106 protein-coding genes, 2 tRNA genes and 1 riboswitch (1 of these 109 running past the window's edge) are annotated in these 110,585 nt (G+C 68.7%); of the genes, 38 read left to right on the top strand and 70 right to left on the bottom strand.

All coding sequences use genetic code 11. The features are described from left to right. Nucleotides 1-397: 397 nt before the first annotated feature. The 10 genes from DXK21_RS05290 to DXK21_RS05335 all read right to left on the bottom strand — a co-directional run bounded on the left by DXK21_RS05290 (nt 398) and on the right by DXK21_RS05335 (nt 7,855). A complete protein-coding gene (locus DXK21_RS05290) occupies nt 398-1,603 on the bottom strand; it encodes a divergent polysaccharide deacetylase family protein (RefSeq protein WP_114816737.1) in 1,206 nt (401 codons plus the stop codon). A 152-nt stretch (nt 1,604-1,755) separates the two neighbouring features. Beyond that, the gene (locus tag DXK21_RS05295) at nt 1,756-3,141 is read right to left on the bottom strand and encodes a S41 family peptidase (protein WP_114816738.1); all 1,386 of its coding nucleotides are present in this window, start codon (nt 3,139-3,141) and stop codon (nt 1,756-1,758) included. Nucleotides 3,142-3,286: 145 nt separating this feature from the next. Next, nucleotides 3,287-4,333, bottom strand: a complete 1,047-nt coding sequence (locus DXK21_RS05300) for a murein hydrolase activator EnvC family protein (protein ID WP_245945114.1) — start codon at nt 4,331-4,333, stop codon at nt 3,287-3,289. A gap of 47 nt (nt 4,334-4,380) precedes the next feature. After that, a complete protein-coding gene (rlmH, locus tag DXK21_RS05305) occupies nt 4,381-4,845 on the bottom strand; it encodes a 23S rRNA (pseudouridine(1915)-N(3))-methyltransferase RlmH (RefSeq protein WP_114816740.1) in 465 nt (154 codons plus the stop codon). Nucleotides 4,846-4,865: 20 nt separating this feature from the next. Beyond that, on the bottom strand, nt 4,866-5,297 hold the full coding sequence (gene rsfS / locus DXK21_RS05310) for a ribosome silencing factor (RefSeq protein ID WP_114816741.1): 432 nt from the start codon (nt 5,295-5,297) through the stop codon (nt 4,866-4,868). A 117-nt stretch (nt 5,298-5,414) separates the two neighbouring features. After that, on the bottom strand, nt 5,415-6,089 hold the full coding sequence (locus tag DXK21_RS05315; protein ID WP_245945115.1) for a nicotinate-nucleotide adenylyltransferase: 675 nt from the start codon (nt 6,087-6,089) through the stop codon (nt 5,415-5,417). A 102-nt stretch (nt 6,090-6,191) separates the two neighbouring features. Next, entirely contained in the window at nt 6,192-6,809 is a 618-nt protein-coding gene (locus tag DXK21_RS05320; RefSeq protein WP_114816742.1) for a DUF6655 family protein, read from the bottom strand. A gap of 1 nt (nt 6,810) precedes the next feature. Continuing rightward, complete coding sequence (locus DXK21_RS05325) at nt 6,811-7,251, bottom strand: VOC family protein (protein WP_114816743.1); 441 nt, start codon at nt 7,249-7,251, stop codon at nt 6,811-6,813. Between the two features lie 3 nt (nt 7,252-7,254). After that, nucleotides 7,255-7,491 carry a zinc-finger domain-containing protein gene (locus tag DXK21_RS05330; RefSeq protein ID WP_114816744.1) on the bottom strand — a complete coding sequence of 79 codons (237 nt, stop codon included), beginning with the start codon at nt 7,489-7,491 and terminating at the stop codon, nt 7,255-7,257. Nucleotides 7,492-7,549: 58 nt separating this feature from the next. Continuing rightward, on the bottom strand, nt 7,550-7,855 hold the full coding sequence (locus DXK21_RS05335) for a hypothetical protein (protein ID WP_114816745.1): 306 nt from the start codon (nt 7,853-7,855) through the stop codon (nt 7,550-7,552). Between the two features lie 186 nt (nt 7,856-8,041). On the opposite strand from DXK21_RS05335, the gene DXK21_RS05340 reads away from it, so the two are divergent. Then, nucleotides 8,042-9,016, top strand: a complete 975-nt coding sequence (locus DXK21_RS05340) for an ABC transporter ATP-binding protein (RefSeq protein ID WP_114816746.1) — start codon at nt 8,042-8,044, stop codon at nt 9,014-9,016. Nucleotides 9,017-9,150: 134 nt separating this feature from the next. Here DXK21_RS05340 and DXK21_RS05345 read toward each other — a convergent pair whose 3' ends face one another. After that, the gene (locus tag DXK21_RS05345) at nt 9,151-9,558 is read right to left on the bottom strand and encodes a Tat pathway signal protein (RefSeq protein WP_114816747.1); all 408 of its coding nucleotides are present in this window, start codon (nt 9,556-9,558) and stop codon (nt 9,151-9,153) included. 76 nt (nt 9,559-9,634) lie between these two features. Between DXK21_RS05345 and DXK21_RS05350 the strand changes: the two genes are divergently transcribed. Then, nucleotides 9,635-10,117: an RNA pyrophosphohydrolase gene (locus DXK21_RS05350; protein ID WP_114816748.1), complete on the top strand. Its 483-nt coding sequence runs from the start codon at nt 9,635-9,637 to the stop codon at nt 10,115-10,117. A 220-nt stretch (nt 10,118-10,337) separates the two neighbouring features. On the opposite strand, the gene DXK21_RS05355 is transcribed toward DXK21_RS05350, so the two are convergent. From DXK21_RS05355 to DXK21_RS05375, 5 genes are all read right to left on the bottom strand, one after another. Beyond that, nucleotides 10,338-10,607: an ATP synthase F1 subunit epsilon gene (locus tag DXK21_RS05355; RefSeq protein WP_114816749.1), complete on the bottom strand. Its 270-nt coding sequence runs from the start codon at nt 10,605-10,607 to the stop codon at nt 10,338-10,340. A 3-nt stretch (nt 10,608-10,610) separates the two neighbouring features. Beyond that, on the bottom strand, nt 10,611-12,149 hold the full coding sequence (gene atpD, locus DXK21_RS05360) for a F0F1 ATP synthase subunit beta (RefSeq protein WP_114816750.1): 1,539 nt from the start codon (nt 12,147-12,149) through the stop codon (nt 10,611-10,613). A 37-nt stretch (nt 12,150-12,186) separates the two neighbouring features. Further along, the gene (locus DXK21_RS05365) at nt 12,187-13,056 is read right to left on the bottom strand and encodes a F0F1 ATP synthase subunit gamma (RefSeq protein ID WP_114816751.1); all 870 of its coding nucleotides are present in this window, start codon (nt 13,054-13,056) and stop codon (nt 12,187-12,189) included. 30 nt (nt 13,057-13,086) lie between these two features. Further along, nucleotides 13,087-14,619 carry a F0F1 ATP synthase subunit alpha gene (gene atpA, locus DXK21_RS05370; RefSeq protein WP_114816752.1) on the bottom strand — a complete coding sequence of 511 codons (1,533 nt, stop codon included), beginning with the start codon at nt 14,617-14,619 and terminating at the stop codon, nt 13,087-13,089. 66 nt (nt 14,620-14,685) lie between these two features. Then, on the bottom strand, nt 14,686-15,240 hold the full coding sequence (locus DXK21_RS05375) for a F0F1 ATP synthase subunit delta (protein WP_114816753.1): 555 nt from the start codon (nt 15,238-15,240) through the stop codon (nt 14,686-14,688). Nucleotides 15,241-15,468: 228 nt separating this feature from the next. Here DXK21_RS05375 and DXK21_RS05380 point away from each other — a divergent pair, with 228 nt between their 5' ends. The 3 genes from DXK21_RS05380 to DXK21_RS05390 are packed head-to-tail and all read left to right on the top strand — an operon-like array spanning nt 15,469 to nt 18,168. After that, nucleotides 15,469-16,473 (top strand): cation diffusion facilitator family transporter, encoded by a 1,005-nt coding sequence (locus DXK21_RS05380; RefSeq protein ID WP_114816754.1) that lies wholly within the window; start codon nt 15,469-15,471, stop codon nt 16,471-16,473. A gap of 55 nt (nt 16,474-16,528) precedes the next feature. Beyond that, nucleotides 16,529-17,356: a TerC family protein gene (locus tag DXK21_RS05385; RefSeq protein ID WP_114816755.1), complete on the top strand. Its 828-nt coding sequence runs from the start codon at nt 16,529-16,531 to the stop codon at nt 17,354-17,356. A 26-nt stretch (nt 17,357-17,382) separates the two neighbouring features. Beyond that, entirely contained in the window at nt 17,383-18,168 is a 786-nt protein-coding gene (locus DXK21_RS05390; RefSeq protein WP_114816843.1) for a glutaminyl-peptide cyclotransferase, read from the top strand. Nucleotides 18,169-18,285: 117 nt separating this feature from the next. On the opposite strand, the gene DXK21_RS05395 is transcribed toward DXK21_RS05390, so the two are convergent. Then, nucleotides 18,286-20,466 (bottom strand): primosomal protein N', encoded by a 2,181-nt coding sequence (locus tag DXK21_RS05395; protein WP_211305975.1) that lies wholly within the window; start codon nt 20,464-20,466, stop codon nt 18,286-18,288. Nucleotides 20,467-20,628: 162 nt separating this feature from the next. Between DXK21_RS05395 and fsa the strand changes: the two genes are divergently transcribed. Genes fsa through DXK21_RS05410 form a run of 3 tightly spaced genes read left to right on the top strand, consistent with a single transcriptional unit; the run spans nt 20,629 to nt 22,919 of the window. Continuing rightward, nucleotides 20,629-21,282: a fructose-6-phosphate aldolase gene (gene fsa / locus DXK21_RS05400; protein WP_105563152.1), complete on the top strand. Its 654-nt coding sequence runs from the start codon at nt 20,629-20,631 to the stop codon at nt 21,280-21,282. 24 nt (nt 21,283-21,306) lie between these two features. Then, nucleotides 21,307-22,008: a DUF484 family protein gene (locus tag DXK21_RS05405; protein WP_114816757.1), complete on the top strand. Its 702-nt coding sequence runs from the start codon at nt 21,307-21,309 to the stop codon at nt 22,006-22,008. Continuing rightward, the gene (locus DXK21_RS05410) at nt 21,990-22,919 is read left to right on the top strand and encodes a tyrosine recombinase XerC (RefSeq protein WP_114816758.1); all 930 of its coding nucleotides are present in this window, start codon (nt 21,990-21,992) and stop codon (nt 22,917-22,919) included. The genes DXK21_RS05405 and DXK21_RS05410 overlap by 19 nt, the downstream gene beginning before the upstream one ends. Here DXK21_RS05410 and DXK21_RS05415 read toward each other — a convergent pair. The 6 genes from DXK21_RS05415 to DXK21_RS05440 all read right to left on the bottom strand — a co-directional run bounded on the left by DXK21_RS05415 (nt 22,916) and on the right by DXK21_RS05440 (nt 30,299). After that, complete coding sequence (locus tag DXK21_RS05415) at nt 22,916-23,707, bottom strand: SDR family oxidoreductase (protein ID WP_114816759.1); 792 nt, start codon at nt 23,705-23,707, stop codon at nt 22,916-22,918. The genes DXK21_RS05410 and DXK21_RS05415 overlap by 4 nt on opposite strands. A gap of 100 nt (nt 23,708-23,807) precedes the next feature. Continuing rightward, complete coding sequence (locus DXK21_RS05420; RefSeq protein WP_114816760.1) at nt 23,808-24,890, bottom strand: DUF5694 domain-containing protein; 1,083 nt, start codon at nt 24,888-24,890, stop codon at nt 23,808-23,810. A 149-nt stretch (nt 24,891-25,039) separates the two neighbouring features. After that, nucleotides 25,040-26,452, bottom strand: coding sequence for a dihydrolipoyl dehydrogenase (gene lpdA / locus DXK21_RS05425; RefSeq protein WP_114816761.1), 1,413 nt, complete (start codon nt 26,450-26,452; stop codon nt 25,040-25,042). Nucleotides 26,453-26,653: 201 nt separating this feature from the next. Continuing rightward, nucleotides 26,654-28,939 (bottom strand): TonB-dependent receptor plug domain-containing protein, encoded by a 2,286-nt coding sequence (locus DXK21_RS05430; RefSeq protein WP_114816762.1) that lies wholly within the window; start codon nt 28,937-28,939, stop codon nt 26,654-26,656. Nucleotides 28,940-29,165: 226 nt separating this feature from the next. Continuing rightward, nucleotides 29,166-29,240, bottom strand: a tRNA-Gly gene (locus tag DXK21_RS05435). Between the two features lie 276 nt (nt 29,241-29,516). Then, a complete protein-coding gene (locus DXK21_RS05440; RefSeq protein WP_114816763.1) occupies nt 29,517-30,299 on the bottom strand; it encodes an SDR family oxidoreductase in 783 nt (260 codons plus the stop codon). Nucleotides 30,300-30,353: 54 nt separating this feature from the next. Between DXK21_RS05440 and DXK21_RS05445 the strand changes: the two genes are divergently transcribed. Further along, nucleotides 30,354-30,767 (top strand): YkvA family protein, encoded by a 414-nt coding sequence (locus DXK21_RS05445; protein WP_114816764.1) that lies wholly within the window; start codon nt 30,354-30,356, stop codon nt 30,765-30,767. On the opposite strand, the gene DXK21_RS05450 is transcribed toward DXK21_RS05445, so the two are convergent. Both DXK21_RS05450 and DXK21_RS05455 read right to left on the bottom strand, forming a co-directional pair. Further along, entirely contained in the window at nt 30,764-31,489 is a 726-nt protein-coding gene (locus tag DXK21_RS05450) for a 2OG-Fe(II) oxygenase (protein ID WP_114816765.1), read from the bottom strand. The genes DXK21_RS05445 and DXK21_RS05450 overlap by 4 nt on opposite strands. After that, on the bottom strand, nt 31,486-32,487 hold the full coding sequence (locus DXK21_RS05455; protein WP_114816766.1) for an NADPH:quinone oxidoreductase family protein: 1,002 nt from the start codon (nt 32,485-32,487) through the stop codon (nt 31,486-31,488). The genes DXK21_RS05450 and DXK21_RS05455 overlap by 4 nt, the downstream gene beginning before the upstream one ends. A 109-nt stretch (nt 32,488-32,596) precedes the next feature. Between DXK21_RS05455 and DXK21_RS05460 the strand changes: the two genes are divergently transcribed. Then, complete coding sequence (locus DXK21_RS05460; protein ID WP_114816767.1) at nt 32,597-33,472, top strand: isoaspartyl peptidase/L-asparaginase family protein; 876 nt, start codon at nt 32,597-32,599, stop codon at nt 33,470-33,472. 255 nt (nt 33,473-33,727) lie between these two features. Next, nucleotides 33,728-36,583 carry a M16 family metallopeptidase gene (locus tag DXK21_RS05465; protein WP_114816844.1) on the top strand — a complete coding sequence of 952 codons (2,856 nt, stop codon included), beginning with the start codon at nt 33,728-33,730 and terminating at the stop codon, nt 36,581-36,583. 120 nt (nt 36,584-36,703) lie between these two features. On the opposite strand, the gene DXK21_RS05470 is transcribed toward DXK21_RS05465, so the two are convergent. The 3 genes from DXK21_RS05470 to rlmN all read right to left on the bottom strand — a co-directional run bounded on the left by DXK21_RS05470 (nt 36,704) and on the right by rlmN (nt 39,295). Further along, nucleotides 36,704-37,531, bottom strand: a complete 828-nt coding sequence (locus DXK21_RS05470; RefSeq protein ID WP_114816768.1) for a S1 family peptidase — start codon at nt 37,529-37,531, stop codon at nt 36,704-36,706. Between the two features lie 10 nt (nt 37,532-37,541). Then, complete coding sequence (locus DXK21_RS05475; RefSeq protein WP_114816845.1) at nt 37,542-37,985, bottom strand: DUF350 domain-containing protein; 444 nt, start codon at nt 37,983-37,985, stop codon at nt 37,542-37,544. Between the two features lie 131 nt (nt 37,986-38,116). Next, nucleotides 38,117-39,295: a dual-specificity RNA methyltransferase RlmN gene (gene rlmN / locus DXK21_RS05480; RefSeq protein WP_114816769.1), complete on the bottom strand. Its 1,179-nt coding sequence runs from the start codon at nt 39,293-39,295 to the stop codon at nt 38,117-38,119. A gap of 177 nt (nt 39,296-39,472) precedes the next feature. Continuing rightward, a riboswitch (yybP-ykoY riboswitch) is annotated at nt 39,473-39,572 on the top strand. 79 nt (nt 39,573-39,651) lie between these two features. Here rlmN and DXK21_RS05485 point away from each other — a divergent pair. Both DXK21_RS05485 and DXK21_RS05490 read left to right on the top strand, forming a co-directional pair. Continuing rightward, complete coding sequence (locus DXK21_RS05485; protein WP_114816770.1) at nt 39,652-40,236, top strand: manganese efflux pump MntP; 585 nt, start codon at nt 39,652-39,654, stop codon at nt 40,234-40,236. Nucleotides 40,237-40,319: 83 nt separating this feature from the next. After that, nucleotides 40,320-40,538: a hypothetical protein gene (locus DXK21_RS05490; RefSeq protein ID WP_114816771.1), complete on the top strand. Its 219-nt coding sequence runs from the start codon at nt 40,320-40,322 to the stop codon at nt 40,536-40,538. Between the two features lie 29 nt (nt 40,539-40,567). Here DXK21_RS05490 and DXK21_RS05495 read toward each other — a convergent pair. Beyond that, nucleotides 40,568-40,644, bottom strand: a tRNA-Met gene (locus tag DXK21_RS05495). A 195-nt stretch (nt 40,645-40,839) separates the two neighbouring features. Between DXK21_RS05495 and DXK21_RS05500 the strand changes: the two genes are divergently transcribed. Continuing rightward, the gene (locus tag DXK21_RS05500) at nt 40,840-42,066 is read left to right on the top strand and encodes a PQQ-dependent sugar dehydrogenase (RefSeq protein ID WP_114816772.1); all 1,227 of its coding nucleotides are present in this window, start codon (nt 40,840-40,842) and stop codon (nt 42,064-42,066) included. 19 nt (nt 42,067-42,085) lie between these two features. On the opposite strand, the gene DXK21_RS05505 is transcribed toward DXK21_RS05500, so the two are convergent. Then, nucleotides 42,086-42,688, bottom strand: a complete 603-nt coding sequence (locus DXK21_RS05505) for a hemerythrin domain-containing protein (RefSeq protein WP_245945117.1) — start codon at nt 42,686-42,688, stop codon at nt 42,086-42,088. Nucleotides 42,689-42,961: 273 nt separating this feature from the next. On the opposite strand from DXK21_RS05505, the gene DXK21_RS05510 reads away from it, so the two are divergent. Together DXK21_RS05510 and DXK21_RS05515 are read left to right on the top strand one after the other, a co-directional pair. Further along, the gene (locus tag DXK21_RS05510; protein ID WP_114816773.1) at nt 42,962-44,167 is read left to right on the top strand and encodes an acetyl-CoA C-acetyltransferase; all 1,206 of its coding nucleotides are present in this window, start codon (nt 42,962-42,964) and stop codon (nt 44,165-44,167) included. A 16-nt stretch (nt 44,168-44,183) separates the two neighbouring features. After that, nucleotides 44,184-46,358, top strand: coding sequence for a 3-hydroxyacyl-CoA dehydrogenase NAD-binding domain-containing protein (locus tag DXK21_RS05515; protein ID WP_114816774.1), 2,175 nt, complete (start codon nt 44,184-44,186; stop codon nt 46,356-46,358). A 214-nt stretch (nt 46,359-46,572) separates the two neighbouring features. Here the strand turns inward: DXK21_RS05515 and DXK21_RS05525 are convergent, their stop codons facing one another. The 3 genes from DXK21_RS05525 to DXK21_RS05535 form a co-directional block, all read right to left on the bottom strand. Beyond that, the gene (locus DXK21_RS05525) at nt 46,573-47,385 is read right to left on the bottom strand and encodes a TIGR02186 family protein (protein ID WP_114816776.1); all 813 of its coding nucleotides are present in this window, start codon (nt 47,383-47,385) and stop codon (nt 46,573-46,575) included. Then, nucleotides 47,385-48,308: a sulfite exporter TauE/SafE family protein gene (locus DXK21_RS05530; RefSeq protein ID WP_114816777.1), complete on the bottom strand. Its 924-nt coding sequence runs from the start codon at nt 48,306-48,308 to the stop codon at nt 47,385-47,387. Before DXK21_RS05530 ends, DXK21_RS05525 begins: the two co-directional genes overlap by 1 nt. Nucleotides 48,309-48,425: 117 nt before the next feature. Then, nucleotides 48,426-51,248 (bottom strand): SEL1-like repeat protein, encoded by a 2,823-nt coding sequence (locus tag DXK21_RS05535; protein WP_245945118.1) that lies wholly within the window; start codon nt 51,246-51,248, stop codon nt 48,426-48,428. Nucleotides 51,249-51,470: 222 nt separating this feature from the next. Between DXK21_RS05535 and DXK21_RS05540 the strand changes: the two genes are divergently transcribed. Both DXK21_RS05540 and DXK21_RS05545 read left to right on the top strand, forming a co-directional pair. Then, a complete protein-coding gene (locus DXK21_RS05540) occupies nt 51,471-51,677 on the top strand; it encodes a hypothetical protein (protein ID WP_114816778.1) in 207 nt (68 codons plus the stop codon). Between the two features lie 59 nt (nt 51,678-51,736). Continuing rightward, on the top strand, nt 51,737-52,240 hold the full coding sequence (locus DXK21_RS05545; RefSeq protein ID WP_114816779.1) for a pyridoxamine 5'-phosphate oxidase family protein: 504 nt from the start codon (nt 51,737-51,739) through the stop codon (nt 52,238-52,240). Between the two features lie 77 nt (nt 52,241-52,317). On the opposite strand, the gene argF is transcribed toward DXK21_RS05545, so the two are convergent. From argF to DXK21_RS05565, 4 genes are all read right to left on the bottom strand, one after another. Then, nucleotides 52,318-53,235, bottom strand: a complete 918-nt coding sequence (gene argF / locus DXK21_RS05550; protein WP_114816780.1) for an ornithine carbamoyltransferase — start codon at nt 53,233-53,235, stop codon at nt 52,318-52,320. A 158-nt stretch (nt 53,236-53,393) separates the two neighbouring features. Then, nucleotides 53,394-54,569, bottom strand: a complete 1,176-nt coding sequence (locus DXK21_RS05555; RefSeq protein ID WP_114816848.1) for an aspartate aminotransferase family protein — start codon at nt 54,567-54,569, stop codon at nt 53,394-53,396. A gap of 130 nt (nt 54,570-54,699) precedes the next feature. Beyond that, complete coding sequence (locus tag DXK21_RS05560) at nt 54,700-55,596, bottom strand: M28 family metallopeptidase (RefSeq protein ID WP_114816781.1); 897 nt, start codon at nt 55,594-55,596, stop codon at nt 54,700-54,702. A 49-nt stretch (nt 55,597-55,645) separates the two neighbouring features. Then, on the bottom strand, nt 55,646-56,470 hold the full coding sequence (locus tag DXK21_RS05565) for an ABC transporter permease (RefSeq protein WP_114816782.1): 825 nt from the start codon (nt 56,468-56,470) through the stop codon (nt 55,646-55,648). Nucleotides 56,471-56,701: 231 nt separating this feature from the next. On the opposite strand from DXK21_RS05565, the gene gcrA reads away from it, so the two are divergent. Next, entirely contained in the window at nt 56,702-57,244 is a 543-nt protein-coding gene (gcrA, locus tag DXK21_RS05570; protein ID WP_114816783.1) for a cell cycle sigma 70 cofactor GcrA, read from the top strand. Between the two features lie 407 nt (nt 57,245-57,651). On the opposite strand, the gene apaG is transcribed toward gcrA, so the two are convergent. Further along, a complete protein-coding gene (gene apaG / locus DXK21_RS05575; protein WP_114816784.1) occupies nt 57,652-58,059 on the bottom strand; it encodes a Co2+/Mg2+ efflux protein ApaG in 408 nt (135 codons plus the stop codon). A gap of 104 nt (nt 58,060-58,163) precedes the next feature. Here apaG and DXK21_RS05580 point away from each other — a divergent pair, with 104 nt between their 5' ends. Continuing rightward, nucleotides 58,164-59,198, top strand: coding sequence for a 2'-deoxycytidine 5'-triphosphate deaminase (locus tag DXK21_RS05580; RefSeq protein WP_114816785.1), 1,035 nt, complete (start codon nt 58,164-58,166; stop codon nt 59,196-59,198). Nucleotides 59,199-59,346: 148 nt separating this feature from the next. Here the strand turns inward: DXK21_RS05580 and DXK21_RS05585 are convergent, their stop codons facing one another. Together DXK21_RS05585 and DXK21_RS05590 are read right to left on the bottom strand one after the other, a co-directional pair. After that, nucleotides 59,347-60,600 carry an MFS transporter gene (locus DXK21_RS05585; RefSeq protein WP_114816849.1) on the bottom strand — a complete coding sequence of 418 codons (1,254 nt, stop codon included), beginning with the start codon at nt 60,598-60,600 and terminating at the stop codon, nt 59,347-59,349. 47 nt (nt 60,601-60,647) lie between these two features. Beyond that, nucleotides 60,648-61,124, bottom strand: a complete 477-nt coding sequence (locus DXK21_RS05590; RefSeq protein WP_114816786.1) for a cupin domain-containing protein — start codon at nt 61,122-61,124, stop codon at nt 60,648-60,650. A 49-nt stretch (nt 61,125-61,173) separates the two neighbouring features. Here DXK21_RS05590 and dapE point away from each other — a divergent pair, with 49 nt between their 5' ends. After that, a complete protein-coding gene (gene dapE / locus DXK21_RS05595; RefSeq protein ID WP_114816787.1) occupies nt 61,174-62,361 on the top strand; it encodes a succinyl-diaminopimelate desuccinylase in 1,188 nt (395 codons plus the stop codon). Nucleotides 62,362-62,388: 27 nt separating this feature from the next. On the opposite strand, the gene uraH is transcribed toward dapE, so the two are convergent. The 4 genes from uraH to DXK21_RS16465 form a co-directional block, all read right to left on the bottom strand. Continuing rightward, nucleotides 62,389-62,790: a hydroxyisourate hydrolase gene (gene uraH, locus DXK21_RS05600; RefSeq protein ID WP_114816788.1), complete on the bottom strand. Its 402-nt coding sequence runs from the start codon at nt 62,788-62,790 to the stop codon at nt 62,389-62,391. Nucleotides 62,791-62,889: 99 nt separating this feature from the next. Then, complete coding sequence (locus DXK21_RS05605; RefSeq protein WP_245945120.1) at nt 62,890-63,093, bottom strand: hypothetical protein; 204 nt, start codon at nt 63,091-63,093, stop codon at nt 62,890-62,892. Between the two features lie 2 nt (nt 63,094-63,095). After that, nucleotides 63,096-63,437, bottom strand: a complete 342-nt coding sequence (locus DXK21_RS05610) for a RidA family protein (protein WP_114816790.1) — start codon at nt 63,435-63,437, stop codon at nt 63,096-63,098. A gap of 30 nt (nt 63,438-63,467) precedes the next feature. After that, entirely contained in the window at nt 63,468-63,611 is a 144-nt protein-coding gene (locus DXK21_RS16465) for a hypothetical protein (RefSeq protein WP_162790584.1), read from the bottom strand. Between the two features lie 153 nt (nt 63,612-63,764). Between DXK21_RS16465 and DXK21_RS05615 the strand changes: the two genes are divergently transcribed. Continuing rightward, nucleotides 63,765-64,139: a hypothetical protein gene (locus DXK21_RS05615; protein ID WP_114816791.1), complete on the top strand. Its 375-nt coding sequence runs from the start codon at nt 63,765-63,767 to the stop codon at nt 64,137-64,139. Nucleotides 64,140-64,168: 29 nt separating this feature from the next. Next, nucleotides 64,169-64,600 (top strand): SRPBCC domain-containing protein, encoded by a 432-nt coding sequence (locus DXK21_RS05620; protein ID WP_114816792.1) that lies wholly within the window; start codon nt 64,169-64,171, stop codon nt 64,598-64,600. Here DXK21_RS05620 and DXK21_RS05625 read toward each other — a convergent pair whose 3' ends face one another. The 9 genes from DXK21_RS05625 to DXK21_RS05665 all read right to left on the bottom strand — a co-directional run bounded on the left by DXK21_RS05625 (nt 64,601) and on the right by DXK21_RS05665 (nt 73,943). After that, the gene (locus DXK21_RS05625) at nt 64,601-65,593 is read right to left on the bottom strand and encodes a type II secretion system F family protein (protein ID WP_114816793.1); all 993 of its coding nucleotides are present in this window, start codon (nt 65,591-65,593) and stop codon (nt 64,601-64,603) included. A gap of 13 nt (nt 65,594-65,606) precedes the next feature. After that, nucleotides 65,607-66,587, bottom strand: a complete 981-nt coding sequence (locus DXK21_RS05630; protein WP_114816794.1) for a type II secretion system F family protein — start codon at nt 66,585-66,587, stop codon at nt 65,607-65,609. Nucleotides 66,588-66,593: 6 nt separating this feature from the next. Then, on the bottom strand, nt 66,594-68,165 hold the full coding sequence (locus DXK21_RS05635) for a TadA family conjugal transfer-associated ATPase (protein WP_114816795.1): 1,572 nt from the start codon (nt 68,163-68,165) through the stop codon (nt 66,594-66,596). Nucleotides 68,166-68,168: 3 nt separating this feature from the next. Beyond that, complete coding sequence (locus DXK21_RS05640; protein ID WP_114816796.1) at nt 68,169-69,779, bottom strand: CpaE/TadZ family protein; 1,611 nt, start codon at nt 69,777-69,779, stop codon at nt 68,169-68,171. 2 nt (nt 69,780-69,781) lie between these two features. Continuing rightward, a complete protein-coding gene (locus tag DXK21_RS05645; protein ID WP_114816797.1) occupies nt 69,782-70,474 on the bottom strand; it encodes a CpaD family pilus assembly protein in 693 nt (230 codons plus the stop codon). Nucleotides 70,475-70,479: 5 nt separating this feature from the next. Then, nucleotides 70,480-72,039: a type II and III secretion system protein family protein gene (locus tag DXK21_RS05650; RefSeq protein ID WP_326969960.1), complete on the bottom strand. Its 1,560-nt coding sequence runs from the start codon at nt 72,037-72,039 to the stop codon at nt 70,480-70,482. A gap of 11 nt (nt 72,040-72,050) precedes the next feature. Next, nucleotides 72,051-73,004 (bottom strand): Flp pilus assembly protein CpaB, encoded by a 954-nt coding sequence (gene cpaB / locus DXK21_RS05655; RefSeq protein ID WP_114816799.1) that lies wholly within the window; start codon nt 73,002-73,004, stop codon nt 72,051-72,053. A gap of 117 nt (nt 73,005-73,121) precedes the next feature. Then, nucleotides 73,122-73,637, bottom strand: a complete 516-nt coding sequence (locus DXK21_RS05660; protein ID WP_114816800.1) for an A24 family peptidase — start codon at nt 73,635-73,637, stop codon at nt 73,122-73,124. Between the two features lie 120 nt (nt 73,638-73,757). Then, a complete protein-coding gene (locus DXK21_RS05665; protein ID WP_114816801.1) occupies nt 73,758-73,943 on the bottom strand; it encodes a Flp family type IVb pilin in 186 nt (61 codons plus the stop codon). A gap of 285 nt (nt 73,944-74,228) precedes the next feature. On the opposite strand from DXK21_RS05665, the gene DXK21_RS05670 reads away from it, so the two are divergent. From DXK21_RS05670 to DXK21_RS05680, 3 genes are read left to right on the top strand one after another with little or no spacing between them, the layout of a single operon-like run. Next, nucleotides 74,229-74,633 (top strand): pilus assembly protein N-terminal domain-containing protein, encoded by a 405-nt coding sequence (locus DXK21_RS05670; RefSeq protein ID WP_114816802.1) that lies wholly within the window; start codon nt 74,229-74,231, stop codon nt 74,631-74,633. Between the two features lie 4 nt (nt 74,634-74,637). Beyond that, the gene (locus DXK21_RS05675) at nt 74,638-75,189 is read left to right on the top strand and encodes a TadE/TadG family type IV pilus assembly protein (RefSeq protein ID WP_245945121.1); all 552 of its coding nucleotides are present in this window, start codon (nt 74,638-74,640) and stop codon (nt 75,187-75,189) included. After that, nucleotides 75,186-75,755 (top strand): TadE/TadG family type IV pilus assembly protein, encoded by a 570-nt coding sequence (locus tag DXK21_RS05680; RefSeq protein WP_114816803.1) that lies wholly within the window; start codon nt 75,186-75,188, stop codon nt 75,753-75,755. The genes DXK21_RS05675 and DXK21_RS05680 overlap by 4 nt, the downstream gene beginning before the upstream one ends. Before the next feature lie 10 nt (nt 75,756-75,765). On the opposite strand, the gene DXK21_RS05685 is transcribed toward DXK21_RS05680, so the two are convergent. The 5 genes from DXK21_RS05685 to DXK21_RS05705 form a co-directional block, all read right to left on the bottom strand. Continuing rightward, on the bottom strand, nt 75,766-77,100 hold the full coding sequence (locus DXK21_RS05685) for an anthranilate synthase component I family protein (RefSeq protein WP_114816804.1): 1,335 nt from the start codon (nt 77,098-77,100) through the stop codon (nt 75,766-75,768). Further along, nucleotides 77,097-77,873: a tyrosine-protein phosphatase gene (locus DXK21_RS05690; protein WP_114816805.1), complete on the bottom strand. Its 777-nt coding sequence runs from the start codon at nt 77,871-77,873 to the stop codon at nt 77,097-77,099. Before DXK21_RS05690 ends, DXK21_RS05685 begins: the two co-directional genes overlap by 4 nt. 33 nt (nt 77,874-77,906) lie before the next feature. Next, a complete protein-coding gene (locus tag DXK21_RS05695) occupies nt 77,907-78,233 on the bottom strand; it encodes a winged helix-turn-helix domain-containing protein (protein WP_114816806.1) in 327 nt (108 codons plus the stop codon). After that, the gene (locus DXK21_RS05700) at nt 78,233-78,859 is read right to left on the bottom strand and encodes a hypothetical protein (RefSeq protein WP_114816807.1); all 627 of its coding nucleotides are present in this window, start codon (nt 78,857-78,859) and stop codon (nt 78,233-78,235) included. Before DXK21_RS05700 ends, DXK21_RS05695 begins: the two co-directional genes overlap by 1 nt. 188 nt (nt 78,860-79,047) lie before the next feature. After that, on the bottom strand, nt 79,048-80,493 hold the full coding sequence (locus tag DXK21_RS05705; RefSeq protein ID WP_114816808.1) for an AMP nucleosidase: 1,446 nt from the start codon (nt 80,491-80,493) through the stop codon (nt 79,048-79,050). Between the two features lie 110 nt (nt 80,494-80,603). Between DXK21_RS05705 and DXK21_RS05710 the strand changes: the two genes are divergently transcribed. After that, a complete protein-coding gene (locus DXK21_RS05710) occupies nt 80,604-81,128 on the top strand; it encodes an SRPBCC family protein (RefSeq protein WP_114816809.1) in 525 nt (174 codons plus the stop codon). Here DXK21_RS05710 and DXK21_RS05715 read toward each other — a convergent pair. After that, nucleotides 81,125-81,988: an alpha/beta hydrolase gene (locus DXK21_RS05715; protein WP_114816810.1), complete on the bottom strand. Its 864-nt coding sequence runs from the start codon at nt 81,986-81,988 to the stop codon at nt 81,125-81,127. The two genes, DXK21_RS05710 and DXK21_RS05715, sit on opposite strands and share 4 nt — an antisense overlap. 190 nt (nt 81,989-82,178) lie before the next feature. On the opposite strand from DXK21_RS05715, the gene DXK21_RS05720 reads away from it, so the two are divergent. Continuing rightward, complete coding sequence (locus DXK21_RS05720; protein ID WP_114816811.1) at nt 82,179-82,508, top strand: hypothetical protein; 330 nt, start codon at nt 82,179-82,181, stop codon at nt 82,506-82,508. A gap of 73 nt (nt 82,509-82,581) precedes the next feature. Here the strand turns inward: DXK21_RS05720 and DXK21_RS05725 are convergent, their stop codons facing one another. After that, nucleotides 82,582-84,690 (bottom strand): S9 family peptidase, encoded by a 2,109-nt coding sequence (locus tag DXK21_RS05725; protein ID WP_114816812.1) that lies wholly within the window; start codon nt 84,688-84,690, stop codon nt 82,582-82,584. A gap of 129 nt (nt 84,691-84,819) precedes the next feature. Here DXK21_RS05725 and DXK21_RS05730 point away from each other — a divergent pair, with 129 nt between their 5' ends. The 7 genes from DXK21_RS05730 to trxA all read left to right on the top strand — a co-directional run bounded on the left by DXK21_RS05730 (nt 84,820) and on the right by trxA (nt 95,092). Then, entirely contained in the window at nt 84,820-85,665 is an 846-nt protein-coding gene (locus DXK21_RS05730; RefSeq protein ID WP_114816813.1) for a GNAT family N-acetyltransferase, read from the top strand. Continuing rightward, nucleotides 85,662-86,123, top strand: a complete 462-nt coding sequence (gene tsaE, locus DXK21_RS05735) for a tRNA (adenosine(37)-N6)-threonylcarbamoyltransferase complex ATPase subunit type 1 TsaE (protein WP_114816814.1) — start codon at nt 85,662-85,664, stop codon at nt 86,121-86,123. Before DXK21_RS05730 ends, tsaE begins: the two co-directional genes overlap by 4 nt. Then, nucleotides 86,116-87,204, top strand: a complete 1,089-nt coding sequence (gene amgK / locus DXK21_RS05740; RefSeq protein WP_114816815.1) for an N-acetylmuramate/N-acetylglucosamine kinase AmgK — start codon at nt 86,116-86,118, stop codon at nt 87,202-87,204. The genes tsaE and amgK overlap by 8 nt, the downstream gene beginning before the upstream one ends. Before the next feature lie 178 nt (nt 87,205-87,382). Next, a complete protein-coding gene (murU, locus tag DXK21_RS05745; RefSeq protein WP_114816851.1) occupies nt 87,383-88,075 on the top strand; it encodes an N-acetylmuramate alpha-1-phosphate uridylyltransferase MurU in 693 nt (230 codons plus the stop codon). A 2-nt stretch (nt 88,076-88,077) separates the two neighbouring features. Then, complete coding sequence (gene addB, locus DXK21_RS05750) at nt 88,078-91,155, top strand: double-strand break repair protein AddB (protein ID WP_114816816.1); 3,078 nt, start codon at nt 88,078-88,080, stop codon at nt 91,153-91,155. Next, entirely contained in the window at nt 91,152-94,607 is a 3,456-nt protein-coding gene (addA, locus tag DXK21_RS05755) for a double-strand break repair helicase AddA (RefSeq protein ID WP_114816817.1), read from the top strand. Before addB ends, addA begins: the two co-directional genes overlap by 4 nt. A 152-nt stretch (nt 94,608-94,759) precedes the next feature. Further along, nucleotides 94,760-95,092: a thioredoxin TrxA gene (trxA, locus tag DXK21_RS05760; RefSeq protein ID WP_114816818.1), complete on the top strand. Its 333-nt coding sequence runs from the start codon at nt 94,760-94,762 to the stop codon at nt 95,090-95,092. 214 nt (nt 95,093-95,306) lie between these two features. On the opposite strand, the gene DXK21_RS05765 is transcribed toward trxA, so the two are convergent. From DXK21_RS05765 to DXK21_RS05795, 7 genes are all read right to left on the bottom strand, one after another. After that, nucleotides 95,307-97,043 carry an AMP-binding protein gene (locus tag DXK21_RS05765; protein ID WP_114816819.1) on the bottom strand — a complete coding sequence of 579 codons (1,737 nt, stop codon included), beginning with the start codon at nt 97,041-97,043 and terminating at the stop codon, nt 95,307-95,309. Continuing rightward, nucleotides 97,040-98,326, bottom strand: coding sequence for an acetyl-CoA C-acetyltransferase (locus DXK21_RS05770; RefSeq protein ID WP_114816820.1), 1,287 nt, complete (start codon nt 98,324-98,326; stop codon nt 97,040-97,042). The genes DXK21_RS05765 and DXK21_RS05770 overlap by 4 nt, the downstream gene beginning before the upstream one ends. Beyond that, nucleotides 98,320-99,201: a MaoC family dehydratase gene (locus tag DXK21_RS05775; protein WP_114816821.1), complete on the bottom strand. Its 882-nt coding sequence runs from the start codon at nt 99,199-99,201 to the stop codon at nt 98,320-98,322. The genes DXK21_RS05770 and DXK21_RS05775 overlap by 7 nt, the downstream gene beginning before the upstream one ends. Then, nucleotides 99,198-100,526, bottom strand: coding sequence for a 3-oxoacyl-ACP reductase (locus tag DXK21_RS05780; RefSeq protein ID WP_114816822.1), 1,329 nt, complete (start codon nt 100,524-100,526; stop codon nt 99,198-99,200). The genes DXK21_RS05775 and DXK21_RS05780 overlap by 4 nt, the downstream gene beginning before the upstream one ends. Then, the gene (locus tag DXK21_RS05785; RefSeq protein ID WP_114816823.1) at nt 100,526-103,021 is read right to left on the bottom strand and encodes an acyl-CoA dehydrogenase; all 2,496 of its coding nucleotides are present in this window, start codon (nt 103,019-103,021) and stop codon (nt 100,526-100,528) included. The genes DXK21_RS05780 and DXK21_RS05785 overlap by 1 nt, the downstream gene beginning before the upstream one ends. Before the next feature lie 79 nt (nt 103,022-103,100). After that, nucleotides 103,101-103,532 carry a DUF2147 domain-containing protein gene (locus DXK21_RS05790; RefSeq protein ID WP_114816824.1) on the bottom strand — a complete coding sequence of 144 codons (432 nt, stop codon included), beginning with the start codon at nt 103,530-103,532 and terminating at the stop codon, nt 103,101-103,103. Further along, complete coding sequence (locus DXK21_RS05795; RefSeq protein ID WP_245945122.1) at nt 103,529-104,323, bottom strand: Coq4 family protein; 795 nt, start codon at nt 104,321-104,323, stop codon at nt 103,529-103,531. Before DXK21_RS05795 ends, DXK21_RS05790 begins: the two co-directional genes overlap by 4 nt. A 62-nt stretch (nt 104,324-104,385) precedes the next feature. Between DXK21_RS05795 and DXK21_RS05800 the strand changes: the two genes are divergently transcribed. The 3 genes from DXK21_RS05800 (at nt 104,386) to DXK21_RS05810 (ending at nt 107,549) form a co-directional block, all read left to right on the top strand. After that, nucleotides 104,386-105,006: a TetR/AcrR family transcriptional regulator gene (locus DXK21_RS05800; protein ID WP_114816825.1), complete on the top strand. Its 621-nt coding sequence runs from the start codon at nt 104,386-104,388 to the stop codon at nt 105,004-105,006. Between the two features lie 84 nt (nt 105,007-105,090). Then, nucleotides 105,091-107,103, top strand: a complete 2,013-nt coding sequence (locus DXK21_RS05805) for an NADPH-dependent 2,4-dienoyl-CoA reductase (RefSeq protein WP_114816826.1) — start codon at nt 105,091-105,093, stop codon at nt 107,101-107,103. A gap of 14 nt (nt 107,104-107,117) precedes the next feature. Further along, nucleotides 107,118-107,549 (top strand): nuclear transport factor 2 family protein, encoded by a 432-nt coding sequence (locus tag DXK21_RS05810; RefSeq protein WP_114816827.1) that lies wholly within the window; start codon nt 107,118-107,120, stop codon nt 107,547-107,549. A gap of 138 nt (nt 107,550-107,687) precedes the next feature. Here the strand turns inward: DXK21_RS05810 and DXK21_RS05815 are convergent, their stop codons facing one another. The 3 genes in view from DXK21_RS05815 to trpA are tightly spaced (at most 10 nt apart) and all read right to left on the bottom strand, a layout consistent with a single transcriptional unit that may run on beyond the window. Next, on the bottom strand, nt 107,688-108,962 hold the full coding sequence (locus DXK21_RS05815; RefSeq protein ID WP_114816828.1) for a bifunctional folylpolyglutamate synthase/dihydrofolate synthase: 1,275 nt from the start codon (nt 108,960-108,962) through the stop codon (nt 107,688-107,690). An 8-nt stretch (nt 108,963-108,970) separates the two neighbouring features. Then, nucleotides 108,971-109,861 (bottom strand): acetyl-CoA carboxylase carboxyltransferase subunit beta, encoded by an 891-nt coding sequence (locus tag DXK21_RS05820; protein ID WP_114816829.1) that lies wholly within the window; start codon nt 109,859-109,861, stop codon nt 108,971-108,973. A gap of 10 nt (nt 109,862-109,871) precedes the next feature. After that, on the bottom strand, nt 109,872-110,585 hold the 3' portion of the coding sequence (gene trpA / locus DXK21_RS05825; RefSeq protein ID WP_114816830.1) for a tryptophan synthase subunit alpha. 144 nt of this gene lie beyond the right edge of the window; only the last 714 of its 858 coding nucleotides appear in the window; the start codon falls outside the window, past its right edge — the gene reads right to left on this strand; the stop codon is at nt 109,872-109,874.

The raw sequence follows: 110,585 nt of genomic DNA on the forward strand, positions 1-110,585 counted from the left end.
CGTCCTCGTCGCTTCAATCCGCTTGTGGGTCAGGCACTTTGTCCACACCACCTAGGCTTTTGCTCTCGAACACAAAAACCGACGTTGTCCACAAGACCTAACATTTGATGGCGACGACAGCCGTCCGACGATGGCCCAATGCGCGCATGGAACCCTTGGGGGAAGCTGATCGCGCGATGGATGTGCTGTGGCGAGGCCTTTACGGCCAGCCGCTGCCGATCCGCGGCGCGGCGGCTTTGGCCCTCAAGGTCATCATCACGAGTGAGAGGCACAGATGGACAGCCGAATCCGCCGCAGACGCTCAGCCTGGACCCTCTCCCCCTTCGAGGGCCTGCTCCTGATCCTGGCCACCGCCTCGTTCGGCGGCGCCTGGCTGTCGGCGGTACTGATCTAGCCGCTAGCGCCCCGGACGCCGCGTCATGGCCGAGGCCGGGGCCAGTTGCAGACCGCGCGCCTCAAGCCCGGCCGTCCAGCGGGCGGCGGCTTCGACGGTGACGGGATAGGAGAAGCCGGTTCCCAGGGCGGCGCCGCGCATCTTGGCGGCGGCTTCCAGGGCGTTGAGCTGGCCCATGATGGCGGCGGGGCTCTGCTGTTCGTCGATGATGCGGTCGGCGCTGGCGCGGGCGAAGGCGCCCGGCTTCCTGCGCATGGAGCCGTCGTCGAGGAAGGCCACGCCGCGCTGGCGCAACACGGCCAACATGGCGCCCATGCCCTCGTCCGAGGTCGCGAAACGGTCGCCCAGATAGTTGGTCACGCCGAAATAGCCGGTCGCGCGGCCCAGCAGCCAGTCCAGCTTGGCTTCCACGTCGTCGCCGCCGCCGCTGGACAGCAGGGTGTAGGGACCGGGATCGTTGTCGGGATAGCCGGTGGGCTCCATCGGCAGCTCGATCATCACCTCGTGGCCCTGGGCGCGGGCCATGTCGATCCAGGCCTGAAGCCCCTCGGCGTAAGGCACGAAGCTGAGCGTCACCTCGGCGGGCAGGCGCTCGATGGCGGCGCGGGTGGTGACGGCGTTCAGGCCCAGGCCGCCGACGACCAGGGACACCATGGGCTTGCCGTTCGAGCGGAAGGGGCGGGCGTAGGCCTGGGCCGGGACGCGGCCGTCGGGCGCGATGCGCGGCAGGGGGCCGTTGGGGCCGGGCGAGAACAGGCCCGCGATCGGGGCCTTGGGCAGGGGGTTGGAGGGCGCGCGCACCGGCGCCGCGATGGCCGAACCGCCCGCCACGCTGGCGCCGTCCGGCAAGGTGATCAGGGCCTCGCCCCCGGCGGCGCCATTGGGGTCCAGCAGGGCCGGGTCGACGCCGGCCATGTCCTGATAGAGATCCAGACCGCTCATGGCGAAGGCGTCGGCGCCGGTCGGGGCCGGATCGGCGGCCGCAGCCGGGCGTTGCAGCGCCACACGGGCCGAGGGCGCGCCCGCGCGCGGATCGCCCAGGACGGCGACGAACAGAGCCCCGGCGGCCAGAACGAAGACGCCCGCAGCGGCCACGGCGACCGGCGGCTTCTTCAGGGCGACGACGACGGTGTCGAGGTTCAGACGCGAACGATCCTCCGGCGGCAGACCGGCGGCGGCGGCGAGGGCGGACTGGCGCTTGGCGAACATGGACAGGGCGGCGCTCGAACGACAGGGGCGGGAACTGGAGAACCACACGACGCGGCGCTCCTCGATCCTCACTTATCCCCAGCGCCGGTTAAGAAACCCTAACGCCCTATTCACCACGTTGACGTCCGCTCAGAAAATCGGGGCGACGCCGATCAGTCCGGCGTCGCATCGTCCGGCTTGGGCTCATCCACCTCGGCCGTCTCGACCGGCTTGGAGCCCGGCGCAGTGACCACGACCGTGTCCGGCGCGGCGGCCAGCTTGGTCAGGTCGCCGCCCGCGCGCAGGACATCCAGCGCGCGTTGCAACTGATAGTCCTTGGTCTTGTCGAAGTCCTTGCCGGGCGCTTCTTGCGGGGTGTGGGCGCCCTTGCGCTCGGCGCCGATGGAGGCGTCCAGCGCCGTGGCGTAGGCGGCTTCCGAATAGATGAAGCTGGAGCGCGAGACGATGCGGGCCTCGGCCTCGGAACGCGCGACCTCCAGGTCCGGCTCGATGCCGATCTTCTGGATCGAGCGGCCCGACGGGGTGAAATAGCGCGCCGTGGTGATCGACAGGGCGCCGTCGGCGCCGCCGCGCAGCGGGATGACGGTCTGCACCGAGCCCTTGCCGAAGCTGGTCAGGCCGACGACCGTCGCCCGCTCCTGATCCTTGAGGGCGCCCGCGACGATCTCGGACGCCGAAGCGGAACCATAGTTGATCAGGACCACGACCGGCAGGCCGCCGCTCAGGTCGCCCGGCTTGGCGGCGTAGCGTTCGATGTCGTCCGGCTTGCGCCCGCGCTGGCTGACGATCTCGCCGCGCTCCAGGAAGGCGTCGGAGACGTCGATGGCGGCGGTCAGCAGCCCGCCGCCGTTGTTGCGCAGGTCCAGGACATAGCCCTTGATGCCGGGCTTCTCGCGCTTGAGGCGCTCGATGGTCTCGGTCAGCTCACGGCCGGTGTTCTCATTGAAGGTTGAGATGCGCAGATAGCCGAAGTCGCCTTCCAGACGGCCCGTCACGGATTCGACCTTGATGACCTCGCGGGTCAGGACCACCTCGCGGGGCTCCTCGCCGTCGCGCAGGAAGGTGACGGTGACGCTGGCGCCGATGGCGCCGCGCAGCTTCTCGGAGACCTCGGAGACCGTCAGGCCGGCGGCGTTCTGGCCGTCGATGGCGCTGATGACGTCGCCTGCCTGGACGCCGGCGCGGCCCGCCGGGCTGTCGTCCATCGGCGAGATGACCTTCACCAGACCGCCCTCGGAGGTGATGGTCAGGCCGACGCCGGAATACTCGCCCGTGGTCCGCTCGCGCAGGTCGCCATAGGATTTCGGCGGCAGATAGTTGGAGTGGGGGTCCAGCGCCGTCATCATGCCCGACAGCGCCGCCTCGATCAGCTTCTTGTTGTCGACCGGCACCACATAGGCCTGCTCGACAATGCCCAGGACGTCGCCGAACATCTGCAGCATGCGGAAGGTCTCGTTGCGCGGGGTCTGGCTGGCGACAGCCGCCGCCGATCCGCCCAGGGCCAGGGCGGCGCAACCGATGAGAAGCAGTTTACGCATTCGGTGTCTTTCCATCGGACCCGCTCGGGCTCCGGTCGTCCAGGGAGGCGCGGGCGTTCACACGCCGACGTCAGATGCGCCGATACAATCAGCGTCCGCGCGGATTTGAAAGGACTTTCGCGCGCGAACGGCCCCTATTGCCGCCCTATTGCAGCCAGGGCGCCGGGTCGATGGGCCGTTCGTCGCGGCGCAGTTCGAAATAGGCCTCGCCGTCCTCGCCGGTGCGACCCAGGGCCTGGCCGTCGGCGACGCGCTGGCCGGTGTCCACCGACAGTTGATCCAGCCCGGCCACGACCACGCGCCAGCCGGGGCCGAGGTCCAGAATGACCACCTCGCCCCATTCCTTCAGCGGGCCGGCGTAGGCGACACGGGCGGGGGCGGGGGCGGCGATGACCTCGTGGCTGGAACGCCAGCGCCAGCCGCTGGAGCCGCCGCCGAAGCGCTGCGACGGTGCGCCCTGCACCGGGGCGGTCAGGCGGCTGCGCCCGGCGGGCAGACGGGCGGCGGGGGCCTCGACGGCGGCCTCGGCGATGACCGGGGTCTGGCCGCCCAGTTCGCGGATGCGGGCCTCAAGGGCGCGGGTGGCGCGTTCGGCGCGGGCGGCCTCGGCGCGCAGGACGGCGCGCAGGGCGACCTTGCGCGCCGACAGGCTTTCGATCTCGGCGCGACGGTCGCCCTGCGCGCTCTCGACGGTGAACAGGCGCTCGCTGGACAGAGCGGCCAGGCGGCGGATGCGGATCACCTCGGCCTGACGCTCGACCAGGGCCTTGGCGCGGCTTTGCAGCTCAGGCGTCATTGCGCGGATGAGGATGGAGGCGCGCACCGTGTCGACCGCCTGGTCCGCCGGGATCAGCAGGGGCGGCGGCGGCTTGCGGCTCATCATCTGCAAGGCTGACAGCAGACGCCCCTGCCCCGCCCGCTCGCGGGACAGGGAGGCGACCAGAGCGGCCTCGCGGTCGCCCAGTTCCTTCAGCCGGGCGCGCTGGGATTCCATCTGCACGTCATCCTGAGCCTCGGCCCGGCGCAGCTCGGCCAGTTGCCGGTCCAGATCGACGACCTCGTCCCCGGCGGCGGCGGCCTCGGCGCGCAGGCGCCGCGCGCGGGCGGTCTCGTCGCGGTACTCGGCCTGGAGCCGGGTCAGTTCAGGATTGGGCGCAGCCCCGCGCTGGCTCGACGCGGGCCCCGCCAGCATCAGCGCCAACCCCGACGACACAAGAAGAAGTCCCGCCCCCCGGCGCATCAGTCGCGGTGATAGGGCGAGCCGGACAGGATGGTCACGGCGCGATAAAGCTGTTCGGCCAGCATGGCGCGGGCCAGGGCGTGGGGCCAGGTCTGGGGCCCGAAGGCCAGGGTCGAACGGGCGGCGCGGCGCACGCTCTCGTCCAGACCGTCGGCCCCGCCGATGGCGAAGACCAGCCGCCGCTCGCCCTGATCGCGCAGGGCGGCGATGTGGTCAGCAAAGGCGCGGGACGAATAGGTCTTGCCGCGTTCATCGCAGGCGATCAGGTGCGAGCCCTCGGCGGCGGCCAGGATCAGCTCAGCCTCGGGGGCCTTGCCGGACTTGCGGGGTTCGAGATCGAGAAGCTCCAGCGGACCGAGCCCCAGCGGACGGCCCGCAAGGGTCGCCCGCCGGGCATAGTCATCGGCCAGAGCGGCCTCGGGACCGCGGCCCGGCTTGCCGATGGCCGCGATCGCCAGCTTCATAGGGTTAGCCTATCCGTAGATCAGGCGACGCCCGCGCCGCCGCGGTGGGCGCTGTCGATGGCCCAGATCTTCTCGATATTGTAGAAGGTGCGCACTTCGGGGCGGAACAGGTGGACGATGACGTCGCCCGCATCCAGCAGCACCCAGTCGCAGTGCGGCAGACCCTCGACCTTGACCTTGCCCAAGCCCATTTCCTTGAACAGGCGCAGCAGGTGGTCGGCCAGGGCGCCGACGTGGCGGTTGGACCGGCCGGAAGCCACGATCATGGCGTCGGACATCGGGCTTTTGCCGCGCAGGTCGATCAGGACCATGTCGAGGGCTTTATCGTCGTCCAGCTTGGCGATGATGGCGCGTTCCAGATCGGATTGGCCGACCGGAAGGGCCTGATCACCGCTACTGGGACCGCCTTCTGCCTGACCGTCGTCGGAATGGACGGAATCGATCGGGTCCATTTCATGGGCCGCGTTGGAAACGGCGGCGTTTTGCGCATCGTGCGCGGGCGAGGGGGTCAGCGGAGGGCTCCGGGGAGATTACTAAAGGCGGCAACCTAGCACATCTCGCCGGAAAGGTCACCCACCGCCGGGACTCTGCGCCTCGCCCCGCCGGATCGCCGTCGAGGAGCGCGGATTCAGCGGCGCCGTCAGATAGGTCCAGGCCGGCGCCTGCAAGCTGGGCAGCAGCCCGGCCTGGGCCGCCGGAATGCGGAAACGGGCGAAGCGGGCGGCGGCGGGCGCGGTGCGGCTGTCCAGCTGGCTGCCCGGTCGCGCGACCACGGCGACGGGCATCAGCCGCATGATGTCGGTCCAGCCCCGCCAGCGATGGAAGCTGGCCAGATTGTCCGAGCCCATCAGCCAGACGAACTTCACCCCCGGATAGCGGGCCGTCAGCACCCGCACCGTGTCGACGGTCCAGCGCGTGCCGACGCGGGTCTCGAAGTCCGAGACGATCATGGCGGGTCCGACCGTGGCCGCGGCGGCGCGGGCGGAGGCCATGCGCTCGGCCAGCGGCGCGGTCTCGTGACTGGATTTCAGCGGGTTCTGCGGCGAGACCAGCCAGACCACCCGATCCAGACCCAGACGCCGCATCGCCGTCTCGGCCACATGGGCGTGGCCGTCGTGGGCCGGATTGAAGGAGCCGCCGAACAGGCCGACCTTCATGCCCGGATGCAGGTCCAGCCCGTCGCGCAGGGCGCCGGGTCGAGGGCCGAAGCCTTTCGGCGCGGGACCGGCGTGGAAGAAGGACAAGGGCGGCTCTTTGGCGGCGTCGATGAGAGGGCGGACTTATGCTCACCCGCGCCCTAACACGCGGCGACGCCCCTGTCTCGCTTCAGCAGACGGACGAAAGCCTTAGAACTCTTTCCAGCTGGAGCCGGGATCGCGTTCGCCCGGCTGGGCCAGCTGCTGGCCCCAGGTCACGACCATCAGGGCCTTGTGACTGCGGATCTTGTATTGGCCGATCATGGGGGCGACAGCGCCGAGCGGCAGGCCGGTGCGGCCGTCGTAGAGGAAGCCGGAAAACTCGGCCACGCCCATGCGGTCGCGGTTGGAATAGATCGACAGTTCGGGGATGGAGACGACGTTCAGCGTCTCGTTGATCGGCACCCGCATGTCGGGAATGCCGAAGACCCGGCGCATCTGCTCCAGCGACAGGGCGCCGGCGCGGACCTCGAAGATGGCGTCGGCGCTGTCGCGGTCGCGGCTGATGGCGTAGCCCGCGTCCGACAGGGCGGCGCGGATGGCGCTCAGCGCATAGCGGGCGTTCTCGGCCTGGAAATAGGTCTCGTCGATGAAGACCCGCGCGCCTTGCGGGATCGGCAGGGTCAGGCCCTCGACCGCGCGGTCGGCGGCGCGGTTGACCAGCAGCATGTCGGTGGCCGTCCGCGCCGGATTGGTCTCGGTCACGGAGGCGCAACCGGCCAGGACGGCGGTCGCGGCCAGCAGGACGATCAGACGCGCCGTGGTCAAGTCACCAGGCTCCGACGTTGGGCATGGAGGCCCAGGGCTCGGCCGGGGCCAGACGTTGGCCGCCTTGCAACAGCTCGATCGAGATGCCGTCGGGCGAGCGGACGAAGGCCATATGGCCGTCGCGCGGCGGACGATTGATCACGACCCCGCCGTCCATCAGACGCTGGCAGGCGGCGTAGATGTCCTCGACCTCGAAGGCCAGGTGGCCGAAGTTGCGGCCGCCCTGATAGTCCTCGGGGTCCCAGTTGAAGGTCAGCTCGACCTCGGGCGACTTCTCGGTCTCGGCGCGCGTCTGGTCCTGGGGGGCGGCCAGATAGATCAGGCTGAAGCGCCCGGCCTCGCTGTCCATCCGGCGCGTCTGCACCAGACCCAGCAGGTCGCGATAGAAGTGCAGCGACGCCTCCAGGTCCTTCACGCGGACCATGGTGTGCAGATAGCGCATGGCTCAGTGGGCCTCGGGCGGGCGGGCCGCCGGGTCCAGGTACTCGCTCTCGGGGTGCGCATGGGCCGACAGGACGAAGCGGCGGTCGCAGTAGCCGCACTCGACGAAGTCGTCCTCCCCCATCTCCAGATAGACCAGGGGGTGGCCGAGGACGCCGCCGCCATCGCAGGCGACGCGCTTGGACGAGACCACGATCTCTTCGGGCGGGGGAATGACAGCGTCGGTATGGCGGGGAGGCATGGGGTCCGGTCCAGTCTGGAAAGGCTCGCGCCGTTCCTAGAAGGACCGGACCTTTAGGTCAAACCTCAGAGGCCTGAGTGGCGGCCGGGGGCTGGCGGCGGAACAGCCTGTCCAGCATGGCCTTGCGCTTCTTGAACAGGGTCAGGCCCAGGCAGCCGGCGCCGACCCACAGGCCGATCTCGCCGATCAGGGCGGCGACGGCGGCCAGCAGGGCCGCATAGGTCATGTCCAGATAGTCCAGCTTGCCCGCCAGCAGGGCCAGACCCATGCCGGTATAGCCGAGGGCGCAGACGCCCAGGGCGGCGAAGCCGATCAGGCGGGTCTTGGTCAGGGGTTTCTTCATCTGGACTGGCAGGGCGGTCATGAGCGTCTCTCCATCAAGGAAGTCTGTCTTTATGACAAGGAAACTAGACATTCCGAAAACCGAGGTCAAGCATCATTTACACAAAGACATGAAGCCTTGTCTTCTCGTCGCACAACAGCGCCTTGGCGAACCGCCCTTCGCCCCCTACCTATGCCGCACACTTCCGCCGTCGAGTGAAACCCCCGCATGACCGAGACCCCTGCCCTGCCCGTCAACGCCATCGAGGTGCGGGGCCTGAAGAAAACCTATGCGGGCAACAAGAAGTCGCCGGCCAAGACCGCCCTGCGCGGCGTCGACCTGACGGTGCCGCGCGGCTCGATGTTCGGGCTTCTGGGGCCCAACGGCGCGGGCAAGTCGACCCTGATCAACATCATCGCCGGGGTGGTGAACAAGTCCGAGGGCAGCGTCCGCATCTGGGACCGCGACATCGACCATGAGGCCCGCGACGCCCGCGCCGCTCTGGGCGTGGTCCCGCAGGAAATCGTCGCCGATGTCTTCTTCACCCCGCGCGAAGCGCTGGAGGTCCAGGCCGGCTTCTATGGCGTGCCCGCCAACGAGCGCCGCTCGGACGAGCTTCTGGCGGCGCTGGGCCTGTCGGACAAGGCCAACGCCTATGTCCGCGCCCTGTCCGGCGGCATGAAGCGCCGCCTGATGGTGGCCAAGGCCCTGGTGCACAATCCGCCCGTCCTGATCCTGGACGAGCCAACGGCGGGCGTGGACGTCGAACTGCGTCGACAGCTGTGGGAATACATCCGCAAGATCAACGAGGAAGGCGTCACCGTCATCCTGACCACCCACTACCTCGAAGAAGCCCAGGAGCTGTGCGACACCATCGCCATCATCAACCGGGGTGAGGTCGTGGCCTGCGAGCCGACGCAGACCCTGCTTAAGCGACTGGACACCCGCAACGTGGTGGTGACGCCGGAGACGCCGCAAGCGGTCCCTCCGGCCCTGACCGGCTTCACCGTCGCGCCCCGCGCCAACGGCGCCTTCGTCGTCACCTATCGCACCGGCGAGTCCAGCGTCGAGCAGGTGCTGATGGCGGTTCGCGCCGCGGGCGTGAAGATCAAGGACATCGCCACCGAGGACCCGGACCTGGAAGACGTCTTCCTGGCCATGACCTACGGCGACGCTAGCCGCCCCAGCCCGACGCAGGACTGATAGTCACGTCATCCCGGAAGCGGCGCAGCCGCTATCCGGGACCGCAAGAAGCGCTGCCATTTCCCAATGTCGATGTCTTGGGCGGTCCCGGCTCTCCGCTGTCGCTTCGGCCGGGATGACGGATGGGGGAGGCCTCAGACCACCATCACCGTCCCGAGCAGCAGCTTGGCCCCGGCCTTGCCCAGCACCCGGTCCGTGGCCGCCTGCAAGGCCCGGCTCAGCCACTCTACGTCCGGCGGGGCGCCCGGCAGGATGCGTTCGCCGGCCAGCCGCACCACCTCGTTATAGGCGGCGCTGAGGCGCGGCCGGGACTGGTCGGCGCGGGTGCGCAAGGCCTCGTCCGCCACGTCCACCCCGACCTCGACCGTCATCACGCCGCGTCGCCCGTCGCGACGCAGGATGGTGGCCGTGGCCGTGGGCAGGGGAATATAGGCGTTGGCGGGCGCGCCTCCGCCGCTGCTCTTGCCCGACGCCATCGCGGCCTCGGCGGCGGCGAGTGCGGAACCCAGGGCGGCGAGGCCGATCAGTGCGCGACGATCCATGCCTCTGCCTATCCCCTGTCGGCTTAAGGCCTGGTTACGGCTGGCGGGGCGTCGCGCCGGGGCGTAATCGGGAGTGATGAGCCAGACCGATCTTTCTGCCTATCGCCCCAATGTCGGGGTGGTGCTGTTCAACACCGCCGGGCAGGTCTGGCTGGGCCGCCGCGCCAGGACGCCCGAGCCATGGAACTGGCAGTTCCCGCAAGGCGGCGTCGATGAGGGCGAGGACCTGGAAGCCGCCGCCCTGCGCGAACTACAGGAAGAGACCGGCGTCCGCTCGGTCGAGCTGCTGGGCCGCACCGGCGGCTGGATCGTCTACGACTTCCCCGAGGGCATGGGCGGGCCCAAGGCGTGGAAGGGCTTCAAGGGCCAGAAGCAGGTCTGGTTCGCCTTCCGCTTCACCGGCGAGGACACAGAGTTCGATCTGGAAGCCCACGGCGAGCCGGAGTTCGACGCCTGGCGCTGGGGCGCGCTCGAGGAGGCCCCCGACCTGATCGTGCCCTTCAAGCGCGAGGTCTATCAGCAGGTGGTGGCGGCCTTCGAGGACCTGCCGAAGAGCTGAGGCCCACTATTTCAGCCGTCATCCTCGGGCTTGACCCGAGGATCGAGCCAAGCGGCGCGCTCACCCTTGCCGAGGTCGTGCAGACGGACGATCCGATCCTCGGGTCAAGCCCGAGGATGACGGCGAGTACGAGCGAACTCCAATGACGGCGGGGCGGCGTCCACGAAAAAGGCCCCCCGCCGAAGCGAGGGGCCCTGATCTTGTCGGCATCGTCGAAGGCTTAGCCCTCGACGATCTCCGAGGCTTCTTCGGCCAGGATGCTCAGACCCTCGCCGTTGACGTCGGCGAAGCCGCCCTTGACGTCGAAGCGACGACGCTGGGCGCCGTCATAGACCGTCACCACGCCTTCGCGCAGGGTGGTCATGAAGGGGGCGTGGCCCGGCAGGACGCCGAAATCGCCCTCGACGCCCGGGGCGTCGACCTGATCGACCGAGCCCGCGAAGATTTCGCGTTCCGGGGCGACCAGGGAGAAGTTCAGCTTGCCGGCCATGGTTTAGGCTTCCGCGGCCATCTTGGCCGCCTTTTCGACGGCTTCTTCGATGGCGCCGACCATGTAGAAGGCGGCTTCCGGCAGGTGGTCGTACTCGCCGTCGACGATGCCCTTGAACGAGCGGATGGTGTCCTTCAGCTCGACGAACTTGCCCGGCGAGTTGGTGAACTGCTCGGCCACGAAGAAGGGCTGCGACAGGAAGCGGCTGATCTTGCGGGCGCGCGACACGACCAGCTTGTCGTCTTCCGACAGCTCGTCCATGCCCAGGATGGCGATGATGTCCTTCAGCGCCTTGTACTGCTGCAGGATTTCCTGAACGCGGCGGGCGACGGTGTAGTGCTCTTCACCGATGACCAGCGGGTCCATGATGCGCGAGGTCGAGTCCAGCGGGTCCACGGCCGGGAAGATGGCCTGGGCCGCGATGTCGCGGTTCAGAACGGTCGTCGCGTCCAAGTGAGCGAACGAGGCGGCGGGCGCCGGGTCGGTCAGGTCGTCGGCGGGAACGTAGATGGCCTGGACCGAGGTGATCGAGCCCTTCTTGGTCGAGGTGATGCGCTCTTGCAGGTTGCCCATCTCGGTGGCCAGCGTCGGCTGATAGCCCACGGCCGAGGGGATGCGGCCCAGCAGAGCCGACACTTCCGAACCGGCCTGGGTGAAGCGGAAGATGTTGTCGACGAACAGCAGCACGTCCTTGCCTTCTTCGTCGCGGAAATACTCAGCGATCGACAGGCCGGTCAGGGCGACGCGGGCGCGGGCGCCGGGGGGCTCGTTCATCTGGCCGTAAACCAGGGCGCACTTGGAGCCTTCGGTCGAGCCGTTGTTCTTGGCCGGGTCCACGTTCACGTTGGACTCGATCATCTCGTGATACAGGTCGTTGCCTTCACGGGTGCGCTCGCCCACGCCGGCCAGAACCGAATAACCGCCGTAAGCCTTGGCGATGTTGTTGATCAGTTCCTGCATGGTCACGGTCTTGCCCACGCCAGCGCCGCCGAACAGGCCGGTCTTGCCGCCCTTGGTGTAGGGGCAGATCAGGTCGATGACCTTGATGCCCGTGACCAGGATTTCCGACGAGGTCGACTGCTCTTCGAAGGTCGGAGCCTCGCGGTGGATCGGACGGTATTCCGTGGTCTTGATCGGACCGGCTTCGTCGATCGGCTGGCCGACGACGTTCATGATGCGGCCGAGCGTGCCCGGGCCGACCGGGGCCATGATCGACTTGCCAGTGTCCACGACGGGCTGACCGCGGGTCAGGCCTTCGGTGGTGTCCATGGCGATGGCGCGGACCATGTTCTCACCCAGGTGCTGGGCGACTTCGAGAACCAGGGTGAAGGGCTGGCCCGTCTTCTGGTCGATGTTCTGGGTTTCCAGCGCGTTCAGGATCGCCGGCAGGGCGCCGGTGAACTCGATGTCGACGACGGCGCCGATGACCTGGGCGATCTTGCCCGAGCCTGCGACTTGGCCTGCGACGGCGGCGGCTGCTGCCTTCTTGGGAGCGGCCGGCTTCTTGGCTGCGGTTTTCTTCGGGGCGGTGGTGTCGGTCATCGTGCGTGTCCGTATCGGAATGTCTGGCGTGTCGGGATCAGAGCGCTTCGGCGCCGGCGATGATCTCGATCAGCTCGGTGGTGATCTGGGCCTGGCGTTTGCGGTTGTACTGGAGCGTCAAGCTGTTGATGAGGTCGCCCGCGTTGCGCGTGGCGTTGTCCATCGCGGCCATTTGCGCGCCGAAGAAACCAGCCTGGTTCTCCAGCAGGGCGGCCAGGATCTGCGTCGTCAGATTGCGCGGCAGCAGGGTCTCGAGGATTTCCTCCTCGGACGGCTCGTACTCATAGAGCGCGCCCGCATCGGCCGAGGCGTCGACGTCGACTTCGGCCGGAGCCAGCTGACGCGACGACGGGACCTGCGAGATCACCGACTTGAACTGGCTGTAGAAGAGCGTGACCTTGTCGGCCTCATCCGCCTCGAACTTCTCGGCCAGCAGCTCGGCGATCGGCTGGGCCGCGTGCAGACCCACGGTCTTGTGCTCGCTCAGCTCGAAGGTCTTGACGACCTTGTCGCCGAACAGGCGGGTCAGCTGGTCGCGCGACTTGCGGCCGACGGCCACGATCTCGACCGTCTTGCCGTTGGCGATCAGGCTGTTGATGTGGTCCCGCGCAGCGCGGATGACGTTGGTCGAGAAACCGCCCGCCAGACCCTTGTCGGCCGTGGCGACGACGACCAGGTGCTTCTGGTCGGCGCCGGTGCCGGTCATCAGGCGCGGGCCGTCGTCGCCGACGCCGGCCGCCAGGTTGGCGATGACCGAAGCCATCCGCGTGGCGTAGGGGCGGGCGTTCTCGGCCTGCTCCTGCGCACGCTTCAGCTTGGCCGCTGCGACCATCTGCATGGCTTTCGTGATCTTCTGCGTCGCTTTGACGCTTCCGATCCGATTGCGCATTTCCTTGAGGCTGGCCATCCGGCGCTACTCTCGCTCTCTGGTCAGTGCTTAGGCGAAGGTCTTGGTGAAGGCGGCCAGGACGTCCTTGAGCTCGGTTTCGAGTTCCGGGGTCAGGGCCTTCTTGGTGCGGATGCCTTCCAGCAGCGAGGCGTGGTTCGAGTGAACCCGCGCCAGCAGCTCGCTTTCAAAGCGGCCGATGTCCGAAACGGCGATACCGTCCAGGTAGCCGCGCGTGCCGGCGTAGATCGAAACGACCTGCTCTTCGACGGCCAGGGGCGAGTACTGCGGCTGCTTCAGCAGCTCGGTCAGACGGGCGCCGCGCGCCAGCAGCTTCTGGGTCGAGATGTCCAGGTCCGAGCCGAACTTCGCGAAGGCGGCCATTTCACGATACTGGGCCAGCTCGCCCTTAATCGAACCGGCGACCTGCTTCATGGCCTTGATCTGAGCCGAGGAGCCGACGCGCGACACCGAGATGCCGACGTTCACGGCCGGACGGATGCCCTGATAGAAGAGGTCCGATTCCAGGAAGATCTGGCCGTCGGTGATCGAGATCACGTTGGTCGGGATGTAGGCCGAGACGTCGTTGGCCTGGGTTTCGATGATCGGCAGAGCGGTCATCGAGCCCGAACCATAGTCCTCGTTCAGCTTGGCCGAACGCTCCAGCAGGCGGCTGTGCAGGTAGAAGACGTCGCCCGGGTAGGCTTCACGGCCCGGCGGACGGCGCAGCAGCAGCGACATCTGACGATAGGCCACGGCCTGCTTGGACAGGTCGTCATAGACGATCAGGGCGTGCATGCCGTTGTCGCGGAAGAACTCGCCCATGGCGGTGCCGGCGAACGGCGCCAGGAACTGCAGCGGGGCCGGTTCCGAAGCCGTGGCGGCGACGACGATGGTGTATTCCAGAGCGCCGGACTCTTCGAGGGTCTTGACGATCTGGGCCACCGTCGAGCGCTTCTGGCCGATGGCGACGTAGATGCAGTACAGCTTCGCCGACTCGTCTTCCGACTTGTTGACGTTCTTCTGGTTCAGGATGGTGTCGATGGCGATGGCGGTCTTGCCGACCTGACGGTCGCCGATGATCAGCTCGCGCTGGCCGCGGCCGACGGGGATCAAGGTGTCGATCGCCTTCTGGCCGGTCTGCATCGGCTCGTGAACCGACTTGCGGGGGATGATGCCCGGCGCCTTGACGTCGACGCGGCGACGCTCGGTGAACTGGATCGGGCCCTTGCCGTCGATGGGCTCGCCCAGCGGGTTGACGACGCGGCCCAGCAGGCCCTTGCCGACCGGCACGTCCACGATCTCGCCCAGGCGGCGGACTTCATCGCCCTCAGCGATCTGCGCATCGGCGCCGAAGATCACGGCGCCGACGTTGTCGCGCTCCAGGTTCAGGGCCATGCCCTTCACGCCGGCCTTGGGGAATTCGACCATTTCACCGGCCTGGACGTTGTCCAGACCGTGGATGCGCGCAATGCCGTCGCCGACCGACAGCACCTGACCGACGTCAGAGACGTCGGCCTCGACGCCGAAGGAGGCGATCTGCGACTTGAGGATGGCCGAGATTTCGGCGGCGCGGATATCCATGATGGGTTCTCTGGCTTTCGTCTTCGGTGCGGACCGCTGGCCCGGCTTGAACTTTGAATTCGGGGCTTAGGCGCGCTTGAGCGCGAAGGTCATCTGGTCGAGCTTGGTCTTCAGCGAGGCGTCGAACAGTTTCGACCCCACCTTGACCTTCAGGCCGCCCAGGATCGACGGATCGACGCGGGCGGTCAGTTCGGGATCGCGGCCCAGCGCCGTGCGCAGGGCCGTTTGAATGCTCTTGGTCTGGGCCGCCGACAGCGGCAGGGCCGAAACCACTTCGGCGGCGACCACGCCGGCCTTCTTGGCGTAGCGCGCCTCGAAGCCGGTGATCACGCTCGGCAGGTCGCCGGCGCGGCCGTTCTGGGCCAGCAGGCCGAGGAACCGCTTGGTCGTCGCATGGAATTTCGCCTTGTCGGCGATCGCCGACAGGCCCTTGCCCTGGTCGTCGGCGGAAATCACCGGCGACTTTGCAAGTCGGCGCAGGTCCGCGCTCTCCAGCCAGGCGGCCTTCAGCGAGGCGAGATCGCCGCGCACGGCGTCCAGCGCCCCCGTCTCGTCAGCGAGGTCGAACAGCGCCTGTGCATAGCGCCCACCGACTTCCGTCGTTCTGAAATCGTCCGCCACGTAATTAAGGTCCGCGATTTGAAGCGTTTGGGTCGAGTCCGGCCGCGATGTCTCGCGCCAGCCAAGGGCTTGAAATGCCAGTAGAAAGCACGCTGGGGACACATCTTTCGATGCATCCTTCGCTAAAGCCGCGCGGCTGATAACACGCAAGCCCCCCCGTCGCAACCGACGGGGACGGAACGATAAGGTCGCACCCGCGCTCTTTTTCACGCGCTGCTAGGGGTTTCGATGGCCGCCTCCTCTTCAAAGACTGTCATCTTCGCCGCCCTGGCGGGCAATACGGCCATCGCCGTCACCAAGTTCGCCGCCGCCCTGTTCACCGGCAGTTCGGCCATGATGAGCGAGGCGATCCATTCCACGGTCGACACCGGCAACCAGATCCTGCTGCTGATCGGGCTGAAGCGCGCCGCCCGCCCGGCCAGCGAGACCCACCCCTTCGGCCACGGGCTGCAGCTCTATTTTTACACCTTCGTCGTCGCCATCCTGATCTTCGGCCTGGGCGCCGTGATTTCGATCAGCCACGGCCTCGACCGCATCCGCGCGCCCGAGCCGATCGAGAACCCCTGGGTCAACTATCTGGTGCTGGGCCTGGCCATCCTGTTCGAGGGCGGCTCCTGGTGGGTGGCGCTGAGGGCCTTCAACCGCGAGCGCGCGGGCCGCCCCCTGCTGCGCGCGGTGCAGGACAGCAAGGACCCCACCATCTTCACCGTCCTGTTCGAGGACACCGCCGCCCTGACCGGCCTGGTCATCGCCTTTATCGGGGTGGTCGCCAGCCAGGCCTTCGACCTGCCAGTTCTCGACGGCGTCGCCTCGGTGGCCATCGGCGGGGTCCTGGCCGTCACCGCCGCCTTCCTGGCCTTCGAAACCCAGAGCCTGCTGACCGGAGAAGCCGCCGACCCGGCCACGCGCCGGGGCATCGCCGCCCTGGCCGAGGCCGAGCCGGGCGTGATCGGATTGAACGACCTGCGCACCATGCATTTTGGACCGGCGGAAATCCTGGTCGCCCTCAGCCTCGACTTTCAGGACGACCTGAGCGCCGCCGACGTCGAGAACACGGTGGCGCGGCTGGAGCACCGCATCCGCGTCGCCTACCCCCAGGCCGGCCGCATCTATATCGAGGCCCAGAGCCTGGCCGGTCATGCGGCCGCCCGCGAGGCCATGGCCCGCGACGGCCCCGGCGCCCGGGTCTCCGGCGCGCTGGGTGCGACGACGTCGCCGCCGACGCCCGCTTGATGCAACCTCACGATCCCGTTACCGCTTTAGGCCTACATCACAATCTGGAACCCCGATGCTTGAAAGCATAACCCCCCTGCTGAGCGACCCCGCCGCCTGGGCCGCCCTCGTGACCCTGGTGGTCATGGAGGTCGTTCTCGGCATCGACAACCTGATCTTCATCTCGATCCTGTCGAACAAGCTGCCGCCCGAGCATCGCCAGCGCACCCGCCGCATCGGCATCGGTCTGGCCCTGATCATGCGCCTGGGCCTGCTGGCCGCCATCGGCTGGATCGTCGGCCTGACGGCGCCGGTCTTCGACCTGGGCATCCACGGCGAGAGCTTCGACACCGCCTTCAGCTGGCGCGACCTGATCCTGATCGCCGGCGGTCTGTTCCTGGTGTGGAAAGCCACCAAGGAAATCCACCACGCCGTCGACGTCACGCCGTCGAACGACATGCTGGAGAAGGACAAGAAGGACGTCGTCATCAACAACGTCGGTTCGGCCATCTTCCAGATCATCCTGCTGGACCTGGTCTTCTCGATCGACTCCATCCTGACGGCGGTCGGCATGACCGATCACGTGCCGATCATGATGGTGGCCGTGGTCATCGCCGTCATCGTCATGCTGCTGGCTTCGGACCCCCTGGCTGACTTCATCGACAAGAACCCGACCATCGTCATGCTGGCCCTGGGCTTCCTGCTGATGATCGGCGCGGTGCTGATCGCCGACGGCTTCGGCGTCCACGTGCCCAAGGGCTACATCTACGCCGCCATGGCCTTCTCGGCCCTGGTCGAGGTGCTGAACATGTGGTCGCGCAATGCGCAGATCAAAAAGAACCGCGCCGCAGAAGCCGCCCAGGCGGCCCTCAACAAGGCCGAAACCGCCGAGCCCGGCGTCTGATCGTGCGTTACTGGCCGGTCCTGGCGATGCTTCTGCTGGCGCTTCCCGCGTCCGTGGCGGCGCAGTCGTCGGGGCCGGCCGCCTCTTCTGCTTCCCCCGCGCCCGACACCCGACCGCCGGTCTATGGCTATGAGGTGGTGCGGACCTTCCCCCACGACCCGACCGCCTTCACCCAAGGCCTGGTCATTCGTGACGGCGTGCTGCTGGAAAGCACGGGCCGCGCCCCGTCCAGCGTTCGCCGTGTGCGTCTGGAAGACGGCGTCGTGCTGCAAAAGCACGAACTCGCCCCCGAATATTTCGGCGAAGGCCTGACCGAGTTCGACGGCCGCCTCATCACCCTGACTTGGAACAACGGCGTCGGCTTCGTCTGGAACGGCGCCGATCTGAAGCCCATTGCCCGTTTCAGCTATGCCGGCGAAGGCTGGGGCCTGACCCACGACGGCGCCCGGCTGATCCTGTCGGACGGCTCAGCCGCCTTGCGCTTCCTCGACCCCGTGACCTTCGCCGAGACGGGCCGCGTCGCCGTCACCCTGAACGGCCGCCCGGTGCGCCAGCTGAACGAGCTGGAATGGATCGACGGAGAGGTCTGGGCCAATGTCTGGCAGACGAACTACATCCTCCGCATCGACCCGGCCTCGGGTCATGTGGTGGGGATCATCGACCTCAGCGGCCTGTTGCCTGCGGGAACGATCAAGGACCCGAACGACGACGTCCTGAACGGCATCGCCTGGGACGCGGCGACCCGCCGCCTGTTCGTCACCGGCAAGAACTGGCCCAGCCTGTTCGAGATCAGGCTGACCGGGGCGCGCTGACCGCCCCCCCTTGCCTCTCCGTCATCCTCGGGCTTGACCCGAGGATGACGGCGGCTATGGAGCGGTTCTGCGCTCAAGCAGCGAGCCGCCGCGCGGCGAGCGGTAGCGCCCCTTCGCTCAAAGAAAACTATACGGATCCACATCCACCGTCAGCCGCACCGAGGCTGGCACCTTCACCCGCGCCAGCCAGGCGCGCAGGAAGGCTTGCAGGTTCACGTCGCGGTCGGCCCGGACCAGCAGTCGCTTGCGCCGCCGCCCGCGCACCAGGGCCAGGGGCGCGTCGGCGGGGCCATAGACCTCCAGCCGCTCGGCGTTGGGGATGGCCTCGGCCAGATCGCGGGCGACCTTCTCGACCGCCATGGCGTTTTCGCTGGACAGGATGATCGCCGCCAGACGGCCATGCGGCGGCAGGGACGCCGCCTCGCGCTCGCCCATCTCAGCCTCGACGAAGGCGTCGCGGTCGCCCGCCGCCAGGGCCATCAGCACCGGGTGCTCCGGCGTCCAGGTCTGCAACAGGGCGCGGCCCGGCTTGTCCGCCCGCCCCGCCCGGCCCGTCGCCTGGGCCAGCAACTGATAGGTCCGCTCCGCCGCGCGCAGGTCGCCGCCGCGCAGGCCCAGGTCCGCGTCCACCACCCCCACCAGCGTCAGACGCGGAAAGTTGTGGCCCTTGGCGGCGGCCTGGGTGGCCACCAGAATGTCGATCTCGCCCTCGGCCATCGACTGGATCAGGGCGCGGGCCGAGGCGCCGTCGGGCACGGTGTCGGAGCTGAAGATGGCGGTGCGCGCCTCGGGGAAGAGGCGGCGCACCTCCTCCTCGACCCGTTCGACGCCCGGCCCCACCGGGACCAGGGAGTCCTCGGCGCCGCACGAGGGACAAAGCTTGGGCTTCATCATCGAGAAGCCGGTCAGGTGACAGACCAGCCGCCCGGTGTAGCGATGCTCGACCAGCCAGCTGTCGGTGTCGGGCGCCGTCAGTCGGTGGCTGCAGGCCCGGCACAGGACGACGGGCGCATAGCCGCGCCGGTTCAGGAACAGCAGGCTCTGCTCCCCCTTGGCGAAGGTCTCGCCGATGGCTTCGCGCAAGGGCGCCGACAGCCAGGTCTGCGGGTCGGGCGGACAGGTGCGCAGGTCGATCAGGTCGATGTCGGGCAGGACCGCGGCCCCGTGCCGCGCCGCCAGTTTCAGCCAGCCATAGCGACCCTGACGGGCGTTCCACAGGGTCTCCAGCGACGGGGTGGCCGAGGCCAGGACCACGGTCGCCTCCTCGATCCGCCCGCGCGCCACGGCCAGATCGCGGCCGTGATAGACCAGACCCTCTTCCTGTTTGAACGAGCCGTCGTGCTCCTCGTCCACCACCAGCAGGCGCAGGTTGGCGTAGGGCAGGAACAGAGCCGAGCGCGCCCCGACCACGATGTTGCAGCGCCCAGCGACCACCGCTTCCCACACCTGACGGCGCTTGGGCGGGGTCACGCCGGAATGCCATTCCGCCGGGGCGGCGCCGAAGCGGGCGGTGATCCGCTCGATCAGGGCCTGGGTCAGGGCGATTTCGGGCAGCAGGATCAACACCTGCGCGGTGGGATCATGCCGCAGCGCCCGCGCCGCCGCCTCCAGATAGGCCTCGGTCTTGCCCGACCCTGTGACCCCGTCGAGCAGGAACGGGGCGAAGCCGCCCGCAGACACTGCGTCGGCGATGACCGTGGCCGAGGCCGCCTGATCCGGGTTCAGGGTCGCGGGGGCATGGTCGGGATCGGGAGCGTCGAAGGCGGCGACGGCCTCGATCTCGATGACCGTCAGCACCCCCTCGTCGACCAGGCCCTTGACCACGCCGGTCGAGACCCCCGCCGCGCGGGCCAGATCGGGGCTGGTCATCGACCGATGGCCCAGAGCCTCCAGCACCGCCGTCCGCGTCGCCGTGGGGCGGGCGGGATGGCGCCCTTCGACCCGTTTGACCCGCCGCTCGGGCCGGGGCCGGGGCGCGCGCAAGCCCTTCAAGGCCGTCGCCGCCATCTCGCCCGGCGGGCTGAGCGTCCAGCGCGCCGCCCATTCGACGAAGGTCAGCGTCCGTTCCGGCAGGCGATGCTCGCTCAGCACCTGATCAATGGCCTTCAGCCGCCGGTTCGAGCCCGTGGTCTCGAACACCTCGGCGACCACGCCCCGGATCAGACGCGGCCCCAGAGGCACAGTCACCTGATCGCCGCGCACAGCCGTCAGCCCCTCCGGGACCTCGTAATCGAAGGCCTCGGGCACCGGCAGTGGAATGAGGACGGAGGCGACTTTCACCGCGTTTCTCCTCCCCATTCCATGGGGAGGTGGCGCGGCGCCTCGCGCCGTGACGGAGGGGGCGTCTCGACATTCAACGGCTGCGCCGCCCCCTCCACCCCTTCGGGGTCCCCCTCCCCATGGAATGGGGAGGAAAAGGAGGCTCGCCCTTCGCGTTTGTCAGGGTTAGAACTCTGTCCCATGAAACTCTTTCTCGACACCGCCGACGTCGCCGTCATCAAGGACATGCTGCCCACCGGGATGGTGGACGGCGTCACCACCAATCCGTCGCTGATCGCCAAGTCGGGTCGGAACATCGCCGAGGTCATCGCTGAGATTTGCGCCCTCGTCGAGGGGCCGATTTCCGCCGAGGCCGTCGCGACCGACTTCGAAACCATGGTGAAGGAGGGCGACAAGCTGGCCGCCATCGCCCCGAACGTGGTCGTCAAGTTGCCCCTGACCTGGGACGGGCTGCGCGCCACGCGGGCCTTCGCCGACAAGGGGATCAAGACCAACGTCACCCTCTGCTTCTCCGCCGCCCAGGCCATGCTGGCCGCCAAGGCGGGCGCCACCTTCATCTCGCCCTTCGTCGGTCGTCTGGAAGACGTCGGCGCCGACGGCGTGGGCCTGCTGGAGGAAATCCGCGCCCTCTACGACATCCATGATTTCGACACCGAGATCCTAGCCGCCAGCTTGCGCAACCCTGACCACGTCACCGCCGCCGCCATCGCCGGCGCCGACGCCGCCACCCTGCCTGCGGACACTTTCAAGGCCTTGGTAAAGCACCCGTTAACCGACAAGGGGCTTGATGCCTTCCTGGCGGACTGGGGCAAGACCGGTCAGTCGATTCTGTAACCCCGACCCGCAAAAGAGGTCCGCTTGAGCACTTCCCTGGACCTCTCTCCTGACGCCGCCGAGGGCCTTCACTGGCCCGAGGTGCGGGCCTGGCTGAACGCCCACCCGGATCGTCTGCTGGACGACCGCACCCTGCTGGAAGAATTGGGCCTGCGCGCCACAGGCCGCAACGTGGTCGATTTCGGCCGCGCGGCCCTGACCCGGCTCGAAGCCGTGGTCCAGCGCGAGGCCGGCGCCCGGAAACAGATCGAAGAGATCGCCCGCGCCAACTTCGCCGCCCAGACCCAGACCCATGTCTCGGCCCTGGACCTGATGGAGGCGACCAGCCACGCCGAGCTGTCGCGTCAGCTGGACGCCACGTCCCAGGCCCGCTTCGGCCTGGCGGGCGGCGCCATCGCCATCGAAAAGCCCGGCCTCGTGCCCTTCGGCTGGAAACCGCTGGAGCCGGGCCGCGTCGATGCGCTTCTGGGAGACGACGGTCTGGAATGGCTCGGCCCCAACTTCACCGGCCTGGACCTGTTCGGCCCCGCCGAGGGCGAGGTGAAGTCGGTGGCCCTGGTGCGGATGAGCCTGCATCTGCCGGGTTCGGACGGCGCCCGCCCGGCCCTGTGCGCCTTCGGCTCGCACGAGGACGACGGCTTCACCCCGGCCATGGGCTGCGAACTGGTGGCCTTCATCACCCGCGTGGTGGAACGCATGGCCGAGCGATGGCCGACGCAGGGCTGACGGCTGATCAGGCGCTCCTCGCCTGGCTCGAACATCTGGCGCACGAGCGTCGCCTGTCGCCGCGCACGCTCGAGGCCTATGGCCACATAGGCCGTCACTACGTGGCCTTTCTGGAGCGCCATCGCGGCGGGCCACAGACCCTGGCCGATCTCGGCGCCGTCACCGCCGCCGAGGTACGCGCCCATCTGGCCGAGCGCCGCAGCGGCGACCGCCCGCTGAACGCCCGCTCGCTCAGCCAGACGCTCGCCGCCATTCGCGGCTTTCACGTCTTCCTCGACCGGCGCTGCGGCACGCCCGCGCCGCAGCTGGCCCTGGTGCGCGGCCCGCGCGTCAAGCCGTCCCTGCCCCGCCCGGTCACGGAGGATCAGGCGCGCGGCCTGCTGCACGAACCCGAGGCCGATCCCGACGCCGAACCGTGGGAGGCCGCGCGCGACCGCGCCGTCCTGACCCTGCTCTACGGCTGCGGGCTCCGCATCTCCGAGGCCCTTTCGCTGAAGCGGTCGGACGCCCCCCTGCCCGACGCCCTGCGCATCACCGGCAAGGGCGACAAGATGCGGATCGCCCCGGTCCTGCCCCAGGTGCGCGAGGCGGTGGACGCCTATCTGGCGCTGCAACCCTTCGTCCTCGAGGCGGATCAGCCCCTGTTCCGCGCCAAACGCGGCGGCCCTTTAAGCCCGCGTCACGTCCAGGCCACGGTCCAGCGGCTGCGCGGGCGTCTGGGAATGCCCGCCTCGGCCACGCCCCACGCCCTACGCCACAGCTTCGCCACCCACCTGCTGGGGGCCGGCGCCGACCTGCGTTCGATCCAGGAACTGCTGGGCCACGCCAGTCTCTCGACCACCCAGAAATACACCCAGGTCGACGCCGCCCGCCTGCTGGCCGCCTATGCGGACGCGCACCCGCGCGGCTAGATGGCCTTGACCGCCCCGCCGTCCACACGGATCAGCGAGCCGGTGACATAACCCGCCAGCGGACTGGCCAGGAAGGCGGCGACGGCGCCGAACTCCTCGGTCGTGCCGATGCGGCCCGCGGGGATGGACTTTACCGATTCCGCGCGCGCCTCGGCCGGTTCGACGCCCGTGGCGGCGGCGCGAGCGGCGTCCAGACGCTCGATGCGCGGGGTGTCGATGCGCCCCGGCAACAGGGTGTTGACCGTCACCCCATTTGCCGCGACCTCGCCCGCCAGGGTCTTGGCCCAGGCCGCCACCGAGGCGCGCAAGGTGTTGGACACGCCCAGCGTCCCGACCGGCTCGATCACGGTGATGGAGGCGACGTTCAGGATACGCCCCCAGCCCATGGCCCGCATCCCCGGCAGCACCCGGTCCGTCAGGCGAAACACCGACAGCACCATGGACTCGAAATGATCGCGCCAGACCGAGGGCTCCAGTCCGTTCACCCCCGACGGCGGCGGCCCGCCGGTGTTGTTCAGCAGGATCTGGATCGGCCCGCCCAAGGCCGCCTCGGCCACGTCCACCGCCTTCAGCAGCCCCTCATGATCGGCCAGATCGGCGGGGGCGATGACCGCCTTGCCAGGCCCCATAGCGTTCAGCTCATCGGCCACGGCCTGAAGCTTGACCGCGTCGCGCGACAGCAGGGCCACATGCGCCCCCTCGGCCACCAGAGCCCTCGCCACAGCCTGTCCCAGGCCGCTGGAGCCGCCGCAGATCAGGGCGCGCTTGCCGGTGAGTTGAAGGTCCATGTCGGTATCCCCTGCCTCAGGAAGCTTACGCCGCTGACATGGGCGCAGGCGCGGCCGATTGCGAGGCCCGTCGACCAAAGTCGCGGGCAAGAAACGCCAACTAGCGCAGAACCTCGTCCGAGCTAACCAGCCGCACGTCGTGCATCTGGTTCAGATAGGCCTCATAGTAGCCCTTGTGCGAGGCGCCGACGATGGTCAGCATCCGCGTGCCCGGATAGCGGCCCAGCACATCGCGCATATTGGCGACCATCCGCAGGTTGCGCGTCTCCCAATAGCCGAGGTAGCGCCGCCCGAACGCCTCGGGCGAAGGCTCGACATGGGTCGCCCCAAAGTCCGACCGATAGGCCAGCATCTGGTTCTCTGACGTGTTGTAGGCGCGGTAGACGTTCAGCAGGCCGTCGGCCTGGGCCAGGTTCTCGAACAGGGGCTGATCCAAGTCCTTGCGGGCCTGGACATGGGGATTGTCCCAGGCCGCCATGATCGCCTTGGCCTGCGCCGCCTCTTCTTCGGGACGGGTCGCGAAATCCGCCGTGTGGTCGTCCACCGCCCACAGACGCTCATGCCCCAGCCGCGCCGCCAGGACGGCCGCCAGAAGACTCGACTCGTTCTTGCGCGTCATGCGCTGGTTCAGCTTGGCCGCCATGTCCGCCGTCAGGCCGTCTTGGGCCTGGCGCTCGTCCTCGGGTAGGCGCAGCCACTGGACCAGGGCCGAGGACGGCTCGCCCGCCGCGAGGAAGAGGGCCGCCAGTCGTCGCCGCTGGGTCGCCGACGGGGCGGCGGGCCAGTCCGCCAGCAAGCGCTCGGCCTCGGCGTTGGCCGCAGGAACGTCGATGCCCAGGGCCTGCCCCTCGGCGCTCGGATCATAGCAGAAGGTTTCGACCGACTCGGCGTAGCGCGAGGGATAGCGCCGCATGGCGTCGCATTGCAGGCCGGACAGGTTTTCAATGGCGACCGCCGTCGGACGCCAAGCTTCCAGCCGCGCCAGCAAGGGCTCCAGCTGCTCGGGACGGAAGCTGTCGGGCAGGCCGGACAAATGAGGCGAGCCCAGCACCAGAACCTCATTGAGAGCGCCCGCCGGCGGTCCCTTCAGTTGGTCCGGCTGAAACGAGGGACGATACTCCTGCGCCGAAGCGGCCGAACCGATCGCCACCCACGCCGCCGCCAGCCAGACTCCCACACGCATCGCCTCACCCTCGCTCTTGCGAAACCGGGGCGAAGCTGAGGGCGGGGCGGCAACCGGGCAAGTTAAGATTCGGCAATACGCAGCAAACGAAAACGGCGCGCCCTGTGCGGAGCGCGCCGTTCTGGCGTCCAGCGAGAAGCTGAAAAGCCTTAGGCCTGCATGGCCCAACCTTCGACGGCCATGGCCGCCTGGCGGACGGCTTCCGAGCGGGTCGGGTGGGAGTGGCAGGTGCGGGCGATGTCTTCCGACGAGCCGCCGAAGGCCATGGCGATGCAGGCCTCGCCGATCAGTTCGCCGGCTGCGGGTCCATAGATGTGGACGCCCAGGATCTTGTCGGTCACAGCGTCGGCCAGGACCTTCACGAAGCCCTCCGTCTCGTGGTTGATCTTGGCGCGGCTGTTGGCAGCGAAGGGGAACTTGCCCTTCTTGAAGGCGACGCCCGCGGCCTTCAGCTGCTCTTCGTTCTTGCCGACCCAGGCCACTTCCGGGCCGGTGTAGATGACGCTGGGGACCAGGTCGTAATCGACGTGACCGGCCTTGCCCGCGATCAGCTCGATGACGGCCACGCCGTCTTCCTCGGCCTTGTGCGCCAGCATCGGGCCATAGGTGACGTCGCCGATGACCCAGACGCCCGGCGCCGTGGTCTTGAAGTGGTCGTTGGGGATGACGCCGCGCTTGTCGGTCTCGATGCCGACCGTCTCCAGGCCCAGACCGGCGGTGTAGGGACGACGGCCGATGGCCACCAGAACCACGTCGCCCTTGAGGGTTTCAGCCGCGCCGCCGGCCGAAGGCTCCAGCGTCAGCTCGACGCCGTCCTTGACCGAGGTCGCGCCCGTGACCTTCGTGCCCATGCGGAAGGTCATGCCCTGCTTGGTCAGGCCGCGCTGGAAGGCGGTGGCGACCTCGGCGTCCATGCCGGCGCCGACCTTGTCGAGGAACTCGACCACGGTCACTTGCGCGCCCAGACGGCGCCAGACCGAGCCCAGCTCCAGGCCGATGACGCCCGCGCCGATGACGATCAGGTGCTTGGGCACCTTGGGCAAGAAGAGGGCGCCGGTCGAGTCGATGACCTTGCCGTCCTCGAAAGCGACGCCCGGCAGCGGGGTCGGCTCGGAGCCGGTGGCGATGACGATGTTCCTGGTTTCATAGGTCGTCTTGACGCCGTCGACGGCCTCGACCTCGACCTTGTTCGGCCCGGCGATACGGCCGCGGCCCTTCAGCCAGACGACCTTGTTCTTCTTCATCAAGAACTCGATGCCCTTGGTCAGGGCTTCGACGCTGTCGTCCTTGGCCTTGTGCATCTGGCCCAGGTTCAGCTTGGGCTTCACCTCGATGCCGATGCCGGCGAATTCGGTATTGGCGGCCTCATACAGCTCCGAGGCGTGCAGCAGGGCCTTGGACGGCATGCAGCCGACGTTCAGGCAGGTGCCGCCGAGCGTGGCGCGCATTTCGATGATGGCGACCTTCAGGCCCAGCTGACCGGCGCGAATGGCGGCGTTGTAGCCGCCCGGCCCGCCGCCGATGATCACTACGTCGTAGGTCTGGGGAGCGGCGTCGGCCATGGATATCCTCTGATCGGTCTGGCGCTGGGAAGGAGCGGCGCGGACACTAGCGCCGACCCCGGCGGGGTCAACCGCCAAGCCTCCATATAGGCCGTGATCTCAACCAGGGCCATGCCGACGAAAGCCAAAGACGCCCCATAGGCTGAAACGCCAAAGGGCCGGGCGTCGCCGCCCGGCCCTCCATCGCAGATTTCAGAAGCCTCAGAAGGCCATGCGGGCGACCAGCTGATAGACGGGACCGCCCTTTTCGGTCTCCAGCTCGTACTCGTCGTACTTGCGATCAATCTGATCCTCGACGTTGCCGAACTTGTCGAAGACCTCGTCCTTGGAGGCGTCCAGCAGGTTGGAGCCGGTCAGGCGCACCACGATATTGCTGGCGACGCGCTTCTCGAGGAAAACCTCCAGGTCGGCGCCGTAGGAGGTGCGGACCTCTTCGGCCAGGACGCGGGCGGCGGCCTCGCCCTGCTTGCGATAGGTGGCGCCGAAGGCTGCGCCCCAGGTCGGGATGTCGTGGGTGAAGCCGAAGTTCAGCACATAGTCCGACTGGCTGTTGAACCGGCGGGTCCCCATGAAGTCCTCGACCTCGCTGTCCAGCCACGAGTAGTTGAGGAAGACGCCGGTCGTCTCCATGCCGATGAAGTCCAGCGGCGTCGACAGGTCGAACTCGACACCCCAGACCTGACCGTCGCCGACGTTGTCGACGGTGTAGATGAAGGTTCCTTCGCCCGCGCTGCCTTCGTCGCCGGTGTTGACCTCTTCCACCAGATCCGAGATCGAGCGGTAGAAGGCGTTGACCCCCACCACGCCGCGACGGCCGAGCTGGCGCTCAAAGCCGACGTCCACGCCCCAGGCCGATTCCGGCTTCAGGTTCGGATTGCCGATGAAGTCGCTGTCGCCGAACTCTTCTTCCAGGGCGGCAGGCGACAGGCGGTCGAAGCTGGGACGACGCACCGTGCGCGCCGCCGAGAAGGTCAGGCGGTCCGTGTCGTTCAGGCGATAGCGCACGCTGGCCGAGGGCAGCAGGAAGCCATAGTCGGTCTCGGTCACGCGGTCGGCGGCCTCGGCCGTCTCGTCGGTGATGGTGATGTCCGTGGTCTCATAGCGCAGGCCCGCTTCCCATTTCAGCGCGCCGCGATCGCCCGACAGCATGACATAGGGGTCAATGCGGTTCTCCTCGATCAGGCTGTCGCCGCCGGGGACGGCTTCAAAGGCGCCGAAGGGGGGAACGACCGGCCGCACGCCCGGCGCGTTCGGCACGTTGAAGCGGATGCGCGGGGCCTCGGTGATCAGGCTGTCGCGCTCCTTCATGGCCCACTGGACGCCGAACTCCAGCGTCGCGCCGGACAGGTCGCGCTTGTGCTCGACGGCGCCTGACCATTCTTCGTCCTTGATCCGGGTGTCGGTGGCGTCGGCGGTGAAGCGGTCCTCGTCCGGATAGGGCGTGCCGTCGCGCAGGTATTCCGACTCGTTCTCGAACTCGTACTGATCGTCGTCGATCATGGCGTAGCCGAGCTTGAAGCGCGTCTTGCCCCCGAACATGTCGCGGCTGTAGCGGGCGTCCAGCGACAGATTGTCGGTCAGGATGTCGAGGTCGTTGTCGTTGACCACCGCCAGGTTGGCCTCGGTCTGGACGCCGCCTTCGTATTCCAGCGAATCCTCGTCCTGGAAGCGGTCGGTGCGGACAAAAAGACCCGAGAGGGCCAGTTCGCCGCCGGCCACATCGACCTGGTAGGCGGCGTTGAACGAATAGTCGGTGCCGTCGCGGACATCGGTCTGGGCCTCGACGTTCTGCAGTTCGCCGTTCGGCTCGTCATAGCGCTCGCTGAACTTGAACTTGGGGTTGCGGCGGTCCTGCATATTGGCGCCGACCAGCAGACGGCCCGGCCCGACCTGGCCGCCCCAGACGGCGCCGAAGGTCTGACCCCACTGGCCGTACTCGCTGTCGTCGAACATCAAGGCGCCGGCGCGGACATAGCCGCCGTCCAGCGACAGGGCGTCGCGCAGCACGATGTTGATGGCCCCGGCCACCGCGTCGCCCGAACGATTGGCCGAGCTTGAGCGCACCACCTCGACCCGCTCGATCAACTCGGCGGGGATGCGGTCGACGAAGAAGGAGCGATCGACGCCGGCGCCGGGCACGCGATCGCCGTTGATCAGGATCTGGGTGTAGCCCGAGTCCAGGCCCCGAAGGCGCACGCCGTCATATTCCAGCACGTCAGACAGGAAGGCGACCGAGGGCACGCGCTTCAGAGCGTCGCCGGCGGTCAGCGGCTCGAACCGCTGGAAATACTCCAGGTCGTAGGACAGGGTCGGCACGACGTCGTCGGCGCGGTTGCGCAGGACAGGCCGCCCTGTGACGATCACCTCCGACAAGGCCGTGACCGGGCCGTCGTTATAGTCCGGCGCCCGGACGACTTCTTCGGCGCTGACGGCGCCGGCGATGGCGAGAGGGGCGACGGCGGCGCCCAGCAGAAGACCCAGCTTCATTTATCTTGTTCCCCGACGACACCGGCCTGCGATCAGGCTCTGGTTGTCTTGGGCGCTCGCTAGCGGGGTGCGGCGACGCGACCGCGACGTTTTCGCGAAGAGGATTCGCCGGTTCGCTGACCGTCCGACGACAGATCGTCCCGATGCTGAGGATTATTCGCGAGGGGGTCTGTAATGCGAAACGGGGCCCGATCTTGCGATCGGACCCCGTGTTCCCAGTCTCGACTGGAGCGGGCGAAGAGATTCGAACTCTCGACCCCAACCTTGGCAAGGTTGTGCTCTACCACTGAGCTACGCCCGCATTCCCGTGGGAGCGATGTGCTGCTCCCCGTCGAGGAGGGGCTTTTAGCCGACCCTTCTCAGACCGCGCAACCCCCTTTTTGGATTTTCCGGCAATCCGCTGCTTTTTTTCGAATAGTTCTGGAATTTCAAACGAAAACGGCCCCCGCAACACCCCCGAAGGAAGCGCCGCGAGGGCCGCTGGATAGCAGCCGCTACGTTTCAATCACGCGCGCCAACCCGCTCAAGCAGCGAGCCGCCGCGCGGCGAGCGATAGCGGCCTCAGCCGCGCTGAGGATCAGCGCGGCGCCAGCCTGATGGCCCCGTCCAGACGGATGCATTCGCCGTTGATGTAGACGTTCTCGGCCAGATGCAGGGCCAGGGACGCATAGTCGGCCGGGGTGCCAAGGCGGCTGGGGAAGGGAATGGCGGCGGCCAGGCTGTCCTGAACCTTCTGGTCCATGCCGGCCATCATCGGGGTCCACATGATGCCGGGCAGGATGGTGTTCACCCGCACCCCGTCCTGGGCCAGATCGCGCGCGACCGGCAGGGTCATGGCGTAGACGCCGCCCTTGGACGCCGAATAGGCCGCCTGGCCAATCTGGCCGTCCTGGGCCGCGACGCTGGCGGTGTTGATGATCAGGCCACGCTCGCCGTCAGCCATCGGCTCGGTCTGGACCATGCCGAGCGCCGACTGCGACAGGACGCGGAAGGTGCCGAACAGGTTAATCGTGACGGTGCGCTCGAAGGAGGCCATGTCGTGGGCGCGGACCTCGCCGGTGTCGCGCTTGCGGCTGACGGTCTTCTGGCCCGTGGCGATGCCGGCGCAGTTGACGGTCAGGCGCTCCTGGCCGTGGGCGGCGCGGGCCTTGACGAAGCCGGCGGCGACGCTCTCGTCCGAGGTCACGTCCACCTTGCAGAAGACGCCGCCGATCTCCTTGGCGATCTCCTCGCCGCGCTCTTCGTTCAGGTCGAACAGGGCGACCTTGACGCCCTTGGCCGCCAGCGCCCGCGCCGTGCCCTCGCCCAGGCCCGAAGCCCCGCCCGTCACCACCGCCGCAATCGAACCGTCGAGTTTCATGAAGATCGTCCCTATATTCTTTGAACCGAGTGTCTGCGCGAGGATTTAGCGGCCATGACCGCCAAAGCCAAACCAGCGTCCGCCGAATCCATGGCCGACGCCATCGATCCTGAAAAGGCCCTGATCCCAACCGTGCAAAGGGTCAATGAAATGCGCGTGAAAAAAGGCTTCTGGCCCAAACTGCGCAGCACCGCCTCGCGCATTCCCTTTGCAGGGCAGGCCCTGGCCGCCTGGTACGCCACCCAGGACCCCAAGACGCCCCTCGCCGCCAAGGGGGTCATGCTGGGGGCGCTGGCCTACTTCGTCATGCCCATCGACGCCATTCCCGATATCTTCGCCGGCATCGGCTTCACCGACGACGCGGCGGTGATCGCCGCCGTCCTGGCCACCCTGGGGGCCCATGTGAAGCGCAAGCACCACGAACAGGCCGAGGCGGCGCTGAAGCGGGTCCGCGACGCCGCTGACTAGACCGGCGCCTGCGAACGCCACCAGCCGGTGATCGAATAGCGCGGCGCCCCCGCAAAGGGCGCCACCACCGACACCGCGTGCGACTGCGGCACCCTAAAGACGTTCAGGGCGTCGAAGACCGGGATCAGGCTTTCCGTCACCTCGCCGTCCGCGTCGAGGAACTGCAGCTGGCCGCCCCACTCCGCCCGCCAGCGCGGCGTCAGGTTCAGCACATAGGCGTAAAGCCGGCCCGAGGCCTCATTGGCGTCGGTATGCCGGTTCAGGAAATGCCCCGGCAGATAGCGGGTCGCCTGTCCGTCGGCGAAGACGATGCGGTCGTCGCCCGTCAGCCGCCGCGCAAACGCTAGAAAAGCCGCGCTGTTGAACAGATCGGCGGCGGCCTTCAGCAGGGCCGGCGTCTGCTCGGCTCCGACGCCCGAACGACGGATCAGCAGCCGGTCGTAGATGAAATGAAAGCCCTCGCGGGCCTCGGCGTAGATCTGGTCCAGCGCCGCCTGACGGTCGGCGTCCGACTGGGCGTCGAAGGCGGCGGCGGGCACGTCGATGTCGAACGGATTGCGGATCGCCCGCGACCAGTCGTGCGCGGGATCGGCCAGCAGGGCGTGCAGACGTTCCGACCCCTCGCCCAGCAGCCCCGGCACGCGGGTGCGGCCCGTGGCCGCCAGACGCCGGGCGGCGGTGTCGATGTCGGTCTCGGACGCCGCCAGGGACAGCAAGGTCATCCCTCGGTCACGACCACGATCTTGCCCATGGCCTGACGGTCGCCCAGGGCCTTGATGGCCTCGTGCGCCGCCTCCAGCGGATAGGTGCGGCTGACGCGCGGCTTGATCTTGCCGTCCGTCCACAGCTGCATCAGCTCGGCCATGTTGGCGGCGTGGGCCTTGGGATCGCGCGCCACCGCCGCGCCCCAGAAGACCCCGATCACCGAGACCGACTTCAGCAGGGTCAGGTTCAGCGGCAGGGAGGGAATCCCCGCCGGGAAGCCGACCACCAGATAGCGGCCATTCCAGTCCATGGCCCGCAGCGCCGGCTCGGCGTAGTCGCCGCCGACCGCGTCATAGACCACGTCGGCGCCGTCGCGGCCCGTGGCCAGCTTCAGCTCGCCCGACAGCGACTTCTGCGCCGCCTTGTCCATCGGCCCGGACGGATAGATCAGGCCGTTGTCGGCCCCCAGCTCCAGCGCGAACTCGACCTTGTCGTTGGTCGAGGCCGCGGCGACGACGCGCGCCCCCATGGCCTTGCCCAATTCGACCGCAGCCGCGCCCACGCCGCCTGCCGCGCCGAGCACCAGCAGGGTCTCGCCCGGCTGTAGTTTCGCCCGGTCCTTCAGGGCGTAATAGCTGGTGCCGTAGGTCATGGTCAGGGCGGCGGCTTCCTCGAAGCTCATGCCCTCTGGCATGGGGATCAGGCTGGAGGCCGGGACCGCCAGACGCTCGACCAGGCCGCCCCAGCCGGGCACGGCGATGACGCGGTCGCCCTTGAACACGCCCTTGACGCCCTCGCCCACCGCATCGACCACGCCCGCCACCTCGGCGCCCGGCGAAAAGGGGCGTTCCGGCTTGAACTGGTATCTGTCCTCAATGATCAGGGTGTCGGGATAGTTGATCCCGATGGCCTTGACCTCGATCACCACCTCGCCCGCCTTGGGCGTGGGGTCCATGACCTCTTCGACGACCAAGCTGTCGGGGCCGCCGGCGGCCTTGGACAATACTGCGCGCATACTGGTTTCTTCCGTCATCCCCCGTCGGGCCATGGCGCCGACACGATTGCGACGCTAATCAGCGCGCGGCCCGATGCAAAGAGGCCGAACAGACTTTCAGGAGACGACCATGGCGCGAACCGCCCTCATCCTCCACGGCGGCGCCGGCGCCCGACGCGAGCGCAACTACGACGCCGAGGTGGTTCACATGCGCGAAGTGGTCGAGGCGATGAAGGCGCGGCTGGACGCGGGCGCCTCCGCCGTGGACGTGGCGGTCGAGGCCGTGGTCATGCTGGAAGACTCCGGTCTCTATGTCGCCGGTCGCGGCGCCTCGCCCAACCTGGCCGGGGCCTATGAGCTGGACGCCAGCCTGATGGACGGCGCGTCGGGCAAGGCCGGGGCCGTGGCCGCCCTGCAAGGCTTCCGCAACCCGGTCGTCGCCGCCCGCGCCGTCATGGACCGCACCCCCCACGTCATGCTGGCCGGCGACGGCGCCGCCCTGTTCGCCCATGATCAGGGGCTGGAGCCCATCGGCGACGAAGCCGCCTGGTTCACCCAGGCCGGCCAGGGCGAGGACAACCACCCGCCTGGCGTGCTCAGCCACGGCACCGTCGGCTGCTGCGTGCTGGACCGGGAGGGCCGTCTGGCCGCCGCCACCTCGACGGCGGGCGTCTTCGGCAAGATGCCCGGCCGCGTCGGCGACACCCCCATCCCCGCCGCCGGCACCTGGGCCGACGAACACGCCGCCGTCTCCTGCACCGGCCAGGGCGAGTATTTCATCCGCGTCGCCGCCGCCGCCCGCACCGCCTTCGGCGTGGCCGCCGGTCAGACCCTGGCTCAGTCTTCGCAAGCCGTCATCGACCGCATCGGCGGCCTGGGCGGCGACGGCGGCCTGATCGCCCTGGACCGCCAAGGCAACATCGCCGCCCCCTACAACAGCCAGGGCATGAAGCGGGCCTGGCTGACCACCGACGGCGAGGTCGGGGTTCAGGTCTTCGACCAGTAATTCTTCTCCGCTCATCCCCGCGGAGGCGGGGACCCAGTGCTTTGGGATCACATGCTGCGGCCTAATTGATCGCAACTTCACCCACGCTCGGCGTGTGAGGTTCTTACTGGGTCCCCGCCTCCGCGGGGATGAGCGGGAATGCGGGCCCGCTCACTTCATTACAGCACCGTAAGGTGCGCGGCGGGTTTCAGCACTGATAGGGTCCGGTCAACCTGCCCCCGGCGCAGCTTGCGGGGCGACCGGAACCTGACGCCCATGAAGACCCGCCTGATCCTGACCGCCTGCGCCTCGGCCCTTCTGCTGGGCCTGCCCGCCGCCGCCTTCGCCGAAAGCGCTGCGCTCGCCGTCGCGACCGCCGCGCAAGGCGGGGTCGCCGTGCCGCCGCTGGGCTTCGCCAAGCGGACCCTGGCCAACGGCATGGAGGTCTATACCGCCCGCGACGCCTCGACCTCGAACGTCACGGTCCAGGTCTGGTATCGCGTCGGCTCCAAGGACGACCCGGCGGGCCGTTCGGGCTTCGCTCACCTGTTTGAACACCTGCTGTTCAAGGCCACCAAGAACATGCCGTCCGAGACCTTCGACCGTCTGACCGAGGACGTCGGCGGCATGAACAACGCCTTCACCGCCGACGACGTCACCGCCTATTACGAGGTGGTCCCCGCCAACCACCTGCAGCGCATCCTCTTCGCCGAGGCCGACCGCATGGGCTCGCTGGTGGTCGACGAGGCGACCTTCGCCTCCGAGCGCGACGTGGTGAAGGAGGAATACCGCCAGCGCATTCTGGCCAGCCCCTATGGCCGTCTGTTCGGCCTGTTCACGCCCGAGACCATCTATCAGGACCACCCCTATCGCCGCCCCGGCATCGGCTCGATCGAGGAACTGAACGCCTCGACCCTGGACGACGTGCTGCGCTTCCACGCCACCTATTACCGCCCCGACAACGCCATGCTGATCGTGGCGGGCAACTTCGATCAGGCCCAGCTGGACGCCTGGGTGGACGAGTATTTCGCCCCGCTGAAGCGCCCGGCGACGCCCATGCCGGTCAATGACGTCAAGGAGCCCGAGCCGACCGGCCCGCGCACCGCCACCTATTATGCGCCGAACGTGCCCCTGCCCGCCGTGGTTCTGGCCTGGAACACCGTGGCCTATCGTGACGCCGACCGCGCCGCCCTGACCGTGCTGGACGGGGTGCTGTCCACCGGCGAATCGAGCCGCCTCTATCGCTCGCTGGTCTATGATCAGCAGATCGCCGCCCAGATCGGCTCCAACCCCGACTTCGCCCAGCAGGCCGGCAACCTGACCGCCTACGCCATCATGGCTGACGGCCAGTCGCCCGAAGCCGGCAAGGCCGCGCTGGAGGCCGAAATCGCCCGCCTGCGCGACGCCCCCGTCACCGCCGCCGAACTGAGCGAGGCCAAGAACGAGCTGGTCGCCAACGCCCTGCGCGGCCGCGAGAGCATCGACGACCGCGCCACGACCCTGGGCATGGCCCTGATCATGACCGGCGACGCGACCGCCGCCGACCGCGAGATCGCCGAGATCCAGGCCGTCACCGCCGCCGACGTGCAGCGCGTGGCCCGCCGCTATCTGACCCCGCAGCGCCAGATCACCATCAACTACCTGCCCGCCGACGACGAACACCCGGCCAGCGTGCAGAAGATGAACGTGGACGCCCCCGTCACCGTGGCCGAACTGGCCCCCGCCGGTCCGGTCGCCGTCCTGCTGCCCGAAGCCGAGCGCGCCCGCCTGCCCCAGCCCGGCGCCGAAGTCGCCCCGGCCACCCCTGCCGTGGCCGACTTCCGCCTGGCCAACGGGATGCGGGTCCTGGTCGCCCCCACCGAGGGCCTGCCCCTGGTCTCGGCGCGTCTGAACTTCCACGCCGGTTCGGCCAACGACCCGGCGGGCAAGCCGGGCGTCGCCGCCCTGACCGCCGGCCTGCTGACCCAGGGCACGACGTCCAAGTCGGCGCCCGAGATCGCCACCGCCATCGAGCAGCTGGGCGCCAATATCGGCGCGGGCTCGGGCGCGGACTTCACCAACATCTACGCCAATGCGCCCAAGGACGTGTTCGGTCGCTCGCTGAGCCTGATGGCCGATCTGGTGCGCAACCCGGCCTTCGCCGCCGAAGAACTGGAGCGCCAGCAGTCGCAGACCCTGGACGGTCTGCGCGTGGCCCTCAGCCAGCCCGGCTCCATCGCCGCCCAGTCGGTCGGCCGCGTCATCTACGGCGACGCCCCTTACGGCGCGCCCGGCGGCGGCACCCTGACCAGCGTGCCGGCCATCACCCGCGACGACGTGGCCGCCTTCCACGCCGCCCGCTATCGCCCGTCCCAGGCCACCATCGTCTTCTCGGGCGCGGTCACTCCCGCCGAGGCCCGCGACCTGGCGCAACAGGCCTTCGGCGACTGGCGCGACCCGTCGGCCGCCGCGCCCGCTCCGGTCGCTAAGGCCGGTCCGACCCTGCCGCCGCGCATCGTCGTCATCGACCAGCCGGGCGCGGGTCAGGCCGCCGTCACCGCCGCCATTCGCGGCGTCAAGCGCACCGACGCCGACTACTTCCCGCTGACGCTCGGCAACACCCTGCTGGGCGGCGGCTTCTCGTCGCGCCTGAACCAGGAAATCCGCATCAAGCGCGGCCTCAGCTACGGCGCCCGCTCCTCGGTCGGCGCCCAGCAGGACGTCGGCGTCTTCACCGCCTCGACCCAGACCAAGAACGAGACGGCGACCGAGGTGGCCGACCTGATCCTGGCCGAGATCGGCAAGCTGGGGACCAGTCCCGCGACCGAGGCCGAACTGGCCCCGCGCCGCGCCGCGCTGATCGGCGGTTTCGGCCGCTCGCTGGAGACGGTGGACGGTCTGGGCGGCCTGGTGGCCAACCTGGCCCTCTATGACCTGCCGATGAGCGATCTGGCCGACTACGCCGGACGCGTGCGTTCCATCACGCCGCAACAGGTCGAGACGGCCTTCGCCGAGCACCTGTCGACCGACCGCGCCAGCCTGGTCATCGTCGGCGACGCGTCCAAGTTCATCGACGCCCTGCGGGCCAAATACCCGAACGTCGAGGTCATCCCCCTGACCGACCTGAACCTGAACAGCGCGACGCTGAAGTAGAAGCAGGCGTCATCCCGGCCAAGCCTCGCGCAAGCGGGGCGCCGAGCCGGGACCGCCCAGGACTCCGCGCTTCTTGTGGTCCCGGATAGCGGCTCCGCTGCTTCCGGGATGACACGTAGATCAGGCCGTCAGGCAGACCACCTGGGCCACGCGCAGGTCGCGCCGAAGCCGGTCGGCGACCTGGCCGTAGTTGGCGGTGTTGACCGCCTCGCCCAGAGCTTTTTCGTCGGCCCGCTGCTCGCCGCGGATGGCGGGAACAAAGGTGTCGGGCGCCGTGGTGTAGATCAGCCCCCGGCGCGGCGCCTCGGCGATGGTGACGCCCAGCACCCGGCCCCGCCCGTCCAGCACAGGCGCCCCCGACAGGCCTGAAAGCGTGCCCTTCAGCCCCTTGGTGCGGCCGGATTCGGCCCAGGCCAGGACCGGCTCGTCGCGCTCGCCGCGCCCCCGGACCTTCAGCGTCTCGCGGCCCAGAAGACGCGAGGCGACCTCGCCGGGATGGCCCTGGGGGAAGCCCGGATGGAAGGCGCGCTGGCCCTTGTGCAGCGGCGCCTGGGCGGCGAGCGGCAGGGCGGGCGGGCCGCCCTCGGTCAGCAGCAGGGCCACGTCGGCGCGTTCGGCCAGCCGGACATCGGCGGCCAGGGCGCGTCCGCCGCCGATCACCAGGGCCGGACGGCGGCAGCCCTCGACCACGTGCCGGGCCGTGACCCAACGGCCGTCGCCGGCGATGGAGAAGGCCGTCCCAGACGACGGCTGGAACGGATCGTCGGGAGCGATGACGGTGACGGAAGGGTCGAACGGCGTGATCGGCCCCAGCAGGGCGCCGTGGGCTTCGTCGTCCTCGGGCGCGTGGGGCGCGTCGGCCTTTTCTCGACGGCCCAGCGACACGATCAACAGGGCGCCGATCACCGCCGCATAGATGGTCCAGTCGGGAAGATGGGGAAAGCGCATCAGGGCGCCGTCAGCCCGTCAGGGCGGCGGCGAGGATCAGGGCCGTGGCCAGCTTGGCGCCCGCCAGCACCACGGCGGCGGCGACCTCGCCCTTTTCGATGCGCTGCGGCAGGCCGGTCAGCAACAGGTCGACGACGCGGAAGGCCAGCAGTTGCAGCACCACCGTCGCCACGCCCCAGATGGCGATGTCCCGGATCGAGGTCGAGATCGACAGCGACACGGCCAGCGGAATGGCCAGCCCGACCAGCACCCCCGAAAAAGCCACGGCGGCGGCGGGATTGCCCTGACGGATCAGCGCCACCTCGCGCCACGGCGTCAGCAGGGCATAGACGGTCGCCCCGATGGCCAACAGACCAAAGGTCACGACCAGATGCAGGACCAGGATCGGAAAGCCGGTGGCGAAGGCCTGAACCTCGGGACTCGACAGGACGCTGGGCAGAGACGACGAGTCCATGGTGTGCGAGCCCGCAGCCTCCAGCTGAAAACGGAACGAAAGCAAAACAGCCTTGCCCGATCATGACCCGCTTCCGCAAGGGCGCCCGGGCCACACCCGATCAGGAAAACAAGGTTCTCCGCGCGACCCGATCAAGCCGCCGCGCTATCGTCCACATCGCGCTCGGCCCGTTCGGCCTTGATCCGCGCGCTCGCCCTCTGCTTCTCGCTCTCGGACTTCAGCTGGCCGCAGGCGGCCAGGATGTCGCGGCCGCGCGGGGTGCGGATCGGCGAGGCGTAGCCGGCCTTGTTCAGGATGGCGGCGAAGCGTTCGATGGTCTTCCAGTCCGAGCACTCGTAGTCCGTGCCGGGCCAGGGATTGAACGGGATCAGATTGACCTTGGACGGGATGCCTTCGATCAGCTTGACCAAGGCGCGGGCCTCGTCGGGGCTGTCGTTGACGCCCTTCAGCATGACGTATTCGAACGTCACCCGGCGGGTGTTGGCCAGACCCGGATAGGCGCGGATGCCGGCCATCAGTTGGTCCAGCGGGTATTTCTTGTTCAGCGGCACCAGGACGTCGCGCAGGGCGTCGTTGGTGGCGTGCAGGCTGATCGCCAGCATGGCGGCGGTGCGCTCGCCCAGGGCGTGCAGTTGCGGCACGACGCCCGAGGTCGAGACGGTGATGCGGCGCCGCGACAGGGCGATGCCCTCGTTGTCCGAGATGATGTCGATGGCGTCGGCGACATGGTCCAGATTGTAGAGCGGCTCGCCCATGCCCATGAAGACGATGTTGGACAGGCGGCGGTCTTCCTTGGGCGATGGCCATTCGTCCAGATCGTCGCGCGCCACCTGAACCTGGGCCACGATCTCGGCCGTGGTCAGGTTGCGAACCAGCTTCTGCGTGCCCGTATGACAGAAGGTGCAGTTCAGGGTGCAGCCGACCTGGGACGAGACGCACAGGGCGCCAGCGCGGCCGACGTCAGGGATATAGACGGCCTCGACCTCGATGCCCGGCGCGGTGCGGATCAGATATTTGCGCGTGCCGTCCTTGGACACCTGACGCTCGACGATCTCGGGGCGAGCCAGGGTGAAGGCCTCGGCCAGGGCCGCGCGGGTTTCCTTGCCGATGTCGCTCATCAGGGCGAAGTCGGTGACGCCGTAGTGGTGGATCCAGCGCCAGACCTGGCTCGCGCGCATCTTGGCCTTTTCGGGCGGACAGATGTTCGCCTCGACCAGGGCGTTGCGCAGGCCCTCGCGCGTCAGACCGCTGAGGTTGACGGGGGCTTTAACCGGGGCGGAAGCACGCGAAAGGTCGAGCGTGATGCTCAAGGCTGGATATCCTGCGGGAAAGGGAGGAGCGAGCCTCTAGCACAGATGCGGGGACTTGTCGCCTTCAGCCCGTTTGGGGGCTGGCCGTGAAACGCTCGGGCGGATTGGCGCCCCCTCGGAAATAGTCTGTCCCGGCCCTGCGCGGTTGATCCTGACGGCCCTGACCGCTAAAGCCCGCCGCGTTGGGGAGTAGCTTCCGGCGTCTGTCAGCCGGGATCGCGTCAACATACTTGCCTCCGCCGGGGGCATGGCGCGATCAGCGGATACCCGTCCGCCTAGCGAGACCAGCACGATCCGGGGGCCGAGCCGGCCTGCGCCCGGACGTGCTGTCACGCGCCCGGCTGAGATCAGTTTCCATGACCCCCATCGCCATCGCCATCCTGTCGCTCAGCATGTCCGCCGACGCCTTCGCCGCCGCGATTGGTCGGGGGGCCCAGCACCGCCCCACCCTGCCGCAGGCCCTGCGCTCGGGCCTGGTGTTCGGCGTCATCGAAGCCATCACCCCGCTGATCGGCTTCGCCCTGGGCGTCGCCGCCGCCAGCTTCGTCGCCGCCATCGACCACTGGATCGCCTTCGGCCTGCTCGGCGCGGTCGGCGGCAAGATGATCTGGGAGGCGCTGAAGCCCGAGGACGAGGCGGAAGAAGAAGCCGAAGCGAAGAAGGCCGTGTCGCGCGGCCTGGTCGCCCTGGTCGCCACCGCCGTCGGCACCTCGATCGACGCAGGAGCGGTCGGCGTAGGCCTGGCCCTGCTGGGCGAGAACATCTGGCTGATCGCGGCCTGCATCGGCTTAACCACCTTCGCCCTGGCCACGCTCGGCCTGCTGATCGGCAAGGCGGCGGGCACGCGGCTGGGCAAGATCGTCGAACTGGTCGGCGGCGTCGCCCTGATCGCTCTGGGCCTCAAGATCCTGCTGGAGCATCTCGGCCTGCTGGCCTTCTGAAACCGGCCTTGCATCCAGGGGGCGGCCAGAGGAACGTCCGCCCTCGGCTAACCGTTAAACCGCCAGTTGCAAGGAGCCCCGTCATGCGCGCCGCCGTCATTCTCGCCGCCCTCGCCGCCCCTCTAGCCCTCGGCGCCTGCGCCACCGGCCGGACCGTGCCGACCTATCAACAGGACCTCGACAAGCTGGAGAGCGAATGCACGGCGCGCGGCGGCATCCTGACGCCCAGCGGCGCCACGACCGGGCGCGCGCAGACGGACTATCTGTGCAAGATCACCGGCGGCGCTACGCGCATTCCGTAAGGCGAAATCGGATTTGACGAGAAAATCCGTGGTGGTTGGAGGCGGGATCGAACCGCCGACCTGTGGGTTATGAATCCACCGCTCTAACCATCTGAGCTACCCAACCCCTTACGGGACCTCGCGCAAGGCCGTGACCGACCGGGAGGCGCGAGAGGCGTGCGTATATCGCCGCCTTCCCTCGGGTTCAAGCCGCTTCGACAGCTAAATCGCGCAGGATGATCGGTCGCGGGCGGTTTCGGCTCGCGCGGGGAACGGCGAGGCTTCATTCTGGATGGCGACATCTGTTGTTCAGGAGAGCCCCATGCGTCTGATCGCCCTCGCCGCTTCCGCCTCGCTCCTCGTCCTTGCCGCCGCCTGCGGGGCCAACGGCCAGGACGCGCCCGTCGCCCCCGGCGCACCCGTAGAGACCCGCCCCGCCAACAACCCCGATCAGAAGCCGGCCTTCGAGGGCCAGACCCGCGCGCCCGGCGTCCAGACCGCCGTGTCGATGGCCCATGCCGTCATGACTTCGGGTCTGGTCCATCCCTGGGGCCTGGCCCTGCTGCCGGACGGCCAGTGGCTGGTGACGGAGAAGCCTGGCCGGATGCGGGTCATCTCCGCTCAAGGCCAGATCGGCGCCCCGATCACGGGCCTGCCCGCCGTCGACGCGCGCGGCCAGGGCGGTCTGCTGGACGTCATCGTCGGGCCGAGCTTCGGTCAGGACCGCATGATCTACTGGAGCTACGCCGAGCCTCGGGAGGGCGGCAACGCCACCTCGGTCGCGCGCGGCCGCCTGTCCGACGACCTGACCAGGGTCGACAACGTCCAGGTCATTTTCCGCGCCCTGCCCGTCTATGACGGCGACAAGCATTTCGGCTCCTCGCTGGCCTTCACGCCGGACGGCAAGCTGTTCATCACGCTCGGCGAGCGCTCGGACAAGCCGATGCGGCCCCAGGCCCAGGACCTAGCTTCGCACATGGGCAAGACCATCCGCATCAACGCCGACGGCAGCGTCCCCGCCGACAACCCCTTCGTCGGCCAGGCGGGCGCGAAACCCGAGATCTGGTCCCTGGGCCACCGCAATATGCAGGGGATCGCGGTTCAGCCCAGCACGGGCGCCGTCTGGACCGTGGAGCACGGCACGCGCGGCGGCGACGAGATCAACCTGGATCAGGCCGGCAAGAACTACGGCTGGCCGGGCGTCGCCTACGGCATCGAATACAACGGCCAGCCCATCCCCGCCGTGACGGCCAGGGAGGGCACGGAACAGCCGGTCTATTACTGGGACCCCGTCATCGCGCCGGGCGGCATGACCTTCTACAGCGGCGCCATGTTCCCGGGCTGGAACGGCAACCTGCTGGTCACGGGGCTGGGCGGCAAGCACCTGGCCCGACTGGTGCTGGAGAACAACCGCGTCGTCGGCGAAGAGCGGCTGCTGACCGGACTGAACGAACGCATCCGCGACGTGGCGGTCGCCGCCGACGGCGCCGTCTGGGTCATCACCGACGAAGAAGACGGCAAGCTGATCAGGCTTGCCGTCTCTCAGTAGGCTTTAGGTATGCGGGAGGTCAGCGCGCCTCCCGCATCTCCACCGCCGCCGCCGCCGCCGCTGGCTCATCGCCGTCGCGCGTCATCGGTTCGTCAGCCATGGCGAAGGCGTTGTCCTCGCCGTGGAAGACATGGGTTTCGGCCAGGATTTCCGGGTGCCCCTTCAACTGGGCCATGGCGCTCGTCTTGCGCGCCCGCATCCGGTCGGCCAGGGCGTCCATGTCCAGGCCCGCCGCGCGCGCCTGGCTGAACATGCCCTCGGAACGCATCTCCTCTTCCTTGACGTGGTGCTCGATCATCTCGGACAGCACCTTGACCTTGGCGTCGTAGAAGGCCTCGTCGGGGCCGCCCGCCTCGATGTCGTTGATCAGCACCTTGGCCGCGTCATGCTCGACATAGGCCTCGTTCAGCAGGTCCTCCTCGATCTGGCCGCGACAGGCCGGATAGAAGACTTCTTCCTCAAGAATGGTGTGAACCTTCAGCTCCAGGCAGGCCTGCTCGGCCAGAGCCTTCTTGCGGTCCTTGCCCCGCGCCTTCTCGAAACTGGCGAAGATCTCCTCCACCTTGCGGTGGTCGGCCTTCAGCATGGCGACGGCGTCCATCTCTTCATAGGTCTGAGTCACGCGATTCTCCCGGATGATTGTTCCCCTAGGAAGACGGGCCGCGCGCGGGCGTTCCGAAGGCCAAGCTAGGTGAGAGACGTTCGCGACAAGCTCACGCGCGTTGTTACTTGACGTTGACGTAAACGTAGGGTTTCTACGCATCGAGTTTCAATTCCAGACCCGTCCCTCAAGCCGCGAGGCGCCGAGAGACAGAGACCCTAGAAGTTCGATCTGTCCCTCCAGCAGCGAGGCGCCGCGCGCCGAGCGGTAGGGACTCAACAAAGAGAGACATTCATGGCCGACGCCTACATCTACGACGCCGTGCGCACGCCGCGCGGCAAGGGCAAGAAGGACGGGTCCCTGCACGAGATCACGGCCCTGTCGCTGGCCAGCCAGGTGCTGCAGGCCCTGCGTGATCGCAACGATCTGGACACCTCGAAGGTCGACGACGTCATCCTCGGCTGTGTCTCGCCGGTAGGCGAACAGGGCGCCGACATCGCCCGCACCGCCGTGCTGAACGCCGGCTGGGCCCAGACCACGGCGGGCGTTCAGGTCAACCGCTTCTGCGCCTCGGGCCTGGAAGCCGTGAACATGGCCGCTGCGAAAGTGAAGTCCGGCGAGGCCGACTTCGCCGTCGGCGGCGGCGTGGAGGCCATGAGCCGCGTGCCGATGGGCTCGGACGGCGGCGCCTGGCCGGTCGATCCCTCCAGCGCCTTCCCCACCTATTTCGTGCCCCAGGGCGTCTCGGCCGACATGATCGCCACCAAGTGGGGCTTCAGCCGCGCCGACGTGGACGCCTATTCGGTCGAGAGCCACAAACGTTCGGCTCAGTCCTGGGCCGAGGGCCGCTTCAGCAAGTCGGTCATCCCGGTGCTGGACCAGCTGGGTCTGGTCCGCCTGGACCGCGACGAGACCATTCGTCCGACCACGGACATGCAGACGCTCGGCGCCCTGAACCCCTCCTTCGCCATGATGGGCGAGATGGCCTTCGACAGCGTCATCAACCAGCGCTACCCCGAGGTCGAGCGCGTCAACCACGTCCACACGCCCGGCAACTCGTCCGGCATCGTCGACGGTTCGGCGGGCGTCCTGATCGGTTCGCTGGAAGCCGGCAAGGCCCTGGGCCTGAAGCCCCGCGCCAAGATCCGCGGCGCCGCCTCGATCGGCTCGGAGCCGTCGATCATGCTGACCGGCCCGGAGTTCGTGACCAACAAGCTGCTGGGTCGTCTGGGCATGACGTCTGCCGACATCGACCTCTATGAGCTGAACGAAGCCTTCGCCGCCGTCGTCCTGCGCTTCATGCAGGCGCTCGACATCCCGCACGACAAGATCAACGTCTGCGGCGGCGCCATCGCCATGGGCCACCCCCTGGGCGCCACCGGGGCCATGATCACCGGCGTGGTGCTGGACGAGCTGGAACGCTCGGACAAGGAAACCGCCCTCATCACCCTGTGCATCGGCGGCGGCATGGGCACCGCCACCGTCATCGAACGCGTCTGATCGGGAGCGACTGACCATGGAAAACTTCAAGATCGACGTCGATGCCGACGGCATCGCCCTGATCACCTTCGACGTCCCCGGACGCTCGATGAACACTCTGACCTCGTCCGTCATGGCCGAGATTCCGCAGCTGGTGGAACGCATCAAGACCGATGACGCCGTCAAGGGCGCGGTCCTGACCTCGGGCAAGGCGTCGGGCTTCTGCGCCGGCGCCGACCTCGGCGACATCGCCGGCGGCATGATCGGCGGCGCCAGCCTGCAAGACGCCTATGACGCCGGCTGGAAGATGAACGGCGCCCTGCGCGCGCTGGAAACCTGCGGCAAGCCGGTGGCGGCGGCCATCAACGGCCTGGCGCTGGGCGGCGGCCTCGAACTCACCCTCGCCTGCCACTATCGCGTGGTCGAGAACGACAACAAGATCCAGCTGGGCCTGCCCGAGATCAAGGTCGGCCTCTTCCCCGGCGGCGGCGGCACCCAGCGCCTGACGCGCCTGATCGGCGTGCAGCCCGCCATGATGGCCATGACCGAGGGCAAGTCCTTCCGTCCGAACGACGCCAAGGGCGCAGGCATCGTCCACGAGGTGGTCGAAAAGGGTCAGTCGGTCGAGGCCGCCAAGACCTGGATCAAGAACGGCGGCAAGGCCGTGCAGCCGTGGGACGACAAGGGCTTCAAACTGCCCGGCGGCGGCCCCTACCACCCGGCGGGCATTCAGAACTTCCTGGTCGGCAACGCCATGATCCGTAAGCAGACCTACGGCAACTATCCCGCCGCCACCAACCTGATGAAGGCCGTCTATGAGGGCGTTCAGGTGCCGATGGACGCCGCCCTGCGCATCGAGACCCGCTACTTCATCAAGACCCTGATGACGCCGCAGGCCCAGGGCATGATCCGCAGCCTCTTCCTGTCCAAGCAGGACCTGGACAAGGGCGCCGTGCGCCCGGCGGGCGTGCCCAAGTCGGACGCCAAGAAGGTCACGGTCCTGGGCGCCGGCATGATGGGCGCGGGCGTGGCCTATGTGCAGGTCATGGCCGGCATCGAGACCGTCCTGATCGACCAGACTCAGGAAGCCGCCGACAAGGGCAAGGCCCACGTCGAGGAACTGCTGAAGAAGCGCCTGTCGCGCGGCCAGATGACCCAGGAGAAGTTCGACGCCACCCTGGCTCTCGTCACCGCCACCACCGACTATGATCACATCAAGGGCTCGGACCTGGTCATCGAGGCCGTGTTCGAAAACCGCGAGATCAAGGCCGACGTGACCAAGCGCGCCGAGGCCCAACTGGCTGAAGGCGCCGTCTTCGGCTCCAACACCTCGACCCTGCCGATCACCGGCCTGGCCGAGGCCTCGGGCCGTCCTGAGGACTTCATCGGCATCCACTTCTTCTCGCCGGTCGACAAGATGATGCTGGTCGAGATCATCATGGGCGAGAAGACCGGCCAGACGGCGCTCGCCAAGGCGCTCGACTATGTGCTGAAGATCAAGAAGACCCCGATCGTCGTCAACGACAGCCGCGGTTTCTACACCTCGCGCTGCTTCGCCACCTATGTGGCCGAAGGCCTGGCCATGCTCGAAGAGGGCTATGCGCCGGCCCTGATCGACAACATCGGCCGCATGACCGGCATGCCGCGCGGCCCGCTGGAAATGCACGACGACGTGGCGCTGGACCTGTCGGTCAAGGTCGCCAAGCAGACCCAGGCCGACCTGGGCGACGCCTATGTGCCGCTGCCCGGCGCCCATATCGTGCAGAAGATGGTCGAGGACCTGGGCCGCTACGGCCGCAAGAACGGCAAGGGCTTCTACGACTACGATACCAAGCCCAAGACCCTGTGGGCGGGCCTGTCCGATTTGGCCCCGGTCACGATCAACGACTCGACGCCCGAACTGGTCGAGGATCAAAAGAACCGCCTGCTGTATCGTCAGGCCATCGAGGTCGCCCGCTGCTGGGAAGAGGGCGTCATCGACGACCCGCGCGAGGCCGACGTCGGCGCCATCCTGGCCTGGGGCTTCGCGCCCTGGACCGGCGGCCCGATCACCTTCATCGACCAGACCGGCCTCAAGGCCTTCGTGGCCAAGGCCGACGACTACGCCGCCCGCTACGGCGACCGCTTCCAGGTCCCGCAACTGCTGCGCGACATGGCCGCCAAGAACGAGACGTTCTACGGCCGCTTCGCCCCGGAGAAGAAGGCGGCCTGATATCCACGACAGGCTGAAAACGGAAAGGGCGGCTCCTCGGAGCCGCCCTTTTCTTTGGGCTATCGCTCGAGACGCGGTCGCTCGCTGCTTGAGCGCGCGCCCCTCACCGTCATCCCGGCCGCAGCGAAGCGGAGAGCCGGGACCGCCCAATACGCCGCGCTTCCTGCGGTCCCGGATAAGCGCTGCGCGCTTTCCGGGATGACGAATGTGGGGATTACCTGCTCCTGAACACCCGCGACGCCGCATAGCCCGTCAGCGCCGCCAGCAACACGCACAGCACGCCGTAGGACCAGGGCCGCCGGTGGGCGAACTCATAGATGTCGCGCTCCAGCCCGACCTTCTCGACCGTCAGGGTCAGGTTGGACACCGACACCGGCGCCCCCTCCTGGAACAGCCAGACCTCGGCGTAGTATTTGCCGGTCGGGGCCACGGTCGGCAGCTCGACCTCGGCCCGGAACAGGCCCTTGTCGACAAACTGCACCCCGTCAGGATCGGTGTTGTAGAGGGCCGCCGCCTCCTTCAGCCGGATCACGGCGCGGCGCCAGTCGAGGTAGTTCTCGCCCAGACGGCTGACCACCACATCGCGCACGCCATAGCGGGTGACGGTGCGGCTTTCTTCGGGGGCGTCGATGCGCAGGTGATCGACGCCGACCCCGAGCCGCCTAAGCTGGCCGAAGTCGGCCACGTCCGACAAAGGCCGGGTCGAGGCCGTCATGTAGAAGCCGGGCGCGCCCTCGAACAGGACCGGGCGGCTGTTCAGCCAGACGCCCATGTTGCGGGTCTTCTTGACCAGACGCACCGGGGCGTCGGGACCGCGCACGACCACCACCACGTCAGCCGGGACGTCGGTCGGATTGAACACCGCGCCGTACAGGACGATGGAGGCGCCGCGGAAGCTGGAGTCGACCTCAACCTGGGCGTCGGTCAGGGCGGCGGCGACGCGCACCTCGCCTTCGGTCGCGACCGAGCGTTCGATGGTTCCCGGCGCGACCATGGGCGCGGGTTCGGGCGGCAGGGCCTGGAACATCAGTCTCCCACCCCCGGCGCCAGCAGGAACAGATCACTGGGCCGCACGAACAGCTCCAGCCCCATCTGGATGCCGACCAGAAGCACGATCAGGCCGAGCGCCGCGCGCATCTCCTCCGCCCGGAACCGACCCGATAGCTTGGCGCCGAACTGGGCCCCGACGACCCCGCCCAGGAGCAGGATGGTCGACAGGACGATGTCCACCGTCTGATTGCGCCCGGCTTGCAGGATGGTGGTGACGGCCGTGGTGATGATGATCTGGAACAGGCTGGTGCCCACCACGACGCTGGCCCGCATGCGCAGCACATAGAGCATGGCCGGCACCAAGATGAAGCCGCCGCCCACCCCCATGATGGCCGAGAGGATGCCCGCGAAGACGCCCAGGCCGAAGGGCGGAATGGCGCTGATATAGAGACCCGAGCGGGGAAAGCGCATGCGGAACGGCAGGCCATACAGCCACATGGGGCGACGGCGTTCCTTGCGCGGCGGGGTCTCGCCCCGCACCCGGTGCAGGATCTGCGTCAGGCTTTCGTACAGCATCATGCTGCCGATCAGGCCCAGGAAGACCAGATAGGAGACGGCCACCACCAGATCGGCCTGACCCAGCAGCCGCAGATAGCGGAACATCTCGACGCCCGCGAGCGCGCCCAGCGCCCCGCCCACGGCCATGATGCCGCCGATGCGGTAGTCGACCGCCTTCATGCCCGAATAGCGGATCACGCCCGAGGTCGAGGAGGCTACGACGTGGCTGGCCTGGCTGGCGACGGCCACGGTCGGGGGAATGCCCATGAAGACGAGGACGGGCGCCATCAGGAAGCCGCCGCCGATGCCGAACAGGCCCGAGACAAAGCCGACCAGCGCGCCCAGCAGAACCAGGAACGGCCAGTTCACCGAAACCTCGGCGATCGGCAGGTAAATATCCACGGCACGCGCCTTCGGCTGGAAGGGAACGCAGAACTGCGCCGGAAAGGCGACTAGACTTCTGGTCTTAGCGAGGGCTGCGGCGAACCGCCACCCCCGCCGCCGTTTCGACGCGTTTCGTTACGCGACCGGCTCGACCGTGAAGGCGTCAGCGGCTTCGCGCGCCACGCGGCGCGTCTCGGCCGAGGTGACGGGCGTCAGCCGCTGCACCGCCGCCAACGCCTGCTGGTCGCCGCGCCGAGCCGCGATCATGTACCATTTGAAGGCTTCGGTCGCGTTGGCGGCCACGCCCTCGTCGCCCCTCTCGTAAAGGTAGGCCACGTTGTACTGACTATCAACGCGGCCCGCTGTGGCCGCCTTGGTGAGCCAGGTCAGAGCTTCTCGCCGATTACGCGCCCCGCCTTCGCCTTCATAAAGCTGCATGGCGTAGTTGTGCATGGCGCGCGCATCGCCGCCTTCCGCCGCGCGCCTCATCCAGGTGCGCGCCTCGACCGGGTCGGGCGTCAGACCGGCGCCCCCCTCCTGATAGAGGGCGGCCAGACGCATCTGCGCCGGGCCGTAGCCCAGGTTGGCCGCACGCTTCAGCGGCTCCAGTCCGCTGTCGTCGCCGCTGTCGATCAGTTGCACCGCGCGCGTGAACAGAGCCGCGCCCTCGGTCGCCGCCACCTCGGGCGACGGCACGGCCTCGGTCGGGGCAGCGCTCAGCGCCACGGCGGCGATCGGCGCCGGGTCGGCATCGGTCTTCGCCGCAACGCCCGTCAGGCTCGCCATGTCCGGCAGGACCAGGCCCGACCCCTCGGCCAGTTGCAACGACGCATAACCGCCGCCCATGACCAGAGCCGCGACCGCCGAGGCGCCCAGGGCCTTGCGCATGGTCGAGCCTTCGCGCGACGCCTGCTTGTCCAGACGTTCCTGCAGCTTGGACTTGCCGCCGCGCTTCAGACCAAAGCCCTTGCGCGGGGCTTCTTCGGTGCTGGATATGGCGGCCCGCGCCGCCTCCAGGGTGTCACGGGTCGTGGCCCGCCCGGCGGCGGCGCCGGCCTTGAGCGCGTCGGGGTCGATAAAGTCGATCTCGGCCGAGAAGCCGTCGTCGCCCTCTGCGTCGCCCGGCCCGTCCACCAGCGGCGGCAGGCCTCCCACGGCGTCCAGCATCGCGTCGTCGACCAGGACGTCGCGCACATCGGCGCCGCCGAAGCCGTCGGCGACAAAATCGCTCCCGGCGAATGCCGGTTCGTCGGTCTCGTCCAGCGGATCGGTCGCAACGGCGCCGAACCGGGCGCGCTCGGGGCTTGAACCGAACAGGGCTTTCGGCGCCGCCTCGGCCTCGTCGGCGAAGGCGTTCAGTTCGGCGTCCAGCGGATCGGCAAAGACCGGCTCGGGATCGCGCACGGTCGGCGCCGGGAAGGGCGCGGCGTCCAGCACGCCGCCCATCGCATCTTCGGACCAGATATCGTCAGCGAAGGCGGCGGCGCGCCAGTCCCCGCTGGGGCTCTCGGCCGGGCTCCACGGCGTGGGCTCGGGGCTTTCCAGCGGGGTTTCGCGGCGCACGGCGCGCGCCCCACGCTGCTCGATGCTTTCGCGAGCCTCGGCCAGCAGGCGCGCGGTGCGCTCCTCGCTCTGACGCATCCGCTCGCCCAGTTCGCCCGAGGCGCGGTCGTAGCGTTGCTCGATCTTGTCGGTGTTCTCGGCCAGGCGGCGGCTGATGTCGTCCAGGGCCTGGGCCGAGCGACGTTCCGACTGGGCGATGCGCTCGGACAGACGATCCGAGATGCGGGTGATCTCGCCGCCCAGCCGCTCCAGCGCCAGGGCGTGCTGATCGTCGGAACGGGTGAGGCGCTGTTCCACGGCCTGGGCGTGACGCTGCATCTCGCGATCCAGCTTCTCGTTCAGCGCCTGCCCGAGAGCTTCCACGTTCGCCGCCGCGCCGCCGGCCTCAACCTTTTCGACGCGGGCGTTCAGGTTCTGGGCGATGCGCAGGACCTCGCGGCCCATGGCCTCGACAGCGTCGGCCGAGCGCTGCTCGGCGGCGCGGGTCTGATCGCCGACGGCGGCCAGGGCGCGCTCTATGCGATCGACGCGGCTTTCGGTCTCGGCCACGTCAAGGCGACGCATCATCTCCACGCGGCTGCCCTCGACCTGGCGGGTCAGGGTCTCGGCCAGCTTCTCGAAGCGGGCGGCCTCGCGGGGTTCGATCCGGCTCTCGGCGTCGCGCAGGCGCAGGTCCAGGGCGGCGAAAGAACGCTCCAGCCCCTTCAAGGCCTCGGAGGTGCGCTCCTGCGCCTCGTCCAGACGCGCGCCGACCTCGACCAGCAGGTCCGTGCCGGGGCCCGGCCCTGCCGCCTGTTCGACCGCTTCGATGCGCTGGCGCAGGGCCTCGGCGCCCGCACGCTGGCGCTCGTCCAGATCATAGAGGCGGCTGGAGACCGCGTTCAGGGCCGTCTCGACCCGACCCAGGCCTTCTGCGGCCCGAGGCCCGGCGTCCAGTTCGAAACGGCGCAGGCGCTTGTGGCCCTCGCGCAGTTCTTCGGCGATGTCCTCGATACGGCGGGCCTGGGCGGCGCCGGCCTTGTCCTGACCGTCCAGGCGATGCACCAGACCGGCCACGGCCTGGTCGATGCCCTGGATGGCAATGGTCGAGCGGCGCTCGGCGGCTTCCAGCCGACCGGCGATGACTTCGATGGAGGCGTCGACGCGGACCGCGCCTTCCGCGTCCGAACCATAGAGGTCGTCCAGACGACGCGAGCGGCTGCGGCGGTCATAGGGGTCGGGAATGGGCGTGCGGCGCGGCAGGGGCGTGACGCCCTCATCCTCGTCCGGCTCGTCCATGATCATGGAATTCAGCCACTCGCCCAGCGTCATGCCTGACCGGCGCGCAAGGTCCTTGGCGATCTCGCGAGCCTTGGGGTCGATCCCCTTCACGCTCCACGGCGCTGCTGCGCTCACTGATTCGCCTCCCGACCCATAGGGTGACGCTACCGCTCCACATCAAGCGTGTAAACGTATCGTTAACCGCAACATCTGGCGCCTGAGCGAACGAATCACCCTGTGACGCTTAGACGCGATTCCGTGCTTTTCGCGCCGTCATGGTTAACGCCGCGTTTAGATTCATCTTCTGGCGGTTTTCCGCCTTGCGAAGCGGCGCCTTAAGCGCCACCTGCCTCCGCCATGAGCCCCTCGCTGACCCTGATCCTGCTGGCCGTCTCGACCGCCGTCGCCGTCTTTTCCGGCTGGCGCGGGGCCCGTCCGCCGGACCTGTCGATGGGGCCGCGCATGATGCCATGGCGGTTCATCATGCTGGTCGCGGGGGCGTTGACCTTCCTGCTGCTGATCCATCTGGCTTCGGTGCTGGGCGGCCGCACCTTCCCCGTCTGACGGAACGGGACGGCCCTCCGACGGTTCTTCTGCCTCACGCAAGAGCAAGGAGACGCCGGATGAGCCATGATCTGACCCCCGCAGAGGCCGAAGCCGAATTCTGGAAAAGCCTGAAGCACAGCAACACCGGCATGCTGGGCCTGGACCGGCCCGGCTACCACAGCCAGCCGATGACCGCCTTCCGCGAGGAAGAGACCGGGACGATCTGGTTCTTCACCCGCAAGGACACCGACCTGGCGCGCGATGTCGCGACCTCGGGCCAGTCCGCCATGTTCAGCTATGGCTCCAAGGACCAGAAGGTCTGGGCCTGCGTCCACGGCGAACTCTCGGTGCATGGCCAGGACCGGGCGATCATCGACCGTCACTGGAACCCGGTGCTCGCCGCCTGGTATCCGGGCGGCAAGGACGATCCCAACCTGACCCTGCTGCGCTTCGACGCCGACGACGGCCGGGTCTGGGTCAGCGACGGCGGCCTGTTCAAGTTCGCCTATGAGATCGCCAAGGCCAATGCGACCAAGACCCTGCCCGACGCCGGCGGCGTGGCCGACGTCAATCTGCAGTAGGCGAAACCTGACATCCGCTTGGCCCTCAAGCAGCCTCGCCCCGCGGGCGAGGCGTTAGGGCTCTTTCGCAGGCACTTTCAGTCGCCTGCGAAACACCAGGCTAGAACCGCCTTCTGGGCGTGAATGCGGTTCTCGGCCTCGTCCCAGATCAGGGATTGGGGGCCGTCGATGACGGCGTCCGTCACCTCTTCGCCCCGGTGCGCCGGCAGGCAGTGCAGGAAGACGGCGTCGGCGTTGGCCAGCTCCATCAGGGCCTCATCGACCTGATAGGGCTCAAACGCCGCCAGGCGGGCCTCGTAGTCCTGATCGCCCATCGACACCCAGGTGTCGGTCACGACCACGTCGGCGCCGACCACAGCCTCACGCGGGTCGCTGGTCAGGTGAACGTGAGCCCCGCCCTTTTCCAGGTCGCGCAGGTCGGGGTGGTATTCCGCCGGACAGGCCACGTTCAGGCGGAAGCCGAACTTGGCCGCCGCGTGCATGAAGCTGTGGCAGACATTGTTGCCGTCCCCGACCCAGGCGATGGTCTTGCCTTCGATCGGGCCCAGATGCTCCTCGATCGTCAGCAGGTCGGCCAGGATCTGGCACGGGTGGCTGCGGTCGGTCAGGCCGTTGACCACCGGCACGGTCGAGACGCGGGCGAAGCGTTCGACGTCCTCATGATTGTTGGCGCGGATCATCACGGCATCGACCATGCGCGACAGGACCTTGGCCGTATCCTCGACCGGCTCGCCCCGCCCCAGCTGCATGTCGGCGGCGGTGGCGATGATGGCCGAACCGCCCAGCTGGCGGATGGCGGCGTCGAAGCTGAAACGGGTGCGCGTCGAGTTCTTCTCGAAGATCATGGCCAGGACGCGGTCCTTGCCCGGCGCGTCAGCGTCGGGACGCCCCTTGGGCCAGCCCTTGCGCGCCTGCTTGCGGGCGTGGGCGTCGTCCAGGATGGCGCGCAGGTCGCCCGCGTCGAGCCGATGAATATCGAGGAAGTGACGGACCATGACAGAGCCTCTCCCACCCCGCTCCGGGGAGGGTGGTCCCGCAGGAACCGGGTGGGGACGGCCTTGCGGAAACCTGGAAATGAAGGGACAGCGCCCCCACCCGACCTCACCTCCGATGGAGGCTCGGCCCCCTCCCCATGAAGGGGAGGGAAAAGCACTTAGGCCGCCAGCTTCGTCCGAGCGAACTCGCAGGCCGTTTCGAACTTCTCGACGGCCTCGCGGGCCTCTTCGAGGGTGATGTTCAGCGGCGGCAGGATGCGGACCAGGTTGTCGCCGCCGCCGGCGACCAGCAGCTTGGCCTCGTCGCGGGCCCAGCCCATGAAGTCGCGGTTGTTGGGGACCAGCTTGACCCCCACCAGCAGCCCCTTGCCGCGCACCTCGACGATCACGTCGGGGAAGCGCTCGGCCAGGCCGTGCAGCTGCTGCTTCAGATAGCCGGCGATCTCGTTGACGTTGGCCAGGATGGCGTCCGACGAGACCTCGGCGAAGGCGGCCTGACCGACGGCCATGGCCAGGGGGTTGCCGCCAAAGGTCGAGCCGTGGGCGCCGACCGTCATGCCCTTGGCCGCTTCAGCCGTCGACAGGCAGGCGCCGATGGGGAAGCCGCCGCCGAGGGCCTTGGCGATGGCCATGATGTCCGGCGCCATGCCGGCCCATTCGTGAGCCCACAGCTTGCCGGTTCGGCCCATGCCGCACTGAACTTCGTCGAAGATGATCAGGACGCCGTGCGCGTCGCACAGCTCGCGCAGGCCGCGCAGGCACTGTTCCGGCATGGCGCGGCAGCCGCCCTCGCCCTGCACCGGCTCGACGATGATGGCGGCGGTGGTCGGGTTGGCGATGGCGGCCTTGATGGCGTCGTGGTCGCCCCACTTCAGCTGATGGAAGCCTTCCATCTTGGGCCCGAAGCCCTCGGTGTAGCTGGGGTTGGCGGCGGCGTTGATGGCGCCATAGGTGCGACCGTGGAACGAGCCGTCGAAGCCGTAGATGTCGATGCGTTCCGGCTGGCCGTTGGCCGAGTGGAACTTGCGCGCCGTCTTCAGCGCGCACTCGACGGCTTCCGTGCCCGAGTTGGTGAAGAAGACCACGTCGGCGAACGACTTTTCGCACAGGGCGTCGGCCAGGGCGTCCTGGCCCGGAATCTTGAAGATGTTGGAGACGTGCCACAGCTTCTCGGCCTGATCCTTGACCGCCTGCACCAGCTTGGGGTGGGCGTGGCCGAGGGCGTTTGTCGAGATGCCCGAGACGCAGTCCAGATACTCGGTCCCGTCGGTGGACCACAGGCGGACGCCCTGGCCGCGCTCCACTTCCAGCGGCGCGCGATTGTAGACACCCATCAGATGACCGGACACTGGCAGACTCCATAAAGAGCGACGGTCCCGCAACCTTGGCTGCGGGACCGCTTTGAAAAAGGCGACGAACTTGTCGGGCGCTATTTGCGCTTAGTCAACACCGCGCCGACCACTGTCAGCGCAGTTGCGCGTCCAGTTTCTGGATCAGGGCCGCATAGGTGGCGCCGGCGGTGGCGATGGTCGCGCCTTCGACAGCCTCGATGGCGTCGTCCTTGGAGTGGATGACGCGGAAGACCTGGGGCACGAAGCCCTCGGCCAGACCGTTTTCCTTGCCGCCGTTGAAGGCCAGCCACATCTGGTGGGCGCCGACCTGATCCTGGAAGCCCAGCGACACCACGGGCACGCCCGCCGCCGAGAAGGCGCGGTCGTCCGAGGGCGGATACTCGGGGAAGCCCACGCACTGCATCGCCCGCTCGGCGCACAGTTCCTGGGTCGCACGCGTGACGAAGGCCGACTGCGGCCCGTTGTTCTGGCCGTACATCAGGGTGTCGCCATAGGCGGCGACGTCCGAATTCACCACGGCGGCGACATTGGCGACGCCGTGCGCCTCGATCCACTTCCTGGCGCCGATCAGGCCCAGCTCTTCCTGATCGAAGAAGATGACGCGGACCCGGTGGGTCAGCGGCTTGTCTCGCAGGATCTTGGCCGCCTCGATCAGGGCCACGACCGAGCCGGCGTTGTCGACCACGCCTTGCGACATTGTCCCGTCGCGCAGCTTCACCGCGTCATAGTGGGCGGTCAGCAGGATTTCTTTCGGGCCGTCGCCGATGGTGACGACCACGTTCGAACCCTGCATCGGCCCGGCGCGACCGCCGCCCTCAAAGGTCTCGACGGTCGGGTTGAAACCGGCGGCGCGCAGCTGGGCCACCAGAACATTCATCCGCTCGGCGTTGGACGGCTGAACATAGGCGCCGACCTGGGCCTTCAGGGCTTCCGCATCCTGCGCCAAAGCCGGCGTGGACAGAAGCGCAGCGGCGGCGACGGCCGACGCCAGAACGGATCGAAACAGCATAGGAACCTCCCAAGCCCCTCCCCTGGGGCGTTCGGTCCTGCCTAATGGTTCAGCTCTTCAGACGCCAGCCCGAGCGGAACACCAGCCAGCAGGCCGCGCCCATCAGCACCGTCAGCACGCCGCTCATGATCACGCCGACCCACAGGTTGCCCTCGGCGTGGCCGATGAAGCCCGCCCGGAAGCCGTCGATCAGGTAGAAGAAGGGGTTGAAGCGGCTGATGCTGGCGAACGGCTCCGGCAGGCTGTCGATCAGGTAGAAGGTGCCCGACAGGAAGGTCATCGGCATGACGACAAAGTTCTGCACCGCCGAAAGATGGTCGAACTTCTCGGACCACAGACCCGCCAGCACGCCCATCATCCCCATCAGCAGGGAAGCGATCAGGCCGAACCAGACGATCAGGGCGACGTTGGCCAGACCCAGCTTCGCAAACGGCAGGACGCACAGGGCCGTCACCAGACCGACCGCCACGCCGCGCGTCGCCGCGCCCAGGGTGAAGCCGACGGTCAGTTCCAGCGGGCTGAGCGGCGGGGTCAGGAAGTCGGTGGCCGTGCCCATGATCTTGGCCTGGATCAGGCTGGACGAGGCGTTGGCGAAGGCGTTCTGAAGAATGGCCATCATGATCAGGCCGGGCGCCACGAACTCGGCGAAAGGCGTGCCGTGCAGTGGCGGCCGTGCGCCCTTCAGCGCCACCACGAAGACCAGCATGTAGAGCAGGGTCGTCACCACCGGCGCCGCCACCGTCTGGGCGCCCACCTTCCAGAAACGGCGCACTTCGCGCAGGTAAAGGGTGCGCAAGCCCACCCAGTTGATGCCGTCGTATCGACGCGGCTGGGGCAGGCCGGAGGGGCGAGTAGAGGCGAGATCGGTCTTCATGGAGGCCCAGATGCGCCCGCTAAGCTGGTTTCGCAAGGCGCCCGACGTTCGATGAAGGGGCGCAAAACTGATTCAAAACGGGACGTTAACCACACTACATCTGGTTTCTGTGGACAGCTGAATTGCCACATCTTGCGTGTTTTAAGTGCTGCTTTACGATTAGTAGCAGGTCGAGGCGGGGAAATTCGTCGGCGACCCAAGATATTGAATCCGATCCCCGGGAGGGTGGCCATGACCACAGCTAGCTGGACTGAAGACCGCGTCGGCGCGCTGAAGAAGCTCTGGCTGGAAGGCCAGTCGGCAAGCCAGATCGCCAAGACCCTCGGCGGCGGCGTGACCCGCAACGCCGTGATCGGCAAGGTGCACCGCCTGGGCCTGTCGGGCCGCGCCGCGCCGTCGCAACCGGCACGCACCACCTTCCGCGCCGCCGCCCGTCCGCGCCCCGCCGCACCGGCGGCTCCGGTTCAGGCCCCCTCGGCTCCGCGCCGTATCGAGGCCGCCGCCCCGCGTCCGGTCATGGCCGTTCAGCCCTCGGCCCCCGCACCCATGCCGGAACTGCCCGGCACGGCCACGGTGATGACCCTGGGCGCCCACATGTGCAAATGGCCGATCGGCGACCCCTCGTCGCGCGAGTTCAGCTTCTGCGGCCGCCGCGCCACGGAAAACGTCTATTGCGGCGAACACGCCCGCGTCGCCTACCAACCGCAAGTCCGCCGCGGCGCGTCCAAGGACGGCGCCACCGAACTGGCGCGTTCGCTTCGCCGTTATATCTAAGAGCGCTATCGCTCGCCGCGCGGCGGCTCGCTGCTTGAGCGGCATTTTTGAGCGCTATTGCTCGCCGCGCGGCGGCTCGCTGCTTGAGCGCGTCGCGTGACCGACCTTCTCCCGTCCAGTTCGCTGGACGGGAACAAGGCTGGGGCTGCGGTTCATCCGGGTTGACGCAGCCCTATCGCCCTCGCCGCACGGCGGGGGTTTTTCTTTGGGCCCAGGTTGCCTCCTCTCCTCCCCCGTTCACGGGGGAGGGGGACCGCGCAGCGTTGGAGGGGGCGGATGCATCCGCCACCCTCAGTCCTGAACACCCCGCGCCCCACCGTTCAACGAAGACGCTCGAACTCGCCCCCTCCACCATGCTGCGCATGGTCCCCCTCCCCCGCTTCGCAGGGGAGGATCAGCGGAAGCCTTTAGTTCAGCGTCCGCCGCGTGTCCGGCACGTCCAGAGAAAACGCCGGGATGGCGGCCTCGAACATCCGCCCGTCCACGTCGGTCATGTAGTAGGCCCCAACCATAGAGCCCGAGGGCGCGCCCAGCGGGCAGCCCGAGGCGTAGGAATAGCTGTCGCCGGCCTCGATCACCGGCTGCTCGCCGACCACGCCCTGACCGCGCACCTCTTCGACATGGCCGTAGGCGTCGGTGATGGTCCAGCGGCGCGCCACCAGCTGCACCGGCGATCCGGTCAGATTGACGATCTCGATCTGATAGGCCCAGACCCAGCGCCCCGCCGCCGGGTCCGACTGGGCCGCCAGATAGGAGGGGCGGACGCGAACGACGACGCCTTCGGTTTCGGCGGTATAGGCAGGAGGGGCGTGCATGCGCTATATGCAGCCCGCCGACCTCGGGGTTCAACCCGTCTGGCGCATCGGATGTCGCATTCCGAAGCGAGACAGGCGGAAAAATCCGTGTGAGACAGGACGGCATGAGCATCTTCGAGATTCCCGCCCAGCCCGGCATTCTGCCCTATCAGAGCATCGAGACCCTGATCGCCACAGGCGCGATCCGGTCCGACACCCCCTTCGATCATGATCAGGTGCAGCCGGCCAGCCTGGACCTGCGTCTGTCGAACCAGGCCTGGCGCGTGCGCGCCTCCTTCCTGCCCGGTCAGCGCAAGGTCGAGGACCGGATCAAGGACGTGGCCATGCACACGGTCGACCTGTCGGGCGGCGTGGTGCTGGAAAAGGGCTGCGTCTATATCGCCCGCCTGCAGGAGCGCCTGACCCTGCCGCGCGGCCTGAACGCCCGCGCCAACCCCAAGAGCTCGACCGGCCGCGTGGACGTCTTCGTCCGCCTGCTGACTGATCAGGGCGGCAGCTTCGACGACGTGGACGAGGGCTATGACGGCCCCCTCTATCTCGAGATCGCGCCCCAGACCTTCTCCATCCTGGTCCAGCCCGGCACCCGCCTGAACCAGCTGCGCCTCAAGGCCGGCGATCCGCCCAAGCTGGAGACCCGCAGCGTCGGCGTCGATCTGGAAGCGGGCGAGCACGGCATCGTCGGCTTCCGCGGCCGTCGCCACGCCGGCGTCGTCAACATGGACCACATCGACGGCCACGACCCGCGCGACTTCTGGGAGCCGCTGACGCTCCGCCGCAACGAACTGCTGCTGGACCCCGGCGAGTTCTACATCCTGGCCTCGCGCGAAGCGGTCGAGATCCCGGTGGATCAGGCCGCCGAGATGACCCCCATCGACCCCTCGGTCGGCGAGTTCCGCGTCCACTACGCCGGCTTCTTCGACCCCGGCTTCGGCACGGACGAGGCCCATGGCGCCGGATCGAAAGGCGTGTTGGAGGTTCGCACCCACGACACCCCCTTCCTGCTGGAACACGGCCAGATCGTCGCCCGACTGGTCTATGAGCCCCTGACGGAACGCCCGTCGCGCCTCTATGGCGAAGGCGGCAGCCACTACCAGAGCCAGGGCCTGAAGCTGTCGAAACACTTCCGCCCCTGGGGCTAGGTTCGACTTTCCTCCCCATTCCATGGGGAGGGGGACCACGAAGTGGTGGAGGGGGCGGCACAACGATCAGCCGTCGAGACGCCCCCTCCGTCACGTCGCCTTCGGCGCCGCGCCACCTCCCCATGGAATGGGGAGGAAAAAGCCATCCTCAGGTCAGCCGGTTCGCCTTCCTCAGGCTGGGGAAGACCTTGGCCCATATCCCCGTCGCGGCCAGGGCCCCGACCCCGCCGAACACCGCCGCCCCGATGGGCCCGAGCAGGCGCACCATGACCCCCGAATAGGCCTCGCCCAGTTCATTGGAGGCGCCGATGAACAGCATGGAGACTGAGGACACCCGGCCGCGCATGTGATCGGGCGTGGCCAGCTGGATCAGGGTCTGGCGGATGTTGACGCTGATCATGTCCGCCCCGCCGCCGATGAAGAGGGCCAGGGCGCTGAGCCAGACCCAGTGCGACAGGCCGAACGTCAGCGTCGACAGGCCGAACACCGCCACGGCCGCGAACATCCAGCGCCCGCCGTGCTTCACGATGGGGAAGCGGCTCAGATACAGCGCCACCAGCAGCGCCCCGACCCCGAACGAGGCCCGCAGCAGGCCGAAGCCCTGCGGCCCCACGTGCAGGATGTCGCGCGCGAAGATCGGCGTCAGCAGGGCCACGCCCGCCAGCAGCACCACCACCAGATCCAGCGAGATGGCGCCCAGAACAATCTTGGTCTTCCAGACATAGGACAGACCCTCCTTGACCAGTTCCAGCGGCCCCACGCCCGTCTCGACGAACTGCGGCTTGCCCTTGGTGCGGATCAGCAGGAAGCAGCCGATGGCCACGAAGAACAGGGCCATGGCCGAAGCGTAGGCCCAGGGCACGGCGAAGCCGACAATGACGCCGCCGAGCGCCGGCCCGGCGATGGCTCCAGTCTGGAAGGCGATGGACTGGGCCGCGATGGCCGGCGGCAGGGCCTTGCGCCCCACCACCATGGGCAGGAAGGCCTGACTGGCCGGGGCCAGGAAGGCGCGCGCCGCGCCGAACACGGCGGCCACGGTCAGCAGCCCCCACAGGGGCGGCGACCCGTGCAGGGCCATGGCGAGAAAGGCCAGGGCGCACAGGCTCTCGACCACGATGGACAGGGTCACGGTGTGCTTGCGGTCGCGCCGGTCCGCCATGGCCCCGGCGGGCAAGGTGAAGGCCAGCAGCGGCAGGAACTGGCACAGGCCCACCAGGCCCAGATAGAGGCTGGCCTCGGCGATCGGATGGTCCCGGCGGGCGATCTCATAGACCTGCCACAACAGGGCCGAGGACTGGATCTGGATGCCCAGAACCGCCGCCACCCGCCCGACCCACAGCAGGCGGAAATCACGAATGGCCCAGGGACTGGACGGCCCTCCATCGTGCGACGAAGGCGGCAAGGGCGGCTGGGGCGGGACGGTCGGGGCGGTGTCGATACTGTCTGTGGTCACGTTCTTCGAGGCGTCTTCGGATAAGGGGTTCCGTCGCGATGGAAGTAGCGGTCGGCGCCCTTTGGCAGGATCATGTCGATGTCGGGATAGTCGCAGGCGTCTTCCGTCGGGCGGCGCGACCCGACCTCCAGCAGCACCGCCTCACGGTCGCTGCGGTTTTCTATTCTGTGGCCGTGGGGGACGCCCGCCTTGAAGCCGGCGCAGTCGCCGGCGACCAGAACCGTCTCGCCGTCTTCCTCGACCAGCACCACCTCGCCCTCGACCACCCAGACGAACTCGTCCTCGGCTGTGTGCCAGTGGCGCTGACTGGACCAGGCCCCGGCGGGCAGGCGCAACAGGTTGACCCCGAACTGGTCCAGACCGACCGCGTCGCCCAGCCGCCAGCGCCGCCGCGACTTGCAGGGGGCGGCGAATTCTTCCGGGTAGCCCGTCCCATGTCCGGTGGGCGCATTGTCGATGTCGATTTTCGGCACGGTTTCGGGCCTTCTCGCGGATGCGGGATATGCCTAAAGCATAGAGCCCATGAGCGCCGCATCACATTCCGTCATCGATCCTGTCGAACTGACCCGCGACCTGATCCGCATTCCCTCTGTCACCCCCGCCGACGAAGGGGCGATGGACGTGCTGGAACGCACCCTGACCGGGCTGGGCTTCACCTGCCGCCGCATGGTGTTCGAGGGGCCGACCGGCGTGGGTCATGACGCCCGCATCGAGAACCTCTACGCCCGACGCGGCACGGCCTCGCCCAACCTCTGCTTTGCCGGCCACACCGACGTGGTGCCGACCGGCGACGTCGCCGCCTGGACCGCCGCCCCGTTCGAGGGCGAGACCCGCGACGGCATCCTCTATGGACGCGGCGCCGTGGACATGAAGGGCGGCATCGCCGCCTGGGTCGCCGCCGTCTCGCGCATCCTTTCCGAAGGTGATGTCCCCGGCTCCCTGTCCTTCCTGATCACCGGCGATGAGGAAGGCCCGGCCCTGCACGGCACCAAGCGCGTGGTCGAGGCCCTGATGGCCGAGGGCGAGGTCATCGACGCCTGCGTGGTCGGCGAACCGTCCTCGGCCCACCATCTGGGCGACATGATCAAGGTCGGACGGCGCGGCTCGCTCAACACCTGGATCACCGTCCACGGCAAGCAGGGCCACGTCGCCTATCCCGACCGCGCCGCCAACCCGGCCCCGGTCGTGGCCAAGCTGCTGGCCCGCCTGGACACCCACGTTCTCGACGACGGCTATCCTGAATTTCCGCCGTCCAACCTCGAGATCACCACCATCGACGTGGGCAATCCGGCCACCAACATCATCCCGGCGGAGGCGAAGGCGCGGCTCAACATCCGCTTCAACCCGACCCACACCGGCGACGGCCTGATCGACTGGCTGAACCGTGAGGCGGGCCTCGTCCAGGCCGAGACCGGCCTGCGCATCGAGCTGACCCACATGTGCTCGGGCGAAGCCTTCCTGACTGAGCCGGGCGTCTTCGTCACGGCGGTGCAGGACGCGGTGGAGGCGAGCCTGGGCCGCCGCCCCGAGGCCTCGACCACGGGCGGCACCTCGGACGCCCGTTTCATCCGCGCCCTGTGCCCAGTGCTGGAGTTGGGCCTGGTCGGCCAGACCATGCACCAGGTGGACGAGCGCGTGCCGGAGGCCGAGCTGCGCGCCCTGACCGACGCCTATCAGGCGGTCATCGGCACGGTGTTCGAACGCCTCTGATTAGGGCGTCCGAACACCGCCGAGGCCTTAATTGCCGCGATAGGTGCTGTAGCCGTAGGGGCTGACCACCACCGGCACGTGATAGTGGACGCTGGGATCGACCACCTGGAAGACCACATCGATCTCCGGGAAGAAGGGCGGCGTCGTCGGCTCGCCGTAACGCGACATGTCGAACACCAGGCGATAGGTCGCCGCCTCGGTCTTGATCGCGTCGCCGAACGAGCGAACGCGACCGTTCTCGTCGGTGCGGCTGGTCGCCAGATCGCGCCAGCCGCCCTCGGCCGACTTGATCTGCAGCGTGACCGGGACGTCCCGACCGCCGACGCCGCGCGCCAGGTCCAGCACGTGGGTCGAGATCGTCTCGGCCGCGGCGGGGAAGGCGAAGGCGGACAGGGCGGCCGCCGCGACGGCGAGGGTGCGAAGGTTCATCGAACGAACTCCTGAAAGTGAAATGCAGTAGCGCGGCCTTATTCGCGCGAAAAACGGCGACGGATGGGTCGCGCCCCACATTTCGTCAGTCTGCGAAGATCAGGCCTCGCCCGCCGCCTCCAGCCGCGCGATGCGGCGATCCATGTCGGCGACCTGGTCCTTCAGCCGCTGGGCCTCTGACGCCATGTCGACCGGCGTGCCGTCCTCATAGGTCAGCTGCGCGCCCTTCTCGATCAGGTCGAGACGGTAGAGGGCGGTGACGCGGGTCGCCTTGAACCGCTCCAGTTCGCTTTCCTTCGACACGATCAGATCGCCGCCACGACGATGATTTCGACCAGGTAGTCGGGCGTAGCCAGTTTGGCTTCGCTGGTGGCGCGCGCGGGCGGGTTGGCCTTGTCGACCCAGGCGTCCCAGACCGCGTTCATGGCCTCGAAGTCGGCGATGTCGGCCAGCCAGATGGTGGCCATCAGGATCTTGGACTTGTCGGTGCCCGCCGCAGCCAGAAGGGCGTCGATCTCGGCCAGGGTCGTCTTGGTCTGGGCCGTGACGTCGTCGCCCGGCTCCCCGACCTGACCGGCCAGATAGACGGTGTTTCCGTGGATGACGGCCTCGCTCATGCGGGCGCCGGGCTGGATGCGGGTGATCATGGGGAGGCCTCCTGAAATCAGACCCCCGGCTTAACCCAGCATCATCTCCATCGCCAGCAGGGCCGCGCCGAAGACCGCCGCGAAAGCGATGCAGAAGAAGAGCGCGTCGCGCAGACGACCACGCGCGGGACGCAGGGGCGCAGCAGGCGGCAGGTTGATCGGCAGGCGCGACATCGGCGGACCCTCGTCAGGAACCGCGAGGATGCGCCCTCATGCTTACCCCTTGATAAACAGAAACAATCAGTTTTCCGGCCTCCTTTGTGAACTTCCTGTGGCGCAGCGTCGGAGGCCTTGCACGCCCCGCCGCGAACAGCGATCTTCGGTTTCATGAGCAAGACGCCCAAACCCTTCAAGGTGTCGAAGACCCGCTGGAACGAGGTCGTTCTGGTGTGCCGCAAATGCTCGAAGAAGCTGGACGGCGGCTTTGGTCCTGACGGCGACAAGACCCTGAAAAAGGCGCTGCGTCGCTATCTCCACGCCGGCAAGGGGCGCAAGGCGGACCTGGCCGTCGTCGGCGCCGACTGTTTCGACGTCTGCCCCAAAAATGCGGTGGTGGCCGTCAACGCCCGCCGCCCCGAGGAACTGCTGATCGTGCCCGCCGGGGCGGATCTGTTCGAGGTCAAGGCGCGCCTGGGTCTGGACGACGGACGTCGCCTGAAGCGCCCCCTCCCCGCCATTGATCCTGTCGAGACGACTTCCTAAAGTCGAAAAGCCGTGTCAGAGGCAAATCCATGGACACGACCCGTATCGAGAAGCGTATCGGCGTGCGCGCGCCGTCGGACCGCATTTGGGAGATCCTGTCGGATCTCGAGAACTGGCACAGCTGGAACCCCTATGAGACCGGCCTGAGCGGCGCCCTGGCCTTCGGCGCAAGCATCAGCCTGACCGAGGCCCTGCCCGGCATGGCCGAACGTCAGGTTCAGGCCCGCCTGGGCGACTGGCAGCCCTACGCCCAGTTGGTCTGGGCCGAGAAGCGCGGCTTCCTGTTCAACGCCATCCGCTACTACGAGATCGAGGAGCTGGAGCGGGGCAACTGCATCGTCGCCAACGGCGTGATCTTCTCGGGGCTGCGCGGCGAACTATTCCACGACAAGCACCGCAAGACGATCCGCAGCGCCTATGATGACATCAGCGAGGCCCTGAGGCGCGCCGCCGAGGGCTGATCAGCCGCCGTTCTTCATCATGTCCTGAATGTTGATGATCGCCGGTCCCAGGATGACGATGAACAAGACGGGCAGGAAGAAGATGATCATCGGCACGGTCAGCTTGGCCGGCAAGGCCGCCGCCTTCTTCTCCGCCGCCGACAGACGCAGGTCGCGGTTTTCCTTGGCCATGACGCGCAGGGCCGACCCGAGCGGCGTGCCGTAGGTCTCGGCCTGGGTCATGGCCGTGGCCACCGACTTGATGCCGGGATGGTTGGTCCGTTTCGCCATGCCCTCATAGGCCATGCGGCGTTCGGGCAGATAGCTCAGTTCGGCCGACAGCAGGGACAGCTCCTCGGCCAGTTCGATCGACTGGCTGCCGATCTCCTGGCTGACCTTCTGGATCGCCGCCTCGATCGACATGCCGGATTCGACGCAGATCAGCAGCAGGTCCAGCGAGTCGGGAAAGGCCGCGACGATTGACTGTCGCCGCTGAGCGATGCGGTTCGAGACATAGATGTTGGGCGCATAGAAGCCGGCCGCGAAGGCCGCCCCGACAATGCCCAGGATCATGGTCGGCGGCTGGCCGAAATCGTTCACGACCAACAGATAGAAGGCCACGATCCCGCCGAACACGAACGGCATGGTGAAGCGGAAGAAGTAGAAGGTGTTCAGCGGCCGGGGGCCGCGCCACCCCGCCTGGGCCATGTTCTCGGCCACCTTGGGGTCTTCCAGCAGCTTGCTCAGGTTCAGCCGCTCGACCACCCGCTTCTTGAAGCCCTCGTCGCTGTGACGCAGGCTGGCTCCGGCCCCGCCGGCGCCGCCGTTCATGGCCAGACGCGACTTGCGGCGCAGTTCCTCGCGCCGCTCGGCCACGGCCTGCATCCGCTTGCCCAGGGTCGCCCCGCCCGTATAGGAGCTGAGCAGGGTCAGGACGCTGGCGAAGACGGCGACGCCGACCCCGATGCTGAGCAGGTTCTGCGCGTCGGTGATGAAGTGCATGAAGCCGTTCATGACGCCCTCCGTCTCAGAACTTGAACGAGATCATGCGCTTCATCGTGAAGACGCCAAGAGCCATCCAGGTCGCCGAAGCCAGCAGCATGACCTGACCGCGCATATCGGTGAACAAGAGCGACATGTAGCCGGGGCTGGACAGGCTCACCATGATCATCACCACCGGCGGCAGCGAGGCGATGATGCCCGCCGAGGCCACGGCCTCGGACGACAGGGCCTTGATCTTCTCGCCCATCAGTCGCCGGGCGCGCAGCACCGTGGTCAGATTGCTCAGGGCCTCGGCCAGGTTGCCGCCGCTCTTCTGCTGGATGGCGATGACGATGGCGAAGAAGTTCAGTTCGGGCGTCGGCATGCGCTCGTACATCTTTTCCAGCGCCTGGCTCAGCGACAGGCCCACGCCCATGCTTTCGACCAGCCGCTGGAACTCGCCGCCCAGGGGCTGGGGGCTTTCGCGGGCGATGATCTTGAAACAGTCGTGCACGGGCAGGCCCGTCTTGATGCCGCGCACCAGGATGTCGACGGCGTCGGCGAAGGCCAGAGAGAACTTCTTCATCCGCTTCTTGCCCAGGAAGCCGACGATCCAGCGGGGCAGACCCAGACCGACCGCCACGCCGACGCCCAGCGCCAGGAACAGGTTCAGCCCCGCGATCAGGGCGATCAGGAAGCCGATCACGCCCGCCACGACGCTGATGATGGTGAAGGTGCGCAGGCTCATCGACAGACCGGCCTGCTTCAGCTTGGCGCTCATGGTCATGCGCGCCTTGCGCTCGCGCCGCTCGACGTCCTGAAGCTGGCTCAGGATCTGCTTGCGTCGCGCCTCGGGCGTATTGGCCGCCGCCGCAGCCGTCCGCTTGGCCGCCGTCGCGTCCCGCGCGCCGCCCAGGGCCTTGGCGCGCTTGACCGCCTGGGCCGAGGTATCGTCGCCGCTGACCAGAACCCAGCCGACGCCGCCGATGGTGATGAAGGCCAGAAACGCCGCAAGAATGGGAAGCATCAGACCCTACTCCGCCGCATCCAGGGCTTCGGCCAGCTCGCGTTCCAGCCCATAGTAGCGGGCGCGGTCCCAGAAGCGGGGCCGGGCGATGCCGGTCGAGCGGTGACGCCCGGTGATCTTGCCGTGCGCGTCCTCGCCGGTGATCTCATAGACGAACAGATCCTGGGTCACGATGACGTCGCCTTCCAGCCCCACCACCTCGGTGATGTGGGTGATCCGGCGCGAGCCGTCGCGTAGGCGCGCGGCCTGGATGATGACGTCGACCGAGCCGACGATCATCTCGCGAATGGTCTTGGACGGCAGGCCGTAGCCGCCCATGGTGATCATCGACTCCATCCGGCTGATGGCCTCGCGCGGGGAGTTGGCGTGCAGCGTGCCCATGGAGCCGTCGTGGCCCGTATTCATGGCCTGCAGCAGATCGAAGGCCTCGGGTCCCCGGACCTCGCCGACGATGATCCGTTCGGGTCGCATCCGCAGACAGTTCTTGACCAGGTCGCGCATGGTGATCTGGCCCTGGCCTTCCAGGTTCGGCGGACGGGTCTCCAGACGCACCACGTGCGGTTGCTGCAACTGCAGTTCGGCGGCGTCCTCGCAGGTGATGACGCGCTCGGTCGGGTCGATGAAGGCCGTCAGGGTGTTGAGCAGGGTGGTCTTGCCCGAGCCCGTGCCGCCCGAGATGACCAGGTTGCATCGCGCCGCGCCGATGACGCCCAGGACGCGCGCGCCCTCAGGGCTGATGGAGGCGTACTCCACCAGATTCTTCATCGTCAGCTTGTCTTTTTTGAACTTACGAATGGTCAGCGTCGGGCCGTCGATGGCCAGGGGCGGGGCGATGACGTTGACGCGCGACCCGTCCGGCAGACGGGCGTCGCAGATTGGGCTGGATTCATCGACACGGCGGCCGACCTGGCTCACGATCCGCTGACAGATGTTCATCAGCTGGGTGTTGTCGCGGAAGCGGACGTTGGTCAGCTGCACCTTGCCGCTGACTTCGATGAAGACCCGCCCGGCGCCGTTGACCATGATGTCGGCGATGTCGTCGCGGGCCAGCAGCGGCTCCAGCGGGCCATAGCCGAGGACGTCGTTGACGATGTCCTGAACCAGGTGCTCCTGCTCGGCCACCGACATGGAGACGTTCTTGATCGCCACCAGTTCGGCGACGATGTCGCGGATTTCCTCAGCCGCCGCCTTGGTGTCCAGCTGGGCCAGCTGCGACAGGTCGATGGTGTTCATCAGCGCGTTGAAGATGGTGGTCTTCGTAGCGTGATAATAGTCGGACTGCTCGCGGACGATCTCGGCGACCGCCTGGGCCTTCTTCAGCTGTTCCAGACCGGCGGTGGCGCGCGGTCCCTTGACCGGACCGCCCGGCGTCGGCGCAGGGGCCTCGGCCCGGGGGCGCGCGGCCAGGGCGTCCAGGCGGTCGGCGGCGTCCGACGGCGGGCGCGCCGCGGCTTCCAGTTCCTCGATGGAGAAGGCGTCGACGGCGTCCAGCACACGCGCCTGCGCCGCCGGCTGAGGCGCCGGGGCGGGTCGGGGCGCGACAGCGACCCCAGGCTGGGCTGAACGCTTGCCGAACATGGCCTAGCGCTTCTTGTTGAACAGGGAGGCCAACAGAGAGCCGCCCTTGGCTGCGCCGTTCTTGGCCGCCCCGGCTTCCGCCGCCTTGCCGCGCGCGGGACCCGCGCTCGGCAGTTCGCGTTGCGACACGATCTGGGCCAGGGTCTGGAAGGCCTCGGCGGCCTTGGTCTTGGCCCCGGCCTCGACAATCATCTGGCCGTTGTTGGCGGCCGAGCCGAAGACCTTGGCGTCGAACGGGATCACCAGGCTGGGGTGGACGCCCAGCGCGGCGCCAAAGTCCTTGGTCGGGATTTCGGGACGGCCCGGCACGCCGACCTGGTTCAGCACCAGACGCGGCGGGGCGTCGTTGGGGCGCCCCTGCTTGATCAGGTCGATCATGTTCTTGGCGTTGCGCAGGGAGGCCAGGTCCGGCGTCGCCACGATCACCACCTCGTCCGCCGAGATCAGCGTCTTGCGCATCCAGCCCGACCACAGGTGCGGCAGGTCCAGCACCACGAAGGGCGCCGTCGAGCGGATGCGGCTCGTCACCTCCTCGAAGGCGTCCGGCTGGATGTCCCAGTCGCCGTCCAGGGTGGCCGGCGCTGCGAACAGGCTCAGCTTGTCGGTGCAGCGGACCATCATCCGATCCAGCAAGGTGGCGTCCAGGCGGTCCGGCTGGCTCAGGGCGTCGGCGACGCCGCCGAGCGGGTCCTGGTTGAAGTCCAGCCCGGCGGTGCCGAACGGCAGGTCATAGTCGACGATGACGGTGTTGACGCCGATCCGCTCGCTCATGGCGTAGGCGGTGTTGTGGGCCACGGCCGAAGCCCCGGCCCCGCCGCGCGCCCCGACGAAGGCGATGGACCGACCGACAAAAGGTTGCGCCGGGTCGGCGAACAGGCCGCCGATGGCCGCGATCAATTGCAGCGGCTGCAAGGGCGCCACCAAGTATTCGCTGACCCCGCGCCGCATCAGTTCGCGGAACAGCAGGATGTCGTTGGTCGCGCCGATGACCACCACCTTGGTGCCCGCGTCGCAGACCTCGGCCAGTTGGTCGATCTCCCACAGAAGGGTCTGCGGGTCCTTCAGGCACTCGACCACGATCAGCGGCGGGGTCGGCTCGGCCTGATAGGCCTCGATCGCCGCCGCGACGCCACCGACGCGGATCTGGGTGGTGGCGCGCGACATGCGCCGGTCCTGCCCCGCCCGCTCGGCGGCGGCCAAGGTGTCCTGACGCTCGGCGAAGACGTGGACGGCGATGCGCGGGATCGACACCTCGACCGTGGACCCCGCACTGATCGGCAGAGAAGCGGCCTCCACCAAGGCGGGCGCGAAGGGCTCGGGCACAGCCGGAACCGGGACCTCTGCCACGGGCGTCGCCGCGACCAGAGGCGCCACGCTCGCCGCCGCCGCCTCGGTCGCATCGACCAGACGTCCGACAGGATTATAAACCTCGACGTCCGCCTCGATCCATTCGTCGGGCGTTTCGTCGAGCGCAACGGGGAAGGGCTCGGAGACGGCGCTCAGGACATCCTGCGGCTGAGCCTGCGGCGACCGGGGCGCGGCGTTGAGGAATTCATCTTCCAGGTCGAAACCGTCCAAAGCGTCGAAATCCTGAGCAGCATAGGATTGGGTCATGATCAGTTCACCGCCCGAGAGACGCGCGACTCAGAGATCAGCTCTTCTCGCTCGGCCGAGGTCTTGGTCCCCTCGCGATAGGCGTCGAACACCACGCTGCGGCGACCGGCCTCGGCGGGGGTCATGGCGCGCGGCGAGACGATGTCGCGCGGGTTGGCGATCTGGGCCGCCAGGTTGGCGTTGACGGCGCAGCCGAAGTTCGAGGCCGACTGATTGTCGCCGGTGCGGCCTAGATTGCCCCAGACCGTTCCGCACTGCGGCGTCACGGCGCGCACCGTTTCGAAGCCGACCAGGACCGGCGCGCGCGGGTCCGGTCCGGCGTAGCTGACCACACGGACGCGATGATCGGGGGCGCCCGCCGCGACCAGGGCCGACTTGACGTTCCAGGCTGTCTGCGTCGCCACGGGATCATCGCCCGCCGGCGCCTCTACCACCAGAGTCGGCGCGCCTTCGAGGGCGAAGCGGCTGACCAGGGCGGTCAGGGCCGCCTGCTGGTTCGCCGACAGGCCGGTTTCGTGCACCGCCAGGGCGATGCGGTCCAGACCCGGCTCGACCTGCAGCGTGTAGCGCGAGAGCGGCGTCAGCGGCGGCTCCCCGCCCAGGCTGGCGGGTCCGCCCATGCAGCCGGCCAGCGCCAGCCCGGCGAGCGCCAGAGCCGCGCTCAGGGAGAGGATGGATTGGGCGGAACGGGTCATGGCGCTCACTCGATCACATAGCCGACAGGCCCCTGCCATCCGCCGCCCGACTGGGCGGCGGGGGCGGGCACGCCATAGGCCTGGTTCAACTGGCCGAAGAAGATGGTCTGGGCGTCTTGCGCGATGCGCAGGCCGTCGGCGGGCGTCTGCATCCGGCCCGGCGCGGTCGGATTGACCACATAGGCCTCGACGATGACCACCAGTTCGGTCTCGCCCATCAGATAGTCGCGCGAGCGGAACAGCTGGCCCAGAACCGGCAGATTGGTCGCGCCCGGCAGCGAGTCGATGTTCTGGCGGGTCGATTCCTGCAGCAGGCCGGCGATCATCATCGAGCCGCCCGACGGCAGTTCGATCGTATTCTCGCTGCGACGCACCGACAGGCCCGGCAGGGTGATGGAGGAGGGCGTGCCCGCGCCGATGGTCAGGCCGCCCTGGCTGGTCAGTTCCGACACCTCGACCTTGACCTGCAAGGAGATGCGTCCCTCTGACAGCACGACCGGACGGAAGGACAGGCCGACGCCGAAGGGCTTGTACTCGACCGTAATCTGGCCGTTGAGGTCGCGCCCAGCGGGCACAGGGAATTCGCCGCCCGCCAGGAAGCTGGCGGCCTCGCCGTTGACCGAAGTCAGGTTCGGCTCGGCCAGGGTGCGGACCAGACCTACGCGTTCGAAGGCCTTGATCATGGCCTCGCCTTTGTTCAATCCGTCCGAGCCGGGGCCGGTGCCGGGCTTGGCGGTGTCCCAGTTGCTGGGGTCGCCCGGGGCGCCGCCGTCAACCGTCACCGGGCACAGGGACCCCGCAGGGAAGCCGCCGCCGCAGGGCGCCTCCATCTGGTAATTCTTGGTGGTGTCACGCGACACCCCGCCTGTGATCCCGCCCAGCAGCGCCCCGTTGACGCCCCAGGTGGCGGCGCTGCCCAGCAGCCACTGGGTGTCGCCGATACGGCCCAGCACCGCCTTGGTGTCGAAGCCCAGCTGCTTGATCGCCGTGCGCTGAACCTCGACCACGCGCACCTTGAGCGTCACCTGGTCCGAGCCGACGACCGTGGTCATGTTCATGACCTTGTCGGGGGCCGAAACAAAGGCGCGCGCCACCTGGGCCGCGCGGGCGGCCTCGGCGGGGCTCGCGGCCACGCCGCTCAGAATGATGCTGTCATTGACCGCTTCAGCGCGAATGCCGGAGCCCGGCATCACGCGGCTGAGCGTGTCCTGAAGCGCGCTGGTTCCCGCGTCCACGCGGACCCGCAGGGCCAGGATCGTGCGACCGGCGGCGTCCAGGAAGACGGCGTCCGTCTCGCCGGGCGCGAGGCCGATGACGGTGATCCGGCGCGGCGAGTGCAGCATGGCCTCGGCCACCTGCGGATTGGACACGATCACGTCCCGCGCATCCGCCGGCAGGTCGACGGCGAACGACGTCCCGCGCGGCAGGTTGACCATCTGCGGCGCCGCGCCGGTCGACACGGCGGCGCGTGTCGGGGCCGTCTGGCTCCAGGCGACGACGGGCGCCGAGGCGGCGCCGCCCAGCGCCAGCAGCGAAACACAGGTCGCGGCGATCAGTCGGTTCATCCCTGGGTTCCTCATCGAACGACGACCGCCTCGGCCTGGCCTTCGCGATAGACGCGCACGACATTGGCGGCGGCGTCGCTGCGTCGCGTCGCGGCGGGCGTCCGCCCTGACGGACCGGCGGTGTCGGCATAGGAGCGCAGCACCAGCGACAGTTCGCCTTCGGACTTGGCCAAGGCCAAGACCTCGGCGTCGCGGCCGCTGATTTCGAGGGTGGCGGTGGCGCCGACCACGGCCTGGGCGTCGTCAGCCGCGCGCGTGGCCTGGTCGATGGCCAGAACCTTGACGTTCTGCATCACCGTCGCGCTGACAAACTTCGTGTCCTCGCCGCTGGCCGAGCCCGCCGGCATCTTGACCTGGCGGGTCAGCAGGACGTCAGCGCGGTCGCCGGGCAGAATGAAGCCGCCCGCCGCCGTCTCGACCGTGACGCGGATGGCCATGGCCCTCATACCCGGCTCCAGGTAGGCGGCCATGAAGCCGCTGTCTCCGGCGCGCACGATCTTGCGGGCGACGATCGGCTCTCCGGCCAGAATGGGTTCGCGCACGACGGCGCCGATATAGTCCGCCTTGGCTCCGCCGGTCGCCAGGGCCGTGGCGGCGCGGCTGACGCGAGCGGCGGCGTCCTCGGCTTTTTTGACCTTGTCGGCCTTGTCGTCGACGGGCTTGGCCTCCTTGGCCGCACCCTCGGCGGCGGCGCCGGGGATGGGCACGCTGCCGTCGGTGATGAAGACCGGATTGACCTCGGCGATCGGCCAGTCCTTCCACGTCAGATCCGCGTCGGTCAGGCGGCTGCCCGGCTCCAGATTCTTGGCGGCGACCAGGACCTTGGCCATCGGCACGGCTTCAACGGCGGCGACGGCGGTCGCGGCGGGCGCGCCGGACGACGACCCCATGGCGCGGACGACCAGAGCCAGGCCGATAGCCGCCACGGCGGCGATACAGATGACGGCGATTTTTGCAGGCTTCATCGACGGTCTCCGGCGGGCGCGGCGACGTGGATTCAGTTCTCGCCCCTCTGCCGTTAACGATAGTGGCGATCTTCGGTTAACGCCGCCCTAAGCAACGGACTCCACGCAGCGTGCCGGTCAGCCGCCGCCGGCGAAGGCCTGGACCAGAGGACTGGACGGATAGGCCAGAAGGGCGCCGACAGCGATGGCCACGCCATAGGGCACATCCCCCTTGGGCTCCAGCAACCGGGTGATCCAAACGGGACCGTTCAAGGCGTAAACCTGCAGGTGTGCACGTGCCAGGATTAGCCCCAGGCACAGCCCCCCGCCCACCATGGCGGTGAACAACAGGAAGGACAGAGCGCCCGACAGTCCAAGCCACAGGGTGACAGCGGCCATCAGCTTGGCGTCGCCGCCGCCCAGCCACTTCAGGGCGAACATCCCAGCTCCGATCAAGAGGGCGGCGACCGCCAGCCCCACCGACATGGACGCCACGGACAGGGGCAACCCCAGCAGAAGTGCCGTGGGGAAGAAGGCCAGGATTAGCAGGCCCGATATCCAGTTGGGGATCTTCATCGTGGTCACGTCATGCAGACCGGCGACAATCACCAGCACAGGCATGACGCCCAACAAGGCAAGGATGGCTTGGTTCATGACAGGATCATGCACGCCGAACTTTAAGACCAGGTTTCCTTACCCCGCGCGGCGCAAATGAAAACGGCCGGGCGTTTCCGCCCGGCCGTTCCCGATCACAACGACTGGCGTTGCAGCGTCTTAGGCGGCCGGAGCCTTGCCGGTCGTGATAATCGTGCCGATAGCCTTGAATTTATTTTCGAGCGCGGTGCCGAAGGCGCCGATGCCGGCGATGATGACCACAGCCATCAGAGCAGCGATCAGGCCGTATTCAATGGCCGTGGCGCCGGATTCGTCTTGGGCGAAGTTCTTGATGAAGTTACGCATGATGTGTCTTCCTTGTTTTCTAAGCGAGCAACAGTTCCACTACCAGGGTCACCGGTTTTGCCCGCTTGACCCCCGTTTGCATGACGACCATGCGCCGACGATCCTTAAGTTCGAGTAAAACGAAACAAAGCCGCCGCGGTTATTATTGGTTACTGCGCATTTACTATGATTTTTGCACAGATCGACCCGAACGCCCCCCCCTTCAGGAAATCTTGATCTTTGAAGGTGACCTTGCGTCCCGGCGCTCGCGCGCGCGCACTTTCATGTCACCGGAACCGTCTGACCATGCCCCGCCATTCCCTCAGATTCGCCGCCGCGCTGCTGGCGGCTGCTGGCCTCGCCGGCGGCGTCGCCTCCGTCGCCCAGGCTCAGGCGCGCCCCCTGAACATCGAGATCGACAGCTCGACGCGTATTCAGCTGCGCGCGCCCGCCGGCTCGGTCATCGTGGCCAATCCCAAGATCGCCGACGTCACCGTGGTCGACGCCAACACCCTGTTCATCACGGGCAAGGGCTATGGCGTGACCGAGATCGTGGCCGTCGACGCCATCGGCCGCCCCCTGTTCCAGAGCCGGGTGGTGGTCAGCGCCGGCTCCACAGGTTCGGTCCGCGTCTGGCGCGGCGCCGAGGCGACCGACATGGCCTGCGGCGTCAGTTGCTCCCCCAGCGTCCGCACGCCCTCGGCGCCCTGAAATCATGGCGCGCCGGCTTCAACGCGATACGAACCGTCCGTCGTTCGCGCGGCGGCTGATGCGCGCCCGCGAGGGCTCGACCGCGGTCGAGTTCGCCCTGCTCGCCCTGCCCTTCTTCATGCTGCTGTTCGCCATCCTCGAGGTCGGCCTGATCCTGCTGCTCGACGCCGTGCTCGAAACCGCCGCGACAGACGCAGGCCGCTTGGTCCGTACCGGTCAGGTGCAGATGCAAGGCATCACCCCTGAAGTCATCAAGAACCGCTTTTGCGCTCAGATGAACGTCTTCGCGAACGACTGCCAATCTCGCGCCACCATGGACATTCGCGTGGTGGACAGCTTCAGCGATCCTATCGCGCCAGACCCGACCAAGACCAACGTGTTCGACCCTTCGGAGTTGAAGATTGAACCGGGTAACGCCGGCGACACCGTGCTGGTGAGGATATGGTACAAGCACCAGGTCGTCATGCCCTTCCTGTCGCAGGCGATATCGAAGATGAAAAGCGGCGAAGTCTATCTGACGACCACCATGGCCTTCCGCAACGAGCCCTACCAATGAGCGGCCGCTCTCATCGGTTCAGCCTCAGCCTGGCCACCCGTCTGATCGCAGACCAACGCGGCCTCGCGGCGATCGAGTTCGCCCTGATCGCACCGATCATGATCATCCTCTACCTTGGCCTGACAGAGTTTTGCCAAGCCTATATGGCCGAGCGGCGCACCAGCCACACGACCGCCATGGTGGCCGACCTCGTGGCCCAGAGCGACAAGACGACCTCGGAAAAAATCGACGAGGTGTTCGCCATTGGTCAACTGATCATGAAACCCTTCCCCGCAGATCCCCTGCTGGTCCGCGTCACTAGCGTCACCATGAATGATACGGGGGTGGCCTCGGTCGACTGGAGCAAGAGCAACAATCAGGCGGCGTTTCCCAAGCGAGCAAAGAACGCCCCCGTCACCGATCTTCCCGTTGGCCTGATCAGCAAGGATGAAAGCCTGATCATCGGCGAAACCAACTACGAGTATAATTCCGCGTTCAAGGCCGCGATGCCCGGACCGATCGTCTTCAAGCGGACATACTATCTGCGGCCCCGCACCGTGAACCAGGTCGCTTGCCCCGACTGTTAAGCGCTGACGGCTAGAAGCCGACGACGGCGTCCTTCAACGCCCGAATCTTGGCCCCCGTCTCCTCGCATTCCGCGTGCGGATCGCTGTCGGCGACGATGCCGGCCCCGGCCAGAGCGCGCCAGCGCCAGCCCCTCTCATCCTGGTCGAACGACGCGGTGCGGATCAGCACCGAGGCGGTCAGCGCCCCGCCTCTCGTCGCATCTCCCGCCAGACCCAGACCGAACAGGGAGCCGCACCACGGCCCGCGCGGCGGCTCGTGCCCGGCGATCACCTTCATGGCCTGATGCTTGGGCGCGCCCGTGATCGATCCGGGCGGGAAGGTCGCCTCCAGCACCTCGGCGGCGCCGACGCCAGGCCGCGCGGTCGCCGTGACGGTGGAAACCAGATGATGCACGGTCGGGTGACTTTCGACCTCGAACAGCCGCTCGACCCGCACTGTTCCGGGGACCGCCGTCCGGGCCAGATCGTTGCGCATCAGATCGACGATCATCAGGTTTTCGGCCCGGTCCTTGGCGCTGGCGGCGAGGGCGGCGGCCAGGTCGGCGTCGCGCGCCGGATCAGCGTCTCTCGGACGCGTGCCCTTGATCGGACGCGTCTCGATGCGGCCTGACGCGGGATCAAAGGTCAGGAACAGCTCCGGCGAGTTGGACACCAGCGCCCTCTGGCCCAGCCGCCAGAAGGCGCCGTAGGCCGCGCCCCGCTCGGCGGACAGTCGCAGGAAGACCTCGAACGGATCACGCCCCGCGCTCAACCGCCCGCCCCAGGCGCGGGCGATATTAGCCTGGAACATCTCGCCCGCCGCAATGCGCGCCACAACGTCGGCCACGGCGGCCTCATAGACTTCGGGCGGCGCCTCGCCGGCAAAGGCGTCGGCGGGCGCGGTCGGGATCGGCAGCGTCACCGCCTCGGCCAGCCAGTCCGCCGCGCGGCGGCCTTGAGCCTCGGCCTCGGCGGCGTTTGCGCCCCGCCCCACGGCCCGCACTTCGCCCGCCGCATGATCAAAGGCCAGAAGGGCCGGATAGCGGGCCAGCATCAGGTCGGGCCAGACCTCGGCCCGCCCCCCCGTCGCCGATCGCGCCCCGGCGTCATAGCTCATCAGCCCGACTACGCCGCCGCCTGAAAACTCAGGGTCGCGCAGAGCCTCGAACGCCGCCGCATCCTCGACCCCGCCGACCCGCACCCGGTCCGGCTCGCAGCCGACGAAGGACCAACGCCCGCCGTGCGCGCTCGGATCGCCCGCCCCGGCCAGCAGCGCCAGCGCCCCCTCGCGCCGGTTCAGCCCCGCCGCCACCGCCAGAGGCTCGCGCCAGCCCAGCCGCGCGACATGGACGACCGGCAGGCTCATGCCGCCAGCCGCGCCCGGATGCCTTCGGCCAGGGCGTCACCCACGCCCAGCGCCTGCTCCAGATAGGCCCTCAACGATCCATGCCGCGCCGTGATCTCGGCGAAGGCCCCGTCCAGATAATCGGCCTCGACGCCGAGGAAGGCGACCACCGCCCCGTGCGAAGCCGGGCGCCCCGTCATATCGGTCAGCTTCTTCGCAATGCCCTCGGCCCGGCCCTCCAGATCGACGGCTATGTTGGTCAGCAGATAGTCGCTGATGAGGTCATCGCGCGACACGCCCAGCAGACTGTGGGTCAAGGCGGCCAACAGGCCGGTGCGGTCCTTGCCCGCGGCGCAGTGGATCAGGACGGGCCCGTCGTCCTCGGCCAGGGCGCGGAAATAGCGGCTGAACAGGTCCACATGGGCAGCCTCGAACGGCAGGCGGCGATAGGTGCCGGTCATGAAGGCGCGGCCGGAATCCTCGGTCAGGTCGGCGGTCTTCAGGAAGGTGATGTGCGGGGCCTCGCCGCCGTCGTCGTGGGCGCTCTCGATCACCTGACCAGCCCAGCCTGAGGGCCGCCGCGACGGCTGGTCGCGCCGTTCGCTGGGGCGCCGCAGGTCCACCACCGTCGCGATGTTCAGCTGCGCCAACTGCGCCAGATCGGCCTCGGTCGCCCGGGCCTGATGCGCCGAGCGGTACAGGCGTCCGCGCGCCACACGCGCCCCCGCTACAGCATAGCCGCCATAGTCACGGAAATTATCGATAGCCTGAAACGGCGGAAGGCGGTCGCTCATGACCGCCTTCTTTAGACTATTCACGCGCCAAGGCTAACGGGCGCCGACCAGACCGGACATGGCCTCCAGATAGGCGACGAAAGCGTCGCGCCCGGCCTCGGTCATGGTCGCCCGCGTCAGAGGCTTGCGACCCTGAAAGCTCTTGGCGACCTCGACGAAGCCCGCCTCCTCCAGCTTTCTCAGGTGCACCGACAGATTGCCGTCCGTGGTCTGCAGCCGGGCCTTCAGCTCGTTGAAGTCGGCGGTCCCGACGCCCGACAGATAGGCCATGATCCCCAGACGCACCCGCCCGTGGATCACCTCGTCGATGCGGCCGATGTCAAAGGCGTCAGCCGTATCCCCCGCCGTGTCCGAGGCCATCAGATCACCTCCGACGGTTCCTGACGCACCAGCAGGACGCCGGGCAGCAGGGCGAACAGGAACAGTCCCGCCGCATAGGCCAGCCACATCAGGGGACTGCCGGTCAAGAAGGCGATCAGCGGCGCGGCGATCCAGCAGGCGATGGCCAGCGTCCACTGCCATTTCTGATCGCTCATGGTGGCCGACACCGCCCAGCCCGAGCCGTAGAGGGCGAAGATCAGCGAGGGGAAGAGCATGAAGCTCACGTCGCTTCCCGTCTTCCAACTGACCACCGTCATCGCCAGGGCCATGACGAAGATGGCCAGACCGACCCCCATCCAGCCCGCGCCTCCGGCCCGGTTCACCACCGAGTTCGCGCCGGGGCGGCCGGTCGTTCGACGAACCTGCAGCATCAGAACCGCAAAGAAGATCAGTCCCGCCCCGCCCCAAAGAAAGGCATAGGCGACCGGCGGCGCATTGAGGATGCCGCTGTCGATCCCATAGGCGACGATGGACGCCAGGCCGAACACCAACCCGGCGGCGATCAGGATCGACCCGCCCAGCAAGGGAGCGCGCCGCCCCTCCTGAGCCAGAGCCTTCATATAGGCGATGTCGTCGTGGACGGACTGAACTTGATCTCGGGTCATGGCGTCTCTCCCTGCCTGTTGATCGGAAAGTGCGCCAAGAACTTTATGTTGTAAAGTTCTTTTTCAAACTCCAACCCGAACCAGGAAGAGTAAGGGCGCCCGGGTGATCCCGGGCGCCCTCATCAGCAGGCCATCATTTTGCGCTCAAGCAGCGCGCGACCGCGTCGCGAGCGATAGCGCCCTTCATCTTACCGGAAAGGCGGCTCGTCGAAGGCGCGCAGCTTGCGCGAATGCAGCTTGGCGCCCTCGGCCCGCAGCAGGTCCACGGCCTGGATACCGATCTGAAGGTGCTCCGAGATCGAGCCTTCGTAGAAGCGATTGGCCTGACCCGGCAGCTTGATCTCGCCGTGCAGCGGCTTGTCGGAGACGCACAGCAGCGTCCCGTAGGGCACGCGGAAACGATAGCCCTGGGCGGCGATGGTGGCGGATTCCATGTCGATGGCGACGGCGCGGCTCTGGTTGAAGCGCAGGGCCGACTTGGAATAGCGCAGCTCCCAGTTGCGGTCGTCGGTGGTGACGACGGTGCCGGTGCGCAGCCGCTTCTTGACCTCTTCGCCCGGCGCGCCCGAGACCAGCTTGGTCGCGTCATAGAGGGCGCGCTGCACCTCGGCGATCGACGGGATCGGGATGTCGGCGGGCAGGACCGCGTCCAGCACATGGTCGTCGCGCAGATAGGCGTGGGCCAGGACGTAGTCGCCGATGGTCTGGCTGGCGCGCAGGCCGCCGCAGTGGCCGATCATCATCCAGGCGTGCGGGCGGGTGACGGCCAGGTGGTCGCAGATGGTCTTGGCGTTCGACGGCCCGACGCCGATGTTGACCAGGGTGATGCCCTGACCGTCGGCCCGCGTCAGGTGGTAGGCGGGCATCTGATGCCGGCGCCAGGCCGCGTCCATGATGGCGCGTTCCGGATCGGGGGTCTCGCGGTCGATGATCACGCCGCCGGCGCACGACAGGGTCTGATAGACGCTGATCGGATCGGCCAGCTGGGCGCAGGCCCAACGCACGAACTCATCGACGTAGCGATGATAGTTGGTGAACAGGACATAGGACTGCACGTCCTCGACCGGCGTGCCCGTGTAGTGACGCAGGCGAGCCAGCGAGAAGTCGGTGCGCAGTCCGTCGAACTGGGCCAGGGGGAAGTCCTCGCCCGGCGCGAACAGGCCGTCCGAGATCTCGTCGCCGATATGGGCCAGGTCCGTGGTCGGGAACCAGCGGGCGATCGAGGCCGTCATGGTGCTGTCCAGCGCCACGCCGGAACCGTCCAGCACATAGGGGAAGGGGATTTCCTGATCCGAAGGCTCGACCGTGATCGTGGCGCCGTACTCGGCGACCAGCAGGCTCAGCTGCTCCAGCAGATAATCGCGGTACAGGTCGGGGCGGGTGACGGTCGTCGTATAGACGCCGGTGCGCGACAGGCGGGCAAAGGCCCGCGTCTCCAGGTCCTGCGGACGGTCGCCGAACCAGCTGACGGTCAGTCGGGGATAGGCGAACAGGCCGGCGGCCCGGGCTTCGGGATCGGCGCGCTCGCCGGTCTCGAGGAAGCGCTTCACTGCGGCTCGCAGATTGGCGACGGATTGATTGTAGAGGGTTTCGAGGCGGTCCAGCGCCGCCTGGGGGGTCATCTTGTCTGTCATGACTTCCTCTAGCCGAAAACCGTGACCGTGGCGAGACGGGGGAAACACAAGGACACGACTGTTGACCGCAGGCGGCGGTTGGCGTTCCGCTGTCGCTCAGGAGGAACCCTATGTCCCGACAGCTGATTTCAGTCGCCGCCGCCTTTCTGATGCTGAGCGCCGCGCCCGCCCTCGCCGAGGTCAAGTCGGCCACGCCGGGCGGCTTCGAGGTCGGCGGCACGGTCGCGATCAGCGCCCCGCCCGCCCGCCTCTGGGCCGTGCTGACCGCGCCCGACGCCTGGTGGAGCCGCGACCACCGCTGGTTCAAGGCCTCGACCCTGTCGCTGGACCTGTCGCCGGGCGGCTGCTGGTGCGAGCGGGCGGCGGACGGCCGCGTGTCGCGCCATCTGGAGACGGCCCTGGTCGAGCCGGGATCGAAGCTGGTCCTACGCGGCGGCCTCGGCCCCTTGCAGGGTCAGGGCGCGAGCGGCGGGCTGACCTTCGAGATCAAGGCCGAAGGCGAGGGCAGTCTCCTGACCTGGGCCTATATCGTCGGCGGCTATACGCCGGGCGGACTGGAGGCCTGGGCCGCGCCGGTCGACGGCGTCCTGTCGGCGCAGCTGGCTAATCTGAAGGCCCGCGTCGAGGCCGATTAGGCCAGCTCGCGGCGGAAGAAGCCGACCACATCGTCCAGCACCGGCGCCTTCTTCCTGAATAGGGGCGAGAAGGTCGCGATCAGGTCGGCGTGGTCCAGCCCTGGATAGAGACGCGCCTCAGAGCGCCCGCCGACCGCCTGCATCCGGTCGTTGAGGATGGTCGTGTCTTCGGCATGGACCACCGCGTCGGCGGTTCCGTGCCCCAGCCACAGCGGCGGGGCGTCGGCCCGCGCAAAGGTCACAGGCTGGGTCAGGGTCGGATCGGGCGCCCGGCCAAAGGCGTTCTGCGACGCCGCAACGTCGAACGGGAGGAAGTCATAGGGGCCCGCCAGTCCCGCCGCCGCCCGGATCAGATCGGGCCGATCCACGGCGGCCATGTAGCGGCGATCCAGGGCGATCATCATGGCCAGATGAGCGCCCGCCGAATGCCCCAGCACGCCCAGGCGCCCGGCGTCGCCGCCATAGGTCGCGGCCAGTTCGCCCGCCCTTCCCGTCGCCGCCGCGGCGTCCTCGATGAAGCTCGGGAAGCGCACCTGGGGCACGACCCGATAGTCCGGCACGAAGACGACAAAGCCGCGCGCCGCCAGCGCCTGGGCCGCCCAGCCATAGACGTCCTTCGACCCCGAATCCCAACCGCCGCCGTAGAAGAAGACCAGCATGGGCAGGTCCGCCGCGCCCACGGGCGCATAGACGTCCATCGTCTGGCGCGGATCATCGCCATAGCGGAGGCCAGAGGCGACCTTGGCCGCGCCCCGGTCGCGCGGCCCCAGGGTGTTGAACAGCGACAGCGGCGAACAGGCCGCCGCCAGTCCCCCCATCAGGGCGGCGAATGCGGGGGCGAACAGGCCTCTACGGGTCAAGTGAGCTCCTGAGGATGGGCAAAGAATGACCTTCTACGCACGAAGGCGCCGTTCGGCCCAATGCAGAGCCGCAACAGGGCTGAACGTCACACTTCACTCACTGATTTGTCGCATAAGATTTACATTCCAGAAATTAAGCGCATAATTCGATCTGAGTCCGGAGCGAATTCCGGCCAAGGGAGGATATCGCATGCGCCTGTCCGTCGCCGTCGTCTCGGCCCTGCTGCTCGCCGGAGCCGCGCCCGCCCTGGCCCATACGCCCGACCAAAGTCCGCACAGTCAGCCCCAGCCGACGCGCGTCTCGACCGCCCAGCCCCAGCGCGTGGTGCTGATCTGCGACGCCGACGCCGCGACCCGCAGCGCCTTTGCTCGCGAATACGGCGCGGAGCCGGTCTTCCTGACCGCCCGCGAAGCCGCCGAAGCCAGGACGTCCGGCCAGGCCTGGACCACCCCGCGCTGCATGACCGAGCGCGAGCATGGCCGCTACCTTCAACTGACCCAGGCCTACGCCGCACGCTAAGCCCCGGTTCCGGAACGACAAAGGGCGCGGCCATCGCTGGCCGCGCCCTTCTTTGTGGCTCAGACGCCCGGCCCTATTTGGCCAGATACTTGTCCAGCCAGCCGAAGACCTCATTGTGCCATTGCAGGCTGTTGGCCGGCTTCAGCACCCAGTGGTTCTCATTGGGGAAGAAGACCAGTCGGCTGTCGATGCCGCGGCGTTGCAGGGCGGTGAAGGTCGACAGGCCCTGAGCCGTCGGGATGCGGTAGTCGAGGTCGCCCTGGACCACCAGCATCGGCGTCTTCCAGTTCTGGACGTGGTTGGCCGGATTGAACTTCTGATAGCCCTCCGGGTTTTCCCACGGCGTGCCGCCGTATTCCCACTCGGTGAACCACAGCTCCTCGGTCGAATAGCCCATGCCGAAGGTGTCGAAGACGCCGTCGTGGTTGACCAGGCATTTGAACGCATCCGACCAGTTGCCGGCGATCCAGTTGATCATATAGCCGCCATACGACGCGCCCAGGGCGCAGGCGTTGTTCCCATCCAGGAAGCCGTACTTCTGCTGCGCGAAGGCCCAGCCCTTTTGCAGGTCTTCCAGCGGGCGGTCGCCCCAGTGCTGGCTGATGGCGTCGGTGAATTCCTGGCCGTAGCCGGTCGAGCCGTGGAAATCGATCATCACCACCGCATAGCCGGCGCCCGCATAGGTCTCGGGGTTCCAGCGATAGGACCAGCCGTTGCCGAACGAACCCTGCGGCCCGCCGTGGATCAGGAAGGCGACCGGGTACTTCTGGCCCTCGACATAGTTCGCCGGCTTGATGACGTAGCCATGCACCGTCTCGTCGTTCCAGCCGGGGAAGCTGAACTGCTCGAACGCGCCAAAGGCCTTGTTCGCCAGCTGCGGATTCACGTTCGTCAGACGGCGCGGCATTTCCCGACCGCGCCAGGTCTTGAAATAGAGGTCGGCGGGCGAGGTCAGGGTGTCCAGGGCATAGACGAAGCCCGAGGGCGTCTGGCCAAAGGCGCCGACATGGCCTTCGCCGGTCAGCGGCATGACCGAGCCGTTGCGGGCGTCGATGGCGAACAGCTTGGTCTGACCCACGTCGCCGGCGGTGGCGTACAGGGTCTTGCCGTCCTTCGACCATTGCAGGCTGTCGGCCGAACGGTCCCAGTTGGCCGCGATCTGGCGCGTCTGGCCGGTGGCCACATCGCGCAGGAAGACGGCGTACTTGTCGGCCTCGAAGCCCGGACGGGCCATGGCGCGATAGGCCAGGGTCTGGCCGTCCGGCGAGAAGACCGGGCCGGTGTCCCAGGCCGGGTTCGCTTCGGTCAGATTGGTCAGCTGGCCGGGCGCCGAAACCGCCACGCTGTAGAGGTCGAAGTTGGTGCTCCACGGCTCGCTCTTACCGGCCTTGCGGGCCGAGAAGACCAGGGACCGGCCGTCGGGGGCGAAGGTGAACTCGCTCTCGTCGCCGAAGGGCTTGGAGGGGGTGTCGCCGTCAAAGCCTTTCGTCACCCAGACCGGATCGCCGCCGGCCTTGCCGTCCGCGCCGATGGTCTGGACGAAGAGGTGGTTCTGGGTGTGGTCGCTCCACGCATCCCAGTGGCGCACGAACATGCGGTCATAGACCTGACCCGTCGACTTGACTTCGGCAGCGGCCTTGGCGCGCTCGACCGAGGCGTTCAGGTCGGGCGCCTCGGGATAGACGGCGAGGGACACGGCGACCGCGTCGCCCGCCGCATTTACCCGGTAGGCGTTGACGTCGGTCGGCAGGCTGGTGACTTGCGTCGCCGTCGCGCCCTTGTCGCCCGACACCCAGACCTGGCTCGAACCCGAACGGCCCGACAGGAAGTAGAGCTTGCCGTCGGCGCCCCAGCGCGCCGTGTTGGCGCCGCCCTCGGAGATGGCCAGCTTCTGCGCCTCGCCCTCACCCTTCAGGCTCAGGATGTAGAGGGCGCTGGAGCGCTTGTTGGCCGCCACGTCCGTCTGGGTCAGCGAATAGACCACCCAGTCGCCGTCCGGCGACACCTGGGGATCGCCCAGGCGATTGGCCGAAATCATGTCCTGATAGGTGAAGGCGTTGCTGGCCGCCGGGGTCGAGACCGCAGCCGCCGGAACGGGCGCCTCGGCCAGGGCCGGCAGGGCCGAGGCCGTCAGCAGGGCCACGGCGCTGAGGCCGCTCAGAAGGTGGGGCAGATGACGCATGGGCGATGATCCTCTCGGCTTCGCGAAATTCTTGGCCGCAGGCGTAGCACCGGCGACGCTGGCGTCAAACCCGCGAGGATGGTCACGACCGCTTGCCGCCGTCGCCGGGACCGGCGACAAGCAGGAACGATGAGACCGCCCGTTCCTGCCCCCCATATCGTCGACGTGCTGATCGCCGAGCGCGCCCCGCGCCTGACGCGGTCGGCCGCATGGCCCCTGGTCCGCCCCGCCCTCTACGGCCTGCTGGACTACGCCAAGGCCCGCCGCATGGCCGATGCCATCGGCCCGATGGGCGGGCGTCAGGCGCTGGACCACGTGTCCGACCTGCTGGACCTGACGGTCGAGACGCAGAACCTGAGCCGCCTGCCGGCTGCAGGCCGCTGCCTGGTCGTCTGCAACCACCCGACCGGCATCGCCGACGGCCTGGCCGTCCACGACGCCCTGCGCACCGTGCGCGACGACCTGATCTATTTCGCCAACGCCGATGCGCTCCGCGTCTCGCCCCGCCTGTCGGAAACCGTCGTCCCGGTCGAATGGGTCACGGCCAAGCGCACCCGCGAAAAGACCCGCGCCACGCTGCAATCGGCGAAAGACGCCTTCGAAGCCGAACGCTGCGTCGTCATGTTCCCCGCCGGACGCCTGGCCCGCGTCGACGATCAAGGCCGCCTGACTGATCCCGAATGGGCCACGACTGCCGCCTCCCTGGCGCGCAAGTACGACGCCCCCGTGGTCCCGATCCACGTCGCCGGGCCGACCAGCCGCCTGTTCCACCTGTTCGACCGCTTCTCCCAGGAACTGCGCGACATCACCCTCTTCCACGAATTGCTGAACAAGCAGGGCCGCGCCTTCGACCTCAGCGTCGGCCTGCCTATCCCGCCCGACGCGCTCGACATCGACGCCGCCCGCGCCACCGAGGCGCTGAAAGCCTTCGTCGAACGCACCCTGGCCGCCGACCCCGACGCGGTGTTCGCATGACGACCTTTGAACTGCCCGACGCCGAGGCCACCACCCGCCTGGGTCAGGCCATCGCCCCCCTGCTGGAGCCCGGCGAATCCGTCCTGCTCTACGGCCCGCTCGGCATGGGCAAGTCGACCCTGGCGCGCGGCCTGATCCGCGCCCTGACCTCGCCCGACGAGGACGTGCCGTCGCCGACCTTCACCCTGGTCCAGTTCTATGAGAGCGACCCGCCCGTCGCCCATTTCGACCTTTACCGCCTGACCCGCCCCGAAGAAGCCTTCGAGATCGGTCTGGACGAGGCGCTGGACGAAGGCTGCGCCCTGATCGAATGGCCCGAACGCCTGGGCGACGACCCCGGCCATATGCTCGGTCCTGACCGGCTGAGCATCACCATCGCCGAAGACGGCGAAGGCCGCCTTGCGACCGTATCTGGCGCAGGGGCGTGGGAAGCGAAACTGAAGGAAGTCCATGTCTGACCGCGAAGCCCTCCGTCTCGATTTTCTGCGCTCGGCCGGTCTGGCCGAGGCCGTCCGCGCGCCCCTGCCCGGCGACGCCTCGACGCGCCGCTACGAGCGCCTGACCACGGCCTCGGGCGCGACCCTGATGCTGATGGATCAGGCCCCTGCCGCCGAGAGCCAGCCCTGCGATCCATCCTGGACGCCGGAACAGCGCCACGCCCATGGCTGGAACGCCGTCGCCCGCCTGTCGGCCGGCCGCATCGAGGCCTTCGCCGCCGTCGCCGCCCACCTGAAGTCGCTCGGCCTGTCGGCGCCCGACATCGTCGCCGTCGACGCCCCCAACGGTCTGGCCGTGATTGAGGACTTCGGCGACGCCCTGTTCGCCAACGTCATCAACGAGGGCGCCGAGGAAGCCCCCCTCTACCGCGCCGCCGTCGAGGCCCTGGCCGTCCTGCACGCCGCCCCGACGCCCGATGTCCTGAGCGGGGCTGCGGGCGACTGGCCCCTGCTGACCTATGACCAGACGGCGCTTCAGGGCGGCGCCGACCTGTTTGTCGAATGGCTGCCGAAGCTGATCCCGTCGCTGAGCTTCGACGACGCCGCCGTCGCCGAATGGCGCGCCGCCTGGGCCCCGATCACGGCGGCGGGCGAGGCCGGCGCATCCGTCATGGCCCACCGCGACTATCACGCCGAGAACCTGATCCGGCTGGATGGCCGGACCGGCGCCGCCTCGGTCGGCCTGATCGACTTTCAGGACGCGGTGAAGGCCCACCCGTCGTGGGACCTCCACTCCCTGTTGCAGGACGCCCGCCGCGACGTCTCGCCCGAGTTGGAGGCTCTGGCGCTCGACCACTATTTCGCCCTGCGCCCCGACACCGACCGCGAGGCCTTCATGGCCGCCTACGCCGGTCTGGCGGCGCTGAACGAGGCGCGCATCCTCGGCGTCTTCGCCCGCCTGATCGCCCGCGACGCCAAGCCCAAATACGCCGCCTTCATGCCGCGCATGTGGGCCCACCTGAACGCCAACCTGAAGGCGCCCGGCCTCGAAGCCGTCGCCGCCTGGATGGACCGCCACGTGCCGGAGGATGTGCGTCGATGATCTTGAGATCCTCTGTCATCCCGGCCGCAGCGCAGCGGAGAGCCGGGACCCAGGCCTCGGCTTCGGGCATCTGCCGCATGGGTTCCGGATCGTCCCTTCGGGCCGTCCGGAATGACGGACATGGAGACGCCGCATGACCGCTCCCACCACCGCCCCCAAGACCGCCCCCAAGATGGCCATGGTCCTCGCCGCCGGGCTAGGCACGCGAATGCGCCCCCTGACCGACGACCGGCCCAAGGCCCTGGTCGAGGTCGGCGGTAAAGCCCTGATCGACCATGTCCTCGACCGGCTGACTGAGGCGGGCGTGGAAAAGGCAGTGGTCAACGTCCACTGGTTCGCCGACCGCCTTGAAAGCCATCTGGCAGCCCGCACACAGCCCGCCATCGTCATCGCCGATGAACGCGCCGAACTGCTGGAGACCGGCGGAGGCCTGAAGAAGGCCCGTCCCCTGCTCGGCGATGATCCCGTCTTCGTGGCCAATATCGACAGCGTCTGGATCGACCGGGGCGACGCGCTCGGCGATCTGATCCGCCTCTGGGACCCCGAGCGCATGGACGCCGCCCTGCTGCTGGCCCGGCGCGAAGGTGCCATCGGCTTCGAGGGCGGCGGCGACTTCTTCCTCGGCGATGACGGGGCCCTGACCTTCCGGGGCGAGGCGGCCACCGCGCCCTTCGCCTATATGGGCGTCCACATCACCCGGCCCGGCTACGCCGACGCCGGCCCCGACGGCCCCTTCTCGCTCAGCCCCCTGTGGCGCCAATCCGCCGCCGAGGGCCGCCTCCACGGGTGCGTGCTGGACGGCGACTGGATGCACGTCGGCGACCCGCAGGCCCGCGACGAGGCCGAAGCGCGACTGAAAGACGAGAACTGACCATGTCGGGGGGCCGCTTCGATCCGTTTGCCGGAACCGGGCCGCGCTGGCGCGCCGTGCCCGCCTGGCGGCCCTTCCTCGAAGACCTCGCGGCGGGCGTGCTCGACTGGCTGGGCGATCAGACGCCCGAGACCCTGACCGACGCCACCATCCTGCTGCCCAACCGCCGCGCCGCCCGCGCCTTCTCCTCGGCCCTGGGCAAGCTGGCCGGCGACCGCCCCGTCCTGTTGCCCCAGGTCCGCCCGCTCGGCGATCTGGAAGAGGACGAGCCGCCCTTCGCCCCCTGCGAACTGGGTCTGGACCTGCCCCCCGCCATCGCCCCCCTGACGCGCCGTTTCGAGATGGCGCGGATGATCGTCGAAGAGTTCGAGCCGGGCCTGAAACCCCTGCGCGCCCTCGAAATGGCCGATGCCCTGGGCGGCTTCCTCGATTCCTGCCAACTCGAAGAAGTCTCCGACCTGTCGCGCATCGCCGGGCTGGCCGAACAGGATCTGGCCGCCCACTGGCAGGACAGCGCCCGCTTCCTCGGCCTCGCCGTCGAGGCCTGGCCTAAGCGGCTGGAGGCGCTCGGCCTGGTCGATTCTGCTTGGCGCCGCGCCGCCCTGCTGCGCCGTCTGGCCGAGGCCTGGGACGCACGGCCGCCGCAACAGCCCGTCATCGCCGCCGGTTCGACCGGCACCGTCCCCGCCGCCGCCGACGTCCTGGCCGCCGTGGCGCGGGCGCCCCAGGGCGTGGTCGTCCTGCCCGGCCTCGACCTCGACCTAGCCGACGACGTCTGGCAGCGCATCGACGACCAGCACCCGCAGGCCGCGCTGAAGGCCTTGCTGACCCGCGCCGACATCTCGCGCGATCAGGTCCGACCCTGGTTCAAGCCCGCCGTCGAGCCCCGCATCGAGGCGCGCGGTCTGGCCCGCCAGCGCCTGATCAACGAGGCCCTGCGCCCCGCCGAGGCCACCGACGACTGGCGCGCCGAGATCGCCCGCCTGCGCGCCGACGCCGCCGAAGCGGGGCAAGCCGCCGATCCCATCAACGAGGGCTTGAAGGGCCTGTCCGCCCTCAGCGTCCGCGCCGAGGAAGAAGCCGCCACCGCCATCGCCCTGCTGATGCGCGAGACCCTGGAACGGCCCGGCGAGACCTGCGCCCTCGTTACCCCCGATCTGGACCTGTCGCGCCGCGTCGAGGCCCGGCTGGCGCGCTGGAACATCATCCCCGACGCCTCGACCGGCGCCCCCCTGTCGCGGATGAGCGCAGGCGTCCTGGTCGATCTCTGCGCCCGCTTCATCGAGACCCCGCTCAAGCCCCAGACCCTGCTGGCCCTGATCAAGCATCCCCTGACCCGGCTCGACCTCGGCGAAACCAGCTTGCCCGACGCCGCCTCGGCGCTGGAGGAACACGCCCTGCGCGGGCCGCGTCCGCGCGACTGGTCCGAGATCCAGACGCGCCTGAACAAGGCCGCCGAACCCGGTCGCGGCGGACAGCCCCTGCCCGAATGGAAGGCCGCCCGCCTGTCCGGCGCCCGCGCCCTCGCCGCGCGGCTGGAAGCCCTCGCCGCCGAGGCCCTGTCCGCGTTCACGCCGACCGCAGCCCCCGACGCCGCCGCTCGCGCCCTGACCGCCCTGATCGAGGCCCTCGCCGGTCAGAACGCCTGGGCCGGTCCCGACGGCGAGGCCGCCGCCTCCCTGCTGTCGGCCCTGATCGACGGCGGCGGGTCCCTGGGCGCGGTCAGCCGCGCCGACTTCGCCGCTCTGATCGCCGGCCTGCTGGGCGAGGAGACGGTGCGCACCGGCGGCGCCACCCATCCGCGCCTGCGGATTCTCGGCGCCATCGAGGCCCGCCTGACCCGCGCCGACCGCATGATCCTGGCCGGGCTGGAAGAAGGCGTCTGGCCCCGCCCCGCCCCGGTCGATCCCTTCCTGTCGCGCCCTATGCGCAAGACCCTGGGCCTGCCCACGCCCGAGCGGCGTCTGGGCCAAACGGCCCAGGACTTCGTCCAGGCCGCCTGCGCCGACGAGGCCGTCCTGATCCACTGCGAGCGGCGCGGCGGCCAGCCCGCCGTGCGCTCGCGCTGGCTGTGGCGCCTCGAAATGCTGACGCGCGGCGCTGACGCCCCCGCCACGCCCGTCGCCATCCCCGCGCCCGCCGGTCTGGCCGACTGGACCCGCGCCCTCGACGCCCCGCCGCCCGGCGCCGCCCGCTTCGCCCCGCGCCCCATGCCGCGCCCACCGGTCGAGCGCCGCCCGCGCAGCCTCTATGTCACCCGCATCGAACGCTGGGTGCGCGACCCCTACGCCATCTACGCCCAGTGGGTGCTGGGCCTGAACATCATGGACCGTCCCGGCGCCTCAGCCGAGGCGATGGCGCGCGGCAATGCGGTGCACAAGGCCATCGAGCGCATGACCCTGATGTGGCCCCACGTCCTGCCCGACGACTGCGAGGCCCAGATCGAACAGTTGCTGATCGAGGAGCTGACCGCCCACGGCTTTGAAGACGCCGCCATGGCCCGCGAGACGCCGCTGGCCCGCAACTGCGCCCGCTGGCTGGCCGGGTTCGAGGCCGAGCGCCGGGCGCGCGGCGTCACCCTGTTGATCGAACAGCAGGGGACCATGACCTTCGACGCCACCGCCGGCCCCTTCACCATGAAGGCCTATGCCGACCGCATCGAGGTGGGCGCGACCGGCGCCGCCATCATGGACTTCAAGACCGGCGGCGTGCCGTCGGGCAAGCAGGTCAAGGCGGGCTTCGCGCCCCAGCTGACCCTGACCGCCGCCATTCTCGCTGACGGCGGGTTCAAGGACACCAACGGCCCCGTCCCTGCCGACGAACTGACCTATGTCCGCGTCGTCGGCCGCAAGAAGGCGGGCGAGGTCGCGGTGCGCGCCGCTGGTCCCGAAGCCGCCGCTCTGGGCGAGGCGGCGCTGGAAGGCCTGAAGAAGCGGGTCGCCCGCTTTGACCACCCCGACACCCCCTATGTCTCCTGGGCCGCGCCCCAGTTCATGGGCAACTATGGCGGCAACTACGACCATCTGGCCCGCGTCTGGGAATGGCACGTCGTCGGCGGCGAAGAAGGCGACAGCGAATGAACATCGCCACCCCGCACATGACGCCGCGCCCCGACCCGCAGATCCGCGCTGCCGATCCGGCCCTGTCGGTCTTCGTCACCGCCAACGCCGGCTCGGGCAAGACCACCACCCTGGTCAGCCGCGTGGCCCGCCTGCTGCTGGGCGGGGCCGGGGCCTCGGCCATCCTCTGCGTCACCTACACCAAGGCCGCCGCCGCCGAGATGCAAGCCCGCCTGTTCGAGACCCTGGGCAAGTGGGCGGTCATGGACGACGCCGCCCTGTCCGCCGAACTGGCCCGGCTGGACGCCAGCGATCCCGAAAGCCTCAACCCAGCCCGCCTGTCCGAGGCGCGCCGCCTGTTCGCCCGCGCGCTGGAGACGCCGGGCGGGCTGAAGATCCAGACCATCCACGCCTTCTGCGAAAAGCTGCTGCGCCGCTTCCCCATCGAGGCGGGCGTCTCGCCGCGCTTCACCGTGCTGGAAAACGAAGCCGCCATCGCCCTCAGCCACGCCGCGCGCGAAGAGCTGGCCCGCGCCGCGCTGAGAGACCCCGAGGGTCCGGTGGGTCAGGCCTACAGCCATTTCGCCGTCGAGCTGGACTGGGGCCGCTTCGAGAGCCTGCTGGCCATGATCGAGGCCCGGCGCGCCGACCTGACCGACTACGTCGCCCGCGTCGGCGACGGCGCGGCCCCCGGCCCCCACGCCCTGACCGGCGCCGATCCAGACCAGACGCCCGACGACATTGAGGCCGACTTCATCCGCTGGCTGGACCGGGGCGAGGTCCGCCGCATGGCCGAGCTGATGGCGACGGGCGGCAAGACCGACAAGGACCGCGCCGCCGAACTGATCCACGCCCTCGACCACGAGTGGAGCTTCCACGGCTTCGGTGTCGTCTTCCTCACCGGCACAGGGTCGCCGCGCAAGTCGATGGCGACCAAGCAGGCCCCGCCCGACGCCGGCGGCTGGCTGACCGATCTGCAGGCCAAGTACTTGGCCACGCTGGACGTGATGCGCGCCGCCAAGGTCGCCGCCGACACTATCAAACTTCTGACCCTGGCCGTGGCCCACGCCGCCTTCTACGAGGCGGCCAAGGCCGAGCGCGGGGCGCTGGACTTCTCCGACCTGGTGGCCAAGACCGTCGATCTGCTGACCACGCGCTCGACCGCCGCCTGGGTGCTCTACAAGCTGGACGGCGGCATCGACCACGTCCTGATCGACGAGGCCCAGGACACGGCCCCCGAGCAGTGGGCCATCATGCGCGCCCTGACCGGCGAGTTCTTCTCGGGCGAAGAGACCGACCGCACCGTCTTCGCCGTCGGCGATGAAAAGCAGTCGATCTACTCCTTCCAGGGCGCCCGCCCCGAACGCCTGCGTCAGGAATCCCAGGTCTATGACGCACTGATCCGGGCCTCCGGTTCCGCCTTCGAAGGCGTGCCGCTGGAGACCTCCTATCGCTCGACCGAGGACGTCCTCGCCTTCGTCGATCACGCCTTCGCCGATCCCGAGCGCACCCGCGCCCTGGTGGGCGAGGCGGGCGACATCCCCCGCCACCTGCCCGCCCGCGTCGGCCAGCGCGGCAGCGTCGACCTCTGGCCCCTGTTCATGGACGAGGCCCCGCCCGAGCGCGACGCCTGGGACGACCCCGTCGATGAGGAAGGCGTCGCCGGCGCCCGCAAGCGCATGGCCGCCGCCCTGGCCCAGGAGATCAGGCGTCAGGTCGAGACCGGCGCCACCGTCTATGACCGCAACACGCGCCAGCCCCGCGCCAGCGGCTATGGCGACTTCCTCATCCTGGTGCGCCGCCGCGACGCCACGTTTGAAGAGATCATCCGCGCCCTGAAGAGCGCCGGCGTGCCCGTCGCCGGGGCCGACCGGCTGAAACTGTCGAGCCACATCGTCTTCGACGATCTCAAGGCCCTGGCCCGCTTCGCCCTCTTCCCCGGCGACGACCTGTCGTTGGCCGAGGTGCTGCGCAGCCCCTTCTGCGACGTGGACGAGGCCTCGCTCTATGATCTGGCCGGGCGCGAGAAACGTCAGGGCCTTTGGCGCGAACTGAAGAGCCGCGCCGATGAACGCCCCGAATGGCGCCGCGCTCTGGAACTGTGCCTGAGCGCCCGCGCCGCCCGCGACAGCGATCCCTTCGCCTTCTTCTCGACCCTACTCAACCGGGTGGACGACACGGGCGTCTCGGGCCGCGCCCGTGTCCTGACCCGCTTGGGGCGCGAGGCCGAGGAAGCCATCGACGAGACCCTCAATCAGGTCCTGGCCGCCGAGAACCGGGGCGGGACCGATCTCGAAACCTGCCTCGCCCTGCTGGAAGCCGCCGACGTCGAGGTGAAGCGCGAACTGGAAGGCCCGCGCGGCGAGGTCCGCGTCATGACCGTCCACGGCGCCAAGGGGCTGGAGGCGCCCGTCGTCATCCTGCCCGACACCACGATGAAGGCGAAGGCCCAAGGCCCGAGCCTGATGCCCGTCGCGCTGGACGCCATCGGCATGGGCGACGGCGAGGCCTGGCTGATGTGCCCCGGCTCATCCAAGGAAGACTGCGCCGCCTCCGAGGCCGCCCGCGCCGCACGCGAGGCCCGCGTCAGCGACGAATCCCTGCGCCTGCTCTACGTCGCCCTGACCCGCGCCCGCGACCGCGTCATCATCATGGGCCGAGGCTCCAAGCGCGCCCCCGAACCCGGCGACTGGTGGTCGGTCATCGAGGAGACCTTCAACCGCCTCGGCGATGAGGTCCGCACGCTGGACAACAACGTCCGCCGCTACGGCGTCGATCTCGACGTTCTGCCCGCCGTGACCGCTGCCGCCGAGTCCCGCCCCGAGGCCCCGGACTGGACGCGCACGACCCCCGCCCGCGACGCCGCCGCCCGCTTCGCCTCGCCGTCGCAGATGCAGGAGCAGAAGCGCATCCCCGCGCCGTCTCCGCTCGCGCGCGGCGAAGGTCCCGGCGCCGGTCTGGGCCGTTTCCGGCGCGGCGACCTGATCCACCGCCTGCTGGAGCGCCTGCCCGACATCGCCGCCCACGACCGGCCCGACGCCGCCGCCCGGATGCTGGCGCGCGAGCGCGACCTGTCGGACGAACAGCGCGCCGAGATGATCGGGGCCGCCTTCGCCGTGCTGGACGATGCGCGGTTCGCGCCCGTCTTCGGCCAGGGCTCTCGCGCCGAGGTGGCCCTGACCGGCTCCTCGCCCGACCTGCCGTCCGGCGTCTCCATCTCAGGCCGCATCGACCGGCTGGTGGTCACGCCCGAACGGGTGCTGGTGGTGGACTTCAAGTCCAACCGCCCGGCCCCCGATCATGTCGAGGACGCTGACCCCGCCTATGTGCTGCAGATGGCGATCTATACCGCCGTGCTGAAGCGCCTCTATCCCGATCGCGCCGTCGAGGCGGCCCTGGTCTGGACCGACGGACCGAAGCTGATGGCCGTGCCGCAAAGCCTGATGGACGCGGCGCTTTCAAATGCGCGTTGATTTGTGGAGCAATCGCTCCCACATCTGCGACTGATATCAACGCGCTCAAGCAGCGAGGTCCTGCGGACCGAGCGTTAGCGCACTAAAAATGCGTGCTCAAGCAGCGAGGCCCCGCGGGCCGAGCGTTAGCACCCCTAAAAGGAGAGCCATTCATGGCGACTGTCAAAGTCACCGACGAAAGCTTCGACGCCGACGTCCTGAAATCCTCGACCCCCGTCCTGGTGGACTTCTGGGCCGAGTGGTGCGGCCCCTGCAAGCAGATCGGCCCGGCGCTGGAACAGATCGCCGACGAGCTGTCGGGCAAGGTGACGATCGCCAAGATCAACATCGACGACAGCCCCATGACCCCGTCCAAGATGGGCGTCAAAGGCATCCCGACCCTGATGCTGTTCAAGGACGGCCAGCTGGCTTCGATGAAGGTCGGCGCCATGCCCAAGGGCAAGATCGTCGAATGGCTAGCCGAAGCCGGCGTCAAGGCCGACTGACGAGCTTCGCCTTCGAGAACTAAAGAGGCGGCGCATCCCAGGGTGCGCCGCTTTTTTCTTGTCTGCCCCTTTCCTCCCCACTCTGTGGGGAGGGGGACCGCGAAGCGGTGGAGGGGGCGGCGCAAACGCCCGCCGTCGAGACACCCCCTCCGTCACGGCCGCTACGCGTCCGCGCCACCTCCCCATGAAATGGGGAGGAAAGCGCACCGTCATCTCACCCCCGCAGCTCCCGCCGCAGCACCTTGCCCACCGGCGTCTTGGGCAGGGGCTCAGCTCTGAACTCCACCAGACGCGGCACCTTGTAGGCCGTCAGCTGCGCCCGGCAGTGGGCGATCAGCATCTCCGCCGTCAGCTCGGGCGAGCGCGGCACGACCACGATCTTGATCCGTTCGCCCTGCACCGGATCGGGCACGCCGACCGCCGCCACCTCCTCGACCAGAGGATGGCTGGCCACCACATCCTCGATCTCGCCCGGATAGACGTTGAAGCCCGAGACCAGGATCATGTCCTTGATCCGGTCCACCAGCCGCACCCGGCCATTGGCCTGCATCACCCCGACGTCGCCGGTCGCCAGCCAGCCGTCCGCCGAAATGGCCTTTGCCGTCTCGTCCGGCCTTTGCCAGTAGCCCAGCATGACCTGGGGCCCGCGCACGCACAGCTCGCCCGGCTCGTCGATCCCGGCCCAGGTTCCGTTCTCGCGCCGCATCCGCACCTCGGTCGAGGGCACCGGCAGACCCACGGTGCCGTCAAAGCCCATGCGTTCCGGGTGCGCCAGATCAACAAGGCCGATGCAGACCACCGGCGAGGTTTCGGTCAGGCCGTAGCCGTCCACCAGGGGCGCCCCCGTCACCGCCTCCCACTCCTCGGCCACCACCTTCTGCGTCGCCATGCCCCCGGCGATGGTCAGCTTCAGGTCCGAGAAGTCGCGATTGCGGAACGCCTCGGTCTTCAACAGGCTGGAAAACAGGGTGTTCAGCCCCGTCATGCCGACGAAGCGCTCCTTCCTCAGGATCCATTCCACGCGTTTTGAATCGCGCGGATTGGCGATCAGGATGTTCCGTCCCCCCGCCCCGGTGAACATCATCAGGTTCGCCGTCAGGGAGAAGATATGATAGAGTGGCAGCATGGTGACGTTGCCGATCACCTCGCCCTGATCGATCTGATCCAGCACCCAGGCGCGGCCTTGCAGGGTATTGGCCAGGATGTTGCGGTGGGTCAGCATGGCCCCCTTGGCCACCCCCGAGGTGCCCCCCGTATATTGCAGGAAGGCCAAGTCCTCCGGCTTGGTTTCGACCGGCTTCAGGGTCAGACGCCGCGCCCGCCGCATCAGGGCCTTCCAGCGATGCGCGTCCGGCAGACGCCAGGCCGGAACCAGCTTCTGCACGTGGCGCATCATGGCGCTGACGGCGACGCCCTTCAGGCCCGGCATCATGTCGCCCATCGCCGTGACGACGACGTGACGAACCTGGGTCCCCTCGCGCGCCTGCTCCAGCGTCTTGGCGAACATGTCCATCACCACGATGGCGACCGCGCCGCTGTCCTTCAGCTGGTGCTGCAGTTCGCGCGGCGTGTAGAGCGGGTTGACGTTGACCACCACGGCGCCGGCGAACAGGACGCCGAACAGGGCCGTCGGATACTGCAGGCCGTTGGGCATCATCAACGCCACTCGGTCGCCGGGCTGGACCCCGACCGATTGCAGCCAGGCGCCGAAGGCCTTGGCCGCGCTCAGCACCTGGCCATAGGTCAGGGCCGTGCCCAGGCTGACGTAGCCGGGACGTTCGGCGAAGCGGCGCGAGTCCGCCTCGAACATCTGCTGCACCGAGGTCCAGCGCGTCAGCTCATCCTCGATGCAGGCCGGCACCCCGGTGCGGTAATGGGCGGTCCAGAACCGCTCGGCCCACAGCCGGTCCGCCTCGGCGGAAGCGGCGCTCTCGACAGCCAGATCGCTCATTTCTCCACCACCGCCACCACGCCCTGACCGCCCGCCGCGCAGATCGAGATCAGGCCGCGCCCGCCGCCGCGCCGGTCGATCATGGTCGCCAGATTGGCCAGGATGCGCCCCCCCGTCGCCGCGAACGGATGCCCCGCCGCCAGCGAGCCGCCGTTGACGTTCAGCCGGCTCATGTCGATGGCCCCCGGCGCACGCTCCAGCCCCAGACGGGTGCGGGCATAGTCCTCGTCCTGCCACGCCTTCAGGGTGCACAGGACCTGGGCGGCGAAGGCCTCGTGGATTTCATAGAGGTCGAACTCCTGCAGGCTGAGCCCCAGCCTGGCCAGCATCCGCGGCACGGCGTAGGCGGGCGCCATCAGCAGCCCCTCGTCGCCCTTCACAAAGTCCACCGCCGCCGTCTCGCCGGTACGCAAGTAGGCCAGAACCGGCAGGCCGCGCGCCTTGGCCCAGTCCTCGCTGGCCAGCAACACGGTCGAGGCCCCGTCGGTCAGGGGCGTCGAATTGGCCGCCGTCAGCGTGCCGTTCACCCGGTCGAACACCGGCTTCATCGTCGCCAGTTTCGCCGGATCGATGTCGGGCCTCAGGTTGTTGTCGCGATTCAATCCCCGGAACGGCGTCACCAGGGTGTAGAACAGCCCGGCCTCCCAGGCGGCGGCGGCGTTGCGGTGACTGGCCACGGCCAGGGCGTCCTGATCCTCGCGCGGAATGGCCCAGCGCTTGGCCATCTGCTCGCAGCTATCGCCCATCGACAGGCCGGTGCGCGGCTCAGCGTTGCGCGGCGGCTCTGGCTTGAAGGGGGCGCTCAGACCGGCCCCCAGCAGGGCCTTGATCCGCCCGCCTGTGGTCTTCTCGCGGTTGGCGGCCAACAGCGCCTTGCGGAACTTTTCATTGAGCCCGATCGGCGCGTCCGAGGTGGTGTCCACCCCGCCCGCGATGCCGACTTCGATCTGGCCCAGGGCGATCTTGTTGGCCACCAGAATGGCCGCCTCCAGCCCGGTGCCGCAGGCCTGGCTGACGTCATAAGTCGGGGTGTCGTGGCCAATGGTGGTGTCCAGCAGGCTCTCGCGGGTCAGGGCGATATCGCGCGACAGCTTCAGCACCGCCCCCGCCGCCACCTCGCCCAGCCGCAGGCCATGCAGATCGTAGCGGTCGGCCAGCCCCTGCAACGCCGCCGTCAGCATCTCCTGATTGGAGGCCTCGGCATAGGCGGTGTTGGACCGCGCAAAAGGAATGCGATTGCCGCCGAGAATGGCGACCCGGCGCGGCGCGGACGAGGTCAGCATGCAACAGAATCCTCAGACGAAAGGGTCAGCCGACCCCGGAGATGGGCGCGGGCGCCGGTCGCTTCGCGCACCTCGAAATCACGGAGATCACCAGCAGGCCCGGCGTAGAGCCCCGCCTGTCCCGGCAGGAAGAGCGGCGCGCGAAAGGCGACCTCGATCTCGGCGGCGTCCAGCGGCGCAGGCGGCGACAGGGCGGCGACGGCCCGCGCCTTGGTCCACATCCCATGAGCAATGGCGCGGCGAAAGCCGAACAGCCGCGCCCCCAGGGCCGAGGTGTGGATCGGATTGGCGTCGCCCGAAACGCGCGCATAGCGACGGCCCATATCGGCGGGAACGGTCCAGGTCTCGACCAGCCGGTCGGCCTCGTCGCCGGTCAGCACCGGCGTCGGATCGCCCTGCCCGCAACGCCCGAGCCGCAGATAGACGCTCACCCCCTCCCACACCGTCTCGCCGTCGCGCGTCGCTGTGGTCTCCAGCGTAAAGGCCTGCCCCTTGTCGTGGGCCAAAAACCGCCCCGCCCGCGCCGTCAGCGTCAGCCGGTCGCCGAGGTTCAGCCGGGCGTGCTGACGAATGCGGTTGTGCAGATGCACCAGCCCCACAGCCGGATAGGGGAAGTCCGCGCCCAGCATCAGCCGCATCTGCAGCGGAAAGGCCAGGATGTGCGGCCAGGTGATCGGCACCCCCTGTTCGGGCGCAAAGCCGCAGAGGTCGGCATAGGCGGCGACCGTCTCGGCCTCCAGCATGACCTCGCGCTGCAAGAGGCGTTGCGGCAGGGCCGCCTCGTCCGGCTTGCCGCGCAGCATCCCTCGCAGCGCCCCGCCGACCACCGCCGCGCCCGACAGAGGGGCATCGATCTGCTCGATCGCCGCCGTCATGCGCCCAGCAGGCTCTGGCCGCAGACGCGCACCACCTGCCCGTTGACGCCGCCGGACGCCGGGTGCGCCAGCCAGGCGATGGTCTCGGCCACGTCGACCGGATGACCGCCCTGCCCCATGCTGTTCATGCGCCGCCCGGCCTCGCGGATGGCGAAGGGAATGGCGGCGGTCATCTGGGTCTCGATGAAGCCGGGGGCCACGGCGTTGATGGTGATCCCCTGCCCCGCCAGCTTCGGTGCCAGCCGCCGCACCGCCCCGATCCAGGCTGCCTTGGACAGGGCGTAGTTGCTCTGGCCCATATTGCCGGCGATGCCGCTCAGCGAGGACACGGCGATAATCCGCCCGTTGGGGCGCATCCCTCCGCCCTCGACCAGGCCGCGGGTGATGGCCAGGGGCGCCGACAGGTTGACCGCCATGACGCTGTCCCACTCGCGCGGCTCCATCCGGGCGAGGGTGCGGTCGCGGGTGATGCCGGCGTTGTGGACCACCACGTCATAGCCGCCGCGCGCCAGAGCATCAGCGAGAATGGCCTCGGCGGCGTCGGGCGCCGTGATGTCCAGCGCCAGCGCGTCCACGCCCAGTTCGGCCGACAAGGCGGACAGCCCCTCGGCGGCGCCCGCCACGTCCAGGGCGACGACCTGCGCCCCGTCGGCCACGAAAAGGCGGGTAATGGCCTCCCCGATGCCGCGCGAGGCGCCCGTCACCAGCACGCGACGGCCCTTGTGCCCCGCCCCCGGTTCGCTGGTCGCGACCGGCGCGGCCACGCGGATCGCCTGGCCCGAGACATAGGCCGAGCGCGGCGACAGCAGGAAATCCAGCGTGCTCCCGGCGGCGTCCTCGCCCCCCGGCGCGACATAGAGCAGATGGACGCCGATGCTGCGCCGCGCCTCCTTGGCCAGAGATCTGACAAAGCCCTCCAGCCCGCGCTGGATCGCCTCGCCCTCGGCGTCGGCCATCAGCTCGGGCGTCGTGCCGATCACCACGATGCGGCCATGTTCTGCCACCGAACGGATGGCCTGGTGGAAGAAGCGATAGAGCCCCTGGGCCGCAGCCGCGTCGCCGCAGCCCGAGGCGTCGAACACCAGGCCGCCATAGCGCACGTCGGGCGACCATTCGACATGGGTCTTCTGACCCGCCGTCCCCGCCAGCCGCCCCAAGGTCGTCGCCAGACGCCCGTCTGTGTCCGGCCCCAGCAACAGAGGCCCGACCAGGCCCGCCCCCGCCTCGGCGCGACGACGCAAGGGCGCCGGGCGCGGCAGGCCCAGCGCCCCCGTCAGCCAGCCGCCGACGCCGGAGTTGGCGAAGTCCAGATACCGATCGCTCATCAGGCCGCCTTCTTCGTCGTCTTGCGGGGTGCGATTTCCGCCGCCTGTCGCCGCTCCAGCCCGGCGGCGATGTCGAAGTCGGCGGGGAAATCGTCCACCTGGATGGCCTGATCGGCATAGACCGCGAAACGGGCGATGGCGGCGCGCTCCTCGGCGGTGATCAGGTCCAGCCCCTCGGCCTTCGCCGCCCAGGCGTTCAGCAGGGTCAGGTTCTGCGGGGCGCGAGCGATGCGGCCCGCGCGGATGGCGTCCTTCAGCCGCCGCTCGATGGCCTCGACCTGGGGATAGAGGTCAAAGGCGACGAGGGTCGCGGCGATGGGATCAACCTCGATCCGCGCCGTCCACGACCCGGCGACCAGGCGGTCGCGGGCCGGTCCATGCTGCTGGATCAGACCGGCCACAGCGGCGGCGCAGGCGTCGTCCGGCCCCGAGGCCTTCAGCCCGAACGGCGCCCCGACCAGTTTCAGGAACAGGGCCGCGCCCCGGTTCGGGTGATTGGCCAGCAGGTCCCGCCACGCCGTTCCCGCCCGCGCCAGGGCGTCCTGCGCCGCCCAGTGGACGAAGGGCAGATCTTCGCTCGGACGGCCCTCGTCCTCGAACCGCTTCAGCACGCTGGACAGGATGAAGAGCTGGGACAGGATGTCGCCCATCCGCCCGGTCATGGCGCCCTTGCGCTTCAGCGCACCGCCGACGGTGGCCATCGACAGGTCCGACGCCAGGGCCAACAGGGTCGAGAGCCGCGTCGCCGCGCGGTAGTAGCGCCTCAACTGCGGGGCCGCCCCGCCCGGCGCGGCGATCAACCGCCCGCCCGTCAAGCTGAAGACCAGGGCCCGCGCCATGTTGCGGAACAGGAAGCCGACATAGCCGAACAGGGCCGCGTCGAACGGCTTGAGCTCGCCCGCCCCCGCCGTCCGCATCAGGGTCAGGACATAGGGATGGCAGCGGATGGCGCCCTGGCCATAGATGATCAGGGTCCGGGTCATGATGTTGGCGCCCTCGACGGTGATGGCGACCGGAATCTGCTGATAGGCGCGGGCCAGGAAGTTGCCGGGCCCCATGCAGACGCCCTTGCCGCCGACCACGTCCATGCCGTCATTGATGATGAGGCGGGCGCGCTCGGTGACGTGATACTTGGCGATGGCCGAGACGACCGAGGGCTTCTCGCCCTGATCCAACGCCGCCGCCGCCAGACGCCGCACGGCGTCCGTGGCGTAGAGATGCCCGGCCATGCGGGCCAAGGCCTCCTGCACGCCCTCGAAGGCGCCGATGGGTTGATTGAACTGACGACGGATGGCGACGTAGGCCCCGACCATGCCCACGGCCAGCTTGGACATGCCGACATTGGACGACGGCAGGGAGATGGCGCGGCCCGCGGCCAGACATTCCATCAGCATCCGCCAGCCGTTCCCGACCTGCTCGCGCCCGCCGATGACCATATCCATCGGCACGAAGACATCGTCGCCCGTGGTCGGCCCGTTCTGGAAGACCGCATTCAGCGGCCAGTGGCGACGGCCGATCTCGACCCCCGGATGATCGCGCGGGATCAGGATGCAGGTGATGCCCGGCTCAGCCTCAGTCCCCAGCAGGCCGTCAGGATCGGTCGCCCGGAAGGCCAGACCCAGCACCGTCGCAACCGGGGCCAGGGTGATGTAGCGCTTGCGCCAACTGATGCGGAACCCGAGCGTCTCCTCGCCCTGCCACATCCCCTTGCAGACCACGCCCGTGTCGGTGATCGAGGCGGCGTCGGATCCGGCATAGGGATTGGTCAGGGCGAAGCAGGGGATTTCCTCGCCGCGCGCCAGACGCGGCAGATAGTGGTTCTTCTGGTCTTCCGTGCCGTAGTGCAGCAGCAGCTCCGCCGGACCGAGCGAGTTGGGCACCATGACCGAAACCGCCGCCGCCGAGCAGCGCGTCGACAGCTTCTGGATCACCTGGCTGTGGGCATAGGCGGAAAAGCCGAGACCGCCGTAGGCCTTGGGAATGATCATGCCCAGGAAACCCTTGTCCTTGGCGTAGGCCCAGGCCTCGGGCGACAAGTCCTGCCAGACCGAGGTGGTCTCCCAGTCGTTGGTCAGATCGCACAGATGCTCGGCCTCATTGTCGAGGAAGCTCTGCTCCTCGGCGGTCAGCCTCGGCGCGGGCGTGGCCAGCAGCCGCTTCCAGTCCGGCTTGCCCGCGAACAGTTCGGCGTCCCACCAGACGCCGCCGGCCTCGACCGCCGCCTGTTCGGTCGGGCTCATCTTCGGCATGATCCGGCGGAAGCCCGCCATGGCCGGGCGCGACAGGACGGCGCGGCGCAGGGGCGTGAGCGTCAGCAGCAGCAGCACCGGCGCGGCTGCCGCCGCCATGATCGCCGCCGTCGTCGGCGCGATCAGCTCCGCCCCCCAGCCCGCCGCGATCCAGGCGGCGGCGGCGACGCTCCAGATCGTCATCCGCGCCTGCACCAGGGTCAGGATGAAGGCCCCCAGGGCCAGTGCGCCAATCCAGATCAGCATGGTCGGTCTTCCCCTCGCCGACACGGTCCCCCCGTCGGCCTCTCGCGTTACAGTCGTCGGTCGTCAGCGGGCGGCGGTGTCAGCGCGCCCGCGTCCAGTTCTGGGTCCGGCACAGCATCCGGGCGATGCAGCCCCGCACCGCCAGCCGGTCGGGCTCGACCAGGGTCAGCGTCCCCGTCGCCGCCCCCTGACCGCTGTCCGGGTCGTAGAGCGGTCCGGCGTTCCACACGCGCGGCCCGCCGGACGCCGCCCGCAGCACCGTCAACCCCTTGATCGGTCGGGTCCGCAGGGCCGGGTCGCGATTGCGCACATCGCGCTGATCCGGGTTGGCGCGCAGGGCGGCGGCGTCCACCACCTTGGCGCACAGGGCCGCGCCGCAACGCTCGATGGCGACGACGCCGTTCTGGGCCGGCGTGCGCCAGCGCCCCAGCAGGGCCTCGTCCTGCGCCATCACCGGCGAGGCGACCCCGGCGACGAGAGCAGCAGCCAGAACCCCCGCGCGCCCCCTCATCCCTTGCCGCCATGATAGGCGTTGCGGACCGCAGGCGGCACGCGCTGATAGATGGTCGGCGTCGGGATCTTCAGGCGACGGCGGGCGACGTCCAGCGGCTCGGCGAACAGGCGCTCATAGTCCTCGCCCGGCAGCCAGGCGGCGCGACGCCCGTCGCGCCAGGCCTGGAAGACGGCCCGCGCGCAAGGGTATCCGGTGCGGGCGCGCATGAACTGCACCGCTATGCCCGAGGCGATCAGGCCGAAGCCGGCGCTGCGCGTCTGCGGCAGCGAAAACGCCACCACACAGGCCTCGCCCAGAGCATCGGCCTGATAGCCGGTCAGGACGTGCCAGATGTCATGCACGTCGCGCATCCGGCGCGCGAACCAGGCGCGCGGGTGGGCCGCCTCGATCTCGCTGTCGGCGATCTTGCGGCTCTCTTCGGCCAGGCCATAGGCCGAGAAGTTCTGCGCGTCGATGAAGTCGCGATAGGCGGCGCCGACCGTTCCCGACGCGAACTGAGCCAGCCAGGCCCGGTCCTGCAATCGGTCCGCCAGCTCGAGCCGACGATAGGCCTGGGCCCCGCCTTCCGGCGTTTCCAGCAGACGACTGTAGCCCCAGTCGGGCGAACGCCCCGACAGGGCGTTCATGATTTCGAACACCTGTTCGGTGTCGTCCTTGTCCGCCACCAGGCGGCGCATGGCGCGCAGGGCGCGGATCGGCTGAACGCGAGAGGCGGTCAGTTGCGACGGCTGGCGGGCGAAGGCGTCAGCGGTCAGGTCGAAAGCGGGGAGGCTTGAGACGGCTTGCACTTGCGGGTTCCTTTGCGGAAGCCTAGAACGACGAACTATCTACATGAATGTCATTTACACATATGTCAATTGCCAAGCTCGAAAAACCGCGCCGTCGCCGTCGCGCGCCTGATGAGGCCCGCCGCGAGGCCGTGGACGCCGCCCGCGCCCTGCTGTTGTCGGGCGGTCCCACGGCAGTGACCCTGTCGGCGGTGGCGGCGGACATCGGCGTCACCCACGCCAATCTGATCCACCATTTCGGCTCGGCCGCCGGCCTGCAGTCGGCGCTGATGGGCTCGATGGTGGCGGACCTGGGTCAGGCGCTGGAAACGGCGGTGACGCGGCTGCGCACCGACGACGGCGCGCCGATGGAGCTGATCAACGCCGTGTTCGACGCCTTCGCTGAAGGCGGCGCCGGACGGCTGGCGGCCTGGATCGCCCTGTCCGGCGACCTGACCCATCTGGACCCGGTGCGCGACGCGGTGAACAATCTGGTCAACGCCATCGCCGAGAAGATGGGCGACGACGGCGAGGCGCGCGAGCGCATCGGCTCGGCGGTCCTGTTCATCGCCCTCAGCGCCTTCGGCGAAGCCCTGATCGGCCCGCCGCTGCGCGCCATGCTGGACCAGCCCGACGACGCCGGCCGCAAGGTGGTGGCCAGCCTGCTGCCCAGCTTCATCAGGAAGCCTTCGCCCGAGGCCTGACGCCGCGGCCCCATTGCAACCCATTGCATAATGTCGGGATCGCGATACTAGTTATGCAACTGATTGCATAACTAGGCCGCCGCCATGCCCTATCCCGAACTGCTCAAGCCGCTCGACCTCGGCTTCACCACGCTGAAGAACCGGGTGCTGATGGGGTCGATGCACGTCGGGCTGGAGGAGGTCGAGCACGGCTTCGAGCGCATGGCCGCCTTCTACGCCGAGCGGGCGCGCGGCGAGGTCGGGCTGATCGTCACCGGCGGCATCTCGCCCAACGAGCACGGACGCCCCATGCCCTGGGGCGCCAAGCTGACCACCGAGGAGGAGGCCGAACATCATCGCCTCGTCACCGCCGCCGTCCACGCCGAGGGCGGCAAGATCGCCTTGCAGATCCTGCATTTCGGCCGCTACGCCTACCATCCGGACCTGGTCGCGCCCTCGGCCATCCAGGCCCCGATCACCCCGTTTGCTCCCCACGCCCTGACCGGCGAGGAGGTCGAGCAGACCATCACCGATTTCGTCAACTGCGCCGCCCTGGCCCAGTCAGCCGGTTATGACGGCGTCGAGGTCATGGGGTCCGAGGGCTATCTGATCAACGAATTCATCGCCGCCCGCACCAACCAGCGCGACGACGAATGGGGCGGCTCGTACGAGAACCGCATCCGCCTGCCGCTTGAGATCGTGCGCCGCACCCGCGAGCGCGTAGGCCCCAACTTCATCATCATCTACCGCCTGTCGATGCTGGACCTCGTCGAGGGCGGCTCGACCGCCGAAGAAGTGGTGCATCTGGCCAAGGCCATCGAGGCGGCGGGCGCCACCATCCTCAACACCGGCATCGGCTGGCACGAAGCCCGCATCCCCACCATCGCCACCAGCGTCCCGCGCGCCGCCTTCGCCTGGGTGACGAAACGCCTCAAGGGCGAGGTCTCCATCCCCCTGGTCGCCACCAACCGCATCAATACGCCCGAGGTGGCCGAGCGCCTGCTGGCCGAGGGCTATTGCGACATGGTGTCGATGGCCCGCCCCCTGCTGGCCGACCCCGCGTTTGTGCGCAAGGCGCGCGAGAACCGCGCCGACGAGATCAACACCTGCATCGGCTGCAACCAGGCCTGTCTGGACCATACGTTTGCGGGCAAGATCACCTCCTGCCTGGTCAATCCGCGCGCCTGTCACGAGACCGAACTGGTCATCGCCCCGACCGAAACGCCCCGCAAGATCGCCGTCGTCGGCGCCGGTCCCGCCGGGCTCAGCTTCGCCGTCACCGCCGCCGAACGCGGCCACGACGTCACCCTGATCGAGGCCGCGAGCGAGGTGGGCGGCCAGTTCAACATCGCCCGCAAGATCCCCGGCAAGGAGGAGTTCGGCGAGACCCTGCGCTACTTCCGCAAGCAGTTGGACCTGACCGGGGTCAAGGTCCGCCTCAACACCCGCGCCGAGGCTGAGGATCTGGCCGACGAAGGCTTCGACGAGATCGTCCTGGCCACCGGCGTGACCCCGCGCACGCCCGAGATCGACGGCGTCGACCACCCCAAGACCCTGTCCTACCTCGACGTCCTGCGCGACGAGGTTCCTGTTGGAAAGTCTGTCGCCGTCATCGGCGCCGGGGGCATCGGCCACGACGTCAGCGAATATCTGGTCGAGCGGCATGCGCCGCCGTCGATCGACCGCTTCTTCCGCACCTGGGGCGTCGATCCCGACTACCGCACCGCCGGGGGCCGCACCGCGCCCCAGGTCGAACCGGCGGAGCGTCAGGTCTTCCTGATGCAGCGCTCGACCGGCAAGGTCGGCGAACGCCTGGGTCGCACCACCGGCTGGATTCACCGCGCCGCGCTGAAGATGCACGGCGTCGTCACCGCCAGCGGCGTCGCCTATCGCCGCATCGACGACGACGGCCTGCACGTGACCATCGACGGCGCTGAAAAGACCCTGCCGGTCGACCACGTCGTCATCTGCGCCGGTCAGGACCCCCTGCGCGACCTGCACGACGCCCTGGTCGCGCGCGGCTGCTCGGTCCACCTGATCGGCGGCGCGGACGTGGCCGCTGAACTGGACGCCAAGCGCGCCATCGATCAGGGCGTGCGCCTGGCCGCCGCTCTCTGAGGAAGGAAAAGCTCATGACGCCGACCCTGCATCCCGCCGCCGCCGCTTCGCTCACCAAGTGGCATCAGATGGTCGCCGCCCAGGACCTGGGGGGCTTGCGCGCCATCACCCATCCCGAGGCCGTCTTCCGCTCCCCGGTCGCCCACAAGGCCTATCACAGCGCCGAGGCCGTGGTTCTGGCGGTCAGCACCGCCGCCAGCGTCTTCTCCGACTTCGCCTACCACCGCGAAGCCGCCACCGCCGACGGCCTCAGCGTGGTGCTGGAGTTCAGCGCCAAGGTCGCAGACAAGAGCGTCAAGGGCATCGACTTCATCCGCTTCGACGAAGACGGCCGGATCGTCGACTTCGAGGTCATGATGCGCCCGCTGAGCGGGGTTCAGGCCATGGCCGAAGAAATGGGCCAACGCCTCGGCGCCCTCCTGCCCGCCTTCAAGGCCCAGGGCTGAACCCCACACCACGATCGTCACCCTCGGGCTTGTCCCGAGGGCCTATCGTTCCGCCATGCACCTCGGATCACCATGGCGGCGCAGCGCTCGAAGTCGCCATGGCCCCTCGGGACAAGCCCGAGGGTGACGGCGGAAGCTCTAAACGGGATAGGTCTCGGGGCTGGCGCCCAGCACTTCGCCGGCCAGATACAGCGAGCCGCAGATGACCACGCGGCCCGCGCCCAGGGCCAGGGCCCGGTCCAGCGCCTCGCTCACCGAGCCCGCCGCCATGGCCCCGAAGCCGCGCCCCTGGGCCACCGCCGCCAGGGCCGCCGGGTCCGCCGCCGCGCCGTCAAAGCCGACGGTGAAGACCTGGGCGTCCACGCCCTTCAGGGCCTCGAAGAAACCGCCCGCATCCTTGTTGGCCAGCATGGCCACGATAAGCGCCAGGGGGCGCGGCGCCCTTGCCTGACGCTCGGCCAGGGTTCGGGCCATGGCCCGTCCGGCGTGAGGATTATGCCCGCCGTCCAGCCACAGCTCGGCGTCAGCGGCTTGCGCCCGCTCGGCATAGGGTCCGGCGGTCAGACGCTGCATCCGCGCCGGCCAGCGCACGGCTTTCAAGCCCTCGGCGATAACGGCTTCGGGCAGGTCCAGCTCCAGCGCCGCCGCCACGGCCACGCCCGCATTGTCGAACTGATGCGGCCCGCTCAGCGCCGGGGCCGGCAAGTCGAGGAAGCGCTCCTGATCCTGATAGACCAGCCCGCCGCGCTCGGCCCAGGCGTCGAAATCCACCCCCATGACGGTCAGGGGCGAGTTCACCTCGGCGGCGCGGCGTTCGATCACCGCCATGACGGCTTCGGACTGACGCGCGACGACGCCGCGCGCCCCGGCTTTCAAAATGCCCGCCTTCTCGGCGGCGACGCCCTCGATCTTGTCGCCCAGGAATTCGGCGTGATCCAGATCGACCGGGGTGATGACGCTGAGCAGGGGCCGGTCGATGACGTTGGTGGCGTCCAGCGAGCCGCCCAGCCCCACCTCGATGATGGCCAGATCGGCGGGGGTCTCGCTCATGGCCAGGAAGGCGGCGGCGGTCGTGCTCTCGAACACGGTGGCCTCGCCCGACACCGCCTCGATGCGATCAAGGATAGCGTTCAACTGATCGTCGCTGATCAGGGTCCCGGCCAGCCGGATGCGCTCGTTGAAGCGCACCAGATGCGGCGAGGTATAGGCATGAACCCGCAGGCCCGCCGCCTCCGCAATGGCGCGGATGAGCGACACGGTCGAACCCTTGCCGTTGGTGCCGGCGACATGGACCACCGGGGGCAACCGATCCTGCGGGTCGCCCAGCGCCGCGCACAATGCCCGCATCCGGTCCAGCGACAGGTCGATGCGCTGGGGATGGCGGGCCAGAAGGCGCTGCGAAATGGGGTCCATGACGGCGCTTACGCCGCCTGGCGCTTGCCGCCCATCAGCATGGACATGATCTGGCCGAGCGTCTTGGGCAGATCGCCGCGCGCCACGACCTTGTCGACCATGCCCTTGCCCTGCAGATACTCGGCGCGCTGGAAGCCCGGCGGCAGTTTCTCGCGGATCGTGGTCTCGATCACGCGCGGACCGGCGAAGCCGATCAGGGCGTTCGGCTCGGCCAGGTGAACATCGCCCAGCATGGCGTAGGAGGCGGTCACGCCCCCCGTGGTCGGGTCGGTCAGGACGACGATATAGGGCAGCTGCGCCGCCTTCACCTCCTGCACCGCCAGGGTGGTGCGGGCCATCTGCATCAGGCTCAGCGCGCCTTCCTGCATCCGTGCGCCGCCGGCGGCGGTGAAGCAGACGAAGGGCACGCCGCGCTTCACGGCTTCACGGGCGGCGGCGATGAAGGCCTCGCCCGCCGCCATGCCCAGAGACCCGCCCATGAAGGTGAAGTCCTGCACGATGACGACCGCGGCCACGCCGTCGATCTTGCCGAAACCGATGGCCATGGTGTCCTTGCGGCCCGCCGCCTTGCGCGCGGCGTTGAGGCGCTCGCGATAGGGCTTGCCGTCCGAGAACTTCAGCGGGTCTTCCGGCACGTCCGGGGTGTCGATGCTCTCGAACTTGCCCTCGTCGAAGGTGGCCTTCAGACGGGTCGGGGCGTTGATCCGCATATGGCGGCCCGACGGCGTGACCCAGAGGGCCGCCTCCAGGTCCGTGCGGAACAGCATCTCGCCGCTGTCCGGGTCCTTGACCCACAGATTGTCGGGCGTGTCGCGCCGGCTGACGATCTTGCGGACGCCGGGAGCGAAGCGGGACAGCCAGCCGCCGCGCGGTTTGTTCTCGAGATTCTTATCGGGCATGGGCGCGCCTTTAAACGGTTTCCCCAAGGAAAGCACTAAGGGGCGAAGCACGAGTTCTGGCGGTTTTCACCGCATCGGCCAACGCCTTGACCTTGGCCAGAACGCGAGGGACGGCGGGTTCGTTCGCTTCCAGGGCTGCGGCGACCTCATCGACGAAGACCGAGCCGGCCACCACCGCATCGGCCACGCGGGCGATCTCGGCGGCGCGCTCGGGCGTCCTGACGCCAAAGCCGACGGCGACCGGCAGGCCAGTCGCCTTGCGCACGCGCTCGACGGCGGGGGCGACGTCAGCCGCCACAGCCTCCTTGACCCCGGTCACGCCCGCGACCGAGACGTAATAGACAAAGCCCGAGGTGCCGCGCGCGATCACCTGCAGCCGCTCGTCGTCCGAGGTCGGCGTGGCCAGCCGGATCAGCGACACGCCCTGCGCATCCAGCGCCTCCGCCATGGGCCCGGCCTCTTCCGGCGGGCAGTCGACCACGATCAACCCGTCCACGCCCGCCTCGGCGGCGTCGCGGGCGAAGGCCTCGTAGCCGTAGCTTTCGACCGGGTTCAGATAGCCCATCAGGATGACCGGCGTGGCGTCGTCGCCTTTACGGAACTCCGCCACCAGATCCAGCGTGCCGCGCAGGGTCATCCCCGCCGCAAGCCCGCGCAGGGCCGCGCGCTGGATCGGCGGCCCCTCGGCCATCGGGTCCGAAAAGGCCAGACCCAGTTCGATCAG

It is taken from the genome of Brevundimonas bullata, assembly GCF_003350205.1.
Taxonomy (GTDB): Bacteria; Pseudomonadota; Alphaproteobacteria; order Caulobacterales; family Caulobacteraceae; genus Brevundimonas; species Brevundimonas bullata.

What these genes read in the sequence shown, in the direction of transcription:
- DXK21_RS05290 (WP_114816737.1), bottom strand. Translation starts at nt 1,603, where the DNA reads ATGTTCGCCAAGCGCCAGTCCGCCCTCGCCGCCGCCGCCGGTCTGCCG.
- DXK21_RS05295 (WP_114816738.1), bottom strand. Translation starts at nt 3,141, where the DNA reads ATGCGTAAACTGCTTCTCATCGGTTGCGCCGCCCTGGCCCTGGGCGGA.
- DXK21_RS05300 (WP_245945114.1), bottom strand. Translation starts at nt 4,333, where the DNA reads ATGCTGGCGGGGCCCGCGTCGAGCCAGCGCGGGGCTGCGCCCAATCCT.
- rlmH (WP_114816740.1), bottom strand. Translation starts at nt 4,845, where the DNA reads ATGAAGCTGGCGATCGCGGCCATCGGCAAGCCGGGCCGCGGTCCCGAG.
- rsfS (WP_114816741.1), bottom strand. Translation starts at nt 5,297, where the DNA reads ATGGACCCGATCGATTCCGTCCATTCCGACGACGGTCAGGCAGAAGGC.
- DXK21_RS05325 (WP_114816743.1), bottom strand. Translation starts at nt 7,251, where the DNA reads ATGCGCTATCTGCACACCATGGTCCGCGTGAAGGACCTGGAGGCGTCG.
- DXK21_RS05330 (WP_114816744.1), bottom strand. Translation starts at nt 7,491, where the DNA reads ATGCCTCCCCGCCATACCGACGCTGTCATTCCCCCGCCCGAAGAGATC.
- DXK21_RS05335 (WP_114816745.1), bottom strand. Translation starts at nt 7,855, where the DNA reads ATGACCGCCCTGCCAGTCCAGATGAAGAAACCCCTGACCAAGACCCGC.
- DXK21_RS05340 (WP_114816746.1), top strand. Translation starts at nt 8,042, where the DNA reads ATGACCGAGACCCCTGCCCTGCCCGTCAACGCCATCGAGGTGCGGGGC.
- DXK21_RS05345 (WP_114816747.1), bottom strand. Translation starts at nt 9,558, where the DNA reads ATGGATCGTCGCGCACTGATCGGCCTCGCCGCCCTGGGTTCCGCACTC.
- DXK21_RS05350 (WP_114816748.1), top strand. Translation starts at nt 9,635, where the DNA reads ATGAGCCAGACCGATCTTTCTGCCTATCGCCCCAATGTCGGGGTGGTG.
- DXK21_RS05355 (WP_114816749.1), bottom strand. Translation starts at nt 10,607, where the DNA reads ATGGCCGGCAAGCTGAACTTCTCCCTGGTCGCCCCGGAACGCGAAATC.
- atpD (WP_114816750.1), bottom strand. Translation starts at nt 12,149, where the DNA reads ATGACCGACACCACCGCCCCGAAGAAAACCGCAGCCAAGAAGCCGGCC.
- DXK21_RS05365 (WP_114816751.1), bottom strand. Translation starts at nt 13,056, where the DNA reads ATGGCCAGCCTCAAGGAAATGCGCAATCGGATCGGAAGCGTCAAAGCG.
- atpA (WP_114816752.1), bottom strand. Translation starts at nt 14,619, where the DNA reads ATGGATATCCGCGCCGCCGAAATCTCGGCCATCCTCAAGTCGCAGATC.
- DXK21_RS05380 (WP_114816754.1), top strand. Translation starts at nt 15,469, where the DNA reads ATGGCCGCCTCCTCTTCAAAGACTGTCATCTTCGCCGCCCTGGCGGGC.
- DXK21_RS05385 (WP_114816755.1), top strand. Translation starts at nt 16,529, where the DNA reads ATGCTTGAAAGCATAACCCCCCTGCTGAGCGACCCCGCCGCCTGGGCC.
- DXK21_RS05390 (WP_114816843.1), top strand. Translation starts at nt 17,383, where the DNA reads ATGCTTCTGCTGGCGCTTCCCGCGTCCGTGGCGGCGCAGTCGTCGGGG.
- DXK21_RS05395 (WP_211305975.1), bottom strand. Translation starts at nt 20,466, where the DNA reads ATGGGGAGGAGAAACGCGGTGAAAGTCGCCTCCGTCCTCATTCCACTG.
- fsa (WP_105563152.1), top strand. Translation starts at nt 20,629, where the DNA reads ATGAAACTCTTTCTCGACACCGCCGACGTCGCCGTCATCAAGGACATG.
- DXK21_RS05410 (WP_114816758.1), top strand. Translation starts at nt 21,990, where the DNA reads ATGGCCGACGCAGGGCTGACGGCTGATCAGGCGCTCCTCGCCTGGCTC.
- DXK21_RS05415 (WP_114816759.1), bottom strand. Translation starts at nt 23,707, where the DNA reads ATGGACCTTCAACTCACCGGCAAGCGCGCCCTGATCTGCGGCGGCTCC.
- DXK21_RS05420 (WP_114816760.1), bottom strand. Translation starts at nt 24,890, where the DNA reads ATGCGTGTGGGAGTCTGGCTGGCGGCGGCGTGGGTGGCGATCGGTTCG.
- lpdA (WP_114816761.1), bottom strand. Translation starts at nt 26,452, where the DNA reads ATGGCCGACGCCGCTCCCCAGACCTACGACGTAGTGATCATCGGCGGC.
- DXK21_RS05430 (WP_114816762.1), bottom strand. Translation starts at nt 28,939, where the DNA reads ATGAAGCTGGGTCTTCTGCTGGGCGCCGCCGTCGCCCCTCTCGCCATC.
- DXK21_RS05440 (WP_114816763.1), bottom strand. Translation starts at nt 30,299, where the DNA reads ATGAAACTCGACGGTTCGATTGCGGCGGTGGTGACGGGCGGGGCTTCG.
- DXK21_RS05445 (WP_114816764.1), top strand. Translation starts at nt 30,354, where the DNA reads ATGACCGCCAAAGCCAAACCAGCGTCCGCCGAATCCATGGCCGACGCC.
- DXK21_RS05450 (WP_114816765.1), bottom strand. Translation starts at nt 31,489, where the DNA reads ATGACCTTGCTGTCCCTGGCGGCGTCCGAGACCGACATCGACACCGCC.
- DXK21_RS05455 (WP_114816766.1), bottom strand. Translation starts at nt 32,487, where the DNA reads ATGCGCGCAGTATTGTCCAAGGCCGCCGGCGGCCCCGACAGCTTGGTC.
- DXK21_RS05460 (WP_114816767.1), top strand. Translation starts at nt 32,597, where the DNA reads ATGGCGCGAACCGCCCTCATCCTCCACGGCGGCGCCGGCGCCCGACGC.
- DXK21_RS05465 (WP_114816844.1), top strand. Translation starts at nt 33,728, where the DNA reads ATGAAGACCCGCCTGATCCTGACCGCCTGCGCCTCGGCCCTTCTGCTG.
- DXK21_RS05470 (WP_114816768.1), bottom strand. Translation starts at nt 37,531, where the DNA reads ATGCGCTTTCCCCATCTTCCCGACTGGACCATCTATGCGGCGGTGATC.
- DXK21_RS05475 (WP_114816845.1), bottom strand. Translation starts at nt 37,985, where the DNA reads ATGGACTCGTCGTCTCTGCCCAGCGTCCTGTCGAGTCCCGAGGTTCAG.
- DXK21_RS05485 (WP_114816770.1), top strand. Translation starts at nt 39,652, where the DNA reads ATGACCCCCATCGCCATCGCCATCCTGTCGCTCAGCATGTCCGCCGAC.
- DXK21_RS05490 (WP_114816771.1), top strand. Translation starts at nt 40,320, where the DNA reads ATGCGCGCCGCCGTCATTCTCGCCGCCCTCGCCGCCCCTCTAGCCCTC.
- DXK21_RS05500 (WP_114816772.1), top strand. Translation starts at nt 40,840, where the DNA reads ATGCGTCTGATCGCCCTCGCCGCTTCCGCCTCGCTCCTCGTCCTTGCC.
- DXK21_RS05510 (WP_114816773.1), top strand. Translation starts at nt 42,962, where the DNA reads ATGGCCGACGCCTACATCTACGACGCCGTGCGCACGCCGCGCGGCAAG.
- DXK21_RS05515 (WP_114816774.1), top strand. Translation starts at nt 44,184, where the DNA reads ATGGAAAACTTCAAGATCGACGTCGATGCCGACGGCATCGCCCTGATC.
- DXK21_RS05525 (WP_114816776.1), bottom strand. Translation starts at nt 47,385, where the DNA reads ATGTTCCAGGCCCTGCCGCCCGAACCCGCGCCCATGGTCGCGCCGGGA.
- DXK21_RS05540 (WP_114816778.1), top strand. Translation starts at nt 51,471, where the DNA reads ATGAGCCCCTCGCTGACCCTGATCCTGCTGGCCGTCTCGACCGCCGTC.
- DXK21_RS05545 (WP_114816779.1), top strand. Translation starts at nt 51,737, where the DNA reads ATGAGCCATGATCTGACCCCCGCAGAGGCCGAAGCCGAATTCTGGAAA.
- argF (WP_114816780.1), bottom strand. Translation starts at nt 53,235, where the DNA reads ATGGTCCGTCACTTCCTCGATATTCATCGGCTCGACGCGGGCGACCTG.
- DXK21_RS05555 (WP_114816848.1), bottom strand. Translation starts at nt 54,569, where the DNA reads ATGGGTGTCTACAATCGCGCGCCGCTGGAAGTGGAGCGCGGCCAGGGC.
- DXK21_RS05560 (WP_114816781.1), bottom strand. Translation starts at nt 55,596, where the DNA reads ATGCTGTTTCGATCCGTTCTGGCGTCGGCCGTCGCCGCCGCTGCGCTT.
- DXK21_RS05565 (WP_114816782.1), bottom strand. Translation starts at nt 56,470, where the DNA reads ATGAAGACCGATCTCGCCTCTACTCGCCCCTCCGGCCTGCCCCAGCCG.
- gcrA (WP_114816783.1), top strand. Translation starts at nt 56,702, where the DNA reads ATGACCACAGCTAGCTGGACTGAAGACCGCGTCGGCGCGCTGAAGAAG.
- apaG (WP_114816784.1), bottom strand. Translation starts at nt 58,059, where the DNA reads ATGCACGCCCCTCCTGCCTATACCGCCGAAACCGAAGGCGTCGTCGTT.
- DXK21_RS05580 (WP_114816785.1), top strand. Translation starts at nt 58,164, where the DNA reads ATGAGCATCTTCGAGATTCCCGCCCAGCCCGGCATTCTGCCCTATCAG.
- dapE (WP_114816787.1), top strand. Translation starts at nt 61,174, where the DNA reads ATGAGCGCCGCATCACATTCCGTCATCGATCCTGTCGAACTGACCCGC.
- uraH (WP_114816788.1), bottom strand. Translation starts at nt 62,790, where the DNA reads ATGAACCTTCGCACCCTCGCCGTCGCGGCGGCCGCCCTGTCCGCCTTC.
- DXK21_RS05610 (WP_114816790.1), bottom strand. Translation starts at nt 63,437, where the DNA reads ATGATCACCCGCATCCAGCCCGGCGCCCGCATGAGCGAGGCCGTCATC.
- DXK21_RS16465 (WP_162790584.1), bottom strand. Translation starts at nt 63,611, where the DNA reads ATGTCGCGCCTGCCGATCAACCTGCCGCCTGCTGCGCCCCTGCGTCCC.
- DXK21_RS05615 (WP_114816791.1), top strand. Translation starts at nt 63,765, where the DNA reads ATGAGCAAGACGCCCAAACCCTTCAAGGTGTCGAAGACCCGCTGGAAC.
- DXK21_RS05620 (WP_114816792.1), top strand. Translation starts at nt 64,169, where the DNA reads ATGGACACGACCCGTATCGAGAAGCGTATCGGCGTGCGCGCGCCGTCG.
- DXK21_RS05625 (WP_114816793.1), bottom strand. Translation starts at nt 65,593, where the DNA reads ATGAACGGCTTCATGCACTTCATCACCGACGCGCAGAACCTGCTCAGC.
- DXK21_RS05630 (WP_114816794.1), bottom strand. Translation starts at nt 66,587, where the DNA reads ATGCTTCCCATTCTTGCGGCGTTTCTGGCCTTCATCACCATCGGCGGC.
- DXK21_RS05635 (WP_114816795.1), bottom strand. Translation starts at nt 68,165, where the DNA reads ATGTTCGGCAAGCGTTCAGCCCAGCCTGGGGTCGCTGTCGCGCCCCGA.
- DXK21_RS05640 (WP_114816796.1), bottom strand. Translation starts at nt 69,779, where the DNA reads ATGACCCAATCCTATGCTGCTCAGGATTTCGACGCTTTGGACGGTTTC.
- DXK21_RS05645 (WP_114816797.1), bottom strand. Translation starts at nt 70,474, where the DNA reads ATGACCCGTTCCGCCCAATCCATCCTCTCCCTGAGCGCGGCTCTGGCG.
- DXK21_RS05650 (WP_326969960.1), bottom strand. Translation starts at nt 72,039, where the DNA reads ATGAACCGACTGATCGCCGCGACCTGTGTTTCGCTGCTGGCGCTGGGC.
- cpaB (WP_114816799.1), bottom strand. Translation starts at nt 73,004, where the DNA reads ATGAAGCCTGCAAAAATCGCCGTCATCTGTATCGCCGCCGTGGCGGCT.
- DXK21_RS05660 (WP_114816800.1), bottom strand. Translation starts at nt 73,637, where the DNA reads ATGAACCAAGCCATCCTTGCCTTGTTGGGCGTCATGCCTGTGCTGGTG.
- DXK21_RS05665 (WP_114816801.1), bottom strand. Translation starts at nt 73,943, where the DNA reads ATGCGTAACTTCATCAAGAACTTCGCCCAAGACGAATCCGGCGCCACG.
- DXK21_RS05670 (WP_114816802.1), top strand. Translation starts at nt 74,229, where the DNA reads ATGCCCCGCCATTCCCTCAGATTCGCCGCCGCGCTGCTGGCGGCTGCT.
- DXK21_RS05675 (WP_245945121.1), top strand. Translation starts at nt 74,638, where the DNA reads ATGGCGCGCCGGCTTCAACGCGATACGAACCGTCCGTCGTTCGCGCGG.
- DXK21_RS05680 (WP_114816803.1), top strand. Translation starts at nt 75,186, where the DNA reads ATGAGCGGCCGCTCTCATCGGTTCAGCCTCAGCCTGGCCACCCGTCTG.
- DXK21_RS05685 (WP_114816804.1), bottom strand. Translation starts at nt 77,100, where the DNA reads ATGAGCCTGCCGGTCGTCCATGTCGCGCGGCTGGGCTGGCGCGAGCCT.
- DXK21_RS05690 (WP_114816805.1), bottom strand. Translation starts at nt 77,873, where the DNA reads ATGAGCGACCGCCTTCCGCCGTTTCAGGCTATCGATAATTTCCGTGAC.
- DXK21_RS05695 (WP_114816806.1), bottom strand. Translation starts at nt 78,233, where the DNA reads ATGGCCTCGGACACGGCGGGGGATACGGCTGACGCCTTTGACATCGGC.
- DXK21_RS05700 (WP_114816807.1), bottom strand. Translation starts at nt 78,859, where the DNA reads ATGACCCGAGATCAAGTTCAGTCCGTCCACGACGACATCGCCTATATG.
- DXK21_RS05705 (WP_114816808.1), bottom strand. Translation starts at nt 80,493, where the DNA reads ATGACAGACAAGATGACCCCCCAGGCGGCGCTGGACCGCCTCGAAACC.
- DXK21_RS05710 (WP_114816809.1), top strand. Translation starts at nt 80,604, where the DNA reads ATGTCCCGACAGCTGATTTCAGTCGCCGCCGCCTTTCTGATGCTGAGC.
- DXK21_RS05720 (WP_114816811.1), top strand. Translation starts at nt 82,179, where the DNA reads ATGCGCCTGTCCGTCGCCGTCGTCTCGGCCCTGCTGCTCGCCGGAGCC.
- DXK21_RS05725 (WP_114816812.1), bottom strand. Translation starts at nt 84,690, where the DNA reads ATGCGTCATCTGCCCCACCTTCTGAGCGGCCTCAGCGCCGTGGCCCTG.
- DXK21_RS05730 (WP_114816813.1), top strand. Translation starts at nt 84,820, where the DNA reads ATGAGACCGCCCGTTCCTGCCCCCCATATCGTCGACGTGCTGATCGCC.
- tsaE (WP_114816814.1), top strand. Translation starts at nt 85,662, where the DNA reads ATGACGACCTTTGAACTGCCCGACGCCGAGGCCACCACCCGCCTGGGT.
- amgK (WP_114816815.1), top strand. Translation starts at nt 86,116, where the DNA reads ATGTCTGACCGCGAAGCCCTCCGTCTCGATTTTCTGCGCTCGGCCGGT.
- murU (WP_114816851.1), top strand. Translation starts at nt 87,383, where the DNA reads ATGGTCCTCGCCGCCGGGCTAGGCACGCGAATGCGCCCCCTGACCGAC.
- addB (WP_114816816.1), top strand. Translation starts at nt 88,078, where the DNA reads ATGTCGGGGGGCCGCTTCGATCCGTTTGCCGGAACCGGGCCGCGCTGG.
- addA (WP_114816817.1), top strand. Translation starts at nt 91,152, where the DNA reads ATGAACATCGCCACCCCGCACATGACGCCGCGCCCCGACCCGCAGATC.
- trxA (WP_114816818.1), top strand. Translation starts at nt 94,760, where the DNA reads ATGGCGACTGTCAAAGTCACCGACGAAAGCTTCGACGCCGACGTCCTG.
- DXK21_RS05765 (WP_114816819.1), bottom strand. Translation starts at nt 97,043, where the DNA reads ATGAGCGATCTGGCTGTCGAGAGCGCCGCTTCCGCCGAGGCGGACCGG.
- DXK21_RS05770 (WP_114816820.1), bottom strand. Translation starts at nt 98,326, where the DNA reads ATGCTGACCTCGTCCGCGCCGCGCCGGGTCGCCATTCTCGGCGGCAAT.
- DXK21_RS05775 (WP_114816821.1), bottom strand. Translation starts at nt 99,201, where the DNA reads ATGACGGCGGCGATCGAGCAGATCGATGCCCCTCTGTCGGGCGCGGCG.
- DXK21_RS05780 (WP_114816822.1), bottom strand. Translation starts at nt 100,526, where the DNA reads ATGAGCGATCGGTATCTGGACTTCGCCAACTCCGGCGTCGGCGGCTGG.
- DXK21_RS05785 (WP_114816823.1), bottom strand. Translation starts at nt 103,021, where the DNA reads ATGCTGATCTGGATTGGCGCACTGGCCCTGGGGGCCTTCATCCTGACC.
- DXK21_RS05790 (WP_114816824.1), bottom strand. Translation starts at nt 103,532, where the DNA reads ATGAGGGGGCGCGCGGGGGTTCTGGCTGCTGCTCTCGTCGCCGGGGTC.
- DXK21_RS05800 (WP_114816825.1), top strand. Translation starts at nt 104,386, where the DNA reads ATGTCAATTGCCAAGCTCGAAAAACCGCGCCGTCGCCGTCGCGCGCCT.
- DXK21_RS05805 (WP_114816826.1), top strand. Translation starts at nt 105,091, where the DNA reads ATGCCCTATCCCGAACTGCTCAAGCCGCTCGACCTCGGCTTCACCACG.
- DXK21_RS05810 (WP_114816827.1), top strand. Translation starts at nt 107,118, where the DNA reads ATGACGCCGACCCTGCATCCCGCCGCCGCCGCTTCGCTCACCAAGTGG.
- DXK21_RS05815 (WP_114816828.1), bottom strand. Translation starts at nt 108,962, where the DNA reads ATGGACCCCATTTCGCAGCGCCTTCTGGCCCGCCATCCCCAGCGCATC.
- DXK21_RS05820 (WP_114816829.1), bottom strand. Translation starts at nt 109,861, where the DNA reads ATGCCCGATAAGAATCTCGAGAACAAACCGCGCGGCGGCTGGCTGTCC.